The organism is Streptomyces sp. NPDC055966, from assembly GCF_042269865.1.
In the GTDB taxonomy this organism is placed as follows: Bacteria; Actinomycetota; Actinomycetes; order Streptomycetales; family Streptomycetaceae; genus Streptomyces.
Genome location: NZ_JBHJYK010000006.1, coordinates 112,122 through 224,612, shown reverse-complemented (window position 1 = coordinate 224,612; position 112,491 = coordinate 112,122). Strand labels below are relative to the sequence as shown.

Below are 112,491 nucleotides of genomic sequence, written 5' to 3'. Positions count from 1 at the left end.
ACCGAGCAGGGTCGCGCCGATCTGGAGGAGCTGGTCGACGACGCGAGGCGCAGCGGCGCCGAGGTGCTGTGCGGCGGGCAGCGGCCGGACGGGCCGGGCTGGTACTACCCGCCGACCGTGCTCGCCGGCATCCACCGGGACATGCGCATCCACCGCGAGGAGGCGTTCGGCCCGGTGGCCACGCTGTACCGGGCCGGTGACCTGGACGAGGCGCTGCTCATCGCCAACGACTCGCCGTTCGGGCTGAGTTCCAACGTGTGGACGCGGGACGCGGACGAGGTGGAGCGGTTCGCCCGCGATCTGGAGGCCGGTTCCGTGTTCGTCAACGGGATGACCGCCTCTCACCCCGCGTTCCCGTTCGGCGGGGAGAAACGCTCGGGGTACGGTCGTGAGCTGTCCGGGCACGGAATCCGGGAGTTCTGCAACATCACCACGGTTTGGCAGGGGGCGTGACGGCCGCGGGGCTACCATCCCGTTTGTGAACCGCGAAGTGACTCTGCCCCTGATCGTCGACGACCGCGGGACCCTGCAGGTGGCTGCCGCCGACGTGAGCAAGCTGTTGCGGACCGTGGGCGGGCGCTGGCTGCGGCTGGTGGAGGCCGGGGAGCGGCTGGACGAGGACACGGTCGCGGCGCTGACCATCGAGCTGGCGAAACTCGCGGACCGCATCGACGTGGCGTGCATCGCGCACAGCAGCGGGGCGCCGTAGGGATGCTCAGGCGGGTTGCCCGAGCGATTCCCAGAACATGCTCTCGTACGTTTGCAGCAGCGTTCCGTACGTGTTCGCGTCGGCCGTGCTCAACGTGCCCTCGTCCAGGCCGCCCTGCACCGCGGCCCTCGCCTGTGCGTCCAGGTCCGGCGCCGGTGCCGCGAAGAAGTCGAAGAAGGCGCAGGCGTCGTCCGTGAAGCCGTAGCGCGTGCGCAGACCGTCGGCGATGCGGGCGCAGTAGCCGCCCCAGGCCGAGAAGTTGGCCGTCAGGGCCAGGACCGTGTCCGTGGGGGACGCGTTGAGGGCGAGCCAGGAGACGTAGGCGGGGTAGGCCTGGCAGCCCGGCAGCGGGATGTACGCGCGTGCACGCTCCTCCGTCACGCCGCAGGCCCGGGCGAAGGCCGTCAGATGCTCCGCGGCCAGTTCCTCGCCCGTCGCGAGGGTGGTGAAGTAGGCCGCGGCCGCCGGGTCCGCGCGCTTCGCCAGGTGCTGGAAGGCGCGGCGGTCGGCCGGGATCACCCATCGCTGTTCCAGGGCGAGGCGGGCCAGTGCCTCAGGGGGCGCCGTGCCGCGCTCCACGAGCGGGACGAAGCGGTTGGCCGCCGGGTCCGGGGCCAGTGCCCGGGTGGTCGTCCGGAGCAGCTCTGCGGCCGGGTCCGTCATGGTGTTTCCTCCCTCGCGCGACGTGCGGCTTCGTCTCAGACCCTGACACGGTGTCCCCGGTCTGGAGTAGTCCGGCGCGAGATCGCCGCCCCCACGGGTGATCGTGGATGGACCACCTCCTGAGGTGAACCACCTTCTGACCGGCGGGCGAAGGCCTTCCGGAAGGCTGAAAGCAGGCGCGGTTCATGGCGACTTTGTGCAGACCGGCAGTGTCGGTTCCGGAACACGTGATCACGATGGAGGAGACGCTGGAGCTGGCGCGCTCCCGTCACGCGGACCACCCACAACTCCCGCTCGCCCTGCGGCTGATCGAGAACACGGGCGTCAAGACCCGGCACATCGTGCAGCCCATCGAGGAGACCCTGAAGCACCCCGGCTTCGAGGAGCGCAACAAGCTCTACGAGGCCGAGGCCAAGGCCAGGGTCCCCGCGGTGATCCAGCGGGCGCTCGACGACGCGGAACTCCTCACCAGCGACATCGACGTGATCATCTACGTCTCGTGCACGGGCTTCATGATGCCCTCGCTCACGGCGTGGCTGATCAACGAGATGGACTTCGACCCCACGACGCGGCAGCTCCCCATAGCCCAGCTGGGCTGCGCGGCCGGTGGTGCGGCGATCAACCGGGCCCACGACTTCTGCTCGGCCTACCCCAAGGCCAACGCCCTGATCGTGGCCTGCGAGTTCTGCTCGCTGTGCTACCAGCCCACCGACCTCGGCGTCGGCTCGCTCCTCTCCAACGGCCTGTTCGGTGACGGCATAGCCGCCGCCGTGGTGCGCGGCAGGGGTGGTACCGGCATCGAGCTGGAACGCAACGGCTCGTACCTGATCCCGAAGACCGAAGAATGGATCATGTACGACGTCCGCGCGACCGGATTCCACTTCCTGCTCGACAAGCGGGTGCCGGCCACCATGGAGCCGCTCGCCCCGGCGCTCCAGGACCTCGCGGGCCTGCACGGCTGGGACGCGTCCGACCTGGACTTCTACATCGTCCATGCCGGGGGGCCGCGCATCCTCGACGACCTGAGCAAGTTCCTCCAGGTCGACCCGCACGCGTTCCGGTTCAGCCGGTCCACGCTCACCGAGTACGGCAACATCGCCTCCGCCGTCGTGCTGGACGCGCTGCGCCGGATGTTCGACGAGGGCGGCACCGAGCACCGGGCGCGCGGGCTGCTGGCCGGGTTCGGGCCCGGCATCACCGCGGAAATGGCGCTGGGCCGCTGGCGCGGCTCCGACCGAGAAACGGCATGAGTACGGCATGACGGAAGAAACGCTCACCGAGACCCTGCCCCCGATCCGGCACTGGCCGGCGCTCGATCTGACCGGGACGGACTTCGACCCGGTGCTCAGAGAGCTGATGCGCGAGGGGCCGGTCACCCGCATCCAACTGCCCAACGGCGAGGGCTGGGCCTGGCTGGTCACCCGGTACGACGACGTGCGCATGGTGACCAACGACGCCCGCTTCAGCCGCGAGGCGGTCATGGACCAGCCGGTCACCCGGCTCGCCCCGCACTTCATCCCGGACCCGGGCGCGGTCGGCTTCCTCGACCCGCCCGACCACACCCGGCTGCGCCGCTCGGTGGCGGCCGCGTTCACCGCGAAGGGCGTGGAACGGGTCCGGGAGCAGGCGCAGACCATGCTGGACGAGCTGGTCGACGAACTCCTCCAGGACGGCCCGCCCGCGGATCTGACGGCCAGGATCCTCAGCCCGTTCCCGATCGGGGTGATCTGCGAGATGATGGGCGTCCCGGCCGCCGACCGGCACGTCATGCACACCTGGACGCAGCTCATCCTGTCCTCCTCGCACGGCAAGGAGGTCAGCGAGAAGGCCAAGCGGGAGATGGCCGCGTACTTCTCCGACCTGATCGGGCTGCGCGAGAACAGCACGGCCGAGGACGTCACCTCGCTGCTCGGCGCCGCGGTGGGCCGGCGCGAGGTGACGCTGGGCGAGGCCGTCGGGCTCGCCGTGCTGCTCCAGATCGGCGGCGAGGCGGTCACCAACAACAGCGGGCAGATGTTCTACCTGCTGCTGACCCGCCCCGACCTGGTGCACCTGCTGCGCGAACGCCCGGAGATCCGCCCGCGGGCGATCGACGAGCTCCTGCGCTACATCCCGCACCGCAACGCGGTCGGCCTGTCCCGCATCGCCATGGTGGACGTGGAGATCCGGGGCGTGCGGATCCGCGCGGGCGACCCGGTGTACGTCTCCTACCTGGCCGCGAACCGCGACCCGGAGGTCTTCCCCGACCCGGAGACCATCGACTTCTCGCGCAGCCCCAACCCGCATGTCTCCTTCGGCTTCGGCCCGCACTACTGCCCGGGCGGCCAGCTGGCCCGGCTGGAGGAGGAACTGCTGGTGGACACCCTGCTGGACCGGGTGCCCGGCCTGCGCCTCGCCGTACCGCCGGACCAGGTGCCCTTCAAGAAGGGTGCGCTGATCCGGGGTCCCGAGGCCGTTCCGGTGACCTGGTGAGGGCCGGATGACCTGGGCTGAGGGACTGTACGTGCCGCCGGGCCACGGCCGTGTCGTCGAGACACCGGCCCAGCGTGTCACGTTCAAGGTCACCGGCACGCATTCGCGGATGGCCTCCACCTTCGAGGTGGAGGTCCCGCCGGGCTTCGACGTGGGTGCGCATGTGCACACCCGCAGCGAGGAGCTGTTCTACGTCCTGGAGGGCGAACTCGACGTCCTCGCCTTCGAGCCCCGCATCCGCACCCCCGACAACTGGAAGAAGTGGGAGTCGAGTTCGGGCAGCCGGGTGGTACGGGCGACCCCGGGCACGGTGATCGTCGTGCCACCGGGGTGCCCGCACGCGTTCGCGAACCCGACGGACACCCCGGCGAAGATGTTCTTCCAGGCGAGTCCCCCGCCGGATCACGAGCGCTACTTCGAGGAGCTGCTGGAGATCCTGGGCAACGGCGGCCCGCCGGACCAGGAGGCGATCGAGGCACTGCGGGCCAAGTACGACATCGAACAGCTGACGCCGCTCCGGCACCGTTAGCGGATGGGCATGCCCGCGAGGGTGCGGGAGATCACCAGTCGCTGGATCTCGCTCGTCCCCTCGAAGATGGTGTAGATGGCGGAGTCCCTGTGCATGCGCTCGACGGGGTACTCCCTGGTGTAGCCGTTGCCGCCGAGGATCTGGATCGCCTGGGCCGTGACCTTCTTGGCCGTCTCGCTGGCGAACAGCTTCGACATGGACCCCTCGGCGGCGGTGAACGGCTTGCCGTTGACCGCCATCCACGACGCCCGCCACACCAGCAGCCGGGCGGCGTCGATCTGCGTCCGCATGTCCGCCAGCTGGAAGGCGACGCCCTGGTTGTCGATGATCGGCCGCCCGAACTGCTGGCGGGTCTTGGCGTAGTCGAGAGCGACCTCGTACGCGGCACGGGCCGTGCCGACCGCCATGGCTCCCACGGCGGGCCGGGACGCCTCGAACGTCGCCATCGCCGCGTTCTTCACGCGCTCCCCGCCGCCCGCCTTCGCCTTCTCGCGGGCCCGGGCGAGGCGCTCGTCGAGCTTCTCCTTGCCGCCCAGCAGACAGGAGCCGGGGACACGGACGGCGTCGAGGACGACCTCGGCGGTGTGCGAGGCGCGGATGCCGTGCTTCTTGAACTTCTGGCCCTGGGAGAGGCCCTCCGTGCCGGGCGGGACGATGAAGGAGGCGTGGCCCTTGGAGCCCAGCTCCGGGTCGACGCTGGCGACGACGACGTGGACGTTGGCGATGCCGCCGTTGGTCGCCCAGGTCTTCGTGCCGTTGATCACCCACTCGTCCTTCGCCTCGTCGTACACGGCACGCGTGCGCATGGAGGCCACGTCGGAGCCGGCGTCGGGCTCTGAGGAGCAGAACGCGGCCACCTTGACGTCGTTCTGGTCGCCGTACATCTGCGGGATCCAGGTGCCGATCTGTTCCTCGGTTCCGTTGGCGAGAACGCCCACGGCGGCGAGGCCGGTGCCCACAATGGAGAGGGCGATGCCCGCGTCGCCCCAGAACAGCTCCTCCATCGCCATCGGGATACCGAGCCCGGTGGAGTCGAAGTACTGCTGCGCGTAGAAGTCGAGGGAGTAGATGCCGACCTTCGCCGCCTCCTGGATCACCGGCCAGGGAGTCTCCTCGCGCTCGTCCCACTCGGCGGCGGCGGGGCGGATCACGTCGGCGGCGAAGCCATGGAGCCAGTCCCGGACTTCCTTCTGTTCGTCGTTCAGCTCCATGGTGAACTCGGCCATGTCCCCTCCAGCGGCGGCAGTGCGATGTTACTTGCGGTAACCCGAGTCTGTTACCGACGGGTAGGAAAAGTCAACCGTCGACGGCTCCTCGGCATCCCGTTCGATGTCAGGAGCACAGTCAGTGTTAGTTTGCGCAGGCGTCACCGAATCAGCACGGGTGGGGAGAGCACATGGACACCACACAGCGGACCGAGCAGCAGCGGTCCGCCGACCGCAGACGGCGTGAGCTGCTGGAGGCCGCGGACCGGGTGGTGCTCCGCGACGGCCCGCAGGCGTCGATGAACGCGATCGCGGCGGAGGCCGGCATCACGAAGCCGATCCTTTACCGCCACTTCGGCGACAAGGGCGGGCTCTACGCGGCGCTCGCCAAGCGGCACACGGACGCGCTGCTCGCCTCCCTGCGGGCGGCGCTGGACGCCCCCGCGGACCGGCGCGAGCGGGTCGAGTCCACGCTGGACACCTACCTCGCCGCGATCGAGGCACGCCCCCAGGTGTACCGGTTCCTGATGCACCCGGCCGAGGGCAGCACCGGGGGCGACCAGGGCTTCGACGTCGGCAAGCACAGCGCGCCGCTGCTGCGCAGGATGGGCGAGGAGCTGGCGCAGGTCATCGAGGAGCGGGTCGATCTGGGCCCCGGGAGCCAGCAGCTCGCACGGGTGTGGGGGCACGGGATCGTCGGGATGATGCACGCGGCCGGGGACTGGTGGCTCGGGGAACGACCGTGTTCCCGCGCCGAGTTGGTCCGCTCGCTGGCCGACCTGCTGTGGGGCCGGCTCGCGGCGGCGGGGGACCGGATCGGCGGTCCCGGGTTCTAGGCGGTGTCTAGCGGCTCCAGGGCGCCCGGGAGATCTGTCTCAGCAGTCTTCGCCTGCGCCAGCCCTCGACGCGGTCCGCGTACACCCGGCCCTCCAGGTGGTCGCACTCGTGCTGCAGGCACCGGGCGAAGAAGCCCGTGCCGTGGATCGTGACCGGCTCGCCCTGGGCCGTGCGGCCCTCGACCACGGCGTGGTCGTACCGCTCGGTGCCCGCCTCCAGGCCCGGCAGGGACAGGCAGCCCTCGGGCCCCCGGAGCACGATGCCGTCCGCCGCCACCAGGCGGGGGTTCACCACATGCCCGAGATGCCGCACATCGTCATCATCCGGACAGTCATAGACGAACACCCGCAAAGGCACCCCGATCTGATTCGCGGCCAGACCCACTCCCTGCGCCGCGTACATCGTGGCGAACAAGTCCTCCACGAGGTCGGCCAGTTCCGGGCCGAACTCCGTGACGTCCTGGCAGGGCTCGCGCAAATCCGCGTCGCCGAGCAGGGTGAGGGGCCGGACTCGCCCGTGGGCGCCCGCAATGGAACCGTGTCGCATGGCCGCAAGGGTACGGTTCGTTCGACCCACGCCCGTCGCGCAGGGATGGGCAGGATTCGGGTGTGCGAACGGATCTCGATAGGCTGAGGTCCACACCACGTTGCCGGATGGCCCCAGGCGCGGCGCGTACGCAAGGAGGATCGAGAACTGATGGCAGGCAACTCGGACCCGCTCACGCCGCGGGCCAAGCTGGCCGTGACCGCGGGAAAGGCGGTCGCTGCGGCATCGCGAGCCGCAGGACGCGGCAGCGGGTCGGTGATCGGTGGCCGGGTCGCGCTGAAACTCGACCCCGACCTGCTCGCCCGGCTCGCACAGAACCTGGACGTCGTCCTGGTGTCGGCGACCAACGGCAAGACCACGACGACCCGGCTGATCGCCGAGGCGCTGCGCGCCGCGGGCCCGGTCGTCTCGAACGCGCTCGGCGCCAACATGCCGGCCGGCATCACCTCCGCCCTCGCGGGCGGCTCGGAGGCCAAGTTCGGCGTCATCGAGGTCGACGAGAAGTACCTGGCCGGTGTGGCCCGGGACACCAGCCCGAAGTGCATCGCGCTGCTCAACCTCTCCCGTGACCAGCTCGACCGCGCCGCCGAGACGCGGATGCTCGCCGAGAACTGGCGCGAGGGTCTGTCCGGCTCCAAGGCCGTCGTCGTCGCCAACTGCGACGACCCGCTGGTGGTGTGGGCCGCCTCGTCCTCGCCGAACGTGGTCTGGGTCGCCGCCGGGCAGATGTGGAAGGACGACGCATGGTCCTGCCCGTCCTGCGGTGGCGTGATGCAGCGCCCGGGCGAGGACTGGTACTGCAACGAGTGCGGCTTCCGCCGGCCCCAGCCGTCCTGGGCGCTCTCCGGCGACCACGTGCTGGACCCGCACGGGTCCGCCTGGCCGATCCACCTCCAGCTGCCGGGCCGCGCCAACAAGGCGAACGCGGCCAGCTCCGCCGCCGTGGCCGCCGTCTTCGGGGTGCCGCCGCAGGTCGCCCTGGAGCGGATGTACCAGGTGCAGGCCGTGGCCGGGCGGTACGACGTCGTCCAGTTCCTGAACCGTGATCTGCGGCTGCTGCTGGCCAAGAACCCGGCCGGCTGGCTGGAGACGTTCTCCCTGATCGACCCGCCGCCCACGCCGGTGATCCTCTCCGTGAACGCCCGCGGCGCCGACGGCACCGACACCTCCTGGCTCTGGGACGTGGACTACACCCGGCTCACCGGCCACCCGATCTTCGTGATCGGCGACCGGAAGCTGGACCTCGCCGTCCGTCTGGAGGTCGCGAACCAGCACTTCCAGGTCTGCGACACCCTCGACCAGGCCGTACAGGCGTGCCCGCCCGGCCGGATCGAGGTCATCGCGAACTACACCGCGTTCCAGGACCTGCGCCGCCGCGTCGGCAACTGATCCTCCGATCCTCTGATCCGCGAAGGGCGATCACCTCATGAGCGACAACCAACTGCGGCTGGTGTGGATCTACCCGGACCTGCTGAGCACCTACGGCGACCAGGGCAACGCCCTCGTCGTGGAGCGCCGGGCCCGGCAACGCGGCCTGGACGTGGCCCGTCTCGACGTGCGCAGCGACCAGCCGATCCCGACCTCCGGGGACATCTACCTGATCGGCGGCGGCGAGGACCGTCCGCAGCGGCTCGCGGCCGAGCGGCTGCGCCGCGACGGTCATCTGCAGCGGGCGGTGCAGAACGGCGCGATCGTGTTCTCCGTCTGCGCCGGCTACCAGATCCTCGGGCACGAGTTCATCAACGACCTCGGCCAGCGCGAGCCCGGCCTCGGCCTGCTCGACGTGGTCTCGGTGCGCGGCGAGGGCGAGCGGTGCGTCGGCGACGTGCTCGGCGACATCGACCCGCAGCTCGGCCTGCCCCAGCTGACCGGCTTCGAGAACCACCAGGGCGTCACCCACGTCGGCCCGAACGCCCGCCCGTTCGCCCGGGTGCAGATCGGCAAGGGCAACGGCACCGGGGACGGCACGGAGGGCGCGTACAACGGGACCGTCTTCGGGACGTACATGCACGGCCCCGTCCTCGCCCGCAACCCGCAGATCGCCGACCTGCTGCTGAAGCTGGCGCTCGACGTCAACGCCCTGCCGCCGATCGACGACCGCTGGTACGAGGCGCTCCGGGGCGAGCGCATCGAGGCCGCTCAGCAGCCGGCGTAAGCCACACGTCAGCACGCCTTCAGCGTGGTCCGGCAGACTCCGTGACGGGCCCGCCTGACGGACCGTCCGCTCATATGCGCGGGCGCGTCCAGCAGGCGGACGCCCGCTACGGAGCGACCCCCGCACGCCGGTAGGCTGGCCGGGAATCCGCCGGACGACGTGGTCCGGTTTCCCGGCCCACGTGGAGAAGGTATTTCGGGCTATGCGCATTGGTGTCCTCACGTCAGGCGGCGACTGCCCCGGCCTGAACGCCGTCATCCGGTCCGTCGTGCACCGTGCCGTCGCCGACCACGGCGACGAGGTCATCGGTTTCCGGGACGGCTGGAAGGGCCTCCTGGAGTGCGACTACACGAAGCTCGACCTCGACGCCGTGGGCGGCATCCTCGCCCTCGGCGGCACGATCCTCGGCTCCTCCCGGGTCCGCCCCGAGCATCTGCGCGACGGCGTGGAGCGGGCGAAGGGCCATGTCGAGGAGCTCGGCCTGGACGCGATCATCCCGATCGGCGGTGAGGGCACGCTGAAGGCGGCCCGGCTGCTGTCGGACAGCGGACTGCCGATCGTGGGCGTGCCCAAGACGATCGACAACGACATCGCCGTCACGGACGTCACCTTCGGCTTCGACACGGCCGTCACCGTGGCCACCGAGGCGCTGGACCGGCTGAAGACCACCGCCGAGTCGCACCAGCGCGTGCTGATCGTGGAGGTCATGGGCCGGCACACCGGCTGGATCGCGCTGCACTCCGGCATGGCGGCCGGCGCCCACGCCGTCGTCGTTCCGGAACGGCCCTTCGACATCGACGAGTTGACGCGGAAGGTCGGCGCGCGGTTCGAGGCGGGCAAGCGGTTCGCCATCGTCGTCGCGGCGGAGGGCGCCAAGCCCCGGGCCGGCTCGATGGAGTTCGACGAGGGCGGCAAGGACATCTACGGCCACGAGCGCTTCGCCGGCATCGCCCGGCAGCTGTCGGTCGAGCTGGAGCACCGGCTCGGCAAGGAGGCCCGGCCGGTCATCCTCGGGCACGTCCAGCGCGGCGGCACGCCGACGGCGTACGACCGGGTGCTCGCCACGCGCTTCGGCTGGCATGCGGTGGAGGCCGTGCACCGGGGCGAGTTCGGCCGGATGACGGCCCTGCGCGGGACCGACATCGTGATGGTGTCGCTGGCGGAGGCCGTGGAGACGCTGAAGACCGTGCCGGTGGCGCGGTACGACGAGGCGGAGTGCGTCCTGTAGCCCAGCCGCGTTCCGTAGTTCACCCGAGAACGAGGCGCCCCCGGTCACAGCCGTGACCGGGGGCGGTTCTAGTCTTGGGGCGGACAACTCGTACAACCCCCACGAATCAGGAGCCGCAGGATGGACCACAGCGGGCACGGCATGATGATGGATCTGCCGCCGTTCACGCTGGGACGGGGGCTTCAGTGGTCCGCGGACCCGTTCTTCCTCGTCGCCTGCCTGCTCGGGCTCGGCCTGTACGGCTGGGGTGTCGTACGGCTGCGCCGGCGCGGGGACCAGTGGTCCGCCGGCCGTACGGCGGCGTACGTCGTCGGTGTGCTGACGGTCGTGCTGGTGATGTGCACCAAGCTGAACGACTACGGCATGGTCATGTTCAGCGTGCACATGGTGCAGCACATGATCATCAGCATGCTGTCGCCGATCCTGATCCTGCTCGGCGCCCCGGTCACGCTGGCGCTGCGCGCGCTGCCCGTGGCCGGCAAGGGCCGCAAGGGGCCGCGCGAGCTGCTGCTGATGCTGCTGCACAGCCGCTACATGCGGATCGTCACGCATCCGGCGTTCACGATCCCGATGTTCATCGCGAGCCTGTACGTGCTGTACTTCACCCCGCTCTTCGACACCCTGATGGGGTCGAAGGCCGGTCACATCGGGATGATGGTGCACTTCTTCGCCGTGGGCATGGTGTTCTTCTGGCCGATCATGGGCGTGGACCCGGGTCCGCACCGGCCGGGTTACGTGATGCGGATGCTGGAGCTGTTCGCGGGGATGCCGTTCCACGCGTTCTTCGGCATCGCGTTGATGATGGCGTCGCAGCCGATGGTGAGCACCTTCGAGCACCCGGCCGCCTCGCTCGGCGTCGACGCGCTCTCCGACCAGAACGCGGCCGGCGGCATCGCCTGGGCGTTCAGCGAGATCCCGTCGGTGCTGGTGCTGATCGCGCTGCTCTTCCAGTGGTACCGCTCGGAACAGCGCCAGGCCAAGCGCATGGACCGCCTCGCGGACCGCGACGGCGACAAGGAACTGGCGGCGTACAACGCCTACCTGGCCTCGCTGAACACCCGCAAGAGCTAGCGCCTGTCCGGTCCCGTCGAACCGGGTTTCGAGGCACCATGGTCGAGGACGGACCAAGAGAAGGGTGTCGCGATGCCCGGTTCCATGAACGGTTCCACCAAGGCGATGGGGGCTCTCACGGTCGGCGGGCTCGTCGTCGTGACCGCGTACACGGTCGCGCTCGGCAGCAACGGCTGGCTGTGGTTCGGCTGGGTCGTGCTGGGCCTGCTGACGCTCGCCATGGTCGTCACGCAGTCCTAGGCCGGCTCCGTGCGGCGCGGCTGATTACAGTGCCCGCATGAACAGCAGGACCGCCTCCTTCGACGACCTCGACCGCAAGATCATCACCGCGCTGATGGCGAACGCCCGGACCAGCTTCGCCGAGATCGGCGCGGACGTGGGGCTGTCGGCCACCGCGGTCAAGCGGCGCGTGGACCGGCTGCGGGAGACCGGGGTGATCACCGGGTTCACGGCCACCGTGCAGCCGTCCGCGCTGGGCTGGCGCACCGAGGCGTACGTCGAGGTGTACTGCGAGGGCGCGGCGCCGCCCCGGCGGCTGGCGGAGGTCGTCCGGGCCTATCCGGAGATCACCGCGGCCATGACGGTGACCGGCGCCGCGGACGCGCTGCTGCATGTCCGGGCGCGGGACGTGGAGCACTTCGAGGAGGTGCTGGAGCGGATCCGCACCGAGCCGTTCATCCGGAAGACGATCAGCGTGATGGTGCTGTCCCACCTCCTCCCGGAGAGCCCGGAGGCGGGCGCCACCCAGGCGGCTCCGGACGGACCGGAGTGACCAGGATTATGCGCAGCACTCGTGCGTGAATACCGACGAGAACGCATCGATGCTGCGTATGCGCGCAGCTCTTCGCACTTGTCGACCGTGGATCTCCGTTTCTACCGTTGTGACACCCCTCAGTGACACACAGGAACCGGAGGAGACCCTCTGTGCCCGAAAGCCGTGTGCCGCGCTCCCGGCGCTTCCTCGTCTGCGAACCCAGACACTTCGCCGTCCAGTACGCGATCAATCCGTGGATGCATCCCGACCGGCCCGTCGACGTGGACCTCGCCCAGGAGCAGTGGCAGGAGCTGATCCGCGCCTACCGCAGCCTCGGTCACACCGTCGACGCGGTCGAGCCGGTGCCCGGCCTGCCGGACATGGTCTTCGCCGCCAACGCGGCGTGCGTGGTCGGGGGCCGCGTCTTCGGCTCCCTGTTCCACGCGCCCGAGCGGCGCCCCGAGTCCGCGCACTACGACACCTGGTTCAAGGCGGCCGGCTACGACGTCTACCGCCCCGAGGCCGTGACCGAGGGAGAGGGCGACCTGGTGTGGACGGGCCGGTACGTGCTGGCCGGCACCGGGTTCCGCACCACCCGCGAGGCGCACCGGGAGGCCCAGGAGTTCCTCGGCCACCCGGTGATCGGCCTGACCCTGGTGGACCCGTACTTCTACCACCTGGACACCGCGCTGTTCGTCCTCGACGACGACAACATCTGCTACTACCCCGAGGCGTTCTCGGCGGGCAGCCGCGAGGTGCTGCGGCGGCTGTACCCGGACGCGGTGCTGGCCACCCGCGACGACGCCCTCGCGTTCGGCCTGAACTCCGTGTCCGACGGCCGCAACGTCTTCATCGCCCCCCAGGCCGAGGCCCTGGCCGAGAACCTCGCCGGCCACGGCTATGTCCCCGTCCCCGTCGACCTGTCGGAGTTCCACAAGGCCGGCGGTGGCATCAAGTGCTGCACCCAGGAGATCCGCTGATGACCGCGCCCACCCGTGTATCCGCGCCGACGCGTACGGCCGCCGACCTGATCCGTGCGGAGGAGCCGGTCGTCGCGCACAACTACCACCCGCTGCCCGTGGTCGTCGCCCGGGCCGAGGGCACCTGGGTCGAGGACGTCGAGGGACGGCGCTATCTCGACATGCTCGCCGGCTACTCGGCCCTGAACTTCGGCCACCGCCACCCGGCGCTGATCGAGGCCGCGCACCGCCAGCTCGACCAGCTCACCCTGACCTCCCGCGCCTTCCACAACGACCGGCTCGCCGGGTTCGCCGAGCGGCTCGCGGAGCTGACCGGCCTCGACATGGTGCTGCCGATGAACACCGGCGCGGAGGCCGTGGAGAGCGCCGTCAAGGTGGCCCGCAAGTGGGCCTACGACGTCAAGGGCGTCCCGGACGGGCAGGCGACGATCGTCGTCGCGGCGGAGAACTTCCACGGCCGTACGACGACCATCGTCAGCTTCTCCACCGACGAGACGGCCCGCAGCGGCTTCGGCCCGTTCACGCCCGGCTTCCGGATCGTGCCGTACGACGACCTGGCCGCGCTGGAGGAGGCCGTCGACGAGACGACGGCGGCGGTGCTGATCGAGCCCATCCAGGGCGAGGCCGGGGTCGTCATCCCCTCCCCGGGCTATCTCGCCGGGGTGCGCGAGCTGACCCGGCGCGAGGGCTGTCTGTTCATCGCGGACGAGATCCAGTCGGGCCTCGGCCGCACCGGCCGCACCTTCGCCGTCGAGCACGAGGACGTCGTGCCGGACATGCTGCTGCTCGGCAAGGCGCTCGGCGGCGGCATCGTGCCGGTGTCGGCCGTGGTGGCCCGGCGCGAGGTGCTGGGGGTGCTGCACCCGGGCGAGCACGGCTCGACGTTCGGCGGCAACCCGCTCGCGGCGGCGGTCGGCACGGCCGTGATCGACCTGCTGAAGACCGGCGAGTTCCAGCGCCGGGCCGCCGAGCTGGGCGTGGTCCTGCGGGACGGACTGGCCGAGCTGGCGGGCAACGGCGTGGTCGGCTTCCGGGCGCGCGGGCTGTGGGCGGGCGTCGACATCGACCCGGCGATCGGCACCGGCCGCGAGATCAGCGAACGGCTGATGCGGGAGGGGATCCTGGTGAAGGACACCCACGGCTCCACCATCCGGCTGGCGCCCCCGCTGACCATCACGGCGCAGGAGCTGCGCTCCGCGCTGGCGGCGCTGAAGCGGGTCCTGGCTTCGTGACGTCGGAGTGACGTCGTGGGGGGGCGGCCGTTCGCGGCCGCCCCCGCTCGTTCGCGTGCCGTGTCCGATGCCCGAAGAGTGAAGATTGAGTCGTGGACGGGTAGACCACTCTCAGCGACAGAGAGGTCGGCCGTGGGCATGCACGAGAAGCAGGACGTCGCCCGACCGTGGTTCGACGTGGCCGACGCCGCGCCCCTCCTGCTCGACGCACAGGGCGTGGTGACGAGCTGGACCCGCGATGCCGAGCGGCTGCTGGCGTACACGGCCGCCGAGGTGGTGGGCACCACGGTGACCGGCCTCCTGTCCGCCGAGGACGCGGCGCGGGTGCCCGAGCTGGGCGAGCAGTGCCGCAGGAACGGCGGCTGGGCGGGGCTGCTGACCGCACGGCGCAAGGACGGACGGCCGGTCCGCGTGATGGTCCGGATCACCCCGGCGATGGAGCCCGGCGGCGCGGCGCACTGGCTGGTCCTGCTCTGCGACATGTCCGGGGCGCGCGGCTGGGACATGAGCCGTGCGGTGCTGGAGCAGATGGTGACCGACTCCCCCGTCGGCATAGCGATCGTGGACACCGATCTGCGGTGCGTCTGGTCGAACGCGGCCCTGGAGCAGTTCGGCGGCGGCCCGCCGCGGGAGCGGCTCGGGCGGCGCCTGGCGCAGATCCAGCCGGGCATCGACGCCGCGAGCATCGAGACGCAGATGCGGTACGTGCTGGCGACCGGGCGGCCGGTGGTCGGGTACGAGCACCTGGGCCGGGTGCGCTCCACGCCCCTGCGGGAGACGGCGTACATGATGTCGTTCACCCGTCTGGAGGACGACCGGGGTCATCCGATGGGCGTGTACTACACGGTCGTCGACATCACCGAGCGGCACCGTGCCCGGCAGCGCCTGGCCCTGCTCGACCGGGCCGGCGAGCAGATCGGCCGCACCCTGGACATCGTGCGGACCGCGCAGGAACTGGCCAACGTGGCCGTGCAGGACTTCGCCGACTTCGTCTGCGTGGACCTGCTGGACTCCGTGCTGCGCGGCGCGGAGCCGGAGCCGGGGCCGCTGTACGGCACCGGCGAGGTGCCGCTGCGGCGGGCCGGGCACCAGTCGGTGAACCCGGGGGTGCCGGAGGCCGTCGTCGGGATCGGCCAGGTGGCCGCCTACCTCGGGGGATCACCGCCGGTCCACTGTCTGACCACGGGCTCCTCCTGGCGCGAGGAGCGGCTCGACCCGCTGGGCGAGGAGTGGGCCGCGGACATCCCGGGCGGCCGCCGGGCGACCTTCCTGGAGCGAGGCCTGCACAGCGTGATGATCGTGCCGGTCCGCGCGCGCGGTGTCACGCTGGGCGTCACGTCGTTCTTCCGGCGCCGGCGTCAGGAGCCCTTCGACGCGGACGACCTCAGCCTCGCCGAGGACCTGGTGTCCCGGGCGGCGGTCTGCGTGGACAACGCCCGGCGCTACACCCGCGAGCGGGACGCCGCGCTGGTCCTCCAGCGCAGTCTGCTGCCGCGCCGGCTGCCCGAGCAGGACGCCGTGGAGGTGGCCGCCTGCTACCGGCCGGCCGACGAGCTGACCGGCCTGGGCGGCGACTGGTACGACCTGATCCAGCTGTCCGGCGCGCGCGTGGCCCTGGTCGTGGGCGAGGTTCCGGGGCACGGGATCGACGCCGCCGCGGACATGGGCCGGCTGCGCACCGCCGTACGCACCCTCGCCGCGCTGGACCTGCCGCCCGAGGAGGTCCTCGCGCACCTCGACGACGTCGTCGCGCGCACGGTCCGCGAGGAGGGGCAGCGCTCCTCGGCCGCGCAGGACGTCGGCGCCCAGGCGGTGGGGCCGGGGTGCGTGTACGTCGTCTACGACCCCGTCGACGGACAGTGCACGATGGCCGCCGCGGACCATCCCGCGCCCGTCGTCGTCCTGCCCGACTCGACCGTCGTCCGCGTCGACGTCCCGCAGGGCCCACCGCTCGGGGTGGGCGGCCCGCCCTTCGAGTCGGTCGAGCTGGCCCTGGCCGAGGGCAGCACGCTGGCCCTGCACACCGACGGACTGCTGGCCCACCGGGACGGCGGCGGGACGGACGACGACACGGACCGCGACCGGCTGCGCACCGCCCTGGCCCGGCCCGCGTCCTCGCTGGAGCTGCGCTGTCGGGACGTGGTCGACGCCCTGGTGCCGGACCGGCCCCGCGACGACGTGGTCCTGCTGATGGCCCGGACCAGGCTGCTCGGCGCCGACCGGGTCGCCGACTGGGACCTGCCCGCCGATCCGGCCATGGTCGCCGACGCCCGCAAGGAGGCCGCCCGGCAGTTGGACGAGTGGGGGCTGGAGGAGCTCGCCTTCACCACCGAACTGATCGTGAGCGAGCTGGTCACCAACGCCATGCGGCACGCACAGGGCCCGATCCAGCTGCGGCTGATCAGGAACCGGTCGCTGATCTGCGAGGTCTCCGACGGCGGTGCCACCGCACCCCATCTGCGCCATCCGCGCACCACGGACGAGGGGGGCCGCGGGCTGCTGCTGGTCTCCCAGGTCACCGAGCGCTGGGGAACCCGCTTCGTGCCCGACGGGAAGGTCATCTGGGCCGAGCAGAACCTGACGGAGCCACCGGCCTGACGTGCGCGGCGCCCGTGTCCGTCGTATGACAGAGGGACACGGAGACAGAGGGACACGGACGGGCGAAGTACTCGACGGGAACGGGTGCGATCCGGCGGATGGGCGGCAGCCATGGACGACACGGCCATCGACTACGCGGCGGTGTTCCAGGCGCTGCCGGGCATGGTGGCGCTGCTGACGCCCGAGCTGGTCTACGTGGACGCCAACGTGGAGTTCCTGCGCATGGCCGGGCGTACCCGTGAGCAGGTGGTGGGGCGGCACCTCTTCGACGTCTTCCCGGACAACCCGGAGAACGACGGCGCGTCGGGCATGCGCAGCCTGGGCGCCTCGCTGGCCCGGGTCGCCGCCACCGGCGAGCGTGACGCCATGGCCCTCCAGCGGTACGACGTCGAGGACCCCGAGCGGCCCGGGGAGTGGGAGGAGCGCTACTGGAGCCCGGTCAACGCGCCGGTGCTCGACGCGGACGGGAAGGTGAGGCTGCTCGTGCACCGGGTCGAGGAGGTCACCGAGCTGATCCGGGCCCGCGGCGGTCCCACCGGCAGCCGGGCCCGCGTCCTGGAGGCCGAGCTGTACACGCGCGCCCGTGAACTCCAGGAGGTCAACGAGCGGCTGCGCCAGGCCCACGCCCGCGAGCGCGAGGTGGCGCTCGCCCTGCAGAAGGCGATGCTGCCCGCCCGCCGGCAGGTCGGCCGCCATCACGCCGCCGTGCGCTACCGGCCGGCGGTCGGCGCGCTGAACGTGTGCGGGGACTGGTACGACATCGTCGACCTGGTGGGCGGCCACCGCATGGCCGTGGCCGTGGGCGACGTGGTCGGGCACGGGCTGGAGGCCGCCGGGGTCATGGGCCAGCTGCGCAGCGCGCTGAGCGCGGCCTCCCGGGTCGCCGTGGGGCCGGGCGAGGCCCTGAACGTCCTGGGGCTGTACGCGCACGTCGTCGACGGCGCCGAGTCGGCGACCGCCGTCTCGACGTTCATCGACTTCGACCACCACACGATCAGCTACAGCAGCGCGGGTCATCCACCGCCCGTCCTGATCCGCCCCGAAGGCGGGGTGGAGTTCCTCGACCAGGCCACCGACCCGCCGCTCGACGCCCGCCCCGACCCGTTCCCCCGGCCGCAGGCCTGGACGTCGTACACGGAGGGCGCCACGCTCGTCCTGTACACCGACGGACTCGTGGAGCGCCGTGGCGAGGACATCGACACCGGTCTGGCGCGCCTCGCCGACTCCCTCGACCGGCACCGCGACGAGGACCCCGAGAGGCTCGCGGACCACGTGCTGCTGGAACTGCTGCCTCCCGGGGGTGCCACCGACGACACGGCGCTGGTCATCGTGCGGCTGTGACCGTGCGCGCCTGCCCGCGTCAGTTCTTGCCGAGGAGCTTCTTCATCTCCTTGATCTCGGCGCTCTGGCCGGTGACGATGGCGTCCGCCATGGTCCTGGCAGGACCGTAGGCGCCCCTGGTCCTCTCGGTGCCGGCCATCTCCAGTGCGCCCTGGTGGTGTTCGACCATCATGGACAGGAACGACGTGTCGAAGTCCGTGCCCCGCTTCTTCTTCAGGGCGGCCATGTCACCGTCGCTCATCATCCCGGTCATCCCGGGCATGCCGGAGTGGCCCGAGTGGTCCATGCCGGCCATCGGCACCTGCTCGCCCCAGGCCCTGAGCCAGCCGGTCATCGTGCGGATCTCGGGGTCCTGCGCCTTCTCGATGCGGGCGGCGAGGTCCTTCACCTGCGCCGAGGAGGCCCGGCCGGCCGCCAGCCGTGCCATCTCCAGGGCCTGCTGGTGGTGCGGGATCATGCCCTGCGCGAAGGCGACGTCCTGGGCGTTGTGGGCGGAGGCCGAGGCGGTCGCGCCGGGGGCGGCGGAGGTGTCGTGGGCGGCGCTGCCGTCGCTGCCGCCACCGCAGGCGGCGAGGACGAGGGCGGCGGCCGCGGCGACGGCGACCTGGGCGGCGCGGCGCGTGGGAATACGGGTGGTCATGCGGGAACTCCTGTGGTTCTCAAGGGATATGGGACACGGGTGAGCGCGACCGGGGGCTCCGCCAGGCAGGGGCGGGCGCCACGGCCGACGGGGCGTCCTATATCCGCAGGAGCTGGAGTTCGGCCAGGGAGGGCGGGGCGCGGGCGCCTTCCGACCGCGCCGCCGCGCGGGAGTGCGGGCGGACATCCGCGGCAGGGGCGGCCACGGGGTCGGGGACCAGGGCCGGCATCTGCGGCCCGCCGGTCACCGCGCCCGAGGCGCAGGTGGGGTCGGCGTGATGCATGAGGCCGCCACCGCAGTGCCCGTCATCGCCGGCACACGCGTCAGAGGCGGTGAGCGCGACGGCATGGACACTCCGGCCGTGCTCCGCGTGCCCCGCACCCCCGGCGGGCCCCAGCGCGTGCATCCCCAACAACCCCACCAGCACGGACAACACGAGCAGCACGCGCCGCCGCCGCTGGGGCGGGCGCGGGGCGTGCGGTCCGGTGCTGTGCATCGCAGCCATCGTACGGGGAGGGGGTATCCGAAGCACCGCGGGCCCCGCCGGACGGATGACGACGCCGCCCGCCCCGGGGCGGGGAGGCCGGCGGGCGCGGTGGGTATGAGGGGGTTGCGAGGCGGTTACGTATGACTTACGTATCACTACAGACGCATGCGGGCCGGCACCGGGATCATGCCGGGACGACACCGGTGCCGCCGGGCCCGGCGGAATGAGGGGCGAGCCGTGTTCTACCACCTGCTGAAGTACGTGCTGCTGGGCCCCCTGCTGAGGCTGCTGTTCCGGCCCCGGATCGAGGGCCTGGAGAACGTGCCGGCGTCGGGCCCCGCGATCGTGGCCGGGAACCACCTCTCCTTCTCCGACCACTTCCTGATGCCGGCGATCCTGAAGCGCCGCATCACCTTCCTGGCCAAGGCGGAGTACTTCACCGGCCCGGGGCTCAAAGGCCGGCTCACCGCGTTCTTCTTCCGCAGCGCCGGGCAGATCCCGGTGGACCGCTCGGGCAAGGAGGCCGGCCAGGCGGCGATCCGGGAGGGTCTCGGGGTGCTGGGCAAGGGCGAGTTGCTCGGGATCTATCCCGAGGGGACGCGCTCGCACGACGGGCGGCTGTACAAGGGCAAGGTCGGCGTCGCCGTGATGGCGCTGACGGCGGGCGTGCCGGTCGTGCCGTGCGCGATGATCGGCACGTTCGAGGCCCAGCCGCCGGGCAGGGTCGTCCCGCACTTCCACCCCGTCACCATCCGCTTCGGCAAGCCCCTCGACTTCTCGCGCTACGCCGGCATGGAGCGGGAGAAGGCGATCCTGCGGGCCGTCACGGACGAGATCATGTACGCGATCCTGACCCTGTCCGAGCAGGAGTACGTCGACGAGTACGCGGCCGTCGTCAAGTCCCGGCAGAGCGCGGAGAAGGCCGGGAAGGAACGCAGGTTCCCGCGCGCGCCGCTCGGTTGAGCGACCGGCCGGCTCCGCCGCACCCCCCTCTGCCGACGGCAGAACGTCCGCGCCCCACGCCGCCCGCACACCTAGGCTCGCCGTATGAAGAAGGCTGTGGTGATCGGGGCGAACGGGCAGATCGGCCGTCCGACGGTGGACGCGCTGGCGCGGGACGGCTGGGAGGTGACGGCCGTCTCGCGCAGCGGCGGCCGCGACGCCGCGTGGGACGAGGGGGTACGGACGGCCCGCCTGGACCGCGCCGCCGACACGGCCCCTTCCGCTCTCTCCGCGCTGGTCGGCGACGGCTGTGAGCTGCTGGTCGACGTGGTGGCCTACGACGCCGCGCACGCCCGGCAGTTGACGTCCCTCGCGGGCCGCGTCGGCTCGGCGGTGGTGATCTCCACCGTGTCGGTGTACGAGGACGGATCCGGACGGAACTTCGACACGCTGCGCGATCCGGAGGGCTTCCCGGTCTTCCCGGTGCCGGTTCCCGAGGGCCAGCGGACGATCGCCGCGGGCGACACGTCGTACAGCACCAGGAAGGCGGCGCTGGAACGAGAACTCCTCGCCACCGCCGCGGAGTTCCCCGTCACCGTGCTGCGGCCCGCCGCGGTGCACGGGCCGTACAGTCCGCTGCCGCGTGAGCTGTACTTCGTGAAGCGGAACCTCGACGGCAGGCGCGAGCGCATGGTGGCGTACCGGGGCGAGAGCCTGTTCCATCCGTCGAGCGCCCGCAACATCGCCGAACTGGTGCGGCTGGCGGCGGCGCGGCCCGGTACCCGGGTGCTGAACGCCTGTGACGGTGAGACGCCGACGCCGGCCGAGATCGGCGCGGCCATCGACGCGGTGATGGGCACGACGACGCGGACGGCGTTCCTCGACGGACCGCCCGAGGGCTCCGTCGGCAGCACGCCGTGGTCGGTCCCGCTGCCGGTCGTCTGCGACATGTCCGCAGCGGAGCGGGAGTTGGGGTACCGGCCGGTGGTGACGTACGCCGAGAGCCTGCCGGAGACGGTGGCGTGGCTGACGGACACGCTCGCCGCGCGGGACTGGCGGGAGGCCTTCCCGTTGCTCGCCAACGCGTACCCGGACCTCTTCGACTACGCGGCCGAGGACGCCTGGTTCGCGAATCGAGCGGCATGAGCTGCATGAGTGAGGGGCGGCCGGACGGTGGTGCTCCGGCCGCCCCTCGTCACCGTACGGTCCCGGTCACGGCTTGGGCGTGGCGTGCGGGCCGCAGGTCACGTCCGCGCCGTCCAGCTTGCCGTCGACCAGGTAGGCGTCGACGCGCTGGTTGATGCAGGGGTTCACCAGGCCCGTCACACCGTGGGAGCCCGCGTCCTTCTCGGTGATCAGACGGGAGCCCGCGAAGCGCTGGTGCAGCGTGACGGCGCCCTCGTACGGGGTGGCGGCGTCGCGGGTGGACTGCACGATCAGCACCTGCGGCAGGCCCGTGTGGGTCGTGACGTGGACCGGGTTCTGCTGCGTGACCGGCCAGGTGGCGCACGGCAGGTTCATCCAGGCGTTGGCCCAGGTCATGAACGGATAGTCCTTGTTGAGCCGGGTGTTGTCCCGGTCCCACTTCCGCCAGCTGGTGGGCCACTTGGCGTCGGTGCACTCGACGGCCGTGTAGACGGCGTTGCCGTTCTCCGCGGAGATGTTGCCGGCCGTGTTGGACAGGTCGGGGGCCGCCGCGTCGACCAGTGCCTTGGTGTCACCGGCGACGTACTTGCTGAACACCGTGGCGGTCGGCACCCACGAGGAGTCGTAGTACGGGGCGTTCTGGAAGAAGGAGATCAGCTCGGCCGGGCCGACGACCCCACCGATGGGGTTCTTCTTGGCGGTGGCGCGCAGTTCGAGCCACTTGGCCTGGACGGCCGCACGGGTGGTGCCGAGGTGGAAGGAGGCGTCGTTCTTCGCGACCCAGTCCTCCCAGTCCTTCCAGCGGCCCTCGAAGGCGACGTCCTGGTTCAGGTTGGCCTGGTACCAGATGTTCTCGCGGGCCGGGTTGACCACGCTGTCCACGATCATGCGGCGCAGGTGGCCCGGGAAGAGGGTGCCGTAGACGGCGCCGAGGTAGGTGCCGTAGGAGACACCGAGGTAGTTGAGCTTCTTCTCGCCGAGCGCCGCGCGGATGACGTCCAGGTCGCGGGCGGTGTTGGGCGTGGTCATCTGCTGGAGCATCGCGCGGCCGGTGCGGTCCAGGCAGCCGTCCGCGTACTGGCGGGCCAGCTTGCGCTGGGCCAGCTTGTCCGCCTCGGAGCCGGGCACCGGGTCCATCTTCGGCGCCTTGACGAACTCCTGCGGGTCCTCGCAGGAGATGGGTGCCGAGTGGCCGACGCCGCGCGGGTCGAAGCCGACGAAGTCGTAGGCCTTGGCGACGTTCGCCCAGACGGGGTTCTTGTTGGTGACCCGCGTCGGGAAGCGCATGCCGGAACCGCCGGGGCCGCCCGGGTTGTAGACGAGCGCGCCCTGGCGCTCGGCCTTGGTACCGGTGTTGCCGATGCGGTCGACGGCGAGCTTGATCTGCTTTCCGTACGGGTGCGTGTAGTCGACGGGCACGCTGACCCAGCCGCACTGGATCGGCTTGGCCAGACCCCAAGCGGCAGGACAGTCCTGCCAGTTGATGCCCGCCCTGGCGGCGCGGGCGGCGGCGATCTCGGCGCCCTTGGCCGCGCGGTCCTGGCCGGGCCGGCCGGTGGCGCCGGCGGCGCTGGCCGCGGGTGCCGACACGGCGCCGGCGATCAGGGTGGCGGTGACGAGTGCTCCGGCGGAACCGAGCGCCAGCAGGCGGCTCTTCGGTCTGTTGTCCCTCAAGTGGGCCCCTCCCCCTACATATGCATCGCTGCGAGTCGTCAAACGGGGATCCTCTCGGCTGTGAGCCGACTGTGAACAGGGGGCATCTGCCATCTTTACCAATCCGATAACCGGACGATCATGTCCCGTTGACCGGTACGTACGTCCCGCGGTGACCGGTAGGCACCTCACACGGCGAGCAGCGACCGCGCTTCCTCCAGCAGCCCCCGCAGCCGCAGCGCGTCCGGCGCGACGGCGCTGACCAGGGCCGCGGGTCCCGCCAGCGGTATCAACGCGGCGCATTCCCCCAGGGCCTGCGCCCGGACCGGCCGCTCGGCGAACTCCGGCCGTACGACGACGAGTTGGCCGACACTGCGGTGTCCTGCCAGGACCGCCGGGCCGTCCCAGCCGCCCGGGGCCCCGGGGCCGCAGGACAGTTCCTGGTCCAGCACGGTCCGGCCCGCGACGCGTACGGTCAGCCGGCTGGTGAGCCGGCCGGGCTCCTCTCCGGCCCGGCCGAGGACCTGCTCCTCGCGCAGCACGAGGCGTGCTCCGGCGGCGAGTTCGGCGCGGGTGGTGACGTGCAGGTCGCTGCCGCCGGCCGAGATCAACTGCTCGGGCAGCCAGTGCAGTTCGGCGCCCTCGGCCACGTCGAGCCGGACGTCGTAGCAGGCCTCGCCCTTGCTCTGGCCCGGCAGCGCGATGGTGGCGGCGGCCGACCCGACGTGCAGTCGGGCGCCCTCGGCGACGGACGCCGAGAGCGCCAGGCGGTCGCCGCCGAGCGGACCGCTCATCGCGCCGACGACCATGACCCTGGCCTCGGCGCCGGTGGACCGGACGCGGCGCAGGGCCAGCGGGCCCGCACCGTCGAGCACGGGCAGCACCGTAGCGCCGCGGCCGTCGGCACGGGCGGCGATGCGCGCGTGGGCCCGGACGCCGGCGGCGGTCACACCGTCCACGCGACGAGCCGTTCCCGGACCCAGGCGGCGACGTCCGCGACCCCGTCCCCGGCGCGCAACGACTGGAAGACGACGGGGAGTTCGGCCCGCTGGGCCTTGGCGTCGGCGGCCATCCGGGTGAGGTCGGAGCCGACGTACGGGGCGAGGTCCGTCTTGTTGACGACGAGCAGGTCGGCGGTGGTGACACCCGGGCCGCCCTTGCGCGGGATGTCGTCGCCGCCGGCCACGTCGATCACGAAGATCTGCGCGTCCACGAGCCCCTTGGAGAAGGTCGCGGTGAGGTTGTCACCGCCGGACTCGACGAGGATCAGGTCCAGCGGGCCGACCTCGTCCTCCAGGTCCTCCACGGCTTCGAGGTTGGCGGAGATGTCGTCGCGGATCGCCGTGTGCGGGCAGGCTCCGGTCTCCACGGCGGTGATCCGCTCGGGCGGCAGCACGGCCTCCCGGAGCAGGAACTCGGCGTCCTCACGGGTGTAGATGTCGTTGGTGACCACGGCGAGGGACAGCTCGTCGCGCAGCGCCCGGCACAGCGCGGCGACGGTCGCGGTCTTCCCGGACCCGACGGGTCCGCCGAGCCCGATGCGCAGCGCACGGTGCGTGCCGTCGGGCCGGTGCGCGTCCGCGCTGACGGCGGCGGGGCCGGAATGGGTGTGATCGAGGTGCATGGGTACGGCTCCTAGGGACCGGGAGGTTGGTTCGATGGGGGGCGGCGTCCCCGGGCTGTCGCTCGTCAACCGGCCGCGCCGGTCGGGTGGTTGGGCCAGGTCATGACGCGAACAGGCGGACCGGCCAGGCCGCGTGCCACTCCGCGCCGACCTCCAGCAGGGGGCCGGACGCCGCGGGCAGCGCGTCGACGCCTTCGGCGGCGGCTCGCCGTGCCGCCTCCACCGCCCTGTCCGCCACGCGGTCCACCTCCGGTGCCAGTCGCGCCAGCACGCCGGTCGCGTCGAACGGGTCCAGGCTCAGCAGGCGCACGGTCGCCGTCGCCGGCCCGCTCACGCTCTCGTACGCCGCGCAGTACGCCGCGTCGTCCGGGCCCAGTCCGGCCATCCGTGCGGCCAGTCCGAGCACCACCGGCTGGTGGGCACCCTTGGGGAACTCCCGGGCCAGCGCGTCGAGTTCGGGTGCGGGCCAGCTCGCCCGGGCGGCCCGCAGCAGCTGGCGTCCGAGCCGGCGCGCGGCGGCGCGCAGCGCCGGGGAGGGGGTGCGGGCGTCCGCCGCCGCGTCCAGTTCCCGCACGTCCACGCCGAGTACGGCGGCCGCCGCGAGCGCGCCCGCGACCAGCCCCGCGGTGTGCAGCCGGCCCCGGCAGAAGTCCTCCAGGTGCCCGGCACCGGTGATCCGGCCCGCCTTGACGGCGGCCTCCGCCCCGCCGGAGTGCGCGTGCCCTCCGGCGGGAAAGCGGCCGTCGGCGAGGACCAGCAGCGCAGCCCTGCTCATCAGAAGAGGAAGTAGCGCTGGGCCATGGGCAGTTCGGCCGCAGGTGTCGCCTCGACCAGTTCGCCGTCGATGTGCACGGCGAAGCTGTCGGGGTCGATCCGCACGTCGGGCCGGGCGTCGTTCTCGCGCATGTCGGCCTTGGTGACCTGCCGGGTGGACTCGATCGCCACGAACCGCTTGCCGAGCTGGAGCCGCTCCGGCAGCCCGTCCTCGATCGCCAACGGGGCCACGAAATTCACCGAGTTGGCGGCCGGGGCGCGGCCGATCGCGCCGTACATCGGGCGGGGCAGGATCGGCTGCGGGGTGGGGATGGAGGCGTTGGCGTCGCCCATCTGCGCGTACGCGATCTGCCCGCCCTTGAGCACGAGGAGCGGCTTGACCCCGAAGAACGCGGGCTCCCACAGGACGAGGTCGGCGAGTTTGCCGGTCTCGACGGAGCCGATCTCGGCGGCGAGGCCCTGGGCGAGCGCCGGGTTGATCGTGTACTTGGCGACGTAGCGCCGTACCCGGTGGTTGTCCGCGCGGCCGTCGCCGGGCAGGGCGCCCCGCCGGCGCTTCATGACGTGCGCCGTCTGCCAGGTCCGCAGGATCACCTCGCCGACCCGGCCCATCGCCTGGGAGTCGGAGGAGATGATCGAGATCGCGCCGAGGTCGTGCAGCACGTCCTCCGCGCCGATGGTGGACGGCCGGATCCGGGACTCGGCGAACGCCAGGTCCTCGGGGACCGCCGGGTTCAGGTGGTGGCACACCATCAGCATGTCGAGGTGTTCTTCGGCGGTGTTGACGGTGTACGGCCTGGTCGGGTTGGTGGAGCTGGGCAGCACGTTGGCCTGCGAGACGACGGTCATGATGTCCGGCGCGTGCCCGCCGCCGGCGCCCTCGGTGTGGTACGAGTGGATGCCCCGGCCCGCGATGGCGGCGAGGGTGTCGCCGACGAACCCGGCCTCGTTCAACGTGTCGGTGTGGATGGCGACCTGAATGCCCGTCCGGTCGGCCACGGTGAGCGCGGCGTCGATGACGGCCGGGGTGGAGCCCCAGTCCTCGTGCAGCTTCAGGCCGGCGGCGCCGCCGCGGATCTGGGACAGCATCGCCTCGTGGCTGACGGTGTTGCCCTTGCCGAGGAAGCCCACGTTGACGGGGTAGGCCTCCATCGCCTCCAGCATCCGGGCCAGATGCCAGGGTCCGGGCGTCACGGTGGTCGCCTTGGAGCCCTCGGCCGGGCCGGTGCCGCCGCCGACCAGGGTGGTGATGCCGGAGGCGAGCGCCTCGTCGGCGATCTGCGGGCAGATGAAGTGGACGTGCGCGTCGATCGCACCGGCGGTCAGGATCCGCCCGTTGCCCGCGATGATCTCGGTCTCGGGGCCGATGACCAGGTCGGGGTGGACGCCGTCCATGGTGTCGGGGTTTCCGGCCTTGCCGAGCGCGGTGATCCGGCCGTCGCGGATGCCGACGTCGGCCTTGACGACGCCCCAGTGGTCGATGACGACCACGCCGGTGATCACGGTGTCGGGGGTGCCGTCGGCGCGGGTGGCCCGGGACTGGCCCATGGACTCGCGGATGACCTTGCCACCGCCGAAGACCGCCTCGTCCCCGGAGGCGCCCGGGCCGCCGGAGCGGTCCTCCTCGATCTCGATCAGCAGATCGGTGTCGGCGAGCCGGATGCGGTCACCGGTGGTGGGGCCGAAGAGGTCGGCGTAGGCGCCGCGGGAGATCTCAGGCATCGAGGGAGCCTCCGGTCTCCCCGCGCAGCCCCGGCACGATCCGGGCGCCGGCGAGGGGGACGAGTTCGACGTCGACGGGGATGCCGGGCTCGAAGCGCACGGCGGTGCCGGCGGCGATGTTCAGCCGCTTGCCGCGGGCGGCGGCGCGGTCGAACTGAAGGCCGGGGTTGGCCTCGGCGAAGTGGTAGTGGGAGCCGACCTGGACGGGCCGGTCGGCGGCGTTGAGGACGGTCACACGGGTGGCCTCGCGGCCCTCGTTGTAGGCAATCGGGCCGTGCGCGAACAGAACCTCTCCGGGAATCATCACGGCGCCCTCAGATGATCGGCTCGTGCACGGTGACGAGCTTGGTGCCGTCCGGGAAGGTGGCCTCCACCTGGACGTCGTGGATCATCTCGGCGATGCCCTCCATGACGTCGTCCCTGGTGAGGATCTTGCGGCCGGAGGACATCAGCTCGGCGACCGTACGGCCGTCCCGGGCGCCCTCAAGGATGTGCGAGGTGATGAGGGCGACGGCCTCGGGGTGGTTGAGCCTGAGCCCGCGGGCCCGGCGCTTCTCGGCCACGTCGGCCGCCACGTGGATGAGCAGCCTCTCTTGCTCGTGCGGGGTCAGTTGCACGTCCCACCTCACAGTCCTCGCTCCGGACCGTACGGGGTCCGGTTGCCGCAGCCACCACGACGGAGACAGGTCTAACACACCGACAAATACCAGGATTGACGGCAATCCGGGCAGAAAAACCGCTGGTGGCATGGATCGGCAGGTTAGTTCGTCGGAGTTTCAACGACGTTAACCAGACCTTGATCGCCCGATGACCGCAGGATGGTAAGCGACTTACCCGTTCATCCGCACGGGTCAGGACACACCGGGCCGCCGGTGCTCGGCGGCCATGCCGGGCCCCCGGTGCTCGGCGGCGAGCCCGAACCGCTGCTGCCGTTCGCGCGGAGCGGAACCGGCCTCGTGCAGCCCCGACACGGAGCTGATCACCTGCTCCTCCGCGGCCGGCTCGTCGAGCGCGTCCAGCCGCTCCAGGTCACCGGCCGAGACCAGCGCGACCAGCGGCTTCCCATGCCGTGTCACGACGACGCGCTCACCGCCGTACACCACCCGGTTGATCAGGTCGGCGAGCTCAGCCCTGGCTTGCGTCACCGGAATCTCGTAGGCCATGACCCTAGTTTACGGGTCGCCCGTGACGTCCATCAGTTCTAGGGAGGGCGGGAAAAGGCCAGGTCAGATGTCTTTCGGCTGTCGTCTCACACAAGGTCTGTGAGAAATGTGTGAGACGACGGCCGTGCCGGCCAGTACGCCCGTACACAGGACGAATCCTCACCCCGCGGGCGGTGGCCTGGCACCTGTTGTCCAGTTCGCAACCTTGTCGGCAAGTAGTTCGGCCTTCACCCTTTCCTGGTCAGCTGACGATCAGAGGGGGGTGTGCCGACCGCCTGATCGGAGAGCACGACATGACCGCCGACATCAAGCAGCCCGCCTTGCCCCGCCACGGTCGGATGGCCGGGCCGAGGGTCGCGTGATCGTGGATCCACCCGGCGAGGGCGGCGGCCGTTGCGTCCGTGTCGACAGTGAGACACTGGGCACCGGGTACAGCCTGCGCGACCTGTCGGTGTTCCTGGAGCGTGCCGGCCTGGAGAGGTTGGACGTGGTGGACTTGGTGAACTCGCCGCTGATCGAGTGGCGGAGTGGCGGGCCGGAGGTTTGGCCGGAGGTGGAGTGACGCTCGGCAGTCCCGGTTTGACCCGATGACGGCGTGGCTCACGCTGCGGGTGTGCTCCCGTGGCGCCCGAGGTGCGCAACGCGCAGCAACACCGCGGCCGGGATCACGGGTCCTGCCTGCGCTTTCCCGGCTCGCTGTGCACTGCGGCACGGAACCCCCTCTTCACTGTGTGCAACTCGGCACTCCACACGATGCGTTGCCAACCCTAAGAGCTGTCCCGCACATAGTTGGCGGGGCGGCGGCACCAGGTGCTGAGCGGATACTCGCGAGACTCCGGCGTGGCAGCTGTGGCAGCCTGCGGGCATGCCAGAGCTGCGCGTTCATGCAGGCCGCCACTACGCCGTCCAGTTCCACTACGCGTTGCCGGACGACGCCTGGCGTGTGGAGCTGAGCGAGGCCGTGCCTGCGCCAGCTGCGTGGGCTGAGATTCCCAACGCACAGACCCACCTGCCCGGAGCTGCCTTCATGGTGGCGGTGATACCCGACGAGGACCCGAACTTGGTGCCGGCCGTCCACATCCACAGCCACGACGAGCACGTCATCCCCTACGAGATCATGCGCTGGTTCATGGAGCAGGTGGCCGAGCAGGTCGAACGCTGCCGCCTCGCGTTTGAGCAGGGAGCTCCTGAAGCGGTGGAATGATCATGCAGTGACTGGTGTGATCACGGCGTCGGAGCCTGCCTGGACAGCCCCGTTCAGCGGACTGAGCCCGCGACAGTTCGGCAAGCTGATCACGGCGTTACGACGCGAGGGTGCAGATCCCGTTCGCAAGGGCCGGCCGTGGAGCCTTCCGCTGGAGGACCGGGTCCTGCTGGTCGCCGCGTACTGGCGCACCAACCTCACGCTGCGGCAGCTGGCACCGCTGTTCGGGGTATCGAAGTCGGCCGCCGACCGCATCATCGACCACCTCGGCCCCTCGCTCGCGCTCCAGCAGCGCAAACGGTTCCGCAAGGACACCGTCCTGATCGTCGACGGAACCCTGGTCCCCACCCGGGACCACAGCATCGCCGAGCAGTCGAAAAACTACCGGTACTCCGCCAACCACCAGGTCGTCATTGACGCAGACACCCGACTGGTTGTCGCCGTCGGCCGACCGCTGCCCGGCAACCGCAACGACTGCAAGACATGGGAGCTGTCCGGGGCGAAAGCCGCCGTCGGCAAGACCACCGTCATCGCGGACGGCGGCTACCGCGGCACCGGCCTGGTCATCCCACACCGCCGAGAGAAAGGCCAGAGCGAACTCCCGGCCTGGAAGGAGGAACACAACGCCTCCCACCGCAAAGTCCGCGCCCGCGTCGAGCACGCCTTCGCCCGCATGAAGACGTGGAAGATCCTGCGCGACTGCCGCCCCAAGGGCGACGGTGTCCACCACGCCATGCTCGGCATCGTCCGCCTGCACAACCTCGCCCTCGCCGGGTGACCGAGAAGACGAGCAGGGTCGGCCAGCACGCCGTAGATCATTTACGGGACAAGGCTTGGACTCGCAATGGACTCGCCCACCCGGTTGATCGCGCACATGACAAGACGATGTACCCCCGACAGCGAGCTTCGCTGTCCTGCGGATGGTTTTTGACAGTCTGCTCAGATCCCCGGTTGATTCAACACGCCTGGTGCCGGGCTGCCACCGGTTTCGGCACGGCTGTCTGAGCCGGTCACGAGCGAGTCGGCATTATGACGTCCACGGTGAACGATCTCGATATTCCCATGCTGCTATACCGAACGAATGACACAGTGCCAGGCATGGTGACATCCCCACTTCTGCGACAGCTCGCCCGCACCCGCCGCTTCACCCTCGGTGCGCCCGCCCGTTTCACCGTGGCGCCGGACGGTACCCGTGTCCTGTTCCTGCGGAGCCGGGCCGGGGACGATCCGATCGGGTGCCTGTGGAGGATCGACCTGGCAACCGGCGCGGAGCGGTTGCTGGCTGACCCCGCCGGGCTGCTCGGCGACGCGACCGATGGGGTGCCGGAGGAGGAGCGCATCCGGCGCGAACGCGCTCGGCAGCAGGCCGCTGGGATCACCGACTACGCCACCGACACGGCCGCTCAGGTGGCTGCGTTCGCCCTCTCTGGGCAGCTGTGGGTGGTGGATACCGGCTCCGGCGCCGTCGGGCAACTGCCCGCCCGGCAGCCGGTGGTGGACCCGCGCCCGTCCCCGGACGGCCGGAACATCGCCTACGTCTCCGGCGGCGCGCTCCGGGTGATCGGCGCCGACGGCAGTGGCGACCGAGCGGTGGCCGCGCCCGAGCCGGCGGAAGGTCCGGACGTCTTCTTCGGCCTGCCGGAGCATGTGGCGAGCGAGTCGATGGGCCGCTACCGGGCGTACTGGTGGGCACCGGACGGGGAGCGGATACTGACCACCCGGGTGGACAACCGCGAGGTCAGGCTGTGGTACATCACCGATCCGGCCGACCCCGCCAAGCCGCCGCGCACGATGCGCTACCCGCAGGTCGGTACTGCCAACGCCGAGGTCACGCTCTGGGTCGCCGATCTGGCGGGCAACCGCACCGAGGTCCGCTGGGACCGGACCGGCTTCGAGTACCTGCCCGCGGCCGGCTGGGACGGGCACGGTCCGTTCGCCGCCGTACTCAGCCGCGACCAGCGCACGCTCCAGGCACTGGCCGTCGACCCGGCAGACGGTACGACCAGCCTCCTGGCCGAGCGGCACGATGAGCACTGGGTGGAGCTGCTGGTGCCCGGAGTGCCCGCGCGGACAGCCACCGGCCTGCTCGTCGACTACCTCGACCGGAACGAGACCCGGCACCTGAGCATCGACGGCACGCCGGTCACGCCGGACGGCCTGCAGCTGCACGAGGTGCTTGCGGTGGACGGCGAGACGGTGCTTTTCACGGCGGCCGCAGAACCCACCGAACGCCATGTGTGGAGGTACCGTCCGGGCCAGGGCATACACCAGTTGACCGAGCAGCCGGGCGTGCACTCCGGCGCATTTGGCGGCGGCACGTTGGTACACACCACGCGCACGCTGGATCTGCCGGGCTCGCACACCGCTGTGCACCGCCTGACCGAGGACGGCCGACCGGAACGGGATGGCCCCGCGCCCGTCGAAATCAGCTCGCACGCCCAACGCCCGCTACTGCAACTGCGTGTCGAATCCGCCGCCGTAGGGCCGCGTGAACTGCGCACACACCTCTTCCTGCCGTCGTGGCACAAGGCCGGTGATGCCCAGCTGCCGGTACTGGTCGATCCCTACGGCGGCCCCGCCATGCAGAAGGTGATGGCCGAACAGACCTCTCACACCCTCGTCTCGCAGTGGTTCGCCGAACAGGGCTTCGCGGTGCTGGTGACGGACGGCGCCGGCACACCCGGACGCGGGCCGCGCTGGGAGAAGGAGATCTTCGGTGACCCGATCGGCCCGACCCTGGACGACCAGGTTGCCGCCCTGCACGCGACCGCCGAGCGCCACCCGGAGCTGGACCTCGACCGGGTCGGCATCCGCGGCTGGTCGTTCGGCGGGATGCTGGCCGCCGCCGCGGTGCTGCGCCGGCCCGACACCTTCCACGCCGCAGTGGCCGGCGCTCCGCTCGCCGACCAGCATCTCTACGATGCCTGCTGGAAAGAGCGCTTCCTCGGTCTGCCCGACCAATACCCGGAGCACTATGAGCTGTCTTCGCTTCTTGCCGACGCTCCAAAGCTCAGCCGCCCGCTGCTGCTGATGCACGGACTGGCAGACGACAACGTCTTCGTGGCCAGTACGCTGCAACTCTCCAACGCTCTGCTGGCCGCGGGGAAGCCGCACGAGGTGCTGCCGCTAAGCGGGATGACACATGCCGCACCGACCAACGACACGTTCGCCCGGCTACTGGGGCACCAACTGGAATTCCTCCAGCGGCACCTGGTCGACCGCCCCGCCACGATGCCCTGCTAGACCCGATATTCACAAAGCTACGAGCTCGTAACACGATCTTGTTGAGGTGTCCTGGTCGGGCGTGGCCGGTGTGCTGATTCGGCCGTTCGTGAGGTGTGAGCACTCGGCCATGGATCGTGGACCGCCGACGTGGTCGGAGAGCTTGCCCACCATCAGCAGCGCCACAAGCAGCGTGATCGCGAAGATCGCGGTCAGTGTTGCCCTTGCCGATTACCTCATCCATGCAGGTGGAAGTGGGTTTCGGTGGCAGTCGCGGGTGGCTGAGTCGGTGCTCTCGCGTGATCGGCGGTGGTCGCGGCATGATGATCGGCCGTGCTGCTGAGACTGGCGTACCTGGGCGTGACGAACGCGTTCGCGATGCTGCGGCTGCTCCCGGTGAGTGCTCCCGGGAAAGATGTCGAGATCCTGGCCCTGCGCCATCAGATCGAGGTTCTGCAGCGGCAGCTGAACGGGCAGCGGGTCCCGTTCGACGCGGCCGGCCGGGCGTTCCTGGCGGCGCTGCTCCACGGCCTGCCCCGGGAAGTGCTGGGCGGGATGCGGCTGCTGGTACGGCCGGATACGGTGCTGCGGTGGCACCGTATCCGCATCGCCCGCCGGCACGCCGCCCAGTCCCGGCCCAAGCGCGGAGGGCGGCCGCGCACCGTGTACTCGATCCGGGCGCTGGTACTGCACCTGGCCAGGGAAAACCCAGGCTGGGGCTATCGGCGCCTGCACGGCGAGTTGCTCGAGCTCGGGGTAAAGGTGGCGGCGTCCACGGTCTGGGAGGTCTTGAAGGAGGCCGGCATCGACCCGGCACCCGAACGATCTGCCACCTCCTCGGCGGACTTCCTGCGGTCCCAGGCCAACGCGCTGCTGGCGTGCGACTTCTTCGAGACCGTCGCGCTGTCCGGGGCGCGGATGTACGTGTCCGCCGTCATCGAGCACGCCACCCGGCGGATCCGCATCCTGGGCGCCACCGCCCACCCCACCGCCTCCTGGGTCACCCAGGCCGCGAAGAACCTCGTCATGGACCTGGAGGACACCGGCTGCCGGGCGAGATTCCTGATCCGGGACCGGGACGGGAAGTTCCCCGCCCTGTTCGATGCCGTGCTCCAGGACGCGGGGATCGAGGTCCTGCTCAGCGGTGTCCGGATGCCCCGCATGAACTCGGTCGTGGAAAGGTGGGTGCAGACCTGCAGGCGAGAACTGCTGGACCGGACCTTGATCTGGGACCAGCGCCATCTCCTGCACGCCTTGCGCGAGTTCGAGCGGTTCTACAACGGGCACAGACCCCATCAGGGCATCAGCAACGCCCGCCCACTGCAACCGCTGCCGGAGCCGATCACGGATCCGGTCCAGATGGCCCGCCTCGACATACGTAGACGCGACCGCCTCGGCGGCATCCCCCACGAGTACCAGCACGCTGCCGCGTGACCTTGCCCGGACGAGGCCGCGTCGTTGGTGTCAGCGTCGTACGTCGTGCTGGTCCACCTCGCCCAGGACGCGGGCGACGGTGGCGAAGTCGTTGTCACGGTGCAGGACGGTCAGGCCGTGGTGCGCGGCGGTCGCGCAGAGTACGAGGTCGATTACTCCGGCCGCGCGATGCTCTCCGCCCTGGGTCAGCTTGTACTGTGCGCGGTCCACCCAGCGCCATACGTCCTTGGGTACGTGCACCGTGCCGAACAGGTCGTTCAGGTCGGCCTCTATCGCGTCGCGGTCGGCCGGTCCGGTGGCGCTGAACAGGATCTCTGCCTGTGTGGCCTCGCACATGCCGATGGCCCCGGTTTCCATCTCGGCGTCCCAGCGGCGCAGGCTGGCGGGATCGGTGGCCAGGTGGACGTAGGCGCTGGTGTCGATCAGGTACGCGATCACCTGGCCGCCTCGTCGGCGCCGCTTGCGGCGGCCTCGGCGCGCTGCGCGGCCTTACGCGCCTCCCACAGGCGCCGGGTGGTTTCGAAATCGCCGCGTGCTCCGCGTTCGGCCAGTCGCTCGGCCGCCTGGCGGCGCTTGTAGCGCTTGACGACCTCGGCGAGGGCAGCGTTGATCGTGTCCTTCTTGGTGGTGGTGCCAAGGAGTGCGGCGGCCTCGGCGAGGGTCTGGTCGTCCAGGTCGACGTTGGTCACGCTCACGATGACCACTCCCTTCAATGTGGATTATGTGGGAAGATCGCCCACCACTCACACATTGTAGCAACGCAGCGGACAGGTGGCACCCCGCCTGAGAGGGTGGCCGAGCCGAGCGCGACGGAAGAGCCCTCACCAGCGCGGATGGATTTTCGGCAGGCACAACGTCCGGCGAGGCCACAACGTGGCGGGCTCCGCTCCCGTGCTGCTCGGTGAACGCGTTGACCACGCCGCGTGGCAACGAGTCCACCTCGGAGACGATCCGGTACACCAGCGAGTTGACCTGGGCGGTCTGCCCGGGCATCTTCACCACGGTCGTCGTGCCGGCGGCCAGGGAGCGGATCAGGAGGACGACCGGCGAGTTCCAGGGGACGATGATGCCGGCCACGCCGCGGGCCTGGCGGAGCACCATCGAGAACACACCCGGGGCCACTTCCAGGGCGCGGCCGTAGTCGGTCCGTACGACGGAGGCGGCGAAGCGCAGCTTTGAGGGCACCATCTCGGCTTCGAACCGGGCGTGCTGTTTGAGCTTGCCGTTCTCCAGGGCGAGGGCCTCGACAAGGTCGTCGGTGCGGTCGGCGAAGGCGTCGGCCATCTCGTGCAGGGCACGGGCGCGCAGATGCCGGTCGTCCTTCCACTCAGTGTTCTCGAAGGCCCGCTTGGCCGCGGCCACGGCCTGTGCCGCGATCTCCGGTCCGCCGTCGGCGTAACGGCCGATGACCTCGCCCGTGGCAGGGTTGATGCTGTCGTGGTACGTGCCCGAGTCGACCCACTCGCCGTCGATCCAGTGCAGGGCGGGCGTGGTGGAAGTCATTTCTCTCCAGGAGGCGGGACGTGCAGATGTGACGGCATGCCGGGTCCGGCTCGGGCCTGTGCCGCCCTGAGCCGGATGGAACCGGACGAGGGGACGCTCAGCGCGTGGTGAAGCCTCCGTTGACGAAAAAGACCTGTCCGTTGGCCCACCAGCCGTCGGTGAGCAGGAACTTCACCCACGGCACGATGTACTCGATCTTGGTCAGGTCGCCGTTCATGGCCTGGGCCTTCAGGTAGGCCACGGAGTCGTCGGTCTCGGCCGGGTAGAAGAACCCGGTGTCCATCGGGCCCGGCGCGATGGCGTTGACCGAGATGTTCCGTCCGAACAGCTCCTTCGACAGCGCGCGGTTGAAGTCCTCCACGGGTGCCTTGCTGCCGGCGTAGACCGAGTACAGGCCGGTGTAGCCGGCGAGCAGCGAGGTGATGATGGTGAGGATCTTGCCGCCGTCCTCGATCCGCTTCGCCGCTTCCTTCATCACGAAGAAGGCGGCCTTGGAGTTCACCGCGAACATCCGGTCGTACTCTTCCGGGGTCACCTCCACCAGCGGTTTCTTGATGACCATGCCGGCGGTGTTGACGCTCGCGTACAGCGAGCCGAAGCGGTCCACGACCTCGTCGAAGGCTCGCCCGGCCTGCTCGGGCCGGGTCAGGTCGGCCTGGAGCGAGAACGCCTCGCCGCCCTTCGAGGTGATCTCGTCCACCACGGCCTGGGCCTTTGCGGCCGACGAGTCGCTGTTGTAGTGCACGGCTACCCGCGCACCGGCATCGGCCAGCGTCCGGCTGATGAGCGCGCCGAGGTTGCGTGAGGCACCGCCCACGAAGACGGCCTTGTTCTCCAGGGTGTTGGGGACAGAGGTGGTCATGGGTGACTCCTTGCGCCGTCGAGGGTGTTCAAGGGGTGAGGACAGCCCGGTAGCAGGCTCGGCTCATGTTCTGGAAGGTGGCCTCCGCCTCTTCGAGGGGGTGTGGCTCCACCATGGGCCGGATGTCGTGCAGGGCCGCGAAGGTCATGGCGTCCTCGCTGTCCTTGGCGTGGCCGCTGTACCAGCCGACGACCCGGCGTCGGCCGAAGACCAGCAGGTCCGGGGGGACCGGCACCGGTTCGTGGTCGGCAGCGATGATCATCAGCTGGCCGTTGGGCCGAAGGCCCTGGACGAGGTCGGCCTGGGCAGGGCTGGAGCCGACGGTGGAAAGGACCGCAACCGCGCCGCCGAGCCGCGTCAGGGCCTCGCCGGCGCTGGCCTCGGCACTGTCGATGTAGTCATGCGCGCCCAGGTGTCCGAGACCGCCGATGCCGTGGATGGCGACCGTGTCGCCCGGTCCCGCGCCCGAGTGTCGCAGCGCGTTGAAGACCGTGATGCCGGCGCACATCAGCGGCGCGGCCTGCTCGAAGGAGATCTGCTGCGGGATCCGCGCCAGGACGTCCTGCGGCGCGACCACGTCCTTCACACCTCCCTCTCCGCTTTCGACTTCGTCGAACCGTTTCCTTGTCGCGGGCGTGATCGACGACGCTCTGACGGAGGGTCTCCGCAGTTCATTCTGGTGCCGACGCATCGATTCTGCGACGGGAGGAGGCCAGGGAGGGAACAACAATCTCACGGCCGGTCACAACGAAATGCTGTGACCGTTACCGACGACGGCACGACCGCCGCGTCACCCGGCAGTCATCAGACGCCGCAGCCATTCCCTGAGCAGTGCGGCCTCGGCAGCGGTGAAGCCGTGGAGTTCCTCGGGCAGCGCCGCTTCGAGCGCGATGGCGTGTGAGGCGAGCGGGCTGTCAGCGGATGCGGGAAGCGGGTCGGTGGTCACTGCAGCCAGCACCGTCTCGCGGGTGCCCGTGGACAGGTCGAGATCGCGCGCCTCGGGTGGTGCGGTGATCAGGCTCAGGGTGACCCCGACGCTCGTGGCCTGGATCATCTGGGCGGCTTTCGGTACCTGAAGGCGAAGCCGTCCCGCCCGCGCCACACGTTCCAGCATGCCGATGAGCACGCCGAACGTCCGGGCCGCCGCCTCGGGCACCTCGCCGGGGCGCACCGTGCCGTACATCAGGGCGTAGAACGACGGGTGGGTCAGCCCGAACTCCACGTGCAGGTCCCAGCCCCGGCGCAGGTCGTCGACCGGGTCCGGGCTCGGGTCCAGTGACTTCTTGTCCTCCAGGTAGCGCTCGAAGCCGTAAGCGATCACAGCGTCGATCAGCCCCTGCTTGTCACCGAAGAGCCGGTAGAGGGTGGGCGCCTGCACACCTGCTGCCGCCCCGACTGCCCGGGTCGACATGGCCTCGCTGCCGCCCTGGGCCAGCAGCTCCGCGGCCGCGGCCAGGATCCGCTCACGGGTGTCCGAAAAATTTTCTCCACTCACGGAATCAACGCTACAGGACCACTGTTAGCATCGGCACAACGGTGCTAACACGGATCCTTTAGCACTGATACATCCAACGGATTGGAACACCTGACGTGGACACCCGCATCCTCGGTACCGACGGCCCCGCCGTCTCCGCTCTCGGCCTCGGCCTGATGGGCATGTCGGACCTGTACGGACCCGCCGACGACACCGAGTCCGTCGCCACGATCCACGCCGCGCTCGACGCCGGCATCACGCTGCTGGACACCGGCGACTTCTACGGCATGGGCCACAACGAGCTGCTGCTCCGGGACGCCCTGCGCGGCCGCAACCGCGACAACGCCGTGATCAGCGTCAAGTTCGGCGCCCTCCGCGACGCCCTGGGCGGCTGGAGCGGCTACGACGGCCGCCCCGAGGCGGTGAAGAACTTCCTCGCCTACTCCCTGCGCCGCCTGGGCACCGACCACATCGACATTTACCGCCCCGCACGCCTCGACCCGAACGTGCCGATCGAGGAGACCGTCGGCGCCATCGCCGAGATGGTGCAGGCCGGGCTCGTGCGCCACATCGGCCTGTCCGAGGTCGGCGCGGACACCTTGCGCCGCGCGCACGCCGTGCACCCGATCGCGGACCTGCAGATCGAGTACTCCCTGATGTCCCGCGGCATCGAGGACGAGATCCTGCCCACCGCCCGTGAGCTGGGTATCGGCATCACCGCGTACGGCGTGCTCTCCCGCGGTCTGCTCTCCGGCCACTGGTCCAAGGACCGGCAGCTCGGCGGCCAGGACTTCCGCGGCATCAGCCCCCGCTTCCAGGGCGAGAACCTCGACCGGAACCTGGCCCTCGTCGACGCACTGCGCGCCGTCGCCGAGGCCAAGGGCGCCACTGTCGCCCAGGTCGCCATCGCCTGGGTGGCGGCCCAGGGCAAGGACATCGTTCCCCTGGTCGGCGCCCGCCGCCGCGACCGGCTCACCGAGGCCCTGGGCGCCCAGGCCCTGGTCCTCACGGACACCGAACTCGCGGCGATCGAGCAGGCCCTCCCGGCTGGCGCCGCCGCCGGCACCCGCTACGCCGCACCCCTGATGCACCACCTCGGCAGCGAGCGCTGACCCACCTCGGCGCCGCACGGACCGCGGTGCCGGCCCCACCCCTCGGGCCGACACCGCCCCCGACCACTTCTCACACCCCTCAGCGGGGATCACCACACGAAGGACTTCCATGGACCTGAAGAACAAGGTCGCCCTCGTCACCGGCTCGTCCCGAGGACTGGGCAAGGCCGTGGCCCTGCGACTGGCCGAACGCGGCGCCGACGTCGTGGTCAACTACGTCAGCGACAAGGCCGCCGCCGACGCCGTGGCGGCAGAAGCCCGCGCGCACGGTGTGAGCGCCATCGCCGTCCAGGCCGACGTGTCAAAGACCGACGCCATCGACCGGCTCTTCCGTACCACCCTCGACACCTTCGGCAAGATCGACATCGTCGTCGCCAACGCGGGCATCGAGAAGGTCAACATCCCCGTCACCGAGGTCACGGAGGGCGACTTCGACCTGCTCTTCCGCATCAACACCAAGGGCCCGTTCTTCGTCCTGCAGGCCGCCGCACGGCACGTCTGCGACGGCGGGCGCATCATCAACGTCTCCTCCAGCTCGACCGCCCGCCCCCAGCCGGGCCTGGGCCTGTACGGCACCAGCAAATACGCGCCCAACTACCTGGTCCGCGTCCTCGCACAGGAGGTCGCCCACCGCGGGATCACCGTGAACTCCCTGCAACCCGGCCCCATCGACGGTGCCGGCATCTTCACCGGTGTCGCCGACGACGACCCGTACAAGAAGGCCCTGGCCGACAGCGTTCCGCTCGGACGCCTGGCCACCCCCGCCGACGTGGCGGACGTCGCCGGATTCCTCGCCTCGGACGAGTCCTTCTTCATCACCGGCGAGGAGGTCCTCATGAACGGCGGCTCCAGCAACTGATGCGATCACCGGCTCGACCGACTAGCCCGGGCACGCCCGTGACGTGCTGAGGAAACGCGCCGGTCACGGCCCGGATCGGGGCCCTGACCGGCCCCGATCCGCGCCACTGAACATCCCCGAGAAACACCCGCCTGTCCGGCGGTGCACCACCGCTTGGCCATTCCCCCTCCCCCACCGCGCGCCGCACCCCCCCACCACCCGGCGCCGACGGCCGCCCTCCCACCCATCTGTTCTTCGCAAGAGGGAATCCATGCCCACAACGTCGGTATCGCCGACCCCCACGCCCACCCCGACGCCCACCTCCACCCCGGCCCGGTCCGCCTCCCCCGGCCACGCAGCCGTGCTCGCCCTGATGTGCGCCTGTGTGGCCGTGGTGATGTCCGTGGTGGCCGCGGTGAACCTCGCAGTACCCCAGATGTCCGCCGGCTCGCTGCACCCTTCCGCCTCCCAGCTGCTGTGGGTGGTGGACGCCTACACCGTCGCGTTCGCCGGGCTGCTCATTCCTGCCGGGGCGTTCGGCGACCGGCACGGCCGCAAGGGCGCGCTGATGGCGGGACTGGCCGTGTTCGCCGCCGGTTGCCTGCTCTGCGCGGCCGCCCCCGCCCTCCCCGTTCTGATCGCCGGACGCCTGCTCGCCGGGGCCGGAGCAGCACTGGTCATGCCCGCCACGATGTCGGTGCTGCTCCACGTGGTCCCCAAGCAGAAGCGGCAGGCGGCAGTAGCCACCTGGACGGCTTCCACGGCGGTGGCCGGCCTGCTCGGCAACATCGGCGGCGCGGCAGTAGTGCAGTACCTGCCGTGGCAGGCGCTGTTCTGGGTGTACGTCCCGCTGGCTCTCGCGCTGATCGCCGCCGTCGGCGCCATCACTCCGCGTACGGCGACCAGCCCGGCCAACCTCGACCCGGTCGGCTCATTGCTGCTGCTCGCCGGATTCGTCGCCCTGCTGTTCGGGATCATCGAGGGCCCAGCCCTCGAGTGGAGCTCCACCGGTGTGCTGTGCGGATACGGCGCCGCCGTCGTCCTGCTGGCCATCTTCATCCGGTACGAGCTGCGGGTCGAGCATCCGCTGCTGGACCCCCGGCTGTTCCGGCTTCCATCGCTGCTGTCCGGCACGCTCGGCATCGTCGCCACCTTCTTCGGCATGTTCGCGCTGTTCTTCGTCAACGCGCAGTTCCTGCAGTACGTCAAGGCGTACTCGCCACTCCAGAGCGGTGTCTCCGCACTGCCGCTGGCCGTCACCATGGCCGTGGTCTCCCGGCTGAGCCCCCGCGCGGTCCGGCGTCTGGGCGCTCGGGCAGCGACAGTGACCGGCATGGCCGTGATCGCCTGCGGACTGGTGCTCCTCTCCTTCGCCGACGCCCGCACCCCCTACACCCTCTACGCGCTCTGGCTGGTCCTCATGGGATGTGGCGTCGGCCTGGCCGGCCCGGCACTGTCCCTCTCCGTCGTGTCCGCGCTGCCCAGCCACCGGGCCGGCGCCGGAGCGGGCCTGAACAGTGCCTCTCGGGAGATGGGCGCCGCACTCGGCGTCGCCGTGGTCGGCTCGGTCCTCACCTCCCGGTTCACCGGGCACCTGCCGCCGCCGCTCGCGGGGGCCCGGTCGACCGCCGACGCCCTCACGCAGGCGGCGCACCTCAGCGGCACCGTCCATCAGCAGACCGTCGCCGCCTTTGCTCACGCCGTCGCCGACGGCTACCGCACCGCGGCAGGCATCGTGCTGCTGGTCGCCATCCTGATCGCCATGCTGAGCGGCCACCGGGACGAGGCGCCGTGATCGTGACTCGCCACCAGAACGGGCGAAGAATCCATGTCACCAGCCCAACCATGTCGCGAGCACTCCGGCCGCACTTCCGTGAAACCGGCACAGGAACACGCCGGGCATACGCGCGAGCTGTGCGTCTGCGTGTGGTGCACCTCGGCGGATTACAACAACGGAGGCACGCACCTCGTTCATGGAGCTGATCTTCTGCCCCTGTTCGCCCCCGGTGTCACCACTGCCCCCCTACGGAAGGTGAGGACCTGCGGGAAGACCGGTCGACCGAGCCGGGAGCCGGGGCGCGCGGGTGACCCCCGTCAAGAGGGGAGACCACCATGCCGGTGTCAAGGCGAGTTGCAGCGGGCAGAAGGCAGTGGGCCCGGCGGCGACGCGGCGTTCGTGGCCACGCGTGAGCAGGGCGTCGTCGATCGGGTCGCGCAGGCGACTACGCCACGGGACGGGGACGTGTTCGGCGACCGCGTGGCGCTCGATGCCACGCATCAGCTGCTGGAGCCGTGACCGGACCGCGCGTCGCCCTCGACGTGCCCGATCAGGCTGCCGACGCGACAGGCTCCTCGGCCCAGATCGTCTTGCCGCGGTCCTCGTACCGGGTACCCCACCGATGCGTGAACTGGGACACCAGCAGCAGACCACGGCCGCCTTCGTCGGTCGTGCGGGCGTGACGCAGGTAGGGGGCAGCGCTGCTGCCGTCGGAAACCTCGACAGTCAGCGTGCGGTCTCGGATCAGGCGCAGCTGTACGGGAGGTTTGGCGTACCGGATGGCGTTGGTGACGAGCTCGCTGACGATGAGCTCGGTGGCGAACACCTCGTCCTCCATGGCCCAGTGGCTCAACTGGCGGGCGGTCAGGGAGCGGGCCGTGGCGACGGCCGCCGGATCGGCAGGCAATACCCAGGTGGCGACACGTGCGGGGTCGAGGGTGCGGGTGCCGGCCACGAGGACCGCCGCGTCGTTCGGGGGATCCGGGGGAACCAACGTCTCCGTGAGCCTCAGGCAGAGGTCCTGAGGCGACTGGCTGCCCCTGGACAACAGGCGCGCGAGCTCACGGTGGCCGGCGTCGCTGCTGAAAGCCTGCAGCAGCCCCTGGGTGAAAAGGACCAGCGTGCTGCCTTCGGGCAGGTCCATCGTGGTCTTGACGAACGGAGGCCCGGATCGGCCGAGAAGCGGTCCTGCTGGGACGTCGGGGAAGGCCACGGTCTGGTCCGCGTCCACCAAGGCCAGCCCTGCGGGGCCGGCAGTCCCTGCGATGCACCGGCACATGACGGGGTCGTAGACCAGGTAGAGGCAGGTGGCACCGGCAGGGCTGTCGCTCACCCGATCAGCGGCCTCGGCGTCCATCTGGCGGACCAGGTCGTCGAGGCGGGCCATGACCTCGTCGGGTGGGAGGTCGAGGGCGGCCAGGGTGTGCACAGCGGTGCGCAACCGCCCCATGGTGGCCGCGGTATGCACACCGTGGCCGGGTGTGCTGCCCACTACGAAGGCCGCACGCGCTCCGGGCAGCGCGAGGACATCGGTCCAGTCGCCACCCGCACCGGAGTGCACCCAGTGGTGTGCCGCCTGAACCGTGGGAGCGGTGGGAAGCTCTCTAGGAAGCAGACCGCGCTGGAGGGTCAGCACCGCATTGCGTTCCCGCAGGTAGCGACGGGCGTTGTCCAGGGCGACCGCGGCGCGGGCGGCGAGATCCTGGGCCAAGGTGAGGTCGTCCTCCTGGAAGGCACCGTCAGCGGTCCACCGATGAAAACTGACGAGTCCGAGCGCACACTCGCGGACCAGCAGCGGGACCACCATCAGTGAATGAACTCCCTCCTCCCTCATCCGCCGGGCACGCACCGGGTCGCCCTGTACCCACGGGCTGTCCTCACCCAGTGCGGGCACCAGACGCGGCGTGTGGTCGATGAGCACCCGGGCAGCGGGCGCGTCGTCGGGATAGCTGCTGACCTCTCCGATCGCGTACACCCCGGGGTCCGTGTCGGTGCGGACGGACCGGGATGCGGCGCGCCGCAGAGCCCAGCCGCCCTCGCCCGGCCGATTCGGAACCTCCTCCCCCGCCAAAACCGGCTCGAGAAGGTCCACGGCCACGCTGTCGGCCAGCCGGGGCACCACCACGTCCGCGAGTTCATCAGCGGTGCGCAGCACGTCCAGGGTCGTCCCGATCCGGGAACCGGCTTGAGCGATCAGAGCGAGCCGCTGCTGGGCGCGGTGGCGCTCGGTGACGTCGATGACAAGGTCGGCCACTCCCAGAACCCGACCGTCGGGAGCTTGCAGACGGAACGCGGACGCCGAATAGACATGCTCACATGAAGGGTCACCGGGCGGACGGCCGCGCTTCTCGAAGCCAAGTACAGGCTCGCCGCTCTCGAGCACCCCGGCCATCACTCGCTCGGCCACCTCGGCGCTGAAATCGGGCCATACCTCGGTCGGCCGCAGGCCCAGCCCCTCCGTCACCCGGGTACCTTGCATCCCTTCCGCTGCGGCGTTGTACCTCATCAGGCGCAGCTGGGGGTTCAGGACGAACAGGCCGATCGGGGACCGGGTGAACAGCGCTTCCAGAAGAGCGCGGTCGACAGCGGAAGCACCCGCTTGCCCGGCCGGAAGCACATCGACGTTCCAGCACACCGCCGCACGCCTGGCCCGCCCGGCACGCACGCGCACCCGACAGCCGATGTGATGCCCGTCCTGGTGCTGGAGTATTACGTCGGCGCAGTTGTCATCCCCCGACGCGTCGGTGACAAGGAATTCCTGTGCTGCCCGGCCGAGGACTTGCTGCGCGGGGTAACCCAGTAGGTGTTCGGCGGCCGGACTCCACTCCACCACGATGCCCAGGTCATCGACGACCAGGGACGCCACGCTCTTCGGGCCGTCCTCAGATCCGGCCTCCGGGCCGGCCCTGCCTGTCGACTCGGTCATGATCACTCGACCGTCTCTCGCGCTGGCCCAGTTCGCTCGCGTATCCCAGTATCACCGGAGTGGTCGAGCTTCGCTCGGCACCCGGTCCCATCCTTCTTCGATTCGATGATGATCCGCAGATCAGCCTGTGACTCCATCCATCGATCGCAGCCCCAGTGCCTGCGACAAGACGTACTCACCCGCGACGAACCACGCCTCCGCGATCTTCCCGTCGACCAGCCCCCACATACCGGCTTCGAGCACCTCGACGCGTCGGCTGGCAGCCTCGATGCTGCCCGACCCCATCAACGGCGCGGGCATCTTCACCGACGTCGCAGCGTTGCAGCGCCAAGGGCACCGTCACCGCCGACTGCTCTTCAGCTCGCGTGACGAGGCCGCTCTCCCGCTGCTCGTGCGAGGCGTCGACGTTCTTGCGGATGTCGACAGCGATGATGAGTTCGTGGTGGGCCTCAACGCGCTGATCACAGGGTTCCGCGCGCTGATCCCCTCCTCCTGGCAGTGACCGCGTGGCCACAGCCCCGCTCGGCCGGCGGCGTCGGCCCGAGTGCTGCCTCCCATGACGACCGGGAAGAGCGGCCACGCTCGCCGGCACATATCTCATGACGCACTGCGGCTGCTCCGCAGTCGATGCTGGCCAGGTCGCCGACGCGCAGGCAGTGGTCCTCGGGAATGCCGTGCGCGACGGCGTCGTGCACGGAGGCGCCGAAGGCGGCGAACAGGACATGTCGGCGTGACCGTGAGGCGCGCGCCGTCGGGCCGGGAACCGGACGTTCCTGACGCGGCACCGCACGAGCGTGTGCCGGTCCGTGCCGGGCGCTGAAAGCGTCCGGTAAGGAAGCTCTCCCTACCTTCCGTCAGTGAGGTGAGCAGCGGCTGCCGCCGCTGCCGGTCACTGGGAGGGAATCGTGGAGAAGCTGAGCGGATGGGTGATCCGCCATCGGCTGGTGGTGGGTCTCAGCTGGCTGGTGATCACGGTGGTGGGCATGCTGGTGGCGCCGTCGCTCTCGGGCCGGCTGCAACCAGGCACCCATGTCACCGGCCCCGGCTACACCGCCAACGTGCAGATCGCCCGGAGCTACGGAGGTGCGACCCAGGACCCCGCTGTCGTGGTCCTGGACCTCCCGACCGGGCAGACCGTCAATTCGCCGCAGGCGCGGGCGAAACTGCGGGCGGTGGACAGGGGCATCGCCACGGCGGCGCCGAGCCTGCGCCTGGTCTCCTATGCCTCGACCGGCAGTCGGACGCTGGTCGGGAACGGTGGGACGAGCACGATCGTCCTGGCCTATCCGCCGAAGCCCGGTGACGACATGGCCACCGATCAGATCGACGCCCTCACCAGGGCTGTCACAGCCGCGGCGCCAGGTCTGACCGTGCACGGCACCAGTCTGCGGGCACTGGAGGCCGGCAACACCACCGGCGGCGGCAACTCCAGCGTCACCGGTGAGCTGATCATCGGAGCGGTCGGCGCGCTGGTGATCCTGACCTGGGTGTTCGGGTCGCTGCTGGCGCTGTTGCCGCTGGTCATGGCCCTGATCTCGGTGCTGACGATGCAACTGCTCGTCTACGGGCTGACGTTCCTGATGCCGTCGTCCTCGCCGATCCACCCGGCCGTGCAGTACATCGTGGCGCTGCTGGGCCTGGGCCTGTCGATCGACTACTCGCTGCTGGTGGTCACCCGCTGGCGCGAGGAGCGCGCGGCCGGCAAGAGCAACGAAGAAGCGGTGCGCGCGGCCGTGCAGCGGGCCGGGCACAGCGTCTGGTTCAGCGGCATGGTGGCCTCGCTCGGCCTGTTCGCGCTGACCGTCATCCCCAACTCGATGGTCCGCGGCATCGGTGTGTCCGGGCTGTTCATCCCCTCCACCGCGACCCTGGTCGCGCTGACGCTGCTCCCTGCGGTGCTGTCCAAGATCGGGCCGCGGGTGGACTGGCCGCGGCGGGCGTCGCGACGGCAGGCGGACAGCCGGTTCTGGACCGGCTGGTCGAAGTTCGTGATCAAGCACCGCGTGGCTTCGGCGGTCGCGGGCCTGGGCATCCTGGCCGCGCTGACCGCCACCGCCGCGACCATCGACATCAGCACGCCGAGCAGCCACGCACTGGCCACCGCCGGCGCCTACACCGACGGCCTGCACACCCTGGAAACCGACGGATTCCCGTCCGGGACGTTGACCGCGGTGCCGGTGTACGTCCCGAACGCCGTCGGCGCGGGGAACACCGTGAACGCCCTGGACACCGTTTCCAGCCTGCGCGGCGCCGCAGCCCCGGCAGGACCGGCCTGGCACACCGGGGGCAGCGCGATGGTCATCGCGATCCCGTACCACGAGGTCGGCAGTGCCGACGGCGGCACCTCGCTGGCCGACATCCGCCGCAGCGTCCCACCCGGTGTGCTGGCCGGTGGCGAGGGCGCACAGAAGATCGACGAGACCAGCGCCACCTACGGCTCGTTCCCGCTGCTGTTCGCTGTGGTCGCGGTGGTCACCTTCCTGCTGCTGACCCGCGGGATGCGGTCGGTCCTGCTACCCGCCAAGGCCGTGCTGCTCAACATGCTGTCCGTGGCGGCCTCCTACGGCCTGCTGGTGATCGTCTTCCAGCACGGCATCGGCATGAAGGCGCTGTGGGGCGCGTCCACCTACGGCGCGATCGACACCCTTGCCCCGGTGCTGATCTTCGGGTTCCTGTTCGGCGTGTCCATGGACTATGAGGTGTTCATCCTGGCCAGGGTCCGCGAGGGATACGACCGCACCGGATCCACGCGGGAGGGCATCATCGAGGGTGTGTCGCGCACCGGCCGCCTGGTGACCTCCGCCGCGTTGATCCTGTTCTTCGCGCTCGCCTCGCTGGCCACGGCGAACGACGTCACCGTGCGCGAGATCGCCATGGGCCTGGCGTTCGGGGTGGTGCTGGACGCTATGGTGGTCCGGATGCTGCTGCTGCCCGCACTGGTCTCGCTGTTCGGTGACTGGAACTGGTGGCTGCCGGACCGGGCCGCGCGACTGCTCCGGCTCCCGGTGACGCGGTCAGCCGACGAGGCCCGTCCGGAGCTGGTTCCGCAGCGGATCGGGGAGGCATAGGCCGTGCGGGTGCTGGTGGTCGAGGACGAGCCGGACGTCGCCGAGGCCCTGGTCTGGGGCCTGCAGGCCGAGGGGTACGTCGTCGACGCGACGGACAACGGCACGGACGGACTGTGGATGGCGACGGAGAACGCCTACGACGTCATCGTGCTGGACGTCATGCTGCCTGGCCTGGACGGGTACCAGGTGGCCAAGCGCCTGCGCGAGCGCGAGCGCTGGACGCCGATCCTGATGCTCACCGCCATGGACGACGACCTCGACCACGCCGAGGGGCTGGACTCCGGTGCGGACGACTACCTCTCCAAGCCGTTCTCCTACCCGGTCCTCCTCGCGCACTTGCGCTCCCTGACCCGACGCACCCTCGGTGCCAGGCCGGCGGTGCTCATCGCCGCCGGCCTGGCACTGGACCCCGCCGGACGCACCGTCACCCGCGACGGGGCGCCCCTGGAGGTGACCGGCCGGGAGGCCGCCGTGCTGGAGTACCTGCTGCGGCGCAAGGGCTCCGTCATCTCCAAGGCCGAACTGCTGGAACACTGCTGGGACGCCCACTCCACCGGCGACCCGGCGATCGTCGAGGTCCTCGTGCACCGGCTGCGGCGCAAGATCGAGAGGCCGAGCGGGCCGACCGTCATCGAGACCGTGCGAGGCAAGGGATACGTCATCAGAAGCGAGAAACCATGACCGGGCTTGCGCGCGCCTGGCGCCGTCTGGCACACGGCGCGCGCCCCCGCACCGTGCGGACCCGCGTCACGGTCATCGCCGGTCTCGCGCTCACCGCGGCCGTCGTCATCGGGCTCCTCGTGATGTACCTGCTGCAGGTCGGCCAGGCCAAGCGCACCATCGCCGGGCAACTGCGCACCTACGCAGTACAGATCGAGCAGTCGGCCACCGGCGGGGCGTTCCCGCAGCCACTGCCGCCGTCGGTGCTCGACACGCAGGCCCAGTCCCAGGTCCTCGCGCCGGACGGGACCGTCATCGCCTCCACACGCAATCTGGCCGGCAGACCGGCTGTGTTCACGCTTGCGGCGGATGCCACGACCCCGGTTCGGCAGAAGGCCGCCGACGGCGTCCTTCCCGGCGAGCTCTCCGTCCTCGGCGAGCACACCAAGGTCGGCGGCCGACCGGTCACCGTCATCACCCTGACTGCCACCAGCCAACGAGACCAGGTCGACGAGACCTTCGCCCGGCTGCTCGTCATCGGCGTGCCGGGCACGCTCCTGGTGGCATGCGGCACCGTGTGGTGGGTGGTCGGCCGCGCGCTGCGGCCGGTGGAGCAGATCCGGCGCACCGCCACCGCCATCACCGCCGCCGAGTTGTCCCAGCGCGTCCCCGAGCCCGGCACCGACGACGAGATCGGCCACCTGGCCCGCACCATGAACGACATGCTCGCCCGGCTGGACGACTCCGCCGCACGGCAACGCCGCTTCGTCGCCGACGCCAGCCACGAACTCCGCAGCCCCCTGACGGCCATCCGCACCGGCCTCGAGGTCGGACTCGCACACCCCGACCGCGCACCCTGGCCCGACATCGCCTCACGGGCCGCCCGGCAGACCGAACGCCTCGAAGCGCTGATCTCCCAACTCCTCGCCCTGGCCAGGGCCGACGCCGGAAAGCTGGCCGCGCGCCGGCAAACCGCCGACCTGTCCGCGTTGCTCGCCGAGATCCGGGCGACAACCACGGCGCCGCACCTGGAGATCGAGCTCGCGGTCCCGGCGCACACCACGGTGACCGGCAACCCGGAGGACCTGTCCCGGCTGTTCCGCAACCTCATCGACAACGCCGCCCGGTACGCGCGGACGAGGGTGTCCGTCACGGCGGGGGTCGAACCGGACGGCATCCGGGTCGAGATCGGCGATGACGGACCGGGAATCCCGGTCGAGGAACGCGAGCGGGTCTTCGACCGCTTCGTCCGCCTCGACGCCGACAGGGGACACGGCACCCGCTCCACCGGGCTCGGGCTGCCCATCGCCCGGGAGATCGCCACGGCGCACGGCGGCACGATCACGCTCACCGAAACCGACGGCGGCGGAACGCGCGCCGTGGTGGCCCTGCCGCGCTGACCTGAAGCGTGGCGTTTGAAGGCATGGGTGCCCCTGTTGCCCATTGAGCGGCGTGCATCGTGAAGCCGCAGGTCAAGAGGCTGGTGTGCGCGGAGTTCGGAGCGCTCGGGCTGGTCGTGGGCGGATGACTACGGCGGAGATCATCGGTCACCGGGAGACTTCGCGGTCTGTGAGGACCAGCAGGGCCCCGACCAGGGCGGTCGCCCATCTCGGGTCGGTGCGAACCTTGCCGAGCACGCGCCAGTTCTCGAGGTGGGCGAAGCCGTTCTCGACCGGAGCCCGGACGGCCGCGGGCGCTTTGTGGGAGAGCTTCTGCCCTCGCGTCAGGGGCCGGTTCCGGACGGCCTTGCAGCCGCTGATCACCGCGAGGTCGGCGTCGGGATCTGTGTCGTCGAGTCCGACGAACCCCAGGTCGGCGATGGCCCCGAGCCCGGCCGTCCGCAACTTGTGCGTGAGCTGATCGTGTCGGCAGGCGGTGATCTCCGAGGCCCGTCCGGGCCGGGTGGCCGAGACCCAGATCAGTCGGCCTTGTCGTCGGTGAGCGCGATCACGAGCAGGCCATGGCATTTGCTCTTGCCGGAGTAGTTCTTCCGGTTCTCGTCTCCGCTGCGTCTGCGGGTGCGGATCAACGTGCCGTCCAGCAGTACGATCCCGCCGCCCTTTCGGGCGATCTTCTTCAGCACGCGGTCCAGGCGCGGGGCGCGGGCAGCCAGCAGACCGACGACCTCGCGCACTCAGCGGGTGACGGTGGTGCGGTGCACCCCGTTCCCACCGGCCAGGTCGCCGGGCCGCTGGTCACAGCGCAGGACCGCCAGCACGATCCCCCGCGATCTTTCCTGTGGGCCGGGCCCGCCACGGCGAGCCGATCTTCTTCAGATGGCTGCGTATCAGGTCGGCGAGATGGTTCAGGGTGGCGCTCGACAGCGGCAGGCGGGCGGTGCAGACAAGACCGGACAGTCAGCGGAACAGGCGGAAGAACCCGCGCACCTGCTTGACCAGCGACTCCGGCTGCTCCAGCGCGGCGAAGTGGCCACCATGCGGCAGTTCCTCGAACCAGCGCAGGTCGGTGAACCGCAGCTCGGCCTCCCGCCTCGACGGGCGGGTTATGTCGCGCGGGTAGACCGACAGCCCGGATGGCGCGGTCACCTTGTCCCGGAAGTTGGCGAAGCTCTCCCAGTACAGGCGCGCCGACGAGGTGGCCGACGCGGTGAACCAATAGACCGAGATCTCGTCGAGGATCGTCTGCCGCGACAACGCGTCCTCGGGATGGCCGTCGTTGTCCGTCCACGCCCAGAACTTCTCGGCGATCCAGGCGGCCTGTCCCGCCGGGGAGTCGGTGAGGCCGTAGCCGAGCGTCTGCGGCCGGGTCGCCTGGATCGCCGAGTACCCCTGGCCGGTGCGCTGCATCTCCTTCTCGGCCTCGAGATTCGCCAGCTCCGCGGGCGTCGGGTCGTCGAACGTTGCCCTTGCAGATATCTCCGTCCGTGCAGGTCAGGCGGCGTGTTCGTACTCGTGAAGGATGCCGCCGAGGCCATCGCGTCTTCGTATGTCGAGGCGGGCTATTTGGTCCGGACCGGCGATCGGGGCGGGCAGCGGGTAGAGCGGACGGGCGTTCGCGATGCCCTGATGCGGCCGGTGTCCGTTGTAGAACTGCTCGAACTCACGCAGGACGTTCAGCAGGTGCCGCTGGTTCCAGATCAAGGTCCGGTCCAGCAGCTCGCGCCGGCACGTTTGCACCCACCGCTCCACGGTCGCGTTCATTCTCGGCATCCGGACCCCGCTGAGCACGACCTCGATCCCCACGTCCTTCAAGATGGCGTCGAACAGCCCGGGGAACTTGCCGTCCCTGTCCCGGATCATGAACCTTGCCCGAGAGCCCGCGTCCTCCAGGTCCATCACGAGATTCTTCGCGGCCTGGACCACCCAGGACGCGGTCGGGTGGGCAGTGGCGCCCAGGACGCGGCCCCGGCGACTGCCGTGCTCGATGACGGCGAACACGTACAGCCGCACTCCGGTCAGGGTGACCTTCTCGAAGAAGTCGCAGGCCAGCAGGGCATCGGCTTGGGAGCGCAGGAAGTCGCCCCAGGTACTGGAGCTCCGTTCGGGCGCCGGGTCGATCCCCGCCTCCTTCAAGATCTCCCATACCGTGGATGCGGCCACCTTTACCCCCAGCACGAGCAGCTCGCCGTGCACCCTCCTGTAGCCCCAGCCGGGATTCTCGCGCGCCAGGCGCAGCACCAGGACGCGGATGGAGTGCACGGTGCGCGGCCGGCCCGGGCGCTTGGGCCGGGACCCGGCGGCATGGCGGCGCGCGACCAAGTCACGGTGCCATCGCAACACCGTGTCCGGCCGCACCAACAACCGCAACCGACGCAGCACATCCCGCGGGAGCCGGTGCAGCAACGCCGCCAGGAACGCCCGATCGCCCGGCTCGAACCGCGGCCTGTTCCCGCCCAGCTGCCGCTCCAACATCGCAATCTGATGGCGCAGCACCAGAATCTCCACGTCCTTGTCCCGGTCGCTCATCGGCAGCAGGCGCAGCATGACGAACGCGTTCGTCACGCCCAGGTAAGCCAGTCGCAGCAGCACGGCCGATCATGTTCCCGCAGCGTCCGGCACGCGCACCGGAGCACCGGCCCAACCGACCGGGAGTGTCAAGACCCGCGAAACCCGCATACCGCTCTCACCTGTACGGACGAGGTTTCCGGCAAGGGCAGGGCCCGCCGCGCGCCGCCGAACTCCCGCGCGGTCATCCCGCCCACGACCACCGTGCCCGCGGCGGCCAGCGCGGGCCACAGCCGCAGGCCCGCCTCCGAGACCCCGAACAGCGACAGCGAGACCCGGGCCAGCAGAGGCGCCAGCGCCGGCTGGTCCACATAGCTCGCCTGAAGGTGCCGAGCGCAGTCCAGGAAGTACAGCTCGTCGAGGTGGAAGCCGTAGCGCGGCGACAGCGCCATCAGCACGGCTAAGACCACCACGGCGACGGCGAACACCCGCCGGTCCAGCGGTGCGATCCCCCCGCCGGCCTCCCCGTCCGCACGCCACCCCACGTCCGTCGCGTCCGTCATCCCCGCTACGCCCCGTCCTCGGCCCCTCGGTCGCGTCACCCGGCCGGGGGCGGCCCGGCCCGCACGCTCCCGGGCCGCTCGTACCCTACGCACCCAGTCCACACGCGGTGAAGCGCCCCCGGCCAGCGCCTCCGGGCGGCCCCTCGGATCGGCTCGTTGCGGCCTGAGCGGCCCTGCCGGGTGGTGTCTGCGCCATGCCACTGCCTGTGCAGCTGTTGCCTGACGGGCCGCCAGCATGACGTCGCAGTAAATGCCGGATGTGGCCATGGAGCCCGGAGCGCTCGACGGCCTGTTCATGCACGTCGTCGATGAGCGCGGGATTCAGTTCGTCAGCTCGGTCGGCACAGAGGGCTCCTTTCGGGCCTCACGCAACGATGATCACCTGATACCACTCACTGTCGAGGATGCGGTCGGACTGCACCGCCCGCCCCAGCTCGCCACCCGCAGCTTTGTTGTCGTCATTGTCGACATGAGCCCGTATGCAGGGCGCGTTGGGCGGGCTGCCCCGGTCGACGGTGACGCCCGCGACGTCCCATACGCCACCGATCTGGCGCGGGGTGATGTCCACACACAGGGCACCGTCATTCCCGCCCTGGTAGGTGCTCGCGAAGGGGTACTCGTCACAGGAATCGTTGGGGACACCGGTGGCGCCCCGCACGAAGCGCAGTGGCCCACGGTCGCAGGTCGTGGCACGCCTGTTTCTGTTGTCCGGGTCGAGGGGGTCGACAAACCGCTCCAGTGGGTGGTCGGCGTCGCCGAATCTGCCCGAGAGGTTCTTCTGCGCCCACTCGTAGGCGACGGCCGCCCCGTGGTAGACCGATTTCGAGAAGGTCACGTCGGCCAGGTGGCCCATGACGATGCAGCCGGGGCTGTTGCCGACCTCGTCGTCGCAGCGCACCTCGGGGCCGAGCCACTCGGTGTGGGTAGTCCGGGGCGCCGCGCCGAGGATGGTCCCGTCCACGCGGTAGGTGGGCTGGATCTGTGAGTGGAACCCCTTGCCGACGGTCGAGGTGTAGGTGAGGGTGCCGCCATCCTTGCCCTGGCCACTGTGCAGGAGCACGGGTGCGCCGCCCCAGGCCGGTGGCCCCGCAGTGCACTGGCCGCTGCAGGCGGAGCTCAGCGACAGCGTCACGCCGGTGATATTGGGCGTCATCTCGGTGACGTAGGCGCTGACGTCCTCCGACCACCGCGCGCCGGACAGGGAGGCCATGGACGACGCGGCCACGACCATGACATCGGCGTGGCCGATCACCACCTGCTTGTCGTCGAGGAGCTCGTAGAGGACCACGTGCCGTGTGCAGTACGCCTTGCGGGTGGAAACGACAGGGTCGCTGGAATCCTTGGTGCAGAGGTCCGCCCCCGGGTTGCCGGCGCGGACAGGAGCAGGGGCGAGGGCAGAGGCGGGTTCTGCCCTGAGGCATGTCCAGGCCGCGCCCTGGCGTTGGAGTGCGGAGCCAGGGGCGGTGTCCGTGCAGGTGCCGTGGCCCTGGGGGGTTGCCCGGCTCGTGGGCGGTGCGGCGGCGGCTGTTGAGGTGCCCACGGCGCACAGGGCTGCGGTGAGGGCGAGCGAGGCTACCGCCGCCAGGCCGCGTCTGACGTGTTTCACGAGGTGGTCCCTTCCTTCGGTGGCCCCTTTGCGGGCACACCGATGGCATGGAACCGGGCAACTCCCGTTCATACCAACCGAGAACGGGACAGTTTTTGATCGTATTTGGCCAGTTGTGGCGTCGCCCTGCCGCCCCCGGCGGCGCTAATTTCACTCCCACTCACCTCACAGACCACGCACAGCAGGGGGAAAACAACGATGCGCCGCACAAGAACCCGCCTGGGCAGAGGGCTCGGAGCGCTCTTAGCCACCGCGACGGCCGCCGTGGGCCTGGCCGCCGGCCCGGCCGCCGCCGCACCGGCCGCGCCCGCCGCCGCCCAGCAGACCGCCGAGCCCGGCCAGAGCTGTACCGCAGCCGATCTCGGCAAGCGCCACCCGGTCATCAAGAGCACCGAAGTCGCCCCAGTGATCACCCACTTCAAGGGCTGGTACGTCACCGAGGGCACGACCGGCTCCCAGACCATCTCCACCAACACCCAGACCACCATCTCGGTCTCCGTCGGCGTCAACGGCAACGTGCAGGGCAGCTTCGCCGTCGACGCCCTCGGCATGGTCGGCGCGAGCCTGGGCCTGAACGTGCAGGTCAACTACACCTCCACCAGCAGCGTGTCGAACTCCATCACCTGGAACTTCTTCCAGCCCGGCTACTACGGGCTCTACAAGGGCACAAAGAAGGTCACCGGCACCTACGGCAGTCTCAACTGCAATCGCGTCCAACAAAGCGACGGAAGCTACGCGTTGAAGTGGCTCGAGGGCCCCGACACCGGCAGCTACACCACCTACACCACCATCGAAGAAGGCGCGGTGCGCTGCGAGGACAAGGTCCCCGCCAACAGCATCATGGCCAAGGCACAGAGCCTGCTGGACTGCGCCACCGCCACCGCCAAGCACGCGGCGGGCCCGGTCCCCTCGGCAAAGGCCACCGCAGCCCGGCACGCCGCCGAGAGCGCCACCAACGCCACCAAGAACGCGAAGAGCGCCCCGGTCACCGCGCCCACCGCGCAGGCCGCTCTCACCTGTGGCACCGACGCCTACAAGATCGCCGTACCCGACAAGCCCCTGAACTGGAGCGCACCGCTCCTGGCCAACGACGGCATCCGCCTGCGCGAATCCAACTTCACCAGCGCCCACCTGGACAACTGGCGGCTGTGCAACGTGACGGAGAACAACGGCGTCCTTGAGGCGTCCCTGTGGAACTGGGGCAACGGCGGGTGCGCGACCATCGCCGAGCAGAACGCTGCCAACGAAGGGGCGGCCCTGACAACGGCCACCTGCGCAGAGGACGACCTCCAGCGGTTCTACATCTACCGCGACGTCCCCGGCTCCGGGAAAATCGGCCTCCAGAACAAGTACACCGGCTACATGATCGGCCATGACCGCTACGCCGACGGCGAGTTCCTGCGCCAGTACAGCAGCGGAAGGCCGGACGGCACCGGCACCTACGACCTCGTGAAGGTCTGACCGCCAACCAGCCATAACCGCTCGGGCCCTGGCCGAATCCGTCTGGGGCCCGAGCCGCGCGCGGCGGGCGGGTCGGGTCATGCCTACCGAGGGACGGCAACACACCTCACCTGGGAAAACGTGACCCTAACCTTCGATTTGGGAATCGCTTCTCAACGCACACACTTGAGTAGCTGTAGCGGGCATGATGATCCATCGTGGATCTCTCGGGGATAGCCGCCATCCTGGCGCTTGTAGGCATACCAGTGGGCGTGCTCACAACTAGGTGGCAAATGCGGGCAACCTTGCGGCAGGCCGAGATGGCACAGCGCAGCGCCCTAGACGTCGCGGCCCGGCAGTCCGATGGGGCCAAGGAGCTCGCCACCGAGCAACAGACAGCTGACCGCAACAAGTGGATGCTCACGACCAGGTACACGGTTTACCGGAGCCTCCAGGGTTCCGTAGCGAACTTCAAGCACGAGGTGCTGGCGAGTGACAACGAGTGGGATAGAGCAGCCGTCGAGAAGGCGTTCGACGAACTGCACGAAGGCGTTCACAGCGTGTCGGAACTTGGACCTGAGCAAGTCGGGCAGGCAGCAAGGCTGCTGAAGGCCGCATGCTTCACGATGATGCGCCGTGCAAGTGGCCCCGGCGGCCTTGACGAGATCTGGCGACGCACGGTCAGTCCCGCGCGCCAGGACCTAGACGAGGCCATCCGCAAGGCTCTGGCTGACTGAGTGGCGCCTGCTCGGGCGGCCCCGAAGTCGTCTTCGCTGTGCTGTAAGGCCCAGTGGTCGATCACAATGCCGCGGTCGTCAATGACGGTCACGTCGTGGCTGGCGCTGGCCCAGTCCCATCCGACGAACATCAGTCTCGTCCCCTCTGCCGGAGTTGGTGGCTGACTCCGCAGGTGACGAGACCCGGCTGCCGGTTCCTCATTGTTCGGCCCTCGTCGGTGGGGCATGTCCTTGACGCCGGTCTGGGGCCTCGGCGTGTCAGGGGCGGCAATACTCAAACTGGCCGTCGAGTGCGGCACGGCAACGAGGCCGTCCCCGACACTCACCGGGGAGTCACGGCCCATGGGGTGGGCCGCAGCATTGATGCTTCCTTGGCGGAGGCTCACTGACCCGGCCGCTCCGGGCTCCGTCCACGAAAGACACGAAAGAGAGGAACCCCGGCCGACGCACGGCTGGGGTTCCTCAAGGCCGTGAATACCGGTCGGGGTCAGCGTTGCAGGGTGAGGAGACCCGGTCGCCACGGCAGCAGGTTGTAGGGGGTGCCCGGCGGTGTGCTGGGGGACTTGCCCTGGTAGAGGAGCTGCAGGTTGCAGGGGTCGACGGTCATGGTCTGGTCGGGGTTGTTGCGGACCAGGTCACCGTGGCTGATGTCGTTGGTCCAGGTGGCACCGCTGTTGGCCTTGCCCGCGAAGGGGTTGCTCTCGCCGGCGGCCTGCGGGGTCCACGGACCGTCCAGGCTGGAGGCCGTGAACGAACGGAAGAAGCGGTCCTCATTCGCACCGCGAGCCTCGACGATCATGAGGTACTGGTTCTGGCCCTGGACCTTGTAGACCTGCGGCGCCTCGAACAGGTTTTTCGTCGTGTCGGTCATGACCGTCGTGTACGACGAGCCGAAATTACCCGGGAAGTTCCCGATCGGCATGCTCGCCCGGTAGATGTTGCCGTTGTCACCGGCGAAGAACAGGTACATGTTCTGGTCGTCGGCGATCAGGGTCTGGTCGATCGGGCCGGCGCCCGGGATGCTGCCGGTGAACAGTGCCTGCGGCGCGGACCAGCTGTTGGGGTTGGTGGGGTCGCTTGAGGTGCGGTAGAAGAACGGCCACTGACCCCACTGGGACGCCAGTACCCAGATGTTCTTGGGCGCGAAGTAGAACAGCGTGGGCGCCACCGTGCCCTGGTTCATCCCGGTCTGGCCGGCCGACGCCATGTCCGACCAGTTCGTGAAGGGAGCGAAGCCCATCGAGCCGTATGACCCGGATTGGTCGACGGTCGAGCCGTAGACCAGGTGCTTGCCGTTGTACACCACGTTGGTGAAGTCCTTCAGCGAGACCCAGCCGTTCGCCGGCTGCGCCAACGGACCTGTGGAGGTCCACCGGTATGTCGACGGAAGAGAACACGTGCTGCCCGCTCCGGACAGGCCGGTCCACTTCTGGTTGTCGGCGCCGTTGCACGACCAGAGCTGCACGGCCGTGCCGTTGGCCGTGGCGCCGCCCGAGGCGTCCAGGCACAGCCCGGACTCCACGCCGACGACCGTGCCGTCGGAGTTCACCCGCCACTGCTGGTTCGCACCGCCGTTACAGGCCCAGATCTCCACCTTGGTCCCGGCCGTGGTGGCCTGGCCCGGGACGTCCAGGCACTTGTTGCCGTACACGGTCAGCTGGTTGCTGTCCGTCAGCGTCCACTGCTGGTTGGACCCGCCCGTGCAGCCCCAGATCTGCAGGAACGTGCCGTCGGTCTGGCTGGCGCCCGGCACATCGAGACACCGGCCGGAACCAACGCCGCGTAAGGCGCCTCTGGTTGCCGCCTGAGCCGGGCCGGCGACGAGCAGCGCCGCCAACGAGACCAATGCCGCAATCGCGGCGGCGAACACCGCGGACGGATGCCTGCGGCTGAAACTATGTCTGCGCATGGACGACCTCGTAATCCTCGTAATCCTTGAGCAAGCGGTCCGGTTGGCCCCGTCGGAGGCTGTGCGGACTGTCGATGCGGTGCAGTCCCGGCGCTGTTCGCGATACCGAACAAAGGTCGAAGAGCCGAGCAACCGGATCATAGAGAACCGGTGGTCAGCGTCAATACCTCTCGGCACAATTCGCGAACCGAAAGCATTCGCAGGCTGAAACCGGGCGGCCTCAAGTTCCGTGGTGGTGCGGGCCTTTGGCGTGAGGGGGCAGGCAGGCTGCAGTGCGGGCAGGCACCGGCGGAGCACTGTGTCTCGGGCATCTCCAGCTCAGAGGGTAAGAGGCAGCTCGGTCCGGGCGGTCATGAGGATGTCGTGGTTTGCGAAGAGGGCGTCGAGCTGGGCAGGCGACCTGACTGCCGACTTTCGAGAAGCCCTGACGCATTGCCTGTTGCCTATTTCCTACGTGAGGTCCAACGACGCCCTCGCTCGGCCGATCACCGCCGTGTGGGTGTGTCAGTTTCCGAAGGAGTTCCAGGGGGCCTTGGGTCAAGCCCCGATCGCGTCACAGGGCCTGGCCTGCGCAGGAAGCGGCTGGATGAAGGCGCTCTCACCGTCGAGCCGACGATGTGCCAGTCCGCGTGTCCCGGCTCCAACCAACGTGTCACGGCTCACTCAAGAGGCACGCCTCCACGCGGCTCCGCGATGGCGTCGAGGCCGCAGTGGTCAACTATCGCTGGAGGTCACCCAGCCGGAGAAGGCGTGCTCGGCCGGATCAGTGACCGGCATCATCGCCAGCCGGGCCGGCCTGACCTTCAACGACTTCCTGGTCCACCTGGCCCCGCTGGCCGCCGTACTGGTCGTCGTCCTCCTCGTCCCGTGCCGGGTGATGTTCCGCAAGTCCTTCGCCTACGACGACGATCGCGCCGCCGAGATCATGGCGCTGGAGGAGCGCGAGGCCATCAGGGACCCGCGGCTGATGGTGCAGGGGCTGATCGTGCTGGCCCTGGTCGTGGCCGGCTTCGTGCTGCACCCGGTGCTGCACTACGAGCCCAGCATCGTGGCTCTGCTCGGTGCCGGGCTCCTGGTCGCCGGCTCCGAAGTGGAGACCAACGACGTCCTGGCGGAGGTGGAGTGGCCCACACTCGCCTTCTTCGCCGGCCTGTTCATCATGATCGGCGGGCTCATCGACACCGGGGTCGTCAGCGAGGTCTCCCGTTGGCTGGCGAACCTGATCGGCGGCAACAGCCTGGGAGGCTCCTTGACCCTGCTCGGCGGCTCTGCCGTGCTGTCGGGCGTCGTCGACAACATCCCGTACGTCGCCACCATGGCGCCCATCACCAGCGACCTGGTACGCGACATGGGCGGCACCGGCCACCACGTGCTGTGGTGGGCCCTCGCTTTGGGCGCCGACCTGGGCGGCAACGCCACAGCGATCGGCGCCTCCGCCAACGTCGTCGTCCTCGGTATTGCCGAACGCAACCGCCAGCCCATCTCCTTCTGGCAGTTCACCAAGTACGGCCTGACCGTGACTGCCGTGACCGTAACGATCTCCCTGGCCTATGTGTGGCTGCGTTACTTCGCCCTGGCCTGAACCCGGCGCAAGTGCGATCGCTGCCCAAGGCACATTTGTGGTGCGAACGGCTACGGCTGAACCGGACGACCAGGCGCCGTGTGCGCGGCTGCGTGCCTTGCGGCGACGGCTACGGCGACCACGCTGACTTCTTCCCCGAGCCTTGCTCAGGAGCGTTCTCGCCGCCGGGGCCAGAAACGGGCCGAAGGACGGCATCAAAGCCGCGTAAAGATTGCCGGAACCAGGAAGGCTGTCTTGAGGGAGCTCCGGCGATCGTCGCCGGTACCGGGATAGCGGGCGCGGGGATCTACGGAATCACCGACGGCATCAGCCGGTTCAGCAACGGCCTCGGCCAGGCACTGCGCGAGGCCGATTCGAATGGCGGCGGCGGTTCGCTCGGTTCCGACAAGTACTGGCCCAACGGCAAGGCGTCCGACGTCTGCGGAATCGAGCGCAGCACCGGTTGTGAACAAGTGGCAGAATCCATTCAGCAGAGCATCGGCGGAAACCGCATGCGTGTTACGGACCGCTACGGAGCACCAACCCTCGGCAAGTACCGTGAGCAGGATTCTTTCTGGGGCCACCACGATGTCGTCGTCAAGGACGGCCGTGTATACGATGCCTGGACGGGGTCAGAAGGTGAGCCGCTGGACGAATATCGAGGGAAATTTGAATACGGCGACGACCTGGTATTCACCCCGCTCGACTAGAAAGGAATAGCGTGGAATTTCCCACCCGACTCCGAGACGCTCACAGAAGGCCTGGCGCTTACGGGCTCGACGGCTCGTACCTGAACTATGTAGCCTTCATCAACGGAGGTGACGCGGCAACAGATGGCGAACTGCTCCGAGGTTTCCGCCCATGGCTCGCGGAGAGGCTCGGACACGGTACGAACCTCGTCTGGTGGGCGCTTGTGCAGGAGATATACGCTGCCGAAGCCAATGTCCCGAGCGATGCTCCGTCGGCAAACGAGGATCTGTGCAACCTCTTGTTCAGCCTCCTGAGTGAGTACTTGGCTGGGGACGCTGCCTGAGGGCGGCCCCACGACAGGCTGACACCTGGTCCGCGTTGCCTGCGCGACGTCGAGCCGACGTGCAGTCCTGCCTGTTCTGAGGAGCGTCCACCCAAGGCGGTCACCCCAGGGACGAGCCCTCGCTCTCCCGCCATGGCTCCATACCGTAGGCCCGGACCACACATGGTCCGGGCCTACGTCGTACCCGGTGGTTCTATGTCAAGCCCAGGATTGGCGAGACGGGGATATCACCGGACAGCACGACGGTGGGCCCACATGAACTCTGAGCGCCTGGCTCCGAACCCCAAGCAGACCGCAGTGTGCATAGGCAACCGCCCGGGACCAATCCCGCGCGCACAGGACCACGGCGGACGCATCCGCTACGCGGCGGGACTCGGACACCACTTTTGCGGCCTCAGGGACCACTAGTGGGCGGTGCTCCGGTGGTCACTCCTGGGGACCAAGCCCGCGTGCGCGGAGACCACTTTGTCCCGATCAAGGCGTTCTCATGGTGGTCGGGACCAGCCCCGCCTGCGCGGGTGCCACAGGCCGTGAGCTGGGCGTATACGTGACCGGTGAGTGGATCTCCGCCCCTTCCAAGGAAGCGGATAATTCACCCTCTCGGCCGTTGGGCCTGCTGGCAGGGAGAACGCGGGCCCGCCCGGAGCAGCTTGGCCGTGCCCTTGCCGATAACCTCATCCGCCCTGGTGAGGGCCGTTGAGCAAGGATTCGCGGGATGTCGACCGTGTCGCCGGGTCGGCGCTCTGGCGGGACTGGCGACTGCCCCGGAATGATGATCAGCCGTGCTGCTGCGATTGGCCTATCCGGGTGTGACAAACGCGTTCGCGATTCTGCGACTGCTGCCGATGCGCGACCGCGACAAGGATGTTGAGATCCTCGCACTGCGCCATCAGATCACCCTGCTGGAGGTCACGTCCGCGGGAGTGGTGTATCGACGGCCACTCGGTGATCTCTTCTTTGCGGCTATGCGGTGAGTTCGGTGGGCAGGACGGTGTGGTCGGTTTGTGACTCGATCGGCTGGAGGCGGGCCTTCGCGAGCAGGTCGAGGCCCATGTAGCGGCGAGCCTCGGTCCACTCGTCGTTCTGCTCGGCCAGGACCGCGCCGACCAGGCGGATCAGGGCGGTGCGGTCGGGGAAGATGCCGACCACATCGGTGCGGCGGCGGATCTTCTTGTTCAGCCGCTCCTGCGGGTTGTTCGACCAGATCTGCCGCCAGATCTCACGCGGGAACGTGGTGAACGCCAACAGGTCATGCTGGGCGGCGTCCAAGTGGGCTGCTGCCTTGGGGAACTTGGCCTCCAGGGTGTCCAGCACATGTCGCATCTGGGCCTGGACGGCGTCGGTGTCGGGCTGTTCGAAGACCGTCCGCAGTAGCGCGGCCACCCACGGCTGGGCGGACTTGGGTACCTGGCTCAGCAAATTCCGGGCGTAATGCGTGCGGCATCGCTGCCAGGAGGCGCCGGGCAGGACTGCTCCGATCGCGTTCACCAGGCCGGTGCGGGCGTGGGAGACGACCAGTTGGACGCCGGACAGGCCGCGGGCGGTCAGGGAGCGCAGGAAGGCGAGCCAGCCGGCGCCGTCCTCGGCTGTGGCGACGTCGATGCCGAGGATCTCACAGTGCCCGTCGGCGTTGACGCCGACCGCGATCAGCGCGTGGACGTTGATGATGCGGCCGCCCTCGCGGACCTTCTGGGTCAGCGCGTCGCCCCAGACAAACGCATACGGCCCGGCGTCCAGGGGTCGGTTACGGAATGCGGCGACCTGCTCGTCCAGATGCCGGGCCATCGAGCTGACCTGCGACTTCGACAGCTGGGTCACGCCGAGGGACTCGGCGAGCTTCTCGACCCGGCGGGTGGACACTCCCAGCAGGTAGGCGGTCGCGACCACTGAGACGAGAGCCTGCTCGGCCCGGCGACGGCGTTCCAGGAGCCAGTGCGGGAAGTAACTGCCCTGACGCAGCTTGGGGACGGCCAGTTCGACAGTGCCGGCGCGGATGTCCCACTCGCGCGGGCGGTAGCCGTTGCGGTGATTGACTCGCTCGTCGCTGACCTGCCCGTACTCGGCATTGCAGAGAGCGTCGGCCTGGGCGGACATGAGCGCGCCGGCGAACGTTTTGACCATCGCGCGCAGCAGATCAGGACTCGCCGCGGCGAGGTTGTCCTCGGCGAGGGCGTGCAGGGGCAGACTGTCTGGTGCGGTCATCGTGCTGATCTCCTTCGAGCTTCGACACCTCGAAGATCAGCCGGTGGCCGCTCGTCTATGCGGGCCTCATCCCGATGCCGGAGCAAACCCCGGATCAGGTCGAACCCGTACACCATCTCCATGGACGCAACCCATGACCTGGGGCGTTGCCAGGGGGCAACCGCATGGACACGTACGATGAGGAATGGGCAGGAGCATCGACGCTTGGGGCGAGGACCAGCTGGCCGCCTCGCCCGAGTGGGGCCCGAGAAGTACGCCGGCATCCGACGACGGTTGGAGGACAGCCCACCCGCTGTTGCCGCTGAGGAGGCCCAAGCGGATGGCACCTTCCCGCTCGGGCAGCTAGCGCGTCAGTGAGTGATCGGTGATGCAGCCGTCACCGCCGACGGCTCCGGGCGCGGCCAGGCACGCCGACCCCGTCGCCGCCCCAGCTGGTGCCGGTGGGGCAGGTCGCGGGGACGCCGGGTGCCGGAGCGCCGGCCGTACCGCCCCCGCCGAGGGTGTCCCTGAATTCGGGTGTCGCCCGGCGCACCCTGGCCGCCCTTGGCGGCCGTGTTCGGGGGCTGTCGCCACGCGCGCAGTCGCCGAGGCTGGTTCGGCATGTCCGGGGCGGTCAGGGTTTCGCCAGGGCAGTTCGCAGAGCGTCGAGGGCGGCAGTGCGGAAAGCGGTCATTGAAGGTGCTTTGCCGTCGAGCAAGGCATCAGCACCGTGGTACATGCCTGGTTCGAGCCGCAGTTCGCAGGCGACGCCGGCCTCGCTCAGGCGTCGGGCGTAGTCGACGTCTTCGTCGTGGAACAGGTCGAGGTCGCCCACACCGATCCATGCGGGCGGCAGCCCGTCGAGGTTCCTACGCCTTGCCGCCGCAATGTAGGGGCGATCGTCGCGGTCCTGTGGCGGGCGGCCGAGGTAGGAGGTCCAGGCGAAGCGGTTGGAGTCCGGGGTCCACGTATAGATGGCGCTGTTGGGAGGGTCGACGCGTAGAGCCGTGCGGTCGTCGAGCATGGGGTAGAGGAGCAGTTGGAACCGGACCGGCACTCTTGAATCGTGGGCGCGCTGGACTACGGCGGCGGCGAGTCCGCCTCCGGCGCTTTCGCCGCCGACGGCGATGCGGGCGGGATCGATGCCGAGGGCGGCGGCGCTGGCGTGAAGCCAGCGGAGCGCAGCGAAGGAGTCGTCCAAAGCTGCGGGGTACGGATTTTCGGGTGCGAGGCGGTAGTCGACGCTGACGACCAGAGCGCCGAGTTCGTCGGCAACGCGGCTGCACCAGGTGTTCTCCTGCCGAGCGGCACCCATGACGGTTCCTCCGCCGTGGATCCAAAGCAGCGCTGCGCGCGGCGCTTGGCCTGATGCCTGGTAGGTGAGCACCTCGACGGGGAGGTCGTCGGTCGTGGCCGGCAGCGTGCGCCGCTCGATGCGGACGCCGGGCCTCAAGGCGGCTCCCGCCAAGGGCACGAGGCGGCGGGCGATGGCCAGAGTGATCGGGTTGCCGAAGTTCAGCGGGAGGAAGAGCACTGGGTGCCGCAGCTCGCGGGGGACTGCCGCCAGAGCGCGGCGACGTGTGCTGATCGCCGCGGCAGCGCCGAGGGTTGCTGCGGCGCCCAGGCCGCTGAGAACGCGTCGGAGTGTCATGTACTGCACACCTTTCGTTCGGGTGGTCGCGGTTCTCGGCTTCAAGCGGTGGCGCCTTGCCGGTCGGCCGCGGTTTCCAGGTCGGGCAGTGGCTGCCGGCAGATCTCGTGGGCCTCGTTGCCGGGAAGGCCGAACATCCGCAGCAGATCCTCGGCGACCTGGTCGGCCGCTTCGGGCGTCGTCGCGTCGGGGTTGTCGCGCAGGGGTCGGCCGAGGCAGAGCGCCGCACCCGCGACAAGGGCTTCCGCTTGACACGACCACCTTATCGGTAACAGTGTATCCATTATGAGTACCTGGTCTGAGCCCCAACCCGATTCCCGGTTCGTCGAGGTGGACGGCCTGCGGATCCACTACAAGCGCGCCGGGCACGGACCGGCACTCGTACTGCTGCACGGCAGCGCCTCATCCCTCCAGCACTTCGACCGCGCCACGGACCTCCTGTCGGAGTCGTTCGACGTCATCCGTCTCGACCTGCCGGCGTTCGGCCTGACGGGCCCGCGCCCGGACCGCGACTACCGCGTCCCGGCGTACGCCGCGACGGTGGCGGGCTTCGCGGAGGCGCTGGGCGTGCCGCGCTACGCGTTGGCCGGCAATTCCCTGGGCGGCAACATCGCCTGGAACGTCGCGCTGGATCATCCGGAGCGGCTGACCGGCCTGGTACTGGTCAACGCCACCGGCTACCCGGAGAAGACGGTGCCCGCGGGGATGCGCCTGACCCGCAACCCGCTGGTGCGGCCCCTGCTGAGGCGGGTAATGCCGCGCGGGGCCATCGAGCGCAACCTGCGCGAGGCCGTCGGGCCGCACTCGCAGATCGTGGACGACGCCATGGTGGACCGCGCCTACCAGCTCATGAGCCGCCCCGGCAACTGCTCGGCCTTCGTCGACTTCTGCAACACCGACCAGCCGGACCGCAGCGCGCAGATCCCCCGCATCACGGTGCCCACCCTGGTGCTGCGCAGCGCGAGCATCGACGGCCAGCACTTCGCCCGCGACATCCCCGGCGCCCAGGAGCTCGTCCACCCCCACGGCGGACATCTGCTGCCGGAGGAGGAACCGCAGTGGGTCGCGGACGCGATCGCGAAGTTCCTCGGCTCCTGCACCGACACCCCCGCGAACTGAGGGCAAGGAGACCCGTTCCATGAAGTACTTCGTCGCCCCGGGCGAGGACCTCAAGCTCACCGCCGACTCGCGCACGGCGCTGCGCGGCAGTTTCATCGAGCTGTCCGACGGCGTCACCCACTACGAGTTGACGGGGCCCGAGGACGGGGAAGTGGTCCTGATGGCGGGCGGTCTGACCATCCCGCTGTTCTACTGGGACGGCCTGGTCAGCGAGCTGCACGCCCGCGGGCTGCGCACGCTGACCTGCAGCGCCTACGGCCGCGGCTACTCCGACCGGGTGCAGGCGCGATACGACGAGACGCTGTTCACGCGGCAGCTGGCCGAGCTGACGGACCGGCTGGGCCTGACGGCGCGGCCCCTGCACCTGGTCGGCACCTCCATGGGCGCGCTCGTCAGCATGACGTACGCGGCCCAGCACCGCTCGTCGGTGTCCACTCTCACCATCGTTGCACCCGCCGGTCTCGCGAAACCGCGGTGGGCCTCCCCCGACCGGCTGCTGCGCAGCGATCTGCTGGCCGGAATGGTCGCCCGCCGTCGCGGCCTTCAGCTGCTCCAGGGGCACCTCGGGCACAACGTCCGGGACCCCGAGCTCGGCGCGCGACTGACCGAGATGGTCCTCGGCACCCTCCGCTTCGAGGGCTCGCTGTACGCGGTCTTCGACACCCTGCAGCACCTGCCTTTGACCGGCCGTGACGACCTCTTCCGGCGGACGGGGGCACTGGGCATTCCGACGCTGCTGCTGTGGGGCGACGGGGACGACGTCACGCCGCTGGCGCACTTCGACACGGCGCGCGCTCTGCTGAAGCCCCATCACCATCACGTCATTACCAAGTGCGGACATATGGCCCCGTTCGAACGGCCTCGCGACGTCGCCGACCAGCTCGTCCCGTTCGTGTCCGCACACGCTGAAAGGCTCGACTCATGAACAACCCGCAGACCGTCGACGTACTGATCATCGGTGCCGGCCCCTCGGGCTCCGCCTTGGCGATCGACCTCGTACGCCGTGGACTCGACGTCCGGATCGTCGACAGGTCCCCCCACGCTTTCGACGGCTCGCGCGCCAAGGGCATCCAGCCCCGCAGCCTCGAAGTCCTCGAAGACCTCGGCGCTCTCGACGACGTGCTGGCCGGCGGCGACCTCTATCCCAAGCTCGGGCTCCATGCCGGACCCCTCAGTGTGCCGTGGAAGATGTTCCCCCACCGAGAGGCAACTCCGGACGTCCCGTACCCGAACACCTGGCTGATCCCGCAGTTCCGCACGGACCGCGCCCTGCACGCCCGGCTCAGTGAGCTCGGCCGCGAGGTCGAGTTCAACAAGGAACTGACCGAGCTGACGCAGGACGAGGACACGGTGCTCGCCAGGGTGGTGGGCGCGGACGGGGTCGAGGAGATCGTCGCCCGCTATGCCGTGGGGGCCGACGGCGGCTCCAGTGCGGTGCGCAAGCAGCTCGACATCGGTTTCGCCGGGACGACGGACGAGTCCGACCGCGTGCTGATCGTGGATGCCTCCGTCAGTGGCCTGGCCCGCAACCGCTGGCACATGTGGCCCGGCCTCGGCGGCAAGCTCATCGCCGCCTGCCCGCTCCCCGACAGCGACATGTTCCAGTGGATGGTCCGGCTCACGCCCGACGAGACGCCGCCCCAGGAGATCGGCGCCATCATCGACCGGATCCACTCCCACACCCGCAACCGGCACATCCAGCTGCACGAGATCCACTGGAAGTCCGTGTTCCGGCCCAACATCCGTCTGGCGAAGCACTACGGCCGCGGACGTGTCTTCCTCGTCGGCGACGCCGCGCACGTCCACACCCCGGCCGGCGCCCAGGGCTTGAACACCGGTATGCAGGACGGCTACAACCTCGGCTGGAAGCTCGGCCAGGTCCTCGCCGGCGCCGACCCGGCCCTGCTGGGCACCTACGAGGCCGAGCGGCAGCCGATCGCCGCCGGGGTCCTGGGACTGTCCACGGAGAAGTGGGGCGGCATCGCCAAGCTCGACCCCTCCAGCATGAAACGCGGCAAGGACGAGCAGCAGCTCGCTCTGACCTACTACGGCGGCCCGCTCGCCCCCGCCGACGGCGACAGCAGCACACTGCACGTGGGCGACCGCGCCCCGGACGCCCAACTGCTCGGCGCCGACGGCGCCGAGACCCGCCTGTTCAACCTCTTCCAGGGACCGCACTTCACCGCCATCGCCTACGGCCCCGGCGCCGCCCGGGACCTCGAACTCCTCGACTGGCCGACGACGGGCGCCCAGCTGAAGCGGCTGACCGTCGGACCGGCCGCGGGCGACGGCCGGGCCTTCTCCGACCACAGGAACACGCTGCAGAGTGCCTACGGCCTGACCGGCGACACGCTGTTGCTGATCCGTCCTGACGGCTACATCGGGCACATCGCCACCCGGGATTTCCGCACCACCACACAAGCCGCCGTGCGGGCGATGACGCCGTAGAGAAGAAGCCGCACCATGTCCCAGCCGAGCCACACCTCCCCCGGTCCGGGGGCCACCGAATGAGCCGCATCCTGCTGCGCGGGGCGCACGTCATCACGATGACGCCGACCGGACGCCGAGGTCGTCGACTTCTCCGACCGCGTCGTCATCAGCCAGCCCGCGCCGGACGGCTGTTGCGCGACGCCCTGGAGCACCATCCCGAGCGCGATCTGGGGCGGAGCCGACGTCACGGCCAGCGAGCAGGAGGAACTCCCCGGCTCCGGGCCGGGGGCGGGGCACGCTGCGCGCAGGAGTGGACGGTCGTCGACAAGCCCCGACCTGATCGACCAAATCGCCCGTCTGGTCGCCGAGCGATGCGCCCGGCGGCAACTCGACCGCGCCCGACCCATCCAATAACAGCCTCGTGACGCCGCCACGACGCCGACACCCTGGAAGTACCTCATGATCCTCACCATCACCCTCGCCTGCCTCATCGCCCTGATCTTCGGGGCAATCGGAGTGCTCAACACACTCGCATTGCCGAAGGCACGCGAGCTGGCCGCCGAGACCGGCTTCTCCGTCGCCGCCTACCGCCGCATCGGCGTGCTGCAACTGGCAGGAGTCGCCGGCGTGGCGCTGGGCCTCGCCGTGCCGCCGCTCGGCGGCCTCGCGGGGGCCGGGCTTCTCCTGCTGCTCGCCGGAGCTGTGGTCGTACACCTGCGCAAGGGCGACCCGGTTGCCAAACTCGTGCCCGCCGCCGTGTGCGCGGTGCTTGTCGCCTCATACCTCGCGGCCTTGTTCGCCTGAAGCGCTGCCGATCGAGTCCACGCCTCCACGGATGGGCAGCTCCGGCAGTTTCGCCCTGAAAGCAATGCTGCCCCGAGCTGCCGGCCCCCGGGCATCCGAATGCACCACTGGACCCAAACCAGATAATCGGCTACAGTGTAGCCAATATTAAGGTGGCAGGAAACGCAGCCACCTGGGCCCGCTGGCGCTCAAGCCGCGACCGCACGGTCCGCCCGACTTCACCGGCGCCCCTTCGTCCACCGTGCCGACCCCCGAGGGGTAGACGATGCCCGTCCTGATCGTGATAGCGATCTACGCTGTCCGAATCGCGCGCGCCCCCTTGGACGCGCGCCTGAAAAAGCGCCACGTCGGACCCCTGTCGGTCACGACCGGAGCGGTCATGCTCTACCTGGCCTGGGACTGGCTCAGGCCCGAGAGCCTCAGCGCTGTCTATTTCGTCGGCGAGTTCGCCGGCGTCCTGTCCGCCTACCTGATGTCCTGCACCCTGGTGCTGGCCACCCGCCTGATGTGGTTGGAGCAGTGGTTCGGCGGCCTGGACCGCATGTACCGTCAGCACAAGCTGTACGCCGTATGGTCCATGCTCCTGCTCACCCCCCACCTGCTCCTCCATTTCTTCTCCGGGTTCGACGGGAGCCAGTACGGCTACGCCCACCGGACCGCGTCGGTAGGGATGGGCCATCTCCTCGGCGCCGTCTCCGCCATCGGCCTGCTGCTGCTCGTCCTCATCTCACTGGGCCAGGTCGGCCGCATCCTCCGACTGCCCTACGAGCGCTGGCTGTTCCTGCATCGCCTCACCGGCCTGCTGCTCCTGTCGGCGCTGTTGCACGGCTGGTTCCTCGACCTCATCATCAACGGATCCACGCCCCTCCTGGCGATCTACGTCACCATGGCCACCATCGGCATGACCGCCTACGCCTACGACGAACTGGTGCTACGGCACAGGGAACCCCGGGCTGACTACACCATCGACCGGGTCGAGCGGCCGACACCCGACATCCTCGACCTCACCCTCACGCCCACCGGCGAGACGGCGCTTCCCGTGACAGGAGGCCAGTTCGTCTACCTGCGGGTCGGCGGCTGGCACGAACACCCCTTCAGCGTCGCCGGAACGCAGGACGACGGCTCGGTACGCCTCACCATCCGTGCCCTGGGCCGCGGTACACGCGGCCTCTACACGGACGTGAGCGAAGGACACCCCGCAACCCTCAAGGGTCCTTACGGCATGTTCGACCACACCCTCGGCGGACCCCGGCAGATATGGATCGCCGGCGGCATCGGTATCGCGCCCTTCCTCGGCTGGCTCACTCACCCCGGTGCAGCGCCGGCCCAAACCGACCTCTTCTACTGCGCCCCCACCGCCGAAGACGCACCGTTCCTCCCGGAACTCACCGCAGCGGCAGCAGACCGCCCCGAGTTCCGGCTCCACCCGACGTTCAGCCGCAGCCACGGCCGTCTGACCGCCGAGCGAATCCAGGCCGAGGCCGGACCGATCACCCCCGACACGCACGTCTTCCTCTGCGGCCCCGCCTCCATGATCGAAAACCTCACCCGCGCCCTCCAGCGCCAGGGCGTCCCCCGCCAGCATCTCCACGCCGAACACTTCGCCTTCCGCTGACGAACCGCCGACCACACGGGTCACAACAGCTGTGGGCCTGACCATCCGGCGACCGGTTGCCCCCAGACGCCTGTGCGCCGGCCGAGATGACTCCATAGGCGGACGGCTCAGGTTCGCACCGTCCTGGCTGGTCAGGCGTCGTCGCGCAGGTGGGCAAGCCCGCTGAGAAGGAGTTCGAGCCCGAAGGAGAACTCGTCCTCGATCGGAACGGGCATCGACCCGGCGACGGTGACCGTTGCCGGGAACAAGGCTGGATCGACGTTCTGAAAGACGGCGGACCGTTGTGCGTCCGCGAGTTGCCCGCCGCCGCCATGACCGTTGACCTGTATGGCGAATCCGAGGACGTAGCGGGCGAGGGTGGCAAAGACGTGGGCGGCCAGTCGCGGCGGGAAGCCGCTGTCGAGCAGCGCCGCGACGCAGTGCTCCCGCAGCGCCATGGCGTTCGGCCCCAGGGGTATCTCTTCGACCATCAGGCGCGCCGCGTTCCGGTGCCGGGCCAGGGCCTCGAACATGGTGTGCGCAACCGTCCGCAGCGCTTGCTGCCAGCCCATCGCGAGGAGTTCGTCGCCGTTCAGTTCCACGGCGCCGAACATGCGGTCCACGACATGGGCGACCAGCGCTGTCCGGTTGTCGAAATGCCGGTACAGCGTCGCCGTGCCCGAGCCCAGGCGCTGGGCCAGCGTCCGCATCGAGAGAGCGTCGGCCCCTTCATCGTCCACGATCTGCAGGGCGGTGGAGACGATGCGCTCCAGCGGCACGGGCGGACGCCCCGGGCCCCGACCCGATGCCGGGGTCGCTCGCGTAGGACCAGCTGCTGCCATTGAAACGTCCACCTCCTCGGTCAGCACCATAACAGCAACAGCGTATCCACTATGGAGATCGCCGGTTGGACACCGAGTGGCGGCGCTCCCTTCGATCCGCCCATCGATGACCGTTTCCGCGGCCGCCGTGTGAAGCATGTCCGGTTCCCGCACGTGTACCTGGGCGCGACCTACTGCAAAGCCTGTGTCGAGCACCAGATCGTGTCGCGGGCGGTGGTGATCGCCACCGGGATCACCGAGGACGGCGGCCGCGAGGTGCTGGGAGTGATGGTCGACGACAGCGAGACAGAGGTGTTCTGGACCCAGTTCCTGGGCTCCCTGCGCGAGCGCGGCCTGGCCGGGGTCCGGCTCGTGATCGGCGACCACCACCTGGGGCCGGCCATGGCCAGCCGCAAGGTCATGCTCGGCGCGGCCAACCAGCTCAGCAGCGTCCGCGACTGCGCACCCTAGCCGCCGTGTCCGGCGGCGGACGACCCAGCGCGTTCCCCGGTCCGCCGCTGCTCGCCGCCGAGAACCCGCCGCCGCCTCGCCGAGGCATGCAGCCTTCGGGCCGCCACCCCGCCGGTGCTCGCCGGGGTGGCGCGGGAGGGACCACCGCGCCCGTCGGTTCACGGCCGGGGGAGTTCCCCGGATGCGGGCGCGGATCTCGGCGAGGGCGGTCTCGCGCGAGGTGGACCGGTCGTCTGCATATGGGGCGAAGCCGGTGTCGTCGCAGGTGCCCAGCTGCTCGCCTGGGATGTAGCGGGCCGCGCGCAGCACGCGGCCGCGGACCTCCTAGGTGGATTGCACTGCCTCCGGCGTTTCTCGATGGCTGGTCCTCGCAGCTGGCCGGGTGGTTGGGATACTGCGGCCACGGTGAATCGACTGGTGCACGCCCAGTCGCCTTATCTCCAGCAGCACGCCACCAATCCCGTGGACTGGTGAGAGTGGGGAGAGGAGGCGATGTCAGAAGCGGTGAGGCGGGACGTACCCATCCTCCTCTCGGTGGGGTACGCATCCTGCCATTGGTTAGCTTCTGACGCCCCATCAGATGATGCCAGTGGCAGGCGTGGGAGCAACAGCCATACTCGACGTGTGACGATCACGGATGTGGACGGTGTGCTGCCAGACCCATGGGATCTCGTTGACGGGGACCGACTGGGCTTCACTCGAACATGCCCGTGGGTCGGCCGCAGGAACCCCTGCTCTGCTGGCCGGACTGTTGGCGGACGACGCCGGCACACAGGCCAGCGCTCTGCGGCACCTCAACGACCCGGTGCATCACCAGAACACGATCTGCTCCGCGACCGTGCCTGCGGCAGCGTATGTGGCGGCGATCCTCGGCGACCCGCGCACGGGCACCGTTGTGGTCGACCGTGACGGCCGAGCCCTGCCGCTGCGCGCTGCCTTGCTGGACTGGGTGACGTCGGTGGCCATCGAGGTCGACAGCGAGGCAGAGGCCCACATCGCAGGCGTGGGGTTTTGCCTGGAGGAGTATCCAGAGTCTGTCCAGATCCGGGCACTGCGTCCCGGGCTCTTCCAGGCTGTCTCTGCTTTCCTCCACGCTCCGGACCTTGCTGTTCGGGAAGCGGCCATTGCTGCGGCTGTTTCGCTCCTGGACGCCCCGGAGCTCGTTCAGCAGCGTGCCCTTCTTACGCCGCTGGTCCGTGATGTGTTGGTCTGCAGCGACAACCGCTCGTATGGTTTCATTGCCCGCCGTGGTCTCAAGTCCTGGGGAGAAGACACAGTGTTGCTGCCTGACGAGCAACGCTCGGATCGGTGGGCGGGCGGCTGCAGCAGCGAACCGCCCTTTTGACCGCGATCTCCACGGAGAAGAGAGTGACCACCTATCCGCGGCCGGTGTGATGCCATGATCACGCAGTGGCTGGTGTGATCACGGCGTCGGAGCCTTCCTGGATAGCCCCGTTCAGCGGACTGAGCCCGCGCGGCTTCCACAAGCTGATCACCGCGTTACGCCAGGAAGGAGCGGACCCGATACGCAAAGGCCGCCCCTGGAGTCTGCCTTTGGAAGACCGTGTGCTGCTGGTGACAACCTACTGGCGCACGAACTTGACCCTGCGGCAGCTGGCACCGCTGTTCGGCATCTCGAAGTCCGCAGCCGGCCGCATCATCGATCACCTCGGGCCGTTGCTCGCACTCCGCCCCCGCCTGCGGTTCCGCAAGGACACGGTGCTCATCGTGGACGGAACCCTGGTGCCCACGCGCGACCACACGATCGCCGAGCAGTCGAAGAACTACAGGTACTCGACCAACCACCAAGTCGTCATCGATGCCGACACCCGGCTCGCGGTCGCGGTCGGCCGGCCAGTCCCCGGCAACCGCAACGACTGCAAGGCGCCGGCGCTGTCGGGTACGAAGGCCGCCGTCGGCAGGACTACGGTCATCGCGGACGGCGGCTACCGGGGCACCGGGTTGGTCATCCCGCACCGCCGCGAACGCGGCCAGACTGAACTCCCGGCCTGGAAGGAGGAACACAACGCCTCTCACCGCAAAGTCCGCGCCCGCATCGAGCACGCCTTCGCCCGGATGAAGGGCTGGAAGATCCTCCGCGACTGCCGCCTGAAAGGCGACGGTGTCCATCACGCCATGCTCGGCATCGCCCGTCTACACAACCACGCCCTCGTCGGATGAAGCAGCGGCCTGCACTGCACGCGACCACATCCCGGACTCACCGGTGATCATTGCGGGACAACTCTTAGGGAAGTCCCATCGTCGCAGGTCAGCGGCACTACTCGCGCACTTGATCAAGCGCTGGACACCCGCACTCGCCAAGCGCGAGGCCTAGTACTACAGTTGGAGTACTAGGTGCGGACGACGGGCAGCTCCGTATCCACATCGCGCGAACCGGCCGCCGGGAATTCGGAGTCCGCGCCCGGTTCAACGGCACACCTCGCACGGTACCAGCGCCCCCAGGTGTCGAGTTGTTCCGCGATGCCGTCGAGGCTTCGCCCGATCTCGGTCAGCGAATACTCGACCTTCGGCGGCACCTCTCGGTATACGGTCCTTATCACCAGGCCGTCGGTCTCCATTTCACGCAACTGGCGGGTCAGCATGCGCTGCGTGATCCGGGGCAGAGCACGCTTGAGCTCGTTGAACCGCCTTGTCCCGGCCAGGAGTTCCTTGAGAATGGCGAGTTTCCATCGGCCGCCCAGAACTTCCATGGCGCTCTCGATCGCGCAGTATTCCGGCGTACCTTCCGCACGTTCCGAACCGTCGCGCACGTCTTCACCTCCACCACGGTATACACCTTGATGCTCGGTATACATCTTGATACTACGTCACATTCAGGACCGTACTTGTGCCATCCATTTGTATCCCACGATAGTGCGAGCATGACGAACAGCGAAGGCCCCGCAAAGGCCCCGGCAGAACCGGATGCCGCCGCGCGGCGGCGCAAATGGCTGGTCCTCGCGGTGGTCTCCACCAGCCTGCTGCTGTGCGGGATCGACCTGACCGTGCTGCACGCGGCGGTGCCGAGCATGTCCCTCGACCTGCATCCCAACGGCGTCCAACTCCTGTGGATCGTCGACATCTACTCGCTCACCCTCGCCTCGCTGCTCGTCACCTGCGGCACCCTCGGTGACCGCATCGGGCGCAAACGCATGGTGCTCAGCGGCTTCGCCGTGTTCGGGCTCGCGTCGACGGCCGCCGCGTTCTCCCACTCCACGCCCCAACTGATCGCCGCCCGTGTCGCCTTGGGCATCGGGGCCGCGATGATCATGGCGTCGACCGTGGCCATCATTCGCGTCGTGTTCACCGACGACCGGGAACGCGCCATCGCGATCGGCATCTGGACCTCGGCCCACAGCGTCGGGGCGACCCTCGGCCCGCTGCTCGGCGGCCTGATCACCGAACGCTGGGGCTGGGGCGCGGTCTTCCTGGTCAACGTGCCGATCGTGCTCGTCATCCTCGTCGTGGGCGCCCGCGTGGTGCCCGAATCCCGCACCCCCTCCCCGCGCCACTGGGACATGGCGAGCGTCGCCCTGTCGATCACCGGGCTCGCGGGGGTCGTGTACGCACTGAAGCAGGCCGGAGAGCGCGTGGGCGTCGACCCGCTCATCCTGGCCGCCGCGGCCGGCGGAGCGCTGCTGCTCTTCCTCTTCGTACGCCGTCAACGGCGGCTTGCGGAACCGCTGTTGAACTTCTCGCTCTTCGCCGATCGCCGCTTCTCCACCGCGACGCTCTGCGTGATCGGCTGCTTCGGAAGCTATGTGGCGCTGCTGTTCTTCCTCACCCAGTGGTTCCAGCAGGTCGGCGGGTTCTCGCCGGTGCGGGCGGGGCTCGCCCTCATGCCGCTGGCCGCCGCGAACGCGGTGGGTGCCACGACCGCGCCCTGGGCCTCGGCCCGCTGGGGCAACCGCTGGGCACTGACCGGTTCGCTCGGCCTGTTCGCGGCGGCGGCGTTGGCCCTGGCGCTGACCGGGGACACCTCGCACTACACCCGGCTCGTACTGCCGCTCATCGCCGCCGGGCTCGGCGCGGGGGTCGTGATGACGCTGGGCGCGGACTCCATCATGGCCGCGGCCGACCCCGAGCGCTCCGGCGAGGCCGCCGCGATCCAGGAGACGTCCTTCGAGCTCGGCGCCGGGCTCGGCGTCGCCGTCCTCGGCACCGCCCTGGCGGCTACCTACCGCACCTCGCTGCCCGAGGTCCCCGGGCTGAGCCCGGGACAACAGAGCACCGCCCAGGAGTCGTTCGCCTCGGCGGAGGACGTCCTGAAGCAGCTCCCCGCCACCACCGCCACGCACCTCACCACAGCGGCCCGCCGCGCCTACGACCAGGGCTTCACCACGGTCGCAGGGGTGGCCGCGGCCGTCCTCGTCGGCACGGCGGTACTGGCCGCGACGATGTTGCGGCCGCGGGCCACGGAGCAGGCGGAGGAGCCTGAGAAGGAGGTACATGGGGCGCGTTAGGGGTGGGGGAGCGCGACGCCACGTGAGAGTGGGTTCTTGGGTATACCGGCACTATGGGGCCGTACGGACGCCGCGTAGCTGCACGCACCGTGGCGAGGGCTCGGGCCGCGGGCTGGCGGACGCCGGTGGGACCGACGGGGCGGAGCGCGGCACGATGGCCGTCGGCGAGCCCCGTCGCTGAGCCGTGGAGCGGCCCGGCCCGGGCCGTCACACCGTGGTGAACACCTGCCCGTACGCGAGGCGGGGCCCGCGCGGGCGCGGGGTGGACGGCGCGGGCCGGCCGATGTTCACCACGATCAGTACCTCGTGCTTCCCGGGCGTGAGGAACTCCTGGGCGATGCCCTTGGCGTCGAAGCCTGACATCGGACCGGCTGCCAGCCCTGCCGCGCGGATTCCGATGATGAAGTAGGCAGCCTGGAGGGCGCCGTTGAGCAGGGCCGAGGCCTCGCGCACCGGACGCTCGGCGTAGTAGCGGCTCGCGGCCTGCGGATAAGCGGGGAAGAGTGTGGGCAGCTCAGTGTGGAAGTCCTGGTCGACGGCGAGGACGGCGGTCAGCGGTGCCCGTGCGGTCTTCTCGCGGTTGCCCCGGGCCATGTGGCCGACCAGCCGTAGCCGGCTCGCGTGCGAGCGGACGAGGACGATGCGCAGGGGCTGCTGGTTGAAGGCGGTCGGGCCGTACTTGACCAGGTCGTAAATGGCCTCGACGGTGGCGTCGGACACCGGATCGCCGGTGAACGCCTCGACCGAGCGGGCCTGCCGGAAGAGCAGGTCCTGGGCCGCCTCGTCCAGTCGCAGAGCGGGATCGGATACATGCATCGGGCCTGCCTCGTCAGTGGTGGTCGCATGGCTGCCCGTCCCGGACGGGCAGCCGGTCCTACGGTGCTGCGGCGCGGCCCCCCGGTCAGAACTCCGTCAGGTTCTCCCGCAGGGTCCGGCCCGGCGTGTAGGCCGTCCGGGTCAGGCCGCGGCGCTGGAGGGCCGGTACGAGGCCGTCGGCGACCTCGGCGATGTAGCGGCGGTTCAGCCGCAGCAGGGGTGTCGTGATCATGAACCCGTCGCCGCCGACCTCCTCCATCACCTCTCCCATGCGCTCGGCGACCCGGTCCGGAGTGCCGACCAGGTCGACCGAGGACACCAGGCCGCCGGCGCCGTCGATAACCAGTTCCCGCAGGGTCTTTCCGCTGCCCCACTGCTGGAGCTTGTCGAGCGATCCCTGCTCCCCATTGGTCTCCAGCCGGTACGGGAGGGGCTCGTCGAGGTCGAACTGCGCGAAGTCGATCTCGGTGAGCGCGGACGTCTGGGCGAGAATGTCCTGGATGAATTCGGGCGAGGACACCATCCGGGTCTGCTTGTCGCGCGCGTCCTGCTCGGTCTCGCCCAGTACCGGGGTGACGCAGAACAGGACCTTGAGCTCGTCCGGGTCACGGCCGAAGTCACTGGCGTGGCGGCGGACGTCCTCCCTGAACTGCCGCATGCTCTCGACACCGTTGGCGATGGCGATGATCGAGTCGGCGTTGCGGGCGGCGAAGACGCGTCCGCGCGGGGAGGCGCCGGCCTGGACGAACGCGGGCCGGTGCTGGGGCGAGGGAACCGTGTTCAGCGGACCGCGCACGCTGAAATACTTGCCCTTGAAGTGGATCGGACGGACCTTCGTGTGATCGGCGTACACCCCCTTGTCCCGGTCCAGGACGACGGCGTCCCGGTCCCAGGAAGCGAACAGCTGCTTGACCACGTCGACGTACTCGTCCGCCATCTCGTAGCGCACCTCGCGCGGCGGCAGTTCGTCCAGACCGAAGTTCCGGGCGGCGAGGTTCTCGGCGCTGGTGACGATGTTCCAGCCGAATCGGCCTCCCAGCATGCTGTCCATGGTCGAGGCGAGGCGCGCGGTCATGAACGGCGGGTAGGCCAGCGTGGACAGGGTGGCGACGATGCCCAGGTGCTCGGTGGCCAGACCCATGGCCACGGCCAGCGGCACAGGATCGTGCTTGGGGACGACCATCGCCTGTTTGAGCGCCGCCTCCGAGGAGCCGCCGTAGCTCTCCGGGACCATGAGCTTGTCCTCGACGATGACGTAGTCGAAGCAGGCGCGTTCCAGTGCTTGGGCGACCTCGGTGTGGAACTTCCCGTCCCACGGCGACCCGCCGGTGCCGAACGGCCCCTGCCAGTCGTCCGGGGTGAAGTTGAAGATGAAAGCGAGATGGAACTTACGCGTCACGTGTCTTCCCTCCGCTCTCGCTGGCCGTCGCACGCCGGTCCTGCCTGCTGCGCGCGAAGAGCAGCCCGTTCCCTTCCTGCACCATCCCGACCGCTTCTGCGGTCACGTGGCGGAAGAGTTTCTCTCCCAGCGCGGCGCTGGACCCCGAGGTCGGTGACAGAATGCCCTGGTTCGTCGTTCGCTCCACGTCGATGGGATGCAAGTACACGCCGCTGCGCGGCGGGTGGTCGTGATCCGGCCGTCCGGCGCCCACCAGCTCGGGGCGCAGGTGCAGCATCAGACTGGTCTCCGTGAGCCCCGCGTGCTCGGCGTGCCAGCCCGGAAAGGCCGGGAACTCCGCGGTCAGCCAGGACTCCTGGACGAGGCTCCACCAGCTGAAGGCGAAGACCTCCTTGTCCTCGGCCAACCCCTGCTGTCGGACCTGGTCCAGAGCCTCGAAGATGAACGGTTCGTTCTCGTAGTGCCCGTTGACCACGATCAGCCGCAGGAACGACAGCCGGAGCAGGGATTCGAGGGTTTCCCGGAGGAACCTGATGAGGGTGTCGCCGTTCACGTACAGGGTTCCGGGGAAGGACAGACCGCCGCCGCTCTGCGGCAGCGACCGGGCCGCGATCGACTGTACGGGGAGGGTGATGCCGCCCAGTTCCGCGGCGATCTGCCGGGCGAACTCCTCGGCGAGCACGGAGTCCACACAAAGGGGGAGATGCGGTCCGTGCTGCTCCGTCGCTCCGATCGGCCAGACCACGGTACGGGCCGAGGCCAGGGTGTCGGGGACACGCGGGCTGGCGAGGTCGGCGAAGGCCCGGCCGGTCGTCCCGGGGCGGCTCATGTGGCCGCCTCCAGCGACCCGGGCAGGAGGGCCGAGGTCTCGGTGACGATGCGGTCCAGGGTCGCGTACATGTCGGTGTGCAGGGCGGTGTAGACCTGGGTGGCGTTGGCGCCAACCCTCAGGTAGTCGGCGACGTCACGCCCCGAGGAAATGCCTCCGCAGCCCAGGACGGGCAGGTCGAAGCCGTGCCGACGGAGTCTCCAGACGGCGGCAAGGACGAGCGGTTTGATGCCGGGGCCCGAGTAGCCGAAGACACCGCCCAGTTCGAGCTCCCCGGTGTCCGCGACCACCGCAGCTCCCGAGATGGTGTCGCTGATCGTGACTGCGGCGGCCCCACCGGCCAGCGCGGCGCGCACCCGGCTCTCCAGCCCTTCACCGATGGCGAGCTTCACCGAGAGAGGCAGCGAGGTGCGCCTGCGGGTCTCGGAGGTGTAGGCGAACACTCGCTCCGGGGTGTCCTCTTCGAGACCTGCCTCCTCGTTCAGGCAGGAGATGCCGAGTTCGAGCGCTCGGCAGCCGGTCCGCTCCACCTGCGCGGCGAGGTCGCCGAGTTCGGCGGGGGTGTCGGCGTGCAACGAAGCGATGACCGGAAGGTCGTCGGCGGCGAAGGACCGGAGCACCTTCAGCCAGTGCTCGACAGGCCGCTTCGAGTATGTGGTGCTGTTCAGCATGCCCACAGGGAGCCGTACGATCCGTTCGTCCAGCCCGGTCGGCGGACTGGGGTGAATGGTCTTGGTGACGACGGCTCCCGCGCCGGTCGCCAACAGCTTGCGGATATTGCGTTCCTGGTCCGTCAAGAGACCCGATCCCACGAGCACGGGGTTTCTCAGGCGCATGCCCAGGATGTCGACGCCGGTCACGCGATCCTCCCCGGGGCTGGTGCCGCGCTCACGCGACAACGCCGGCCTTGATGGCTTCCTGCTGCTGTTCGGTGGCGGACAGGATGGCATCGGTCAACAGGTCCGGCTTCTTGATGAATTCGTCGAAGTCGAGGGTGCGGACGGCCCCCACGCGGTGCAGCCCTTTGAGCAGATGGCTCGCCGACTCGGTGAAAGGCAGTTTGGTGACCAGGACGACAGGGCGCCCCATCGCCGTGGCCCAGCCGAGTTCCACATGGGTCCCATCGGTCCGGCGCAGGGTGAGGTCGGGCAGCAGCGGCAGAATGGGGACGAAGACATCACATTTTTTCATCCAGCGGAAATCGCGCACAGACACCTGGTCCGGCGTGAAGATGTCCGTCTTTGCACCGAACCGCTCGACGAGGTGTGCGGAAAATATGTTTCCGCCATGGGCCCTGACGGTCTCGATGGCCGTCGAAATGGCGTCTTCTAGATGACCGACGAACCCATCCGGGAGAATAGCGTGCTGAATCGGTCCACCGACGAACACATCGAGTCCACTGAGGAGTCCGGGGCGGGCACTCACGGTTTTCACTGCATTTACTCCTTGGGGCCTTCGTGGAAAACGGTGCCTGGTTCTGGGCCGGCAGGTGCGAGGGCGGGGGAACGGGGCGGGACGTGGCCGGGGGCGTCGTCGTCCGCGATGCGCGTGTAGCGGCCGCGGTGGTACACCAGCGGACGCTTTCCGGTGGCCGCAGCGAGTCCGCAGACGTCGGCCCGGACGACGGTGTGATCGCCGCCGGGGTACTCCGCGTGCACTTGGCAGTCGAGCCAGGCCGCAGCCCCGCAGAGGATCGGCGAGCCGTTCGGCGAGTTCGCCCACCGCACGCCGGCGAACTTGTCGCCGCCCGACCGGGAGAAGGCCCGGCTGAGACCGGCCTGGTCCTCCGCGAGGATGTTGACGCAGAACATGCCGGCGGACCTGATCAACGGCCAGGTCGTCGATGACCGACTGGGGCAGAGGATCACCTGGGGCGGCTGGAGGGACAGGGAGGAGAATGCCTGGCACGTAAAACCGACGGGTCCGCTTCCGCTAGTCGAAGTGATGACAGTCATGCCCGAACAAAAATTCCCGAGAACGTCGCGAAAGGATTCCTGAGTGACCTCTTCGAGGAGCATTGCGGACGGGATAAATTCAGGCAATTCCTCTCCTTGCCAGCCTCTTGCTCGCGAAGTATGCCCGATGGCGCTGCGGCCGGGTGTGTGACCTTTGCAAACCTCGCTCACTGACGCATCTGAATCACGTAACGAGCCTCGCACCGGCATCCCGGGTCGTCAATTGTGTCTTTGAGATTGGCTGATTCGGCGCCAAAGGATTTGAGTAAACTCCATGAAGTCCTGACCGAACGGGCATCGTGCGTGCCCGTGTCCCGGTGTGTAAGCGCCCGGATGGATGTCCGGAGCGAAATAACGGGAGGCGCCCAGGGCGGAGGGCGGGTCACGGCCGGTGTGCCGGGGCGAGAGGTGAAGGGTATTCGGCTATCGCTCCCTCCGGAGCCGGCCACCTCGCAAGGCGGCGAAAGGGCGTACGCCTTGTCGGCACCGTCGAAGTGGGGCACGGTAGGCAGCGGCGCCCCCTCCCCGGCGCATTCCCGGGGCACGAGCCGGCCGGTGCGGACTTCCGCACGTGTGCCGAGGGGCGTCGCAGCGCTTCCGGCACCGACGATCTGCGCTGGCGCACGGCGTGTCCTGCGCCCATCAGCGCCCAGAGGAGTACTCGCCATGTCGCCCAAGCACTCCACAATCAAAAGGATCTTCGTCACCGGGGGTGTCGCCTCTTCCCTCGGCAAGGGTCTGACTGCCTCCAGCCTGGGTGCACTCCTCAAGGCGCGGGGCCTGCGGGTCACGATGCAGAAGCTCGACCCGTACCTGAACGTCGACCCGGGCACGATGAACCCGTTCCAGCACGGCGAGGTGTTCGTCACCAACGACGGCGCCGAGACCGACCTGGACATCGGCCACTACGAGCGCTTCCTCGACGTGGACCTCGACGGGTCCGCCAATGTGACGACCGGCCAGGTCTACTCGCAGGTCATCGCCAAGGAGCGGCGCGGCGAGTACCTCGGTGACACCGTCCAGGTCATCCCGCACATCACCAACGAGATCAAGCACCGCATTCGCCGGATGGCGACCGACGACGTCGACGTCGTCATCACCGAGGTCGGCGGCACGGTCGGCGACATCGAGTCGCTGCCGTTCCTGGAGACCGTCCGCCAGGTCCGCCACGAGGTCGGCCGCGACAACGTCTTCGTCGTGCACATCTCGCTGCTGCCCTACATCGGCCCCTCGGGCGAGCTGAAGACCAAGCCGACCCAGCACTCGGTCGCCGCCCTGCGCAACATCGGTATCCAGCCCGACGCGATCGTGCTGCGCGCCGACCGCGAGGTGCCGCTGTCCATCAAGCGCAAGATCTCGCTGATGTGCGACGTGGACGAGGCCGCCGTGGTCGCCGCCATCGACGCCAAGTCGATCTACGACATCCCCAAGGTGCTCCACACCGAGGGCCTGGACACCTATGTCGTCCGCAAGCTGGACCTGCCGTTCCGCGATGTGGACTGGACGCAGTGGGACGACCTGCTCGACCGGGTCCACAACCCGCTGCACGAGGTGACCGTCGCGCTGGTCGGCAAGTACATCGACCTGCCCGACGCCTACCTCTCGATCACCGAGGCCATGCGGGCCGGCGGCTTCGCCAACAAGGCCCGCGTCAAGGTCAAGTGGGTCACCTCCGACGACTGCAAGACCCCGGCCGGCGCCAAGAAGCACCTCGGCGACGTGGACGCGATCCTGGTGCCCGGCGGCTTCGGCGACCGCGGCGTCAACGGCAAGATCGGCGCGATCCAGTACGCCCGCGAGAACAAGGTGCCGCTGCTCGGCATCTGCCTGGGCCTGCAGTGCATCGTCATCGAGGCGGCCCGCAACCTGGCCGGCATCCCGGACGCCAACTCCACCGAGTTCGACGCCGCCACCGTCCACCCCGTCATCTCGACGATGGAGGAGCAGCTGGCCTACGTCGAGGGCGCCGGTGACCTGGGCGGCACGATGCGGCTGGGTATGTATCCGGCGAAGCTCGCCGAGGGCTCGATCGTCCGCGAGGTCTACGACGGCCAGCCCTACGTCGAGGAGCGCCACCGCCACCGCTACGAGGTGAACAACACCTACCGCGCGGAGCTGGAGAAGAAGGCGGGCATCGTCTTCTCGGGCACTTCCCCGGACAACAAGCTGGTCGAGTATGTCGAGTACCCGCGCGAGGTGCACCCCTACCTGGTCGCCACTCAGGCGCACCCGGAGCTGCGCTCGCGCCCGACCCGCCCCCACCCGCTCTTCGCAGGCCTGGTCAAGGCCGCGGTCGCGTACCGGAACTTGGTGTCGGGGCCGGCCTTCGGCCAGTCCCCTAGGGGTGAGTTGTGATCAATGGGCGGTTCTCGTGAGGTCCTTGAGCCAGATCATCGAGACGCGCAGGTGGAGGCCGGCGAGGTAGCTGTCCGGGGTCTTGTCGTACCTGGTGGCGATGCCTCACCAGGCCTTGAGCTTGTTGATCAGGCGCTCAAGGAACAACTGGCGGCTACGGCACCGAGTCTCTCCGACCCGGCACGTCCCATTAGGCGTCTATTCCAGCTTTCTGCGCCACGTGGGGTGGCGACTCGGCGCTATGGAATGGACGCCCGCAGCACCCTCGTCAAAGTCGGCCGCCGCGGCTTTGTCAGAGGTCCGGGGGACCTCTTCCTGGACGTGGCGCTCGATCTGTCGGCCAACCGGCCATGAAGCGCATTCCGTGCTCGCCCGCCGCCGAAGATGGCCATCGGTCTTCAGCCTGCCGTCAGTTCCGTCAGCGGCAGGGTGTGCTGGGTCTGGAGGACCTTCGCGCGCAGGTAGCGGACGTTGTGGGCGGTGGTGAAGACGCCGGTCGGCACCCGGTCCCGGACGACGACGCCCAGCGACCTCACCGGCTGGGCGTGGACGCGGTGGCGCAAAGGGGGGGCGCCGGCGAGCTGGAACGACAACCGATTCGGCTGGAGCAGGACTCTGCCGTAGAGTTCAGCGTGCCGTCGCGGGGTGGAGCAGCTCGGTAGCTCGCTGGGCTCATAACCCAGAGGTCGCAGGTTCAAATCCTGTCCCCGCTACTTGATGTGAGGGGCCGGTGGATTCGTCCACCGGCCCCTCGCTGTGTACGCAGTCGCCTCGGATCCACCCCTGCGATCGGACGGACCGCTCCTGTCGGACTGTGCGTGTCAGACCGTCGGGCAGCCGGCCGCCTTGAGGCCGTTGTTGAGCCCGGTCATCGAGCAGGGGCAAGGCATCGCCACCCGTCACGAGAAGACCGCAACCATCCACCCGGCCGAACTTCACATTGCAGGCATTTCACCCTGGTCCGCTCGGCGATCCAAACGAAGGTTCGGAGAGAAATTTGTGAGATGCCCGCCCTCGGCGAACAGTAAAAACAGCCTCTGAACTGGGACTTTCAGTGGATCACTAGAATCTGACCCCATTCTAACGTCACGTACATCCTGTACATTTTTTACAGACGTCGAGCCGCACCGGCGGCCACGCCACACGAAGGGGTACGACCATGTCCCGCGCATTCGCCCGTCACGTCCTGCCGGAGTTCACGGAGCGCACCAGCAGCGGCGCACGCACGCTCGATCCCTACGGCAAGCTCTTCGAGGACCGGATCGTCTTCCTCGGCACCCCGCTCGACGACATCGCGGCCAACGACGTGATGGCGCAGCTGATGTACCTCGAACACGCGGCCCCCGAGCGGGACATCACGCTGTACATCAACTCCCCCGGCGGCACCTTCCAGGCGATGACCGCGATCTACGACACGCTGACCTACGTGAGCTGCGACGTGGCCACGTACTGCCTGGGCCAGGCCGCCTCCTACCCCGCGCTGCTGCTCGCGGCCGGCACCCCGGGCAAGCGGTTCGCGCTGCCCGGGGCGCGCATGGTGCTGGAACAGCCCCAGCTGGCCGAACCGGCGCAGGGGCAGCCGAGCGACCTCCTCATCCAGGCCGAGGAGTTGACGCGGATGCGGGCGTTGACGGAGGAGATGCTGGTGCGGCACACCGGGCGCACGGCGGAGCAGGTGCACGCCGACCTGGAACGGCAGACGGTCCTGGACGCCCCGGCGGCTCTCGCCTACGGTCTGGTGGACGGCATCGTGCCCGGCCGGCGCGGCACGCCCGGCGCACCGGACGCGAGGTGAGCCGCGGATGCTTCCCGAGCTTCCGCCGCTGCCCGCACTCACGCGGGCCGAGGGCGAACTGATCGACCGGTACCTGGAGGCGGCCGACCTGCTGGGCAGGGTCAACCCGGCGGCCGGCGGGGACACCTACCGAGGCCTGCGTGCGGCCCAGGCACTGGTACGCAAGGCCGCAGAGCTGCGTGACGCCCTCGCGTTGATGCACCGGCGGGGCGAGACGGAGCTGCACGGGGACACGCTGGCACGGGCGTTGCGGGTGCTGGACGGTGAACGCCGTACTGCGCGCGTCACGCTCCCGCCGGACGGCATCGGCTGATCCGGACGCCCAGACGATCCAGTGGGATCGACATGTCGACACGATTGGTTCGAACGGGGTGTCAAACGGCCCGAACGACGTACCGCCGACCGGTGTATATCCAGATCGTTTTCCGGGGCCCGCGGCCCGCGCACGGCGCGGTCCGTCGGATCCTGCACGCTGACGTCTTCCCAGGTCCGGGGCTACGTACGGGTTTTGACGAGGTCTCGAACGCCGCGCTGTCCACCCGAACGGGTGAGTGGTGAGTAACGCCACAAATCCCCGGTTCCGTTGGGATTTTCTGACTGCAGTACGTCAAGATCCCTGACTGACGACAAGCCCCCGCCACAACGGCGGGGCGATCCGGGCGGACGCCGAGTCCTGCCGCCGCCCGGGTGACCGGTCGACAGGAGTGGATCGGCAGGAGTGGAGGACCCAGGCAAGACGGGTCGCCGGAGCGGACGTCGTCTGTGCGTGACAGGCGGACGACCGAAGGCTCCGAGCAGCCCTTGGGGTGAAGCCGCGGCAACGCGGCCGGGCACCTTCGCCAGCCCGAATCCGACAGGTCATCCTTCACAGGCGGCTGACGAAGGGTTGCGCATGACTGCGCTCAATCGTGTCCCGTCGCTCATGGCCCGGGCCGGTACGGCCTCGGCCCTCACCCTCGCCGCCGTGGGCGGCTCGATCGTGGTCCCGGGGCTCTCCACCGACGCCTCGGCAGCTACCCTCGCGACGAAAGCGCTCCAGGTCGCGGCCTCCAAGAGGGGCGCCCCGTACCAGTACGGGGCCACCGGGCCGCGCCGGTTCGACTGCTCGGGGCTGACCCTCTACTCGTTCAAGAAGGCGGGCAAGACCCTGCCGCGTACCGCCGCCGCGCAGTACAACACGTCACACCACATCTCGGCCGACAGCCGCAGGGCCGGTGACCTGGTGTTCTTCCACTACGGCTCGAACGTCTACCACGTCGGCATCTACGCGGGCCACAACAAGATCTGGCACGCGCCGAAGACCGGGGACGTCGTACGGCTCCAGAAGATCTGGACCAGGAGCGTCTGGTACGGCCGGATCAGCTGATCCGGCGTCAGGCTGTGAGCGGCTCCGGCAGCAGGGCCGCTCACAGCACCGTAGCGCCACCCCGGTGCCCGCCTGGAGCCCACGGGCGGACCGGGGAGGCGGGACGACCGCACCGCGCGATCTCGGTGGCCCAGTAGCCCACCGTCGGCGCTGACGTCCCTTCAGGATGCCGTCGGCACCGCCCACGGCAGTTCGATGGACACCGTCTTGCCGCCCTCCCGCGTGGGGCGGATGCGGAGTTTGCCGCCGCACTCGGCGGTGAGCCAGCGGATGATGACCATGCCGCGGCCGTTGTCCTGCTGCACGGCGGCGGGCAGTCTCTTCGGGAAGCGGGGATGACTGTCCGTGACGCCGATGTGCAGTTGTTCGTCACGGTCCAGTGCGATGTCGACCGTGAAGGTGGGTGACTGGCCGAAGGTGTGCTGTACCGCGTTGGTGGCGAGTTCGGAGACGATGAGCCGGACGGTGTCGGCCGCTTCGGTGTCGGACGGCAGGCCCCACTCCGCGAGAGTGCCGACGACGTAGGAGCGGGCGGCGGAGACCGAGGCGGGAGCGCTCGGCAGAGTGACGGATGCTTCCAGGTGGTCTGCCATGGCGTCGTCGTCCCTTTCCCGCGGGATCGCACCGACAAGGAGCGGTTGGTTCGAGTACGGTCCCGGACTGGTGCTTCTTCGTCAGACTGCCATCACCGACGCGGTCACGGGGAGGGATCCACCAAGATATGCATATATCTGTCGCCCGAAGCGGTGAACTCTACGACGGAATACCGTATTTGGGCGGCCCGGAAGGAGTAAGGAGGAGCCCATGCAGAACGGGCCGGCGGTACGGCGCCGCAAACTGGGCGCCGAACTGCGCATGCTGCGTACCGGCGCTGGGCTCACGAGCGGTGACGCGGCCCGGCTGGTCGGGTGGCACCAGTCGAAGGTGAGCCGGATCGAGACCGGTGCCAGTGGGGTGAAACCAGCCGATGTGCGCTCACTGCTCGACGCCTACGAGGTGCGGGACGGGCATCTGCGCGAGTTGCTGCTGATGCTGGCGGGATCCGACGGGGCGGGCGACCGGCACCGCTGGTGGCACGCCTACCGCGGGGTGCTGCCGCCGACGTACCGGGATTTCATCAGTCTGGAATCGCAGGCGAGCGCGATGCGGACCCTGGAGACCACGGTGGTCCCGGGCCTGCTCCAGACGCCCGAGTACGCCCGTGCGGTGACCCGGGCGGCGGTGCCCGACCTGGACGAGGAGCGGCTGGACACGCTGGTGGAGGTGCGGCTGGCCCGGCAGGACGTGCTGCGCTCCGACCCTCCGCTGGAGCTGAGCGCGGTGCTGGACGAGGCGGTGCTGCGGCGCGAGGTCGGCGGCCCCGATGTGATGGCCCGCCAGCTGGAGCGGCTCACGGAGGCCGCCCGGCTGCCCCAAGTGCGGCTGCAGGTACTGCCGTTCGCCGCCGGAGCCCATGTGGGCCTCACCGGACCTTTCGTTATCTTCTCATTTCCGAGCACTTCTGATCTGGACGTGGTTGTTCTCGACCAATTGACGAGTAGCCTCTACCTCGAACGGAAAGAAGACCTCAAGGCTTACTCGGAGGCCTTCGACACCCTTCGGATCCACGCCCTTTCCCCCGAGGACTCGTTGGATTACATCGCCGGGATAGGTGACGGCGCGTAAGGAGGCACGCCCCCCATGTCAGCACCGCCTCGGAACGTCCCTGCCAGTACCGACCTGCACGACGTGCGCTGGCTGCGCAGCAGCTACAGCACGGGAGCCAACAACTGTGTGGAGACGGCTCGGCTGCGCTCCGGCCCGTGGGCCGGAGCGCTCGCCGTGCGCGACTCGAAGAGCCCGGCCGGGCCCGCGCTGCTCTTCTCCGCCGGCAGCTGGGCCGGGTTCCTCTCCACTCTCTGATCAGAGCCGATCACACGTAGTCAGTCAGGTAATCAGCCAGGCAGTCCGTCACGCGTGGAGCACGGCCGTGTCACGCCGACTCATGGTCGCGTTTCGTCGATCACCCGTACAGCGCGTTCGATCTCCGCCCCGGACAGGTCCGCCCGGGCGGTCAGCCGCAGCCGCGAGATGCCGTCGGGCACGGAAGGAGGACGGAAGCAGCCCACGGCCAGTCCCGCCGTACGGCAGTCGGCCGCCCAGCACACCGCCTGCTCCGGGGACGGAGCCCGCACGGAGACCACCGCGGCGTCCGGACGCACCGCGTCCAGACCCGCGGCGGTGAGCCGTGCGTGCAACTCCGCGGCCACGTCACGGGCCCGCGCCGCCCGCTCCGGCTCGCGCACGAGCAGCCGCAGGGCCGCCAGCGCCGCACCGGCCGCCGCCGGGGCCAGCCCCGTGTCGAAGATGAACGTCCGGGCCGCGTTGACCAGATGGTCGATCACCCGCGCCGGTCCCAGCACCACCCCGCCCTGACTGCCCAGCGACTTGGACAGGGTGGCCGTGACCACCACGTCCGCCGCGCCCGCGAGCCCCGCCGCGTACGGCGCGCCCCGGCCGCCGTCGCCCAGCACCCCGAGCCCGTGCGCGTCGTCCACGACCAGTCCGGCGCCGTACTCGCGGCAGGCCGCGGCCAGCTCGGCCAGCGGCGCCGCGTCGCCGTCCACGGAGAACACCGAGTCGGAGACGACGATCGCCTCACCCTCGTGCGTGCTCAGCGCCTTGCGCACCGCCTCCGGGTCGGCGTGCCCGACGACCTGCCGGGCGCCCCGGGCGAGCCGGCAGCCGTCGATGAGCGAGGCGTGGTTGCCCGCGTCGGAGACGATCAGCGAGCCGTGCGGGCCGAGTGCCGTGACCGCGGCCAGGTTCGCGGCGTACCCGGAGGAGAAGACCAGGGCCGCCTCGAAGCCGCAGAAGGCGGCCAGCTCGCGCTCCAGCTCGGTGTGCAGTTCGGTGGTGCCGGTGACCAGCCGGGAGCCGGTGGAGCCGCCGCCCCAGGTCCGGGCCGCCCCGGCCGCGCCCTCGACGACCTCGGGGTGGTGGGCGAGGCCCAGGTAGTCGTTGCTCGCCAGGTCCAGCAGGGGTGAGTCGGCGGGGCGCGGGCGCAGGGTGCGGACGAGTCCGGCGCGGCGGCGCGCCTCGGCCTGGTCGTCGATCCAGCCGAACGCCATGGGTCCTCCGGGGCTTTTGTAGGTAGCGGACAGACCCTAGCGGCACGGCCGACCGCCCAGGGTGTGGCAATACCCACACGGTGAACCGTCTCCGTTGTGCAAACTCTCCTTGGCCCGGGGCGGTCCCGTAAGACAGGATCGGACCTCATGGACCTGCTGAACACGCTGGTGGACAAGGGGCTTCGGCGCGAGCTGCCGACCCGCGAAGAAGCGCTCGCCGTGCTGGCCACCTCCGACGACGACCTGCTCGATGTGGTGGCCGCGGCCGGGAAGGTGCGCCGGCACTGGTTCGGGCGCCGGGTGAAACTCAACTATCTGGTGAACCTCAAGTCGGGCCTGTGCCCGGAGGACTGCTCCTACTGCTCCCAGCGGCTCGGCTCGGACACCGGCATCCTGAAGTACACCTGGCTGAAGCCCGACGAGGCGTCCCAGGCGGCGGCGGCCGGGCTGGCCGGCGGTGCCAAGCGGGTCTGTCTGGTGGCGTCGGGCCGCGGTCCGACCGACCGTGACGTGGACCGGGTGGCCGGCACGATCAAGGCGATCAAGGACCAGAACGAGGGCGTCGAGGTGTGCGCCTGCCTCGGGCTGCTCTCCGACGGCCAGGCCGAGCGGCTGCGCGAGGCGGGCGCGGACGCCTACAACCACAACCTCAACACGTCCGAGGGCACGTACGGGGACATCACCACCACCCACACCTACGCCGACCGGGTGGACACGGTGAACAAGGCGCACGCGGCCGGTCTGTCCGCCTGCTCCGGGCTGATCGCGGGCATGGGCGAGAGCGACGAGGACCTCGTCGACGTGGTCTTCTCGCTGCGCGCGCTGGACCCGGACTCGGTCCCGGTCAACTTCCTGATCCCGGTCGAGGGCACCCCGCTGGCCAAGGAGTGGAACCTCACCCCGCAGCGCTGCCTCCGGATCCTCGCGATGGTGCGCTTCGTGTGCCCGGACGTCGAGGTGCGCATCGCGGGCGGCCGTGAGGTCCACCTGCGCACGATGCAGCCCCTCGCGCTGAACCTGGCCAACTCCATCTTCCTCGGCGACTACCTGACCACCGAGGGCCAGGCCGGCAGGGCCGACCTGGAGATGATCGCGGACGCCGGGTTCGAGGTGGAGGGCGCCGGCGAGGTGACGCTGCCGGAGCACCGGGTGGCGGGCACGGCGGCGGGCGGCTGCGGCTCGCACGCGAGCGCCGGGTGCGGGTCGCACGAGGGCACCGAGGGTGCCGGGTGCGGATCGCACGCCGGTGGTGGTGTCTGCGGCACGGCGGAGGTGCCGGTCGCGAACGAGGCGCGCACGGACCTCGTCGCCGTACGCCGCCGAGGGGCCGGAACGGACCTCGCGCCCAATGCCTGAGCTGGGTGTGCCCGAGCTGCTGGAGCTGGACCGGCGGCACGTGTGGCATCCGTACGGACCGATGCCGGGGGGTGTCCGACCGCTCGTCGTGGAGTCGGCGAGCGGGGTCCGGCTGCGGCTCGCGGACGGCGCGGGCGAGCTGGTGGACGGCATGTCGTCCTGGTGGTCGGCGATCCACGGCTATGCCCACCCGGTGCTCGACGAGGCGGCGCGGCGGCAGCTCGGCCGGATGAGCCATGTGATGTTCGGCGGGCTCACGCACGAGCCCGCCGTGCGTCTCGCGAAGCTCCTTGTCGACATGTCGCCGGACGGTCTGGAGCACGTCTTCCTGGCCGACTCCGGCTCGGTGTCGGTCGAGGTCGCCGTGAAGATGTGCCTCCAGTACTGGCGTTCGCTCGGCCGCCCCGGCAAGCAGCGCCTGCTGACCTGGCGCGGCGGCTATCACGGCGACACCTGGAACCCGATGTCGGTGTGCGACCCCGAGGGCGGGATGCACCAGCTGTGGTCCGGGGTGCTGCCGCGCCAGGTGTTCGCGGACGCGCCGCCCACGGAGTACGAGGAGTCGTACGCGGACCGTCTGCGGGAGCTGGTCGCCCGCCACGCGGACGAGCTGGCCGCGGTGATCGTGGAGCCGGTGGTGCAGGGCGCGGGCGGGATGCGCTTCCACTCCCCCGCCTATCTGCGGGTGCTGCGCGAGGCGTGCGACGCGCACGACGTGCTGCTGGTGTTCGACGAGATCGCCACCGGATTCGGCCGGACCGGCGCGCTGTTCGCGGCGGACCACGCGGCCGTCACCCCGGATGTGATGTGCGTGGGCAAGGCGCTGACCGGCGGCTATCTCACGATGGCGGCGACGCTGTGCACCGCGCGGGTCGCCGACGGCATCTCGCGGGGCGAGGTGCCGGTGCTCGCGCACGGCCCCACGTTCATGGGCAACCCGCTCGCGGCGGCCGTGGCCTGCGCCTCTGTCGAACTGCTGCTGGGCCAGGACTGGCTGTCCGAGGTCAAGCGGATCGAGACGGGCCTGCGGGACGGGCTGGCACCGGCCGCGGAACTGCCGGGTGTGAAGGACGTCCGGGTGCTGGGCGCCATCGGGGTGGTCCAGCTCGATCACGAGGTGGACATGCGGGCCGCCACGGACGCCGCGGTGCGGGAGGGCGTGTGGCTGCGCCCGTTCCGCGACCTGGTCTACACGATGCCGCCGTACGTCACCTCGGACGAGGACGTGGCACGGATCGCGCGCGCGGTGCGTGCCGCGGCGCGGGAGGGTTGAGATGCCGGTACTGGTGATCACGGGGACGGGCACGGAGGTCGGCAAGACCGTCACCACCGCCGCCGTCGCCGCCGCGGCGCTCGCGGCGGGGCGCTCGGTGGCCGTGCTGAAGGCCGCGCAGACGGGCGTACGGCCGGACGAGCGAGGGGACGCCGACGAGGTCGCGCGGCTCGCGGGTCCGCTCACGGCGGCCGAAACGGCCCGCTTCCCCGAGCCGTTGGCGCCGGGTACGGCGGCCCGGCGGGCCGGGATAGCGCCGGTGCACCCGCAGGAGGTGGCCGACCGGGCGGCCAAGCTGGCCGCCGAGCACGATCTGGTGCTGGTCGAGGGCGCGGGCGGGCTGCTCGTCCGGTTCGACGCGGCCGGCGGCACGCTGGCGGACGTGGCCGGGCTGCTGGACGCGCCGGTGCTGGTCGTGGCCTCGCCCGGGCTCGGCACGCTGAACACCACGGAGCTGACGGCCCACGAACTGCGGCGCCGGGAGCTGGAGTTGGCGGGCGTGGTGATCGGCAGCTGGCCCGACTCCCCCGACCTGGCCGCCCGCTGCAACGTGACCGACCTGTCGGCGGTGGCGGAGGCGCCGCTGCTCGGCGCGATTCCCTGCGGGGCCGGGGCGTTGTCGCCGGGCGACTTCCGTGGGGCGGCGCCGGGGTGGCTCGCGCCACCGCTGGACGGGACGTGGGACGCGGAGGCGTTCCGGGTGCGGGTGGCGCCGTAGGGGTACGGCGCGGGTGCCTTCGAGGATCCCGGGGGACAATCACCCTGAGAACGTCCTCCGGGAGGTGCCATGCGACTGATGTCGGCCGGTTCTGCCAAGGTCGCGCCGAGCCCTGTCCACCATCCGCTGTTCGCCCGGTTCTACGCCCGCTGCAGCGTCGACGCGGAGAGGCGGCTCGGTCTCGCCGCCGTGCGGGAGCGGCTGCTCGCCGGGCTGTCCGGGCGGGTGATCGAGGTCGGCGCGGGCAACGGGCTGAACTTCGCCCGCTATCCGGCCGCCGTGGCCGAGGTCGTCGCCGTCGAGCCCGAGCCGCTGCTGCGCCGGTTGGCGCTGGATGCCGCGCAGCGTGCCCAGGTGCCGGTCGACGTGGTGCCGGGCGCGGCGGAGGCGCTTCCCGTCAAGAGCGAGGCGTACGACGCGGCGGTGCTGTCGCTGGTGCTGTGCAGCGTGCGGGACGTGGCGCGGGCGCTCGCCGAGGTACGGCGGGTGCTCCGGCCCGGCGGTGAGGTGCGCTTCTTCGAGCACGGCCGCGGCGGCGGCCGGATGATGACGCTGACCCAGCAGGCCCTGGACCGCACCGTGTGGCCCGTGCTGTTCGGCGGCTGTCACGTCGCCCGCGAGCCGGTCAAGGCGCTGCGCGAGGCGGGATTCGAACTCGGCCCGTACCGGCGGCTGTTGCTGCCGGAGCAGGGCCCGAAGCTGCCGACCTCGTACGGCGTGCTGGGCGTCGGCTGGCGCCCGAGGGAGCCGGGGTCCCGCTGACCGCCCCGAGCCGGACGGCCCGCGTCAGATGCTCCAGCGGCGCAGCTCCCCTGCGATGGCGTCCACGTCGGCCGCGCCGTCCTTTACCAGCCGGGCCAGGTCGCGCACCTGCTCGGCGGAGGTGACGACCTTGACGCCGCTGGCGACCAGGTAGGCGTAGGCGACCGCCGAGGCGAACAGCGCGTTGGAGCGCTCCAGCGCCGGCACGTGGATCAGCAGCTGGAGGAGGGCGGCGGCGCGGGCATGCGGGTCGTCGTAGACGGGCACGCCGAATATCTCGGCACGGTGCCGGGCGACGGCGGCGATCAGCGCGCCCCAGTCGGTGACCTGCGGGTCCCCGGGTGTGCGCTGTTCGGCGAGCATGAGCAGCCAGGCGAGGTCGATGCTGAGCTCGTTCAAGGGATCAGCGGCCGTCCCCGGTGCCGCCACCGCTGCCCCGGGTCTCGGTGAACTCCTCGGCGAACACGGTCTCGTACTGCTTCATGAAGTCGGCGGCGGCGTCCACGAACGTGCGGCCGGCCTCGCCGGTGTCCTGTCTGACTAGCTCTTCTATGTAGCGGTTGACGCTGATGCCACGGGCCAGGGCGCGTTCGCGGGCCGCGCGGGCGGTGCCTTCGTCCACGCGCACGTTCAGCTGGGTCTTCGCCATGCTTCGACGCTAGCGCCGAGGTGCTAGCAACCGCAAGGGCGCACGGAATCGCCGTGCCGTGCCTGTCTGTCCCCCGTGCGCGCCGTCCCTTACGCTCGCCCGGGACAGGCGTACGCGTACCGGCGACCGGGAGGCGGTCTTGTCCACACCTGACGCAGTGGCTGCGCAGCACGGGCCGGGGCGCGCGCCGGACGGCGGGTTCGCGGCCCGCGCCCGCGCCCTGACCAAGGCCTACGGCTCCGACGAGACGGCCGTGGTCGCCCTGGACGCGGTGGACGTGGACATCGCGCGCGGCCGGTTCACCGCCGTGATGGGGCCCTCGGGCTCCGGCAAGTCCACGCTCATGCACTGCCTGGCGGGGCTCGACACCGTGACGGCGGGCGAGGTGTGGCTCGGTGACACCGAGATCACCGGGCTGAGGGACCGTGAGCTGACCCGGCTGCGCCGGGACCGGATCGGGTTCATGTTCCAGTCGTTCAACCTCGTTCCGACGCTCACGGCCGCCGAGAACATCACGCTGCCGATGGCCATCGCGGGCCGCAGACCCGACGAACGATGGCTGGACCAGGTGATCGACAGGCTCGGCCTGCGGGACCGGCTGGCCCACCGGCCCGCGCAGCTGTCCGGCGGTCAGCAGCAGAGAGTGGCGTGCGCGCGGGCGCTGCTCTCCCGGCCGGAGCTGATCTTCGCCGACGAGCCGACCGGCAACCTGGACTCGCGGGCCGGCCTGGAGGTGCTGGGCTTCCTGCGCGGGGCCGTGGACGATCTCGGGCAGACGGTCGTCATGGTCACCCACGACCCCGGCGCCGCCGCCCATGCCGACCTGGTGCTCTTCCTCGCCGACGGCCGCATCGTGGACGAGACGGCCCGGCCGACGGCGGACGCCGTACTGGAACGCATGCGTGTCCTTTCCGGAGGGAACCCCCGGTGCTGAAGGCGACCCTGAGGAGCTTCCTCGCGCACAAGGGGCGGCTCGCGCTGTCCGCGCTGGCGGTGATCCTGTCCGTGGCGTTCGTCGCGGGCAGCCTGATCTTCTCCGACACCGTCACCCGTACCTTCGACCGGCTCTTCGCCTCCACCGCCGCCGACGTGAGCGTGCAGCCGAAGCAGGACCTGAAGTCCCCGGTGCCGGGCGCGGCGGTGCAGACCCTGCCCGCGGCGCTGCGGGACCGGGTGGCCCGGGTCCCCGGGGTCGCGGCCGCCCGCGCGGACGTCAAGGTGCAGAACATCGTGGTGGTCGACCGCCACGACAGGTCCGTCGGGCCGACCACCGGCGCCCCCACCATCGCCACCGCCTGGTACGCCGGTCACCGCAGCCCGGTGGTGCTGACCTCCGGCCGCGCGCCGCACGGTGCGGGCGAGGCGCTGCTGGACGCGGACACCGCGGACAGGAAGCGCGTACGGATCGGCGACCCGCTGACGGTGCAGGCGCAGCCGGGCACGTTCCGCGTCCGGGTCGTCGGGATCGCCACGTTCACCACGACCAACCCGGGCGCGGCCCTGGTCTTCCTGGACCCGGCGGTGGCGGGCCGGGAGCTGCTCGGCTCCCAGGCGCTCGCGACCAGCGTCTCGGCGGACGCGGCGAAGGGCGTGTCGGACGCCTCCCTCAGGCTGCGGGTCGGCCGGGCGGTCGGCACCGGCGCCTACGACGTGAAGACGGCCGGCGAGCAGGCCGAGTCGGCGGCGGCCGCTCTCGGCCCCTTCCTGGACGTGATCAAGTACGTGATGCTCGGCTTCGCGGGTGTCGCGCTGCTCGTCGGCGTCTTCCTGATCGTCAACACCTTCTCCATGCTGACCGCCCAACGCACGCGTGAGCTGGGCCTGTTGCGGGCGCTCGGCGCGGACCGGCGGCAGGTGCGGCGCTCGGTGCTCACCGAGGCGCTGCTGCTCGGACTGGCCGGCTCGACGCTCGGCCTCGGCGCCGGGATCGGGCTGGCGCTGGGGCTGATCCGGCTGATGAGCCTGTTCGGGATGAACCTCAAGGCCACGGAGATGGTCATCGGCTGGCCGACGCCCGTCGCGGCGTACGTCGTCGGGCTCGGCGTCACCTTCGTGGCGGCCTATCTGCCCGCCCGGCGCGCGGCGGCGGTCTCGCCGATGGCCGCGCTGGTGGACGCCGAGGTCGCCGGCGTGGGCAGGCCGCTGACGGCGCGGGCCGTCGCCGGGGCGGCGCTCGGTGCGGCAGGTGCGGCGGCGCTGGCGGGGTGCGCGGCGGCCACGAGGACCGCGCAGGCGGCCGTGCTGCTGGGTGTCGGAGTCGTCCTGACCCTGATCGCGACCGTGGTCGCCGGACCGCTGCTGGTTCGGCCCGTGATCCGGGTGCTGGGCGCCGCCTTCCCGGCGCTGTTCGGCCCGGTCGGCCGGATGAGCCAGCGCAACGCCCTGCGCAATCCCCGCCGTACCGGCGCCACCGCCGCGGCCCTCATGGTGGGCCTGGCGCTGGTCGGCGGGATGTCGGTGGCCAGCGCCTCGATGTCGGCGTCGTTCGACCGGCAGATCGACAAGAACCTCGGCGCCGACTTCATCGTCCAGAACGCCGGCTTCACCCCGTTCACCCGGCAGGTACGGGACACGGTGGCCGCCACGCGCGGCGTCGGGCTCGTCGTGGCGCAGCGGCTCACCCAGGTCGCCGTACGACTGCCGGACGGCCGCCGGGTCCAGACCTCCGCCGTCGGGTACGGCCCGGGGCTCGACGACGTCGTGCACCTCACGTACGCGCAGGGCGGCACGGCCGCCGCGCTGGCGGACGGGCACCTGGCCATGGACGCCGGCTTCGCCAGGGACCACGGGCTGCGGATCGGCGGCACGCTCCCGGTCGAGTTCCCCGGCGGGCGGCACACGACGCTGACCGTCGGCGCGCTCACCCACCAGGACACGGCACAGGGCTTCGGCGCCCAGGGCGGCCTGTACTTCGGCCTCGCCACCTTCGCGAGGTACGTGCCGAGCGGCCAGGACTCGGTGCTGTACGTCAACGCGGCCGCCGGTACGAGACCGCAGGACCTGCGCCCTGGGCTGGAGCGGGCGCTGAAGCCGTTTCCGCAGGTCCAGGTGCGCGACCAGGACGACTACAAGCAACTGGTCCACGACCAGATCGCCGTGCTGCTCTACCTCGTGTACGCGCTGCTCGCCCTGGCGATCGTCATCGCCGTGCTCGGTGTGGTCAACACGCTCGCCCTGTCGGTGGTGGAACGGACGAGGGAGATCGGGCTGCTGCGCGCGATCGGGCTGGGACGCCGGCAGCTGCGCCGGATGATCCGGCTGGAGTCGGTGGTGATCGCGGTCTTCGGAGCGGTCCTCGGGCTGGCGCTGGGGCTGGTGTGGGGCGTGTGCATGCAGCGGGTACTGGCCCTGCGCGGGCTGCGGGAACTGGCGGTCCCCTGGACCACGATCGTCGCGGTCGTCATCGGCGCGGCGGTGGTGGGCGTGGTGGCGGCGCTGCTGCCGGCCCTGCGGGCGTCCCGGATGAACGTGCTGGCGGCGATCGCCCACGAGTGAGGATCCGGCGGGCGCAGCCGAGCGTGGAGTGAGGACCCGCCGGAGAGCATCCGCCGTGCCGGGTCGCGCCCGACGCACCCGGGATCGCCTGCTCAGCAGCGACGCGCGTCGAGCGCCTCGTCGTTGGCCGTGGTGGCGGCCGCGGAGCGCCTGTACGGCGGTGCGGAGAACGCGCCGGATGCCCGTGGGGTGGCTGCTCGATGAGGAGTTCGCGTTCGGCGAGCCCTAGGGGACGACCGGCGAGTTCCTCGCCGAACTCGCGGATGCCGTAGCCCACCAAGGCACGTGCAGCGACACCACGGCCCAGGCCGTCCCCTTCCTCACAGAGCTGATCTGTGACGACGGCGTCGCCCCCGGCAGCCGCTTGGTTCTGCTCGGCGACCTGTTGCGGCTCGGTGCCTCGGGGCTCGCGGCAGCGGTCTCCGTGGCCGACCGCGTCACAGCACTCGGGGGCGTCTGGGAGGAGTCCGCGGCTGAGTACCTGACACGGCGGGCCATCGTCAGCGAGCTGCCGAGGCTGCTGTCCCGCTGGGAGGACGAGAGCGATGCCGTCCGATTCGCTCTCCCGGCTCCGGCAGGCAGTTCCCGCGCCGACGTCGTGTCGCTCAAAGCCGCACGCCCGAACGTGGATCCGGAGAATCTGGGACGGGCCGTCCTTCCGGTTCTCGTCCTCGAAGACGTGGGGCCCGACGCACAGGCATAGGGAGAGACAAGGGAGGGGCATGGGGAGACGAAGCCGCCGGGGGCGGTGCGCGGCCCGCGTTGTCCGCCCCCGGCACGGAAACCGTTCGCCAGACAGACCGGCGCTCTGCTTGGCTCCCCCCATGAGCGATCTCCACATCCGCTGCGCCACCCTCTCGGACATCGACACCGTGCTGCGGTTCTGGCGCGACGCCGCGGAGGGAACGAGCATCAGCGACGACCACGACGGAGTGGCCCGACTCATCGCACGAGACCCCGAAGCCCTGCTCCTCGCCGAGCGCGACGGCCTCCTCACCGGCACGGTCATAGCGGGCTTCGACGGATGGCGATGCTCCGCCTACCGACTGGCCGTACACCCCGACCACCGCCGGCAGGGCATCGCCACCGCCCTGCTGGAAGCCGCGGAACAACGCTTCGCCGCCCTGGGCGGGCGACGGGTCGACGCCATGGTGCTGGAGGCCAACGAACGGGCGCACCACACGTGGGCCGCGGGCGGCTACCATCGCGAGGACCACTGGCGGCGCTGGGTGAAGCCGCTGTCCGAGCCCGCGAACTGACCCCGAAGACCAACTTTGCCCATCCTTTACCATTGAGGGAGCACTCGACCCCTCGATGAAAGGTTGTGAGCGTCCGCCCATGGGCGAGCCTCCCAGTCCGCGACACCGCGCGTTCCGCCCCGCCCTGCCCGATCATGGGACGGGGGTGACCCGATGACCGAAGTGCTGCTCCTTCTGGTGGCGATCCTGCTGTCGCTCGCCTGCGGCGCCTTCGTGGCGGCGGAGTTCTCGCTGACCACGGTGGAGCGCGGCGAGCTGGAGCGCGCGGCGGAGCGCGGCGAACGCGGGGCGCAGGGCGCCCTGAAGGCCGCGCGGAACCTCACCTTCCAGCTCTCCGGCGCCCAGCTCGGCATCACCGTGACCAACCTGGTGGTCGGCATGCTCGCCGAGCCGTCGATCGCCAAGCTGCTGGCCGGCCCGTTCCGGGCGACGGGCCTGTCGGACGACGTGGCGAGCTCGGTCGCCCTGGTGGTCGGTACGGCGCTGTCGACGGTGTTCCTGATGGTCGTCGGCGAGCTGGTACCGAAGAACTGGGCGATCTCCTCGCCGCTGGCCGTGGCCAAGCGGGTGGGCAGTGCGCAGCGCTTGTTCAGTGCGGCCTTCGGGCCCTTCATCACACACCTGAACAACACGGCCAACCGTGTGGTGCGCCGCCTCGGCATCGAGCCGGCCGAGGAGCTGGCCTCCGCGCGCGGCCCCCAGGAGCTGGCGGCGCTCGCCCGGCACTCCGCGAAGCAGGGCGCGCTGGAGGCGGACACCGCCGAGCTGTTCGTGCGCACCCTGAACCTGGCCGACCTCACGGCGGAGAACGTGATGACCCCGCGCGTACAGGTCGTCGCCCTGGACACCCAGGCGACCTGCGAGGACGTGGCGAACGCGACCCGGGCCACCGGGCTGTCCCGGTTCCCGGTCCACCGGGGCGGCCTGGACTCGGTCGTGGGCATCGCGCACGTGAAGGACGTCCTGGCCGTGCCCGCCGCCGAGCGGCCTCGCCGCCCGGTCTCGCAGGTGATGCGCGAGCCGCTGCTCGTCCCCGAGTCCCTGACCGTCGACCGGCTCCTGGACCGCCTCGGCGGCCGGCGCACGATGGCCGTCGTCATCGACGAGTACGGGGGCACGGCGGGCGTGGCGACGCTGGAGGACATCGTGGAGGAGGTCGTCGGCGAGGTGCGCGACGAGCACGACCCGCACGAGACGCCCGACCTCGCCCCCGCCGGCGCGGACGAACAGGGCCGCGCCCTGTACTCGGCCGACGGCGCCGCCCGCACCGACCAGCTCGCGCGCGTGGGGCTGCGCGTCCCCGAGGGGCCGTACGAGACCCTGGCCGGTCTGGTCGCGGCGCGGCTGGGCCGGATACCGCGGACCGGTGACACGGTCGAGGTCGCCGGCTGGCGGCTGGACGTCGTGGACGCCTCCGGCCGCCGGGCGGCCCGGGTGCTGCTGCACGCGCCGCTGGACGACGAACAGGCCCACGGAAGCCCGGAGGGGGCGCGATGACCGCCGTACAGCTGCTGATCGGGCTGGCGACGCTCGTTGTCAACGCCTTCTTCGTGGCGGGCGAGTTCGCGCTGATCTCCGTGCGCCGTTCGCAGATCGAGCCGCTGGCCCAGGAGGGCGACCGGCGCGCGAAGAGCGTGCTGTGGGCTCTGGAGCACGTCTCGGCGCTGCTGGCCGCCGCCCAGCTCGGCATCACGCTGTGCACGCTGGTCCTCGGTGTGGTCGCCGAGCCGGCGATCGCGCATCTGCTGGAGCCGGTCTTCCACGCGCTCGGGGTGCCCGTGAGCGCGGGCCACGCCGTGTCCTTCGTGATCGCGCTGACCCTGGCGACGTATCTGCACATGCTGCTCGGCGAGATGGTCCCGAAGAACATCTCCCTCGCCGAACCGGTGCGCGGCGCGCTGCTGCTCGGCCCGCCGCTGGTCGCGCTGTCCCGGGCGCTGCGGCCGGTGATCTTCTCCGTCAACGCGTTCGCGAACGGGCTGCTCAAGCTGTTGCGGGTGGACGCCAAGGACGAGGTCGCGGCGAGCTTCACCGACGCCCAGCTGGCCGAGATCGTCAAGGACGCCGGTGAGGCCGGCCTGATCGACGACCGGGCGCAGGAGCGGCTGCACGACGCCCTGGAGCTGGGCCGCCGGCCGGTGCGGGACGTCGTGGTGCCGTTGGAGAGGGTCGTCTACGCGCGCGTGGGCGTCACCCCGGAGGAGCTGGAGCGGCTGACGGCCGAGTCGGGCTTCTCGCGGTTCCCGGTGGTCGACGCGGGCCGGCGGATCGTGGGCTATCTGCACGTCAAGGACGCCCTGGACGCCTCGCCCCAGGACATACCGTTCCGGCTGCGGGACATGCGCTCCATCGCGCGCGTGCGGGAGAGCACCCCGCTGGACGACGTCCTGACCGCGATGCGCGGCAGCCGCACCCACCTGGCGGCCGTGCTCGGCGAGGACGGCCGCCTGGCCGGCCTGGTCACCATGGAGGACGTCCTGCGGGAACTGTTCGGCCAACCGGCCCCCGGCTAACGCCGACACGGGCCCCGGAGCCGGGTCCGGGCACCCGGGTCCGGTGGCGGGTCCGGGGGGGGCGGTTGGCTGGATCGGGGGGCGGTTGCCTGGGTCCGGAGGCCGGGGACGCGGGCCGGGTCTCGGGGGCCTGGTCTGGGGGGCCTGGTCTGGGGGAGGCCGGAGGGGCCGAGTCCGGGGCCGTGAGGACGTGGGCCGGGACCGAGGCTGGGGCCCACGGCCGAGGTCCGAAGGCCGAGGGTCGAATCCAGGGTCGTGAGGACGGAGGCCGAGGCCATGGCCCACGGCCGAGGTCCGGAGGCCGGAGCGCTGAGTCCCGGCCGCGAGGACGCAGGCCGGGAGCGAAGCGAGGGAGCCAAGGGGCTGCGAGGACGCGAGGCTGGAACCGGGGCCCGAGAGGCAGGGTCCGGGTCCAAGAGCCGGGGGCCGGGAGCCCGGGGGCAGGGAGCCCGGGGGCAGGGAGCCCGGGGGCAGGGAGGCTGGGGGCAGGGAGGCTGGGGGCAGGGAGGCTGGGGGCAGGGAGGCTGGTCCGGGGTGACCGACCGGCGGGTATGGAAGCGGGATACCATCGCTGACGCCATGCAGACGAATCCCGCATCTCCCCCCTACAGCAGCCTGGTCGCGGTGGGCGACTCCTTCACCGAGGGCATGTCGGACCTCCTGCCCGACGGTTCCTACCGGGGCTGGGCCGATGTGCTCGCCGCGCGGATGGCCGCCCGCACGCCGGGTTTCCGGTACGCCAACCTCGCCGTGCGCGGCAAGCTGATCGGACAGATCGTCGACGAGCAGGTCGACGTGGCGGCGGCCATGAACGCCGACGTGATCACGCTGGTCGGCGGCCTCAACGACACCCTGCGGCCGAAGTGCGACATGGGCCGGGTGAAGGGCCTGCTGACCGAGGCGGTGGAGCGTCTGGCGCCGTCGTGCAGGCAGCTGGTGCTGATGCGCAGCCCCGGCCGCCAGGGCCCCGTGCTGGAGCGGTTCCGGCCGCGCATGGAGGAGCTGTTCTCCTGCGTGGACGAGCTGGCCGCGAAGAACGGCGCGGTCGTCGTGGACCTGTACGGCGCCGCGTCGCTGGCCGATCCCCGGCTGTGGGACGTGGACCGGCTGCATCTGACGGCGGAGGGGCATCGCCGGGCCGCCGAGGCGGTGTGGCAGACGCTCGGGTACGAGCCGGAGGACACCGAGTGGCGGGTGCCGATGCCGGCCACGCCGCCGCCGGGCTGGGCGACGCGCCGGGTCGCGGACGCGCGCTTCGCACGGCAGCATCTGCTGCCGTGGATCGGCCGCCGGCTGACCGGCCGCTCCTCGGGCGACGGCCGCCCGGCCAAGCGTCCGGAGCTGCTGCCGTACGAGGGCCAGGCGTAGCCACGGGTGACCGACGTCCCGGGCCCGAGCCCCGCGTGCCGCCGGCGGCGATCAGTGACCCCCGTCTCGTAGCTTCCGCCGAACAGGGGCGTGGCGCTGGCCTGCACAAACCGCCAGTACAATCTGGACACGTGACTTCTGCGCCCGCCAAGCCCCGCATCCCGAACGTCCTCGCCGGACGCTACGCCTCCGCCGAGCTCGCCACGCTCTGGTCCCCCGAGCAGAAGGTGAAGCTGGAGCGGCAGCTCTGGCTCGCCGTGCTGCGCGCCCAGAAGGACCTCGGCATCGAGGTGCCGGACGCGGCGATCGCCGACTACGAGCGCGTCCTCGACACCGTCGACCTGGCCTCCATCGCCGAGCGCGAGAAGGTCACCCGGCACGACGTGAAGGCACGGATCGAGGAGTTCAACGACCTCGCCGGGCACGAGCACGTACACAAGGGCATGACCTCCCGTGACCTCACCGAGAACGTGGAGCAGCTCCAGATCCGCCTCTCGCTGGAGCTGACGCGCGACCGTACGGTGGCCGTGCTGGCGCGCCTCGGCAAGCTGGCCGGCGAGTACGCCGAGCTGGTCATGGCCGGCCGCTCGCACAACGTGGCCGCGCAGGCCACGACCCTGGGCAAGCGCTTCGCGACGGCGGCCGACGAACTGCTCGTGGCCTACGGCCGCGTCGAGGAGCTGCTCGGCCGCTACCCGCTGCGCGGCATCAAGGGCCCGGTCGGCACCGCGCAGGACATGCTGGACCTGCTGGGCGGCGACGCGGCCAAGCTCGCCGAGCTGGAGAACCGGATCGCCGGACACCTGGGCTTCGCGCAGGCGTTCACCTCGGTCGGCCAGGTCTACCCGCGCTCCCTGGACTACGAGGTCGTCACCGCGCTGGTGCAGCTGGCGGCGGCGCCGTCCTCGCTGGCGAAGACGATCCGGCTGATGGCGGGGAACGAACTGGTCACCGAGGGCTTCAAGCCGGGCCAGGTCGGCTCCTCGGCGATGCCGCACAAGATGAACACCCGCTCCTGCGAGCGCGTCAACGGCCTCATGGTCGTCCTGCGCGGCTACGCCTCGATGACCGGCGAGCTGGCGGGCGACCAGTGGAACGAGGGCGACGTGTCCTGCTCGGTGGTGCGCCGGGTCGCGCTGCCTGACGCGTTCTTCGCGCTCGACGGTCTGCTGGAGACCTTCCTGACGGTCCTCGACGAGTTCGGCGCCTTCCCGGCGGTCATCGCGCGTGAGCTGGACCGCTACCTGCCGTTCCTCGCCACCACCAAGGTGCTCATGGGCGCCGTGCGGGCCGGGGTCGGCCGCGAGGTCGCGCACGAGGCGATCAAGGAGAACGCCGTCGCCACTGCGCTCGCGATGCGTGAGCAGGGCGCCGAGCGCAACGACCTGCTCGACAAGCTCGCCGCCGACGAGCGCCTGCCGCTCGACCGGGAGCAGCTGGCGGCGCTGATGGCCGACAAGCTGTCCTTCACCGGTGCCGCCGCCGACCAGGTCGGCGTCCTCGTCGGCCGGATCGAGGAGATCGCCAAGCAGCACCCGGAGGCGGCCGGATACACCCCCGGGGCGATCCTCTGACCCGCTTCAGCCGTGCGGAACTGGAGGCCGCCCGCGACCGTCTCGTACCGGACGTCGTCGCGGACGGCCTCCGGGTGCTCTTCTGCGGCATCAACCCGGGACTGCTGACGGCGGCGACCGGTCATCACTTCGCCCGCCCCGGCAACCGTTTCTGGCCGGTGCTGCACCTGTCCGGCTTCACGCCGAGGCTGTTGAAGCCGGCGGAGCAGCGGGAGCTGCTGTCGTACGGGCTGGGCATCACGAACGTGGTGGCGCGGGCGACCGCGCGCGCCGACGAGCTGGGCAACGACGAGTACGTCGAGGGCGGCCGGCTGCTCACCGAGAAGGTGGCACGGCTCGGGCCGCGGTGGCTGGCGGTGGTCGGGGTGACCGCGTACCGGGCGGCCTTCGGGGAGCGCACGGCTCACGTGGGGCCGCAGGAGCGGACGTTCGGGGAGACCCGGGTGTGGGTGCTGCCCAATCCGAGCGGGCTGAACGCGCACTGGACGGCGCAGACGATGGCCGAGGAGTTCGCCCGGCTGAGGGCGGCCGCACAGGGCTGAGCGGGTCCGGCGAAGACCGGTGCGGTTCGGCGGCGCCCTGCCGGGGGCGCGGGGCTGTACGCGTGTGCGGCTCCGCCGCGTGGGCGCGACCGGCCGCAACGGACCGGTGGACACCGGACGGCACATCACGGCACTTCCCGCGGTGCGCTCGGCGGCGGCCCGGGCGGTCACGGCGGCGGTGTCACCGTGACCGTGGCCAGGAGCCGTATCTCGTCGGTGTCGTCCCGGTCGGCGACGCCGAGGGCGATCCAGCGGCCGGTCCCCGGCGGCTCCCACACGTCCAGCTCGTCGGTGAGCAGGCTGAGGGTGGCCCAGGGCTCCGGTATCTCCTCGCCCCGGGCCACGCGCAGCCGCACCGTCTGCTGGCCCCAGGGGTGCTGCCGGCCCCAGCGGTCGTGCAGCCGCTGCGCCAGTGCCTCCCGGTACGCATGGAAGTCCGCGGCGGTCCGCTCCCGGATCTGGGCGTCGTCCGCGCGTGTCCCGTGGCTGGTCGCTAACTCCACCGTCCGATGGCCGGCCTCCGGGAACTCCCCCGCGCACAGCGCCTCGACGGCGGTCAGGAACTTCACGATGTCCATGTGATCCAGTAAACCGGGCGGCACTGACAATTGGCGGGCCGTCAGGCGTCCCGGCGGTGCAGGGTCCACGCGCCCGCGAGCAGCGCGGCCGCCGCCCACAGCGCGGTCACCGCGAGCCCGCTCCACGGGCCGAGGGCGCCGTCCCAGGTGCTGTGCAGGGCCACTTGACCGGCCCGGTCGGGGAGATAGTCGGCGACGCCGCCCGACAGGTCCCCGACGACGAAGGACACGATCAGCACGAACGGGATCAGGACGGACAGGGTCGCTACGCCGCTGCGCAGCACGGCCGCGAGTCCGGCGGCGAACAGGGCCATCAGGGTCAGCTGGAGGCCGCAGCCGACGGCGCCGCGCAGGCCTGCCGTCCACGTCGGCCCGTCGGCGCCGCGGACCGCCTTGCCGACCAGCAGCGTGACCAGTCCGGTGAGGAGGCCGACGGGCAGGGCGGACAGGGCGATCGCTGCGGCCTTGGCGGCGAACCACCGCCGCCGGTCCGGCACCGCAGAGAGCGCCAGCCGCAGCGCGCCGCCCCGGAACTCCGCCGAGACGGCCGTCGCACCGAAGGCGATCGCGGCGATCTGGCCGAGGCTCACGCCGAAGAACACCGCGTACAGCGGGTCGGGGTCGGCGCCTGACGCGGCCGCGACGGCCGAGAACGCGGTCGTGGCGAGGAGGATCCCGGCCAGGCCCCCGAGCAGCGAGGGCAGGGTCCGGATCTTGATCCACTCGGCGTGCAGCACGGGTGCGAACGGCATGGTCAGGCCTCCTGGGACTGTGCGGTGAACTCGGCCTCGGCCGCGGTCAGATCGAGATAGGCCTCTTCCAAGGTGGCCTCCCGCGCGGCGAGTTCCAGGACGGGGACGCCCGCCTCGGCCATGATCCGGCCGAGGTCGTCCACGCGCGCGTGCCGCACGGTCCGGGCTCCGTCCGCGTCCCGGGAGGTGTCGAGGCCGTGCCGGGCGAGCAGATCGTCCAGCGCGGCGGGGTCGGTGGTGCGGATCCGGACGTGGGGCCGTACGCGCGCGTGGATGAAGTCCTGGACGGGTGTGTCGGCCAGCAGCCGGCCCCGGCCGAGGATCACGAGGTGGTCGGCGAAGGCGGCGGTCTCGCCCATCAGATGGCTGGAGACCAGCACCGTACGGCCCTGCCCGGCGAGGCGGCGCAGCAGCGTACGGATCCAGACGATGCCCTCGGGGTCGAGGCCGTTGGCCGGCTCGTCGAGCAGGATCACCTCGGGATCGCCGAGCAGGGCTGCGGCGATGCCGAGACGCTGGCGCATGCCGAGGGAGTACGTCCGCACCCGGCGCCGCGCCACCGCGGCCAGCCCGGTCTCCTCCAGAACGGCGTCGACCCGGCGGTCCGGGATCCGGTTGCTCGCGGCGAGGGCGCGCAGGTGGTCGCGGGCGGTGCGGGAGCCGTGCGCGGCGCGCGCGTCGAGCAACGCGCCGACCGTGCGCAGGGGTTCGCCGAACCCGGCGTAGGCCCGGCCGCCGATCGTGGCGGTGCCGGAGGTGGGCCGGTCGAGGCCGAGGACGAGGCGCATGGTGGTGGACTTGCCGGCGCCGTTGGGGCCGAGGAATCCGGTGACGCGGCCGGGGCGCACGCTGAAGGTGAGTCCGTCCACGGCCCGTCGTCCGCCGTACTCCTTGGTGAGGTCGTGTACGTCGATGCTGGTCATGCCACCAGCCTTGCCGTGCGAGGGCGTCGGGGCCTCCCCCGCCGGTGGAGAGCGTCTCCCCCGTGCGGGGGAGGTCCGTTGTCAGTGCCGGCTGCGACGATGGGCGTCGTGGTCATGCCCCGCTTCCTGCGCCCGCTGCTGCGCGGGACGACGTACACGCGCCTGCTGCACCAGTGGGTGCCCATGCTGATCCAGAGCATGTGGATGTTCATCGACATGTCGAAGCCCTGGGTCCCGGGCGCGATGCTCGTCCTGGTGGGCCTCGTGCCCGCCGTGCGCAGGGGCGAGGGGGTGCAGGCGCGGCTGTTGCTGACGCCCGGCGAACAGGAGCCGGGCATCTCCGAGGCGCCGTCCACGACATGGCGGGACCGGACGCGCACGGTGGTGTGGCTGGAACTGCGCTGGATCCTCGGCTGGATCAGCATGTTCGCCACCGTGTGGCTGCTCGTCATCGCGTTCGAGCTGGCTCGGGCCGCGTGGGGGCGGGCGCCGTCCGGGCTTCCCGTGCTGGGCCAACTGCCGCAGCACCGCGCCTGGGCACTGCTGACGCCGCTCCCGCTGCTCGTCCTGTACGGCGTGGTGGTGGGCCTCGGCATGCTGATCACGGTCTGTGCGCGCCGGCTGCTGGGGCCGTCGGCGGCGGAGCGGCTGGCCGCGCTGGAGGAGCGCACCGAGCAGCTGCTCGAACGCACGCGGATCGCACGGGAGTTGCACGACTCGATCGGGCACGCCCTGACGGTGGCGGTGGTGCAGGCCGGTGCGGCGCGCGCGGCGGGCGATCCGGAGTTCACCGAGCGCGCGCTGGACGCCATCGAGGAGACCGGCCGGGCCGCCCTGGAGGACCTGGAGCGGGTGCTGGGCATTCTGCGCGAGAGCGAGCGGCCGGTGAGCGCCCGGCCCACGCTCGCCGACGCGGGCCGGCTGCTGGAGTCGGCGCGGGCCTCGGGTGCGAAGGTCGACGCCGAGGTGACCGGTCCGGTCGCGGCCCTGCCGGGGCCGGTCTCCCGGGAGGGCTACCGCATCCTCCAGGAGTCGCTCACCAACGTGCTGCGGCACGCCGGTTCCGTGCCGGTGCGGGTCCGCGTCGCGGTCACGGACGGCCGGCTCGCCCTGGAGGTCCGCAACCCGCTGCCGGCCCCGATACCCGGCCCGGGCCGGGGCAGCGGCCTGCGCGGCATACGCGAGCGGGCCGCCCTGCTCGGCGGCAGCGCCCGCACGGGTCCGCACGAGGGCGACTGGCAGGTGCGGGCGGAGCTGCCACTCGGCTGATCCGGAACGGTCGCTCCGCTCAACTGATCTAGTCTGGCCGAATGCCGGTCACCGTACTCCTCGTCGACGACGAACCCCTGGTCCGCGCGGGTCTGCGGGCCGTGCTGGAGGCGCAGCCCGACATCGAGGTGGTGGGCGAGGCGGCCGACGGCGCCGCGGTCATCCCGCTGGTGCGGCAACTGCGGCCCGACGTGGTCGCGATGGACGTCCGCATGCCCCTGCTGGACGGCATCGAGGCCACGCGCGCGGTGCTGCGCACGGTGGCCGGGCCGCCGAAGATCCTCGTGGTGACCACCTTCGAGGACGACGCGTACGTGTACGAGGCGCTGCGCGCGGGCGCCGACGGGTTTCTGCTGAAGCGGGCCCGGCCGGCCGAGATCGTGCACGCCGTACGGCTGGTCGCGGAGGGCGAGTCGCTGCTCTTCCCGGCCTCCGTACGGCGCCTGGCCGCCCGGTACGGCGACGGCGAGCGCCCGGCGCGGGCCGCGCTGGAGCGGGCCCGGCTGACGGAGCGGGAGGAGGAGGTGCTGCGGCTGATGGCGCGCGGGCTGTCGAACGCGGAGATCGCCGCACGGCTGGTGGTGGGCACGGAGACGGTGAAGTCGCATGTGAGCGCCGTCCTGGCGAAGCTCGGCGCGCGCGACCGCACCCAGGCGGTGATCGCGGCCTACGAGTCGGGGTTCGTGGCACCGCGCTGAGCCGCACCGACGGCCCCCGGATGCGGAACGCGCCACTCGCCGCAGGCGCGTCCGGCCGAGTACCATCCGCCCCAATACCCCCGCGAGCTGGAAGGACGGACGGTGACGCAGCTGACCGGCGGCGATCCCTCGCTGCTGCGAAGGATCAATTCCGCGGTGGTGCTGCACGCGCTGCGCGGCACGGACTGTGCGACGCTCACCGAGATCACCCGCTTCACCGGACTGTCCCGGCCGACCGTCGAGGGCGTCGTCGAAGGGCTCATCGAGGGCGGGCTCGTCGTGGAGACGGCCGCCGACGAGGGCGGCGCGCGCCGTCAGGGCCGGCCCGCGCGCCGGTTCCGGTTCCGGGCCGAGGCGGGGCATCTGCTGGGCCTGGAGATCGAGCCGCACCGGGTCGCCGCGCTGCTGTCCGACCTGGACGGGCGGGTGCTGGGCGCACAGGCCAGGGAGGTCGACGAGACGGCCTCGGCGGACGAGCGTCTGGACCGGCTGCGCGGCGTGGTCGCCGAACTGCTGCGCCGGGCCGGGGTCGCGCGCGGCTCGCTGCGGGCGGTCGGCGTGGGCACGCCGGGGATCGTGGCGGCCGACGGCACGGTACGGCTGGGCACGGCGCTGCCGCAGTGGACCGGGCTGAACCTGGGCGAGCGGCTGAGCCGGTCCTTCAAGTGCCCGGTGCTGGTGGAGAACGACGCCAACGCGGCGGCCGTCGCCGAGCACTGGAAGGGTGTGGCGACCGAGTCCGACGACATGGTGTTCGTGCTGGCGGGGCTGAGTCCGGGCGCGGGTTCGCTGATCGGCGGGCGGCTGCACCGGGGGTACGGCGGGGCGGCCGGGGAGATCGGGGCGCTGCATCTGCTGGGGCGGGAGGCGACGCCGGAGGCGCTGCTGTCCACCACCGACGAGCCGCTGCATCCGCTGGACGAACAGGCGGTCGCCGAGGTGTTCGCGCTGGCGCGCAAGGGCGACCAGCGGGCGCGGGCGGCCGTCGACCGCTTCATCCAGCGGCTCGTGCACGATGTCGCCGCGCTGGTGCTCGCGCTCGATCCCGAGCTGGTCGTGATCGGCGGCTGGGCGGCCGGTCTGGACGGCGTCCTGGAACCGCTGCGCCGTGAACTGGCGCGGTACTGCCTGCGGCCGCCTCAGGTGGCGTTGTCGTCGTTGGGTGAGGCTGCCGTGTCCACCGGGGCGTTGCGGTTGGCCCTGGACCATGTCGAGGCGCAACTGTTCGCCGTGGACGGCTCGGTGACGGCCCGTCGGTGAGCGATGCGCCGTGACGGCGCGGGTCGTCGCACGACTGCCGCGCCGTCACGGAAGGGCTCAGGAGGCCTGGCGCTCCGGATCGTGGTGTATCTCCACGCCCGTCGAGTCGCCGAAGGTCAGCCGGCAGGTGTCGGCCCGGTAGGTCGCGACGGACAGCGCGGCCGTGCGGCCCTCGGCGGCGAAGCGGGTCGTGACGACGAGGACCGGTGAGCCGGGGAGGCGGTCGAGGTCCTTCGCGTCGTCCGCACGGGCCGAGCCCAGTTCGACGGAGCGGTCCTGGCCCTCCAGGGTCAGGTGCTGGAGCTCGCGCAGCACCGCACGCGCGCGTGCCGGTCCGGACGGGGCGTCGATCGCGGTGAGGCCGGGCACCGAGGCCGCCGGGACGTAGAGCAGGTCGGTGGCGACACGCTGGCCCTGGGACATCCGGGACCGGCGCACGACGTGCACGGGCTCGCCGGCGCCGCTCTCCAGGGCCGCGGCGACGGCGGCGGGCGGGGTCGTCTGCTCGCAGTCGACGGGCTGCCAGGCGTCCCCGGCGGCGCCCGGCCAGGCGTGCTGCTCGGTGCCGACGGCCACGCCGACGCGCGGCGGCGCCACGGTCGTACCGACACCGCGGCGGCGCTGGAGGCGGCCCTCCAGCTCCAGCTGTTCGAGCGCCTGGCGGAGCGTGGCGCGGGCCACGCCGAAGCGGGCGGCGAGGTCGCGCTCGTTGGGCAGGATCTCACCGACCGAGAACTCGGAGTCCAGTGCCTCGCTCAGCACCGTCCTGAGATGCCAGTACTTCGGTTCCGGCACCGATTCCAGCTGCGTGGTCCCCACCCTGTCCTCCGCGAGAGCCGTGGTCCGGCGGTTTTTAGCGCCCTTGTTTATTAAAGGTTGTTGCACTTGTCTGCGACCATAGGGCGGCCGTCACCCTTGGTCAAGACCAATCCTCGATCCCTTGGGCAACCCACGGACGCGCCGCCGTACAGCGTTCACGAGGCGTTCGCACGCGCGCGGGGGTGTGACATCGCGGCAAAGCCCCCGTCGTACGGCGGG

At 70.5% G+C, this 112,491-nt stretch carries 112 protein-coding genes, 1 tRNA gene and 5 pseudogenes (1 of these 118 cut by a window edge); 71 read left to right on the top strand and 47 right to left on the bottom strand.

The annotated features are described in order from the left end of the window. Both ACFC8N_RS15425 and ACFC8N_RS15420 read left to right on the top strand, forming a co-directional pair. Positions 1-453, top strand: the 3' end of a protein-coding gene (locus ACFC8N_RS15425; RefSeq protein ID WP_356026632.1) for an NADP-dependent succinic semialdehyde dehydrogenase. It extends 933 nt beyond the left edge of the window; 453 of the gene's 1,386 nt are visible here — the last part of the coding sequence; its start codon lies off the left edge, out of view; its stop codon occupies positions 451-453. A gap of 25 nt (positions 454-478) precedes the next feature. Then, positions 479-709, top strand: a complete 231-nt coding sequence (locus tag ACFC8N_RS15420; protein WP_356026634.1) for a DUF6213 family protein — start codon at positions 479-481, stop codon at positions 707-709. A gap of 6 nt (positions 710-715) precedes the next feature. Here the strand turns inward: ACFC8N_RS15420 and ACFC8N_RS15415 are convergent, their stop codons facing one another. After that, positions 716-1,372, bottom strand: coding sequence for a transcriptional regulator (locus tag ACFC8N_RS15415; protein ID WP_376288400.1), 657 nt, complete (start codon positions 1,370-1,372; stop codon positions 716-718). Between the two features lie 185 nt (positions 1,373-1,557). On the opposite strand from ACFC8N_RS15415, the gene ACFC8N_RS15410 reads away from it, so the two are divergent. The 3 genes from ACFC8N_RS15410 to ACFC8N_RS15400 are packed head-to-tail and all read left to right on the top strand — an operon-like array spanning position 1,558 to position 4,373. Continuing rightward, positions 1,558-2,622, top strand: a complete 1,065-nt coding sequence (locus tag ACFC8N_RS15410; protein ID WP_356026638.1) for a type III polyketide synthase — start codon at positions 1,558-1,560, stop codon at positions 2,620-2,622. Between the two features lie 7 nt (positions 2,623-2,629). Further along, a complete protein-coding gene (locus ACFC8N_RS15405; protein ID WP_356026640.1) occupies positions 2,630-3,844 on the top strand; it encodes a cytochrome P450 in 1,215 nt (404 codons plus the stop codon). 7 nt (positions 3,845-3,851) lie between these two features. Continuing rightward, positions 3,852-4,373, top strand: a complete 522-nt coding sequence (locus ACFC8N_RS15400) for a cupin domain-containing protein (RefSeq protein ID WP_356026642.1) — start codon at positions 3,852-3,854, stop codon at positions 4,371-4,373. On the opposite strand, the gene ACFC8N_RS15395 is transcribed toward ACFC8N_RS15400, so the two are convergent. Further along, a complete protein-coding gene (locus tag ACFC8N_RS15395; protein WP_362820258.1) occupies positions 4,370-5,599 on the bottom strand; it encodes an acyl-CoA dehydrogenase family protein in 1,230 nt (409 codons plus the stop codon). The two genes, ACFC8N_RS15400 and ACFC8N_RS15395, sit on opposite strands and share 4 nt — an antisense overlap. Before the next feature lie 170 nt (positions 5,600-5,769). Between ACFC8N_RS15395 and ACFC8N_RS15390 the strand changes: the two genes are divergently transcribed. Next, positions 5,770-6,414 carry a TetR family transcriptional regulator gene (locus tag ACFC8N_RS15390; protein ID WP_071374395.1) on the top strand — a complete coding sequence of 215 codons (645 nt, stop codon included), beginning with the start codon at positions 5,770-5,772 and terminating at the stop codon, positions 6,412-6,414. A gap of 7 nt (positions 6,415-6,421) precedes the next feature. Here the strand turns inward: ACFC8N_RS15390 and def are convergent, their stop codons facing one another. Then, positions 6,422-6,961, bottom strand: a complete 540-nt coding sequence (gene def / locus ACFC8N_RS15385) for a peptide deformylase (protein ID WP_356026942.1) — start codon at positions 6,959-6,961, stop codon at positions 6,422-6,424. Between the two features lie 150 nt (positions 6,962-7,111). On the opposite strand from def, the gene ACFC8N_RS15380 reads away from it, so the two are divergent. The 10 genes from ACFC8N_RS15380 (at position 7,112) to ACFC8N_RS15335 (ending at position 18,320) form a co-directional block, all read left to right on the top strand. After that, a complete protein-coding gene (locus tag ACFC8N_RS15380) occupies positions 7,112-8,350 on the top strand; it encodes a MurT ligase domain-containing protein (RefSeq protein ID WP_356026945.1) in 1,239 nt (412 codons plus the stop codon). A 37-nt stretch (positions 8,351-8,387) separates the two neighbouring features. Continuing rightward, positions 8,388-9,116 (top strand): glutamine amidotransferase, encoded by a 729-nt coding sequence (locus ACFC8N_RS15375; protein ID WP_356026948.1) that lies wholly within the window; start codon positions 8,388-8,390, stop codon positions 9,114-9,116. A 202-nt stretch (positions 9,117-9,318) separates the two neighbouring features. Then, positions 9,319-10,344, top strand: coding sequence for a 6-phosphofructokinase (locus ACFC8N_RS15370; protein WP_356026950.1), 1,026 nt, complete (start codon positions 9,319-9,321; stop codon positions 10,342-10,344). 120 nt (positions 10,345-10,464) lie between these two features. Further along, complete coding sequence (locus ACFC8N_RS15365; RefSeq protein ID WP_376288399.1) at positions 10,465-11,415, top strand: cytochrome c oxidase assembly protein; 951 nt, start codon at positions 10,465-10,467, stop codon at positions 11,413-11,415. 72 nt (positions 11,416-11,487) lie between these two features. Beyond that, complete coding sequence (locus tag ACFC8N_RS15360) at positions 11,488-11,655, top strand: hypothetical protein (protein ID WP_107471099.1); 168 nt, start codon at positions 11,488-11,490, stop codon at positions 11,653-11,655. Positions 11,656-11,692: 37 nt separating this feature from the next. Continuing rightward, entirely contained in the window at positions 11,693-12,187 is a 495-nt protein-coding gene (locus tag ACFC8N_RS15355; RefSeq protein ID WP_356026958.1) for an Lrp/AsnC family transcriptional regulator, read from the top strand. 152 nt (positions 12,188-12,339) lie between these two features. Further along, a complete protein-coding gene (ddaH, locus tag ACFC8N_RS15350; RefSeq protein ID WP_362820259.1) occupies positions 12,340-13,149 on the top strand; it encodes a dimethylargininase in 810 nt (269 codons plus the stop codon). Further along, on the top strand, positions 13,149-14,381 hold the full coding sequence (gene rocD / locus ACFC8N_RS15345; protein WP_376288398.1) for an ornithine--oxo-acid transaminase: 1,233 nt from the start codon (positions 13,149-13,151) through the stop codon (positions 14,379-14,381). The genes ddaH and rocD overlap by 1 nt, the downstream gene beginning before the upstream one ends. Positions 14,382-14,519: 138 nt before the next feature. Continuing rightward, on the top strand, positions 14,520-16,979 hold the full coding sequence (locus ACFC8N_RS15340) for a SpoIIE family protein phosphatase (RefSeq protein WP_376288397.1): 2,460 nt from the start codon (positions 14,520-14,522) through the stop codon (positions 16,977-16,979). 111 nt (positions 16,980-17,090) lie between these two features. After that, complete coding sequence (locus tag ACFC8N_RS15335; protein ID WP_356026965.1) at positions 17,091-18,320, top strand: SpoIIE family protein phosphatase; 1,230 nt, start codon at positions 17,091-17,093, stop codon at positions 18,318-18,320. A 19-nt stretch (positions 18,321-18,339) separates the two neighbouring features. Here ACFC8N_RS15335 and ACFC8N_RS15330 read toward each other — a convergent pair whose 3' ends face one another. Together ACFC8N_RS15330 and ACFC8N_RS15325 are read right to left on the bottom strand one after the other, a co-directional pair. After that, on the bottom strand, positions 18,340-18,960 hold the full coding sequence (locus ACFC8N_RS15330; protein WP_356026967.1) for a DUF305 domain-containing protein: 621 nt from the start codon (positions 18,958-18,960) through the stop codon (positions 18,340-18,342). 97 nt (positions 18,961-19,057) lie between these two features. Then, a complete protein-coding gene (locus tag ACFC8N_RS15325) occupies positions 19,058-19,456 on the bottom strand; it encodes a DUF6153 family protein (protein WP_356026970.1) in 399 nt (132 codons plus the stop codon). Between the two features lie 228 nt (positions 19,457-19,684). Here ACFC8N_RS15325 and ACFC8N_RS15320 point away from each other — a divergent pair, with 228 nt between their 5' ends. Both ACFC8N_RS15320 and ACFC8N_RS15315 read left to right on the top strand, forming a co-directional pair. Continuing rightward, a complete protein-coding gene (locus ACFC8N_RS15320; RefSeq protein WP_356026972.1) occupies positions 19,685-20,410 on the top strand; it encodes a lysophospholipid acyltransferase family protein in 726 nt (241 codons plus the stop codon). 84 nt (positions 20,411-20,494) lie between these two features. Beyond that, entirely contained in the window at positions 20,495-21,535 is a 1,041-nt protein-coding gene (locus ACFC8N_RS15315) for an NAD-dependent epimerase/dehydratase family protein (protein ID WP_376288396.1), read from the top strand. Between the two features lie 66 nt (positions 21,536-21,601). Here the strand turns inward: ACFC8N_RS15315 and ACFC8N_RS15310 are convergent, their stop codons facing one another. From ACFC8N_RS15310 to ACFC8N_RS15275, 8 genes are all read right to left on the bottom strand, one after another. Next, complete coding sequence (locus ACFC8N_RS15310; protein WP_376288395.1) at positions 21,602-23,209, bottom strand: alpha/beta hydrolase; 1,608 nt, start codon at positions 23,207-23,209, stop codon at positions 21,602-21,604. A 167-nt stretch (positions 23,210-23,376) separates the two neighbouring features. After that, positions 23,377-24,138, bottom strand: coding sequence for an urease accessory protein UreD (locus ACFC8N_RS15305; protein ID WP_376288506.1), 762 nt, complete (start codon positions 24,136-24,138; stop codon positions 23,377-23,379). After that, positions 24,135-24,812 (bottom strand): urease accessory protein UreG, encoded by a 678-nt coding sequence (ureG, locus tag ACFC8N_RS15300; RefSeq protein WP_356026982.1) that lies wholly within the window; start codon positions 24,810-24,812, stop codon positions 24,135-24,137. Before ureG ends, ACFC8N_RS15305 begins: the two co-directional genes overlap by 4 nt. Positions 24,813-24,912: 100 nt before the next feature. Then, positions 24,913-25,587 carry an urease accessory UreF family protein gene (locus tag ACFC8N_RS15295; RefSeq protein WP_356026984.1) on the bottom strand — a complete coding sequence of 225 codons (675 nt, stop codon included), beginning with the start codon at positions 25,585-25,587 and terminating at the stop codon, positions 24,913-24,915. Next, positions 25,587-27,308: an urease subunit alpha gene (locus ACFC8N_RS15290; RefSeq protein ID WP_376288394.1), complete on the bottom strand. Its 1,722-nt coding sequence runs from the start codon at positions 27,306-27,308 to the stop codon at positions 25,587-25,589. Before ACFC8N_RS15290 ends, ACFC8N_RS15295 begins: the two co-directional genes overlap by 1 nt. Continuing rightward, entirely contained in the window at positions 27,301-27,612 is a 312-nt protein-coding gene (locus ACFC8N_RS15285) for an urease subunit beta (protein ID WP_356026989.1), read from the bottom strand. The genes ACFC8N_RS15290 and ACFC8N_RS15285 overlap by 8 nt, the downstream gene beginning before the upstream one ends. 10 nt (positions 27,613-27,622) lie before the next feature. After that, a complete protein-coding gene (locus ACFC8N_RS15280; RefSeq protein ID WP_356026992.1) occupies positions 27,623-27,925 on the bottom strand; it encodes an urease subunit gamma in 303 nt (100 codons plus the stop codon). Between the two features lie 234 nt (positions 27,926-28,159). After that, complete coding sequence (locus ACFC8N_RS15275) at positions 28,160-28,471, bottom strand: type II toxin-antitoxin system Phd/YefM family antitoxin (RefSeq protein WP_356026995.1); 312 nt, start codon at positions 28,469-28,471, stop codon at positions 28,160-28,162. Between the two features lie 364 nt (positions 28,472-28,835). Between ACFC8N_RS15275 and ACFC8N_RS15270 the strand changes: the two genes are divergently transcribed. The 5 genes from ACFC8N_RS15270 to ACFC8N_RS15250 all read left to right on the top strand — a co-directional run bounded on the left by ACFC8N_RS15270 (position 28,836) and on the right by ACFC8N_RS15250 (position 34,331). Next, complete coding sequence (locus ACFC8N_RS15270) at positions 28,836-29,033, top strand: hypothetical protein (RefSeq protein ID WP_356026998.1); 198 nt, start codon at positions 28,836-28,838, stop codon at positions 29,031-29,033. Between the two features lie 303 nt (positions 29,034-29,336). After that, complete coding sequence (locus ACFC8N_RS15265; protein ID WP_376288393.1) at positions 29,337-29,675, top strand: hypothetical protein; 339 nt, start codon at positions 29,337-29,339, stop codon at positions 29,673-29,675. 7 nt (positions 29,676-29,682) lie between these two features. After that, positions 29,683-30,453, top strand: a complete 771-nt coding sequence (locus ACFC8N_RS15260; RefSeq protein ID WP_376288392.1) for a transposase — start codon at positions 29,683-29,685, stop codon at positions 30,451-30,453. Positions 30,454-30,773: 320 nt separating this feature from the next. Then, positions 30,774-32,918 carry a prolyl oligopeptidase family serine peptidase gene (locus ACFC8N_RS15255; protein WP_376288391.1) on the top strand — a complete coding sequence of 715 codons (2,145 nt, stop codon included), beginning with the start codon at positions 30,774-30,776 and terminating at the stop codon, positions 32,916-32,918. A gap of 312 nt (positions 32,919-33,230) precedes the next feature. Further along, on the top strand, positions 33,231-34,331 hold the full coding sequence (locus ACFC8N_RS15250; protein WP_376288390.1) for an integrase core domain-containing protein: 1,101 nt from the start codon (positions 33,231-33,233) through the stop codon (positions 34,329-34,331). A gap of 30 nt (positions 34,332-34,361) precedes the next feature. Here ACFC8N_RS15250 and ACFC8N_RS15245 read toward each other — a convergent pair whose 3' ends face one another. From ACFC8N_RS15245 to ACFC8N_RS15220, 6 genes and pseudogenes are all read right to left on the bottom strand, one after another. Then, a complete protein-coding gene (locus ACFC8N_RS15245) occupies positions 34,362-34,769 on the bottom strand; it encodes a PIN domain-containing protein (protein ID WP_356027009.1) in 408 nt (135 codons plus the stop codon). Next, positions 34,766-35,026, bottom strand: a complete 261-nt coding sequence (locus ACFC8N_RS15240; protein ID WP_376288389.1) for a type II toxin-antitoxin system VapB family antitoxin — start codon at positions 35,024-35,026, stop codon at positions 34,766-34,768. Before ACFC8N_RS15240 ends, ACFC8N_RS15245 begins: the two co-directional genes overlap by 4 nt. Positions 35,027-35,243: 217 nt before the next feature. After that, positions 35,244-35,834, bottom strand: a pseudogene (locus ACFC8N_RS15235) (aldehyde dehydrogenase family protein); the annotation flags it as partial. 97 nt (positions 35,835-35,931) lie between these two features. Further along, on the bottom strand, positions 35,932-36,696 hold the full coding sequence (locus tag ACFC8N_RS15230; RefSeq protein ID WP_376288388.1) for an SDR family oxidoreductase: 765 nt from the start codon (positions 36,694-36,696) through the stop codon (positions 35,932-35,934). Positions 36,697-36,724: 28 nt separating this feature from the next. Next, the gene (locus ACFC8N_RS15225) at positions 36,725-37,282 is read right to left on the bottom strand and encodes a zinc-binding dehydrogenase (protein WP_376288387.1); all 558 of its coding nucleotides are present in this window, start codon (positions 37,280-37,282) and stop codon (positions 36,725-36,727) included. Between the two features lie 204 nt (positions 37,283-37,486). Beyond that, entirely contained in the window at positions 37,487-38,191 is a 705-nt protein-coding gene (locus tag ACFC8N_RS15220; RefSeq protein ID WP_362820273.1) for a TetR/AcrR family transcriptional regulator, read from the bottom strand. 95 nt (positions 38,192-38,286) lie between these two features. On the opposite strand from ACFC8N_RS15220, the gene ACFC8N_RS15215 reads away from it, so the two are divergent. From ACFC8N_RS15215 to ACFC8N_RS15200, 4 genes are all read left to right on the top strand, one after another. Then, a complete protein-coding gene (locus ACFC8N_RS15215) occupies positions 38,287-39,282 on the top strand; it encodes an aldo/keto reductase (protein WP_376288386.1) in 996 nt (331 codons plus the stop codon). A 109-nt stretch (positions 39,283-39,391) separates the two neighbouring features. Further along, positions 39,392-40,141: a glucose 1-dehydrogenase gene (locus ACFC8N_RS15210; protein ID WP_376288385.1), complete on the top strand. Its 750-nt coding sequence runs from the start codon at positions 39,392-39,394 to the stop codon at positions 40,139-40,141. Between the two features lie 250 nt (positions 40,142-40,391). After that, positions 40,392-41,915 (top strand): MFS transporter, encoded by a 1,524-nt coding sequence (locus tag ACFC8N_RS15205; protein ID WP_376288384.1) that lies wholly within the window; start codon positions 40,392-40,394, stop codon positions 41,913-41,915. Between the two features lie 336 nt (positions 41,916-42,251). After that, positions 42,252-42,416 carry a hypothetical protein gene (locus ACFC8N_RS15200; protein ID WP_362820277.1) on the top strand — a complete coding sequence of 55 codons (165 nt, stop codon included), beginning with the start codon at positions 42,252-42,254 and terminating at the stop codon, positions 42,414-42,416. A gap of 31 nt (positions 42,417-42,447) precedes the next feature. On the opposite strand, the gene ACFC8N_RS15195 is transcribed toward ACFC8N_RS15200, so the two are convergent. Beyond that, positions 42,448-44,763, bottom strand: coding sequence for a SpoIIE family protein phosphatase (locus ACFC8N_RS15195; RefSeq protein WP_376288383.1), 2,316 nt, complete (start codon positions 44,761-44,763; stop codon positions 42,448-42,450). A 328-nt stretch (positions 44,764-45,091) separates the two neighbouring features. Between ACFC8N_RS15195 and ACFC8N_RS15190 the strand changes: the two genes are divergently transcribed. From ACFC8N_RS15190 to ACFC8N_RS15175, 4 genes are all read left to right on the top strand, one after another. Continuing rightward, positions 45,092-45,325: a hypothetical protein gene (locus ACFC8N_RS15190; protein WP_376288382.1), complete on the top strand. Its 234-nt coding sequence runs from the start codon at positions 45,092-45,094 to the stop codon at positions 45,323-45,325. A 403-nt stretch (positions 45,326-45,728) separates the two neighbouring features. Further along, positions 45,729-47,891, top strand: a complete 2,163-nt coding sequence (locus tag ACFC8N_RS15185; RefSeq protein ID WP_376288381.1) for an MMPL family transporter — start codon at positions 45,729-45,731, stop codon at positions 47,889-47,891. A gap of 3 nt (positions 47,892-47,894) precedes the next feature. Further along, positions 47,895-48,572, top strand: coding sequence for a response regulator transcription factor (locus tag ACFC8N_RS15180; RefSeq protein WP_356027016.1), 678 nt, complete (start codon positions 47,895-47,897; stop codon positions 48,570-48,572). Next, positions 48,569-49,951 (top strand): sensor histidine kinase, encoded by a 1,383-nt coding sequence (locus ACFC8N_RS15175; RefSeq protein ID WP_376288380.1) that lies wholly within the window; start codon positions 48,569-48,571, stop codon positions 49,949-49,951. Before ACFC8N_RS15180 ends, ACFC8N_RS15175 begins: the two co-directional genes overlap by 4 nt. Positions 49,952-50,098: 147 nt before the next feature. On the opposite strand, the pseudogene ACFC8N_RS15170 reads toward ACFC8N_RS15175, so the two are convergent. The 5 genes and pseudogenes from ACFC8N_RS15170 to ACFC8N_RS15150 form a co-directional block, all read right to left on the bottom strand. Further along, a pseudogene (locus ACFC8N_RS15170) lies at positions 50,099-50,908 on the bottom strand (transposase family protein). Continuing rightward, positions 50,909-51,421, bottom strand: a pseudogene (locus ACFC8N_RS15165) (epoxide hydrolase); the annotation flags it as partial. It abuts the pseudogene before it with no gap. A gap of 21 nt (positions 51,422-51,442) precedes the next feature. Further along, positions 51,443-52,540, bottom strand: a complete 1,098-nt coding sequence (locus ACFC8N_RS15160) for an integrase core domain-containing protein (protein WP_376288379.1) — start codon at positions 52,538-52,540, stop codon at positions 51,443-51,445. Positions 52,541-52,605: 65 nt separating this feature from the next. Then, the gene (locus tag ACFC8N_RS15155; RefSeq protein ID WP_376288378.1) at positions 52,606-53,019 is read right to left on the bottom strand and encodes an ArnT family glycosyltransferase; all 414 of its coding nucleotides are present in this window, start codon (positions 53,017-53,019) and stop codon (positions 52,606-52,608) included. A 364-nt stretch (positions 53,020-53,383) separates the two neighbouring features. Further along, complete coding sequence (locus ACFC8N_RS15150; protein WP_362821314.1) at positions 53,384-54,625, bottom strand: hypothetical protein; 1,242 nt, start codon at positions 54,623-54,625, stop codon at positions 53,384-53,386. 198 nt (positions 54,626-54,823) lie between these two features. Here ACFC8N_RS15150 and ACFC8N_RS15145 point away from each other — a divergent pair, with 198 nt between their 5' ends. Together ACFC8N_RS15145 and ACFC8N_RS15140 are read left to right on the top strand one after the other, a co-directional pair. Further along, on the top strand, positions 54,824-56,086 hold the full coding sequence (locus ACFC8N_RS15145) for a hypothetical protein (protein WP_376288377.1): 1,263 nt from the start codon (positions 54,824-54,826) through the stop codon (positions 56,084-56,086). A 197-nt stretch (positions 56,087-56,283) separates the two neighbouring features. Further along, positions 56,284-56,802 carry a hypothetical protein gene (locus ACFC8N_RS15140; protein WP_376288376.1) on the top strand — a complete coding sequence of 173 codons (519 nt, stop codon included), beginning with the start codon at positions 56,284-56,286 and terminating at the stop codon, positions 56,800-56,802. A gap of 487 nt (positions 56,803-57,289) precedes the next feature. Here ACFC8N_RS15140 and ACFC8N_RS15135 read toward each other — a convergent pair whose 3' ends face one another. Beyond that, positions 57,290-58,711, bottom strand: coding sequence for a non-reducing end alpha-L-arabinofuranosidase family hydrolase (locus ACFC8N_RS15135; RefSeq protein ID WP_376288375.1), 1,422 nt, complete (start codon positions 58,709-58,711; stop codon positions 57,290-57,292). Between the two features lie 766 nt (positions 58,712-59,477). On the opposite strand from ACFC8N_RS15135, the gene ACFC8N_RS15130 reads away from it, so the two are divergent. The 4 genes from ACFC8N_RS15130 (at position 59,478) to ACFC8N_RS15115 (ending at position 62,279) form a co-directional block, all read left to right on the top strand. Then, positions 59,478-60,293 carry an SLC13 family permease gene (locus ACFC8N_RS15130; protein ID WP_376288374.1) on the top strand — a complete coding sequence of 272 codons (816 nt, stop codon included), beginning with the start codon at positions 59,478-59,480 and terminating at the stop codon, positions 60,291-60,293. 80 nt (positions 60,294-60,373) lie between these two features. After that, a complete protein-coding gene (locus ACFC8N_RS15125; protein WP_376288373.1) occupies positions 60,374-60,982 on the top strand; it encodes a hypothetical protein in 609 nt (202 codons plus the stop codon). A gap of 11 nt (positions 60,983-60,993) precedes the next feature. Further along, positions 60,994-61,305 carry a hypothetical protein gene (locus ACFC8N_RS15120; RefSeq protein WP_356037207.1) on the top strand — a complete coding sequence of 104 codons (312 nt, stop codon included), beginning with the start codon at positions 60,994-60,996 and terminating at the stop codon, positions 61,303-61,305. A gap of 782 nt (positions 61,306-62,087) precedes the next feature. After that, positions 62,088-62,279: a hypothetical protein gene (locus ACFC8N_RS15115; RefSeq protein ID WP_356037209.1), complete on the top strand. Its 192-nt coding sequence runs from the start codon at positions 62,088-62,090 to the stop codon at positions 62,277-62,279. Here the strand turns inward: ACFC8N_RS15115 and ACFC8N_RS15110 are convergent. The 3 genes from ACFC8N_RS15110 to ACFC8N_RS15100 all read right to left on the bottom strand — a co-directional run bounded on the left by ACFC8N_RS15110 (position 62,269) and on the right by ACFC8N_RS15100 (position 65,421). Next, a complete protein-coding gene (locus ACFC8N_RS15110) occupies positions 62,269-63,507 on the bottom strand; it encodes an IS256 family transposase (RefSeq protein WP_376288372.1) in 1,239 nt (412 codons plus the stop codon). The genes ACFC8N_RS15115 and ACFC8N_RS15110 overlap by 11 nt on opposite strands. 613 nt (positions 63,508-64,120) lie before the next feature. Beyond that, entirely contained in the window at positions 64,121-65,137 is a 1,017-nt protein-coding gene (locus ACFC8N_RS15105) for an alpha/beta hydrolase (RefSeq protein ID WP_376288371.1), read from the bottom strand. Between the two features lie 41 nt (positions 65,138-65,178). Continuing rightward, complete coding sequence (locus ACFC8N_RS15100; RefSeq protein ID WP_376288370.1) at positions 65,179-65,421, bottom strand: hypothetical protein; 243 nt, start codon at positions 65,419-65,421, stop codon at positions 65,179-65,181. A 1-nt stretch (position 65,422) separates the two neighbouring features. Between ACFC8N_RS15100 and ACFC8N_RS15095 the strand changes: the two genes are divergently transcribed. From ACFC8N_RS15095 to ACFC8N_RS15075, 5 genes are all read left to right on the top strand, one after another. Beyond that, positions 65,423-66,256: an alpha/beta fold hydrolase gene (locus tag ACFC8N_RS15095; protein WP_376288369.1), complete on the top strand. Its 834-nt coding sequence runs from the start codon at positions 65,423-65,425 to the stop codon at positions 66,254-66,256. 19 nt (positions 66,257-66,275) lie between these two features. Continuing rightward, positions 66,276-67,181, top strand: a complete 906-nt coding sequence (locus ACFC8N_RS15090) for an alpha/beta fold hydrolase (RefSeq protein ID WP_376288368.1) — start codon at positions 66,276-66,278, stop codon at positions 67,179-67,181. Further along, positions 67,178-68,704, top strand: coding sequence for an FAD-dependent oxidoreductase (locus ACFC8N_RS15085; RefSeq protein ID WP_376288367.1), 1,527 nt, complete (start codon positions 67,178-67,180; stop codon positions 68,702-68,704). The genes ACFC8N_RS15090 and ACFC8N_RS15085 overlap by 4 nt, the downstream gene beginning before the upstream one ends. A 441-nt stretch (positions 68,705-69,145) precedes the next feature. After that, positions 69,146-69,490 carry a DoxX family protein gene (locus tag ACFC8N_RS15080; protein WP_356037226.1) on the top strand — a complete coding sequence of 115 codons (345 nt, stop codon included), beginning with the start codon at positions 69,146-69,148 and terminating at the stop codon, positions 69,488-69,490. Positions 69,491-69,755: 265 nt separating this feature from the next. After that, the gene (locus ACFC8N_RS15075; protein ID WP_376288366.1) at positions 69,756-71,105 is read left to right on the top strand and encodes a ferric reductase-like transmembrane domain-containing protein; all 1,350 of its coding nucleotides are present in this window, start codon (positions 69,756-69,758) and stop codon (positions 71,103-71,105) included. A gap of 131 nt (positions 71,106-71,236) precedes the next feature. Here the strand turns inward: ACFC8N_RS15075 and ACFC8N_RS15070 are convergent, their stop codons facing one another. Continuing rightward, complete coding sequence (locus ACFC8N_RS15070; RefSeq protein ID WP_356037232.1) at positions 71,237-71,863, bottom strand: TetR/AcrR family transcriptional regulator C-terminal domain-containing protein; 627 nt, start codon at positions 71,861-71,863, stop codon at positions 71,237-71,239. A gap of 114 nt (positions 71,864-71,977) precedes the next feature. Here ACFC8N_RS15070 and ACFC8N_RS15065 point away from each other — a divergent pair, with 114 nt between their 5' ends. The 4 genes and pseudogenes from ACFC8N_RS15065 to ACFC8N_RS15050 all read left to right on the top strand — a co-directional run bounded on the left by ACFC8N_RS15065 (position 71,978) and on the right by ACFC8N_RS15050 (position 74,557). Continuing rightward, positions 71,978-72,376, top strand: a complete 399-nt coding sequence (locus tag ACFC8N_RS15065; protein ID WP_376288365.1) for a transposase — start codon at positions 71,978-71,980, stop codon at positions 72,374-72,376. Positions 72,377-72,733: 357 nt separating this feature from the next. Next, positions 72,734-72,967: pseudogene (locus tag ACFC8N_RS15060) on the top strand (DUF255 domain-containing protein); the annotation flags it as partial. Between the two features lie 82 nt (positions 72,968-73,049). Beyond that, on the top strand, positions 73,050-73,721 hold the full coding sequence (locus ACFC8N_RS15055) for a hypothetical protein (protein WP_376288514.1): 672 nt from the start codon (positions 73,050-73,052) through the stop codon (positions 73,719-73,721). Positions 73,722-73,786: 65 nt separating this feature from the next. Then, positions 73,787-74,557 (top strand): transposase, encoded by a 771-nt coding sequence (locus tag ACFC8N_RS15050; protein ID WP_376288364.1) that lies wholly within the window; start codon positions 73,787-73,789, stop codon positions 74,555-74,557. A 170-nt stretch (positions 74,558-74,727) separates the two neighbouring features. Here the strand turns inward: ACFC8N_RS15050 and ACFC8N_RS15045 are convergent, their stop codons facing one another. After that, on the bottom strand, positions 74,728-75,087 hold the full coding sequence (locus tag ACFC8N_RS15045; RefSeq protein WP_369395311.1) for a winged helix-turn-helix transcriptional regulator: 360 nt from the start codon (positions 75,085-75,087) through the stop codon (positions 74,728-74,730). Between the two features lie 171 nt (positions 75,088-75,258). Here ACFC8N_RS15045 and ACFC8N_RS15040 point away from each other — a divergent pair, with 171 nt between their 5' ends. Continuing rightward, on the top strand, positions 75,259-76,839 hold the full coding sequence (locus ACFC8N_RS15040; RefSeq protein ID WP_376288363.1) for an MFS transporter: 1,581 nt from the start codon (positions 75,259-75,261) through the stop codon (positions 76,837-76,839). A gap of 207 nt (positions 76,840-77,046) precedes the next feature. Here the strand turns inward: ACFC8N_RS15040 and ACFC8N_RS15035 are convergent, their stop codons facing one another. The 6 genes from ACFC8N_RS15035 to ACFC8N_RS15010 form a co-directional block, all read right to left on the bottom strand. After that, positions 77,047-77,655 (bottom strand): malonic semialdehyde reductase, encoded by a 609-nt coding sequence (locus ACFC8N_RS15035; RefSeq protein ID WP_376288362.1) that lies wholly within the window; start codon positions 77,653-77,655, stop codon positions 77,047-77,049. Between the two features lie 85 nt (positions 77,656-77,740). Then, positions 77,741-79,054, bottom strand: coding sequence for an NtaA/DmoA family FMN-dependent monooxygenase (locus tag ACFC8N_RS15030; protein WP_356037242.1), 1,314 nt, complete (start codon positions 79,052-79,054; stop codon positions 77,741-77,743). Beyond that, positions 79,044-79,883, bottom strand: coding sequence for a creatininase family protein (locus tag ACFC8N_RS15025; RefSeq protein WP_356037244.1), 840 nt, complete (start codon positions 79,881-79,883; stop codon positions 79,044-79,046). Before ACFC8N_RS15025 ends, ACFC8N_RS15030 begins: the two co-directional genes overlap by 11 nt. Continuing rightward, the gene (locus tag ACFC8N_RS15020) at positions 79,880-80,743 is read right to left on the bottom strand and encodes a dihydroorotate dehydrogenase (RefSeq protein WP_356037247.1); all 864 of its coding nucleotides are present in this window, start codon (positions 80,741-80,743) and stop codon (positions 79,880-79,882) included. Before ACFC8N_RS15020 ends, ACFC8N_RS15025 begins: the two co-directional genes overlap by 4 nt. A 28-nt stretch (positions 80,744-80,771) precedes the next feature. Then, positions 80,772-81,317, bottom strand: coding sequence for a hypothetical protein (locus ACFC8N_RS15015; protein WP_351015123.1), 546 nt, complete (start codon positions 81,315-81,317; stop codon positions 80,772-80,774). Positions 81,318-81,322: 5 nt separating this feature from the next. Continuing rightward, the gene (locus tag ACFC8N_RS15010) at positions 81,323-81,901 is read right to left on the bottom strand and encodes a flavin reductase family protein (protein ID WP_376288505.1); all 579 of its coding nucleotides are present in this window, start codon (positions 81,899-81,901) and stop codon (positions 81,323-81,325) included. Between the two features lie 603 nt (positions 81,902-82,504). Between ACFC8N_RS15010 and ACFC8N_RS15005 the strand changes: the two genes are divergently transcribed. Next, positions 82,505-84,193, top strand: coding sequence for a CTP synthase (locus ACFC8N_RS15005; protein WP_356037251.1), 1,689 nt, complete (start codon positions 82,505-82,507; stop codon positions 84,191-84,193). On the opposite strand, the pseudogene ACFC8N_RS15000 reads toward ACFC8N_RS15005, so the two are convergent. Continuing rightward, positions 84,194-84,334, bottom strand: a pseudogene (locus tag ACFC8N_RS15000) (IS5/IS1182 family transposase); the annotation flags it as partial. Between the two features lie 105 nt (positions 84,335-84,439). On the opposite strand from ACFC8N_RS15000, the gene ACFC8N_RS14995 reads away from it, so the two are divergent. Then, on the top strand, positions 84,440-84,547 hold the full coding sequence (locus ACFC8N_RS14995; protein WP_356037254.1) for a hypothetical protein: 108 nt from the start codon (positions 84,440-84,442) through the stop codon (positions 84,545-84,547). 44 nt (positions 84,548-84,591) lie between these two features. Here the strand turns inward: ACFC8N_RS14995 and ACFC8N_RS14990 are convergent, their stop codons facing one another. Next, positions 84,592-84,729, bottom strand: a complete 138-nt coding sequence (locus ACFC8N_RS14990) for a hypothetical protein (protein ID WP_376288361.1) — start codon at positions 84,727-84,729, stop codon at positions 84,592-84,594. Between the two features lie 103 nt (positions 84,730-84,832). On the opposite strand from ACFC8N_RS14990, the gene ACFC8N_RS14985 reads away from it, so the two are divergent. The 4 genes from ACFC8N_RS14985 to ACFC8N_RS14970 all read left to right on the top strand — a co-directional run bounded on the left by ACFC8N_RS14985 (position 84,833) and on the right by ACFC8N_RS14970 (position 87,354). After that, a tRNA-Met gene (locus ACFC8N_RS14985) sits at positions 84,833-84,906 on the top strand. Between the two features lie 446 nt (positions 84,907-85,352). Continuing rightward, entirely contained in the window at positions 85,353-85,988 is a 636-nt protein-coding gene (locus ACFC8N_RS14980) for an ATP-dependent Clp protease proteolytic subunit (RefSeq protein ID WP_376288360.1), read from the top strand. 7 nt (positions 85,989-85,995) lie between these two features. Continuing rightward, on the top strand, positions 85,996-86,301 hold the full coding sequence (locus tag ACFC8N_RS14975) for a hypothetical protein (RefSeq protein WP_376288359.1): 306 nt from the start codon (positions 85,996-85,998) through the stop codon (positions 86,299-86,301). Positions 86,302-86,880: 579 nt separating this feature from the next. Then, entirely contained in the window at positions 86,881-87,354 is a 474-nt protein-coding gene (locus ACFC8N_RS14970; protein ID WP_356030121.1) for a C40 family peptidase, read from the top strand. A 161-nt stretch (positions 87,355-87,515) separates the two neighbouring features. Here the strand turns inward: ACFC8N_RS14970 and ACFC8N_RS14965 are convergent, their stop codons facing one another. After that, positions 87,516-87,947, bottom strand: coding sequence for an ATP-binding protein (locus ACFC8N_RS14965; protein WP_356030119.1), 432 nt, complete (start codon positions 87,945-87,947; stop codon positions 87,516-87,518). Between the two features lie 211 nt (positions 87,948-88,158). On the opposite strand from ACFC8N_RS14965, the gene ACFC8N_RS14960 reads away from it, so the two are divergent. Together ACFC8N_RS14960 and ACFC8N_RS14955 are read left to right on the top strand one after the other, a co-directional pair. Beyond that, positions 88,159-89,019, top strand: coding sequence for a helix-turn-helix domain-containing protein (locus ACFC8N_RS14960; protein WP_376288358.1), 861 nt, complete (start codon positions 88,159-88,161; stop codon positions 89,017-89,019). 15 nt (positions 89,020-89,034) lie between these two features. Further along, the gene (locus tag ACFC8N_RS14955) at positions 89,035-89,256 is read left to right on the top strand and encodes a DUF397 domain-containing protein (RefSeq protein ID WP_356030116.1); all 222 of its coding nucleotides are present in this window, start codon (positions 89,035-89,037) and stop codon (positions 89,254-89,256) included. Positions 89,257-89,336: 80 nt separating this feature from the next. Here the strand turns inward: ACFC8N_RS14955 and ACFC8N_RS14950 are convergent, their stop codons facing one another. Next, on the bottom strand, positions 89,337-90,464 hold the full coding sequence (locus ACFC8N_RS14950; protein ID WP_376288357.1) for an 8-amino-7-oxononanoate synthase: 1,128 nt from the start codon (positions 90,462-90,464) through the stop codon (positions 89,337-89,339). Between the two features lie 147 nt (positions 90,465-90,611). Between ACFC8N_RS14950 and bioB the strand changes: the two genes are divergently transcribed. The 4 genes from bioB (at position 90,612) to ACFC8N_RS14930 (ending at position 94,573) form a co-directional block, all read left to right on the top strand. Further along, positions 90,612-91,820, top strand: coding sequence for a biotin synthase BioB (gene bioB, locus ACFC8N_RS14945; protein WP_376288356.1), 1,209 nt, complete (start codon positions 90,612-90,614; stop codon positions 91,818-91,820). Further along, a complete protein-coding gene (locus ACFC8N_RS14940) occupies positions 91,813-93,093 on the top strand; it encodes an adenosylmethionine--8-amino-7-oxononanoate transaminase (protein WP_376288355.1) in 1,281 nt (426 codons plus the stop codon). The genes bioB and ACFC8N_RS14940 overlap by 8 nt, the downstream gene beginning before the upstream one ends. 1 nt (position 93,094) lies before the next feature. Then, positions 93,095-93,811, top strand: coding sequence for a dethiobiotin synthase (gene bioD / locus ACFC8N_RS14935; RefSeq protein WP_376288354.1), 717 nt, complete (start codon positions 93,095-93,097; stop codon positions 93,809-93,811). Positions 93,812-93,880: 69 nt separating this feature from the next. Next, a complete protein-coding gene (locus tag ACFC8N_RS14930) occupies positions 93,881-94,573 on the top strand; it encodes a class I SAM-dependent methyltransferase (RefSeq protein WP_376288353.1) in 693 nt (230 codons plus the stop codon). Positions 94,574-94,597: 24 nt separating this feature from the next. On the opposite strand, the gene ACFC8N_RS14925 is transcribed toward ACFC8N_RS14930, so the two are convergent. Then, positions 94,598-94,972, bottom strand: coding sequence for a fic family toxin-antitoxin system, toxin component (locus ACFC8N_RS14925; RefSeq protein ID WP_356030108.1), 375 nt, complete (start codon positions 94,970-94,972; stop codon positions 94,598-94,600). 4 nt (positions 94,973-94,976) lie between these two features. Continuing rightward, entirely contained in the window at positions 94,977-95,222 is a 246-nt protein-coding gene (locus ACFC8N_RS14920; protein ID WP_071374364.1) for a toxin-antitoxin system, antitoxin component, read from the bottom strand. 139 nt (positions 95,223-95,361) lie between these two features. Here ACFC8N_RS14920 and ACFC8N_RS14915 point away from each other — a divergent pair, with 139 nt between their 5' ends. The 9 genes from ACFC8N_RS14915 (at position 95,362) to mug (ending at position 105,973) form a co-directional block, all read left to right on the top strand. Then, positions 95,362-96,156 (top strand): ABC transporter ATP-binding protein, encoded by a 795-nt coding sequence (locus tag ACFC8N_RS14915; protein WP_376288352.1) that lies wholly within the window; start codon positions 95,362-95,364, stop codon positions 96,154-96,156. Beyond that, complete coding sequence (locus ACFC8N_RS14910) at positions 96,150-98,717, top strand: ABC transporter permease (RefSeq protein WP_376288351.1); 2,568 nt, start codon at positions 96,150-96,152, stop codon at positions 98,715-98,717. The genes ACFC8N_RS14915 and ACFC8N_RS14910 overlap by 7 nt, the downstream gene beginning before the upstream one ends. 424 nt (positions 98,718-99,141) lie before the next feature. Next, on the top strand, positions 99,142-99,420 hold the full coding sequence (locus ACFC8N_RS14905) for a hypothetical protein (RefSeq protein ID WP_376288350.1): 279 nt from the start codon (positions 99,142-99,144) through the stop codon (positions 99,418-99,420). 121 nt (positions 99,421-99,541) lie between these two features. After that, on the top strand, positions 99,542-99,976 hold the full coding sequence (locus ACFC8N_RS14900) for a GNAT family N-acetyltransferase (RefSeq protein WP_376288349.1): 435 nt from the start codon (positions 99,542-99,544) through the stop codon (positions 99,974-99,976). 153 nt (positions 99,977-100,129) lie between these two features. Beyond that, on the top strand, positions 100,130-101,473 hold the full coding sequence (locus ACFC8N_RS14895) for a hemolysin family protein (protein ID WP_356030100.1): 1,344 nt from the start codon (positions 100,130-100,132) through the stop codon (positions 101,471-101,473). After that, positions 101,470-102,489: a hemolysin family protein gene (locus ACFC8N_RS14890; protein WP_356030099.1), complete on the top strand. Its 1,020-nt coding sequence runs from the start codon at positions 101,470-101,472 to the stop codon at positions 102,487-102,489. Before ACFC8N_RS14895 ends, ACFC8N_RS14890 begins: the two co-directional genes overlap by 4 nt. A 579-nt stretch (positions 102,490-103,068) precedes the next feature. Beyond that, positions 103,069-103,857 carry an SGNH/GDSL hydrolase family protein gene (locus ACFC8N_RS14885; RefSeq protein WP_362821344.1) on the top strand — a complete coding sequence of 263 codons (789 nt, stop codon included), beginning with the start codon at positions 103,069-103,071 and terminating at the stop codon, positions 103,855-103,857. Between the two features lie 131 nt (positions 103,858-103,988). Next, complete coding sequence (gene purB / locus ACFC8N_RS14880; protein ID WP_376288348.1) at positions 103,989-105,431, top strand: adenylosuccinate lyase; 1,443 nt, start codon at positions 103,989-103,991, stop codon at positions 105,429-105,431. After that, complete coding sequence (gene mug / locus ACFC8N_RS14875; protein WP_356030130.1) at positions 105,428-105,973, top strand: G/U mismatch-specific DNA glycosylase; 546 nt, start codon at positions 105,428-105,430, stop codon at positions 105,971-105,973. The genes purB and mug overlap by 4 nt, the downstream gene beginning before the upstream one ends. Before the next feature lie 167 nt (positions 105,974-106,140). On the opposite strand, the gene ACFC8N_RS14870 is transcribed toward mug, so the two are convergent. From ACFC8N_RS14870 to ACFC8N_RS14860, 3 genes are read right to left on the bottom strand one after another with little or no spacing between them, the layout of a single operon-like run. Further along, positions 106,141-106,551, bottom strand: coding sequence for a hypothetical protein (locus tag ACFC8N_RS14870; protein WP_376288347.1), 411 nt, complete (start codon positions 106,549-106,551; stop codon positions 106,141-106,143). A 41-nt stretch (positions 106,552-106,592) separates the two neighbouring features. Further along, positions 106,593-107,303, bottom strand: coding sequence for an ABC transporter permease (locus tag ACFC8N_RS14865; RefSeq protein WP_376288346.1), 711 nt, complete (start codon positions 107,301-107,303; stop codon positions 106,593-106,595). A gap of 2 nt (positions 107,304-107,305) precedes the next feature. After that, positions 107,306-108,226, bottom strand: coding sequence for an ATP-binding cassette domain-containing protein (locus tag ACFC8N_RS14860; RefSeq protein WP_356030091.1), 921 nt, complete (start codon positions 108,224-108,226; stop codon positions 107,306-107,308). A gap of 114 nt (positions 108,227-108,340) precedes the next feature. Between ACFC8N_RS14860 and ACFC8N_RS14855 the strand changes: the two genes are divergently transcribed. The 3 genes from ACFC8N_RS14855 to ACFC8N_RS14845 all read left to right on the top strand — a co-directional run bounded on the left by ACFC8N_RS14855 (position 108,341) and on the right by ACFC8N_RS14845 (position 111,453). After that, positions 108,341-109,495 carry a histidine kinase gene (locus ACFC8N_RS14855; protein WP_356030129.1) on the top strand — a complete coding sequence of 385 codons (1,155 nt, stop codon included), beginning with the start codon at positions 108,341-108,343 and terminating at the stop codon, positions 109,493-109,495. Positions 109,496-109,536: 41 nt separating this feature from the next. Then, positions 109,537-110,193 carry a response regulator gene (locus ACFC8N_RS14850; RefSeq protein WP_376288345.1) on the top strand — a complete coding sequence of 219 codons (657 nt, stop codon included), beginning with the start codon at positions 109,537-109,539 and terminating at the stop codon, positions 110,191-110,193. A gap of 102 nt (positions 110,194-110,295) precedes the next feature. After that, the gene (locus ACFC8N_RS14845) at positions 110,296-111,453 is read left to right on the top strand and encodes an ROK family transcriptional regulator (RefSeq protein ID WP_362821349.1); all 1,158 of its coding nucleotides are present in this window, start codon (positions 110,296-110,298) and stop codon (positions 111,451-111,453) included. Positions 111,454-111,510: 57 nt separating this feature from the next. Here ACFC8N_RS14845 and ACFC8N_RS14840 read toward each other — a convergent pair whose 3' ends face one another. After that, positions 111,511-112,272 carry a GntR family transcriptional regulator gene (locus ACFC8N_RS14840; protein ID WP_356030087.1) on the bottom strand — a complete coding sequence of 254 codons (762 nt, stop codon included), beginning with the start codon at positions 112,270-112,272 and terminating at the stop codon, positions 111,511-111,513. Between the last annotated feature and the right edge of the window lie 219 nt (positions 112,273-112,491).

Coding starts and splice junctions, on each gene's coding strand:
- ACFC8N_RS15090 (WP_376288368.1), top strand. CDS start 66,276: ATGAAGTACTTCGTCGCCCCGGGCGAGGACCTCAAGCTCACCGCCGAC.
- ACFC8N_RS15360 (WP_107471099.1), top strand. CDS start 11,488: ATGCCCGGTTCCATGAACGGTTCCACCAAGGCGATGGGGGCTCTCACG.
- ACFC8N_RS15205 (WP_376288384.1), top strand. CDS start 40,392: ATGCCCACAACGTCGGTATCGCCGACCCCCACGCCCACCCCGACGCCC.
- ACFC8N_RS15230 (WP_376288388.1), bottom strand. CDS start 36,696: ATGACCACCTCTGTCCCCAACACCCTGGAGAACAAGGCCGTCTTCGTG.
- ureG (WP_356026982.1), bottom strand. CDS start 24,812: ATGCACCTCGATCACACCCATTCCGGCCCCGCCGCCGTCAGCGCGGAC.
- ACFC8N_RS14865 (WP_376288346.1), bottom strand. CDS start 107,303: ATGCCGTTCGCACCCGTGCTGCACGCCGAGTGGATCAAGATCCGGACC.
- ACFC8N_RS15175 (WP_376288380.1), top strand. CDS start 48,569: ATGACCGGGCTTGCGCGCGCCTGGCGCCGTCTGGCACACGGCGCGCGC.
- ACFC8N_RS14855 (WP_356030129.1), top strand. CDS start 108,341: ATGCCCCGCTTCCTGCGCCCGCTGCTGCGCGGGACGACGTACACGCGC.
- ACFC8N_RS15135 (WP_376288375.1), bottom strand. CDS start 58,711: ATGCGCAGACATAGTTTCAGCCGCAGGCATCCGTCCGCGGTGTTCGCC.
- ACFC8N_RS14930 (WP_376288353.1), top strand. CDS start 93,881: ATGCGACTGATGTCGGCCGGTTCTGCCAAGGTCGCGCCGAGCCCTGTC.
- ACFC8N_RS15355 (WP_356026958.1), top strand. CDS start 11,693: ATGAACAGCAGGACCGCCTCCTTCGACGACCTCGACCGCAAGATCATC.
- ACFC8N_RS15265 (WP_376288393.1), top strand. CDS start 29,337: ATGCCAGAGCTGCGCGTTCATGCAGGCCGCCACTACGCCGTCCAGTTC.
- ACFC8N_RS14950 (WP_376288357.1), bottom strand. CDS start 90,464: ATGGCGTTCGGCTGGATCGACGACCAGGCCGAGGCGCGCCGCCGCGCC.
- ACFC8N_RS15065 (WP_376288365.1), top strand. CDS start 71,978: ATGGAGATCGCCGGTTGGACACCGAGTGGCGGCGCTCCCTTCGATCCG.
- ACFC8N_RS14995 (WP_356037254.1), top strand. CDS start 84,440: ATGGACGCCCGCAGCACCCTCGTCAAAGTCGGCCGCCGCGGCTTTGTC.
- ACFC8N_RS14975 (WP_376288359.1), top strand. CDS start 85,996: ATGCTTCCCGAGCTTCCGCCGCTGCCCGCACTCACGCGGGCCGAGGGC.
- ACFC8N_RS15145 (WP_376288377.1), top strand. CDS start 54,824: ATGCGCCGCACAAGAACCCGCCTGGGCAGAGGGCTCGGAGCGCTCTTA.
- ACFC8N_RS15410 (WP_356026638.1), top strand. CDS start 1,558: ATGGCGACTTTGTGCAGACCGGCAGTGTCGGTTCCGGAACACGTGATC.
- ACFC8N_RS14980 (WP_376288360.1), top strand. CDS start 85,353: ATGTCCCGCGCATTCGCCCGTCACGTCCTGCCGGAGTTCACGGAGCGC.
- ACFC8N_RS15295 (WP_356026984.1), bottom strand. CDS start 25,587: ATGAGCAGGGCTGCGCTGCTGGTCCTCGCCGACGGCCGCTTTCCCGCC.
- ACFC8N_RS14895 (WP_356030100.1), top strand. CDS start 100,130: ATGACCGAAGTGCTGCTCCTTCTGGTGGCGATCCTGCTGTCGCTCGCC.
- ACFC8N_RS15110 (WP_376288372.1), bottom strand. CDS start 63,507: ATGACCGCACCAGACAGTCTGCCCCTGCACGCCCTCGCCGAGGACAAC.
- ACFC8N_RS14885 (WP_362821344.1), top strand. CDS start 103,069: ATGCAGACGAATCCCGCATCTCCCCCCTACAGCAGCCTGGTCGCGGTG.
- ACFC8N_RS15190 (WP_376288382.1), top strand. CDS start 45,092: ATGCTGCCCGACCCCATCAACGGCGCGGGCATCTTCACCGACGTCGCA.
- ACFC8N_RS15375 (WP_356026948.1), top strand. CDS start 8,388: ATGAGCGACAACCAACTGCGGCTGGTGTGGATCTACCCGGACCTGCTG.
- ACFC8N_RS15340 (WP_376288397.1), top strand. CDS start 14,520: ATGCACGAGAAGCAGGACGTCGCCCGACCGTGGTTCGACGTGGCCGAC.
- ACFC8N_RS15155 (WP_376288378.1), bottom strand. CDS start 53,019: ATGACGGACGCGACGGACGTGGGGTGGCGTGCGGACGGGGAGGCCGGC.
- ACFC8N_RS15035 (WP_376288362.1), bottom strand. CDS start 77,655: ATGCATGTATCCGATCCCGCTCTGCGACTGGACGAGGCGGCCCAGGAC.
- ACFC8N_RS15005 (WP_356037251.1), top strand. CDS start 82,505: ATGTCGCCCAAGCACTCCACAATCAAAAGGATCTTCGTCACCGGGGGT.
- ACFC8N_RS15275 (WP_356026995.1), bottom strand. CDS start 28,471: ATGGCCTACGAGATTCCGGTGACGCAAGCCAGGGCTGAGCTCGCCGAC.
- ACFC8N_RS15255 (WP_376288391.1), top strand. CDS start 30,774: ATGGTGACATCCCCACTTCTGCGACAGCTCGCCCGCACCCGCCGCTTC.
- ACFC8N_RS14860 (WP_356030091.1), bottom strand. CDS start 108,226: ATGACCAGCATCGACGTACACGACCTCACCAAGGAGTACGGCGGACGA.
- ACFC8N_RS15085 (WP_376288367.1), top strand. CDS start 67,178: ATGAACAACCCGCAGACCGTCGACGTACTGATCATCGGTGCCGGCCCC.
- ACFC8N_RS14870 (WP_376288347.1), bottom strand. CDS start 106,551: ATGGACATCGTGAAGTTCCTGACCGCCGTCGAGGCGCTGTGCGCGGGG.
- ACFC8N_RS15210 (WP_376288385.1), top strand. CDS start 39,392: ATGGACCTGAAGAACAAGGTCGCCCTCGTCACCGGCTCGTCCCGAGGA.
- def (WP_356026942.1), bottom strand. CDS start 6,961: ATGCGACACGGTTCCATTGCGGGCGCCCACGGGCGAGTCCGGCCCCTC.
- ACFC8N_RS15390 (WP_071374395.1), top strand. CDS start 5,770: ATGGACACCACACAGCGGACCGAGCAGCAGCGGTCCGCCGACCGCAGA.
- ACFC8N_RS15095 (WP_376288369.1), top strand. CDS start 65,423: ATGAGTACCTGGTCTGAGCCCCAACCCGATTCCCGGTTCGTCGAGGTG.
- ACFC8N_RS15285 (WP_356026989.1), bottom strand. CDS start 27,612: ATGATTCCCGGAGAGGTTCTGTTCGCGCACGGCCCGATTGCCTACAAC.
- ACFC8N_RS14920 (WP_071374364.1), bottom strand. CDS start 95,222: ATGGCGAAGACCCAGCTGAACGTGCGCGTGGACGAAGGCACCGCCCGC.
- ACFC8N_RS14850 (WP_376288345.1), top strand. CDS start 109,537: ATGCCGGTCACCGTACTCCTCGTCGACGACGAACCCCTGGTCCGCGCG.
- bioD (WP_376288354.1), top strand. CDS start 93,095: ATGCCGGTACTGGTGATCACGGGGACGGGCACGGAGGTCGGCAAGACC.
- ACFC8N_RS15395 (WP_362820258.1), bottom strand. CDS start 5,599: ATGGCCGAGTTCACCATGGAGCTGAACGACGAACAGAAGGAAGTCCGG.
- ACFC8N_RS15325 (WP_356026970.1), bottom strand. CDS start 19,456: ATGCACAGCACCGGACCGCACGCCCCGCGCCCGCCCCAGCGGCGGCGG.
- ACFC8N_RS15080 (WP_356037226.1), top strand. CDS start 69,146: ATGATCCTCACCATCACCCTCGCCTGCCTCATCGCCCTGATCTTCGGG.
- ACFC8N_RS15405 (WP_356026640.1), top strand. CDS start 2,630: ATGACGGAAGAAACGCTCACCGAGACCCTGCCCCCGATCCGGCACTGG.
- ACFC8N_RS14890 (WP_356030099.1), top strand. CDS start 101,470: ATGACCGCCGTACAGCTGCTGATCGGGCTGGCGACGCTCGTTGTCAAC.
- ACFC8N_RS15335 (WP_356026965.1), top strand. CDS start 17,091: ATGGACGACACGGCCATCGACTACGCGGCGGTGTTCCAGGCGCTGCCG.
- ACFC8N_RS15315 (WP_376288396.1), top strand. CDS start 20,495: ATGAAGAAGGCTGTGGTGATCGGGGCGAACGGGCAGATCGGCCGTCCG.
- ACFC8N_RS15045 (WP_369395311.1), bottom strand. CDS start 75,087: ATGGAAGTTCTGGGCGGCCGATGGAAACTCGCCATTCTCAAGGAACTC.
- rocD (WP_376288398.1), top strand. CDS start 13,149: ATGACCGCGCCCACCCGTGTATCCGCGCCGACGCGTACGGCCGCCGAC.
- ACFC8N_RS14970 (WP_356030121.1), top strand. CDS start 86,881: ATGACTGCGCTCAATCGTGTCCCGTCGCTCATGGCCCGGGCCGGTACG.
- bioB (WP_376288356.1), top strand. CDS start 90,612: ATGGACCTGCTGAACACGCTGGTGGACAAGGGGCTTCGGCGCGAGCTG.
- ACFC8N_RS15075 (WP_376288366.1), top strand. CDS start 69,756: ATGCCCGTCCTGATCGTGATAGCGATCTACGCTGTCCGAATCGCGCGC.
- ACFC8N_RS15040 (WP_376288363.1), top strand. CDS start 75,259: ATGACGAACAGCGAAGGCCCCGCAAAGGCCCCGGCAGAACCGGATGCC.
- ACFC8N_RS15290 (WP_376288394.1), bottom strand. CDS start 27,308: ATGCCTGAGATCTCCCGCGGCGCCTACGCCGACCTCTTCGGCCCCACC.
- ACFC8N_RS14900 (WP_376288349.1), top strand. CDS start 99,542: ATGAGCGATCTCCACATCCGCTGCGCCACCCTCTCGGACATCGACACC.
- ACFC8N_RS15380 (WP_356026945.1), top strand. CDS start 7,112: ATGGCAGGCAACTCGGACCCGCTCACGCCGCGGGCCAAGCTGGCCGTG.
- ACFC8N_RS15365 (WP_376288399.1), top strand. CDS start 10,465: ATGGACCACAGCGGGCACGGCATGATGATGGATCTGCCGCCGTTCACG.
- ACFC8N_RS14960 (WP_376288358.1), top strand. CDS start 88,159: ATGCAGAACGGGCCGGCGGTACGGCGCCGCAAACTGGGCGCCGAACTG.
- ACFC8N_RS15415 (WP_376288400.1), bottom strand. CDS start 1,372: ATGACGGACCCGGCCGCAGAGCTGCTCCGGACGACCACCCGGGCACTG.
- ACFC8N_RS15105 (WP_376288371.1), bottom strand. CDS start 65,137: ATGACACTCCGACGCGTTCTCAGCGGCCTGGGCGCCGCAGCAACCCTC.
- ACFC8N_RS14965 (WP_356030119.1), bottom strand. CDS start 87,947: ATGGCAGACCACCTGGAAGCATCCGTCACTCTGCCGAGCGCTCCCGCC.
- ACFC8N_RS14940 (WP_376288355.1), top strand. CDS start 91,813: ATGCCTGAGCTGGGTGTGCCCGAGCTGCTGGAGCTGGACCGGCGGCAC.
- ACFC8N_RS15010 (WP_376288505.1), bottom strand. CDS start 81,901: ATGCTCCTCGAAGAGGTCACTCAGGAATCCTTTCGCGACGTTCTCGGG.
- ACFC8N_RS14955 (WP_356030116.1), top strand. CDS start 89,035: ATGTCAGCACCGCCTCGGAACGTCCCTGCCAGTACCGACCTGCACGAC.
- ACFC8N_RS15400 (WP_356026642.1), top strand. CDS start 3,852: ATGACCTGGGCTGAGGGACTGTACGTGCCGCCGGGCCACGGCCGTGTC.
- ACFC8N_RS15370 (WP_356026950.1), top strand. CDS start 9,319: ATGCGCATTGGTGTCCTCACGTCAGGCGGCGACTGCCCCGGCCTGAAC.
- ACFC8N_RS15025 (WP_356037244.1), bottom strand. CDS start 79,883: ATGAGCCGCCCCGGGACGACCGGCCGGGCCTTCGCCGACCTCGCCAGC.
- ACFC8N_RS15330 (WP_356026967.1), bottom strand. CDS start 18,960: ATGACCACCCGTATTCCCACGCGCCGCGCCGCCCAGGTCGCCGTCGCC.
- ACFC8N_RS15100 (WP_376288370.1), bottom strand. CDS start 65,421: ATGGATACACTGTTACCGATAAGGTGGTCGTGTCAAGCGGAAGCCCTT.